The 110,102-nt window shown below is 63.0% G+C and carries 98 protein-coding genes and 1 pseudogene (1 of these 99 only partly in view); 50 read left to right on the top strand and 49 right to left on the bottom strand.

Going from position 1 to position 110,102, the window contains the following annotated elements:
• Positions 1 to 321: 321 nt before the first annotated feature.
• Both JQ567_RS12445 and JQ567_RS12440 read right to left on the bottom strand, forming a co-directional pair.
• On the bottom strand, positions 322 to 534 hold the full coding sequence (locus JQ567_RS12445) for a hypothetical protein (protein ID WP_212439079.1): 213 nt from the start codon (positions 532 to 534) through the stop codon (positions 322 to 324).
• Positions 535 to 607: 73 nt separating this feature from the next.
• Positions 608 to 1,609: a 2-dehydropantoate 2-reductase gene (locus JQ567_RS12440; RefSeq protein ID WP_212439068.1), complete on the bottom strand. Its 1,002-nt coding sequence runs from the start codon at positions 1,607 to 1,609 to the stop codon at positions 608 to 610.
• Positions 1,610 to 1,758: 149 nt separating this feature from the next.
• Between JQ567_RS12440 and JQ567_RS12435 the strand changes: the two genes are divergently transcribed.
• Both JQ567_RS12435 and JQ567_RS12430 read left to right on the top strand, forming a co-directional pair.
• Positions 1,759 to 2,361, top strand: coding sequence for a YidB family protein (locus JQ567_RS12435; RefSeq protein ID WP_212439067.1), 603 nt, complete (start codon positions 1,759 to 1,761; stop codon positions 2,359 to 2,361).
• Positions 2,362 to 2,421: 60 nt separating this feature from the next.
• Positions 2,422 to 2,700 carry a GlsB/YeaQ/YmgE family stress response membrane protein gene (locus JQ567_RS12430; protein WP_212439066.1) on the top strand — a complete coding sequence of 93 codons (279 nt, stop codon included), beginning with the start codon at positions 2,422 to 2,424 and terminating at the stop codon, positions 2,698 to 2,700.
• Between the two features lie 133 nt (positions 2,701 to 2,833).
• Here the strand turns inward: JQ567_RS12430 and JQ567_RS12425 are convergent, their stop codons facing one another.
• A complete protein-coding gene (locus tag JQ567_RS12425; protein WP_212439065.1) occupies positions 2,834 to 3,616 on the bottom strand; it encodes an SDR family NAD(P)-dependent oxidoreductase in 783 nt (260 codons plus the stop codon).
• A 289-nt stretch (positions 3,617 to 3,905) separates the two neighbouring features.
• Between JQ567_RS12425 and JQ567_RS12420 the strand changes: the two genes are divergently transcribed.
• Genes JQ567_RS12420 through JQ567_RS12410 form a run of 3 tightly spaced genes read left to right on the top strand, consistent with a single transcriptional unit; the run spans position 3,906 to position 7,001 of the window.
• On the top strand, positions 3,906 to 4,970 hold the full coding sequence (locus tag JQ567_RS12420) for an acyl-CoA dehydrogenase family protein (RefSeq protein WP_212439064.1): 1,065 nt from the start codon (positions 3,906 to 3,908) through the stop codon (positions 4,968 to 4,970).
• Between the two features lie 34 nt (positions 4,971 to 5,004).
• The gene (locus JQ567_RS12415) at positions 5,005 to 6,165 is read left to right on the top strand and encodes an acyl-CoA dehydrogenase family protein (RefSeq protein WP_192736508.1); all 1,161 of its coding nucleotides are present in this window, start codon (positions 5,005 to 5,007) and stop codon (positions 6,163 to 6,165) included.
• Positions 6,166 to 6,182: 17 nt separating this feature from the next.
• Positions 6,183 to 7,001: an enoyl-CoA hydratase/isomerase family protein gene (locus tag JQ567_RS12410; RefSeq protein WP_212439063.1), complete on the top strand. Its 819-nt coding sequence runs from the start codon at positions 6,183 to 6,185 to the stop codon at positions 6,999 to 7,001.
• Between the two features lie 140 nt (positions 7,002 to 7,141).
• Here the strand turns inward: JQ567_RS12410 and JQ567_RS12405 are convergent, their stop codons facing one another.
• The 4 genes from JQ567_RS12405 to JQ567_RS12390 all read right to left on the bottom strand — a co-directional run bounded on the left by JQ567_RS12405 (position 7,142) and on the right by JQ567_RS12390 (position 12,312).
• The gene (locus JQ567_RS12405) at positions 7,142 to 9,259 is read right to left on the bottom strand and encodes an acetate--CoA ligase family protein (RefSeq protein ID WP_212439062.1); all 2,118 of its coding nucleotides are present in this window, start codon (positions 9,257 to 9,259) and stop codon (positions 7,142 to 7,144) included.
• A 122-nt stretch (positions 9,260 to 9,381) separates the two neighbouring features.
• Positions 9,382 to 10,146 carry a hypothetical protein gene (locus tag JQ567_RS12400; protein ID WP_212439061.1) on the bottom strand — a complete coding sequence of 255 codons (765 nt, stop codon included), beginning with the start codon at positions 10,144 to 10,146 and terminating at the stop codon, positions 9,382 to 9,384.
• Positions 10,147 to 10,157: 11 nt separating this feature from the next.
• A complete protein-coding gene (locus JQ567_RS12395) occupies positions 10,158 to 10,952 on the bottom strand; it encodes an enoyl-CoA hydratase (RefSeq protein WP_212439060.1) in 795 nt (264 codons plus the stop codon).
• A gap of 154 nt (positions 10,953 to 11,106) precedes the next feature.
• Positions 11,107 to 12,312 (bottom strand): ABC transporter substrate-binding protein, encoded by a 1,206-nt coding sequence (locus JQ567_RS12390; RefSeq protein ID WP_212439059.1) that lies wholly within the window; start codon positions 12,310 to 12,312, stop codon positions 11,107 to 11,109.
• A 480-nt stretch (positions 12,313 to 12,792) separates the two neighbouring features.
• On the opposite strand from JQ567_RS12390, the gene JQ567_RS12385 reads away from it, so the two are divergent.
• Entirely contained in the window at positions 12,793 to 13,542 is a 750-nt protein-coding gene (locus tag JQ567_RS12385) for a thermonuclease family protein (RefSeq protein WP_249165424.1), read from the top strand.
• A gap of 248 nt (positions 13,543 to 13,790) precedes the next feature.
• Positions 13,791 to 15,203: a M48 family metalloprotease gene (locus tag JQ567_RS12380; RefSeq protein ID WP_249165423.1), complete on the top strand. Its 1,413-nt coding sequence runs from the start codon at positions 13,791 to 13,793 to the stop codon at positions 15,201 to 15,203.
• Positions 15,204 to 15,374: 171 nt separating this feature from the next.
• Here the strand turns inward: JQ567_RS12380 and JQ567_RS12375 are convergent, their stop codons facing one another.
• The 8 genes from JQ567_RS12375 to JQ567_RS12340 all read right to left on the bottom strand — a co-directional run bounded on the left by JQ567_RS12375 (position 15,375) and on the right by JQ567_RS12340 (position 24,315).
• Positions 15,375 to 15,668: a hypothetical protein gene (locus tag JQ567_RS12375; protein ID WP_212439056.1), complete on the bottom strand. Its 294-nt coding sequence runs from the start codon at positions 15,666 to 15,668 to the stop codon at positions 15,375 to 15,377.
• A 37-nt stretch (positions 15,669 to 15,705) separates the two neighbouring features.
• The gene (locus tag JQ567_RS12370; RefSeq protein ID WP_212439055.1) at positions 15,706 to 16,140 is read right to left on the bottom strand and encodes a CBS domain-containing protein; all 435 of its coding nucleotides are present in this window, start codon (positions 16,138 to 16,140) and stop codon (positions 15,706 to 15,708) included.
• Positions 16,141 to 16,429: 289 nt separating this feature from the next.
• Positions 16,430 to 16,885, bottom strand: coding sequence for a host attachment family protein (locus tag JQ567_RS12365; protein WP_212439054.1), 456 nt, complete (start codon positions 16,883 to 16,885; stop codon positions 16,430 to 16,432).
• 353 nt (positions 16,886 to 17,238) lie between these two features.
• On the bottom strand, positions 17,239 to 18,024 hold the full coding sequence (locus tag JQ567_RS12360; protein WP_249165410.1) for a CarD family transcriptional regulator: 786 nt from the start codon (positions 18,022 to 18,024) through the stop codon (positions 17,239 to 17,241).
• 440 nt (positions 18,025 to 18,464) lie between these two features.
• A complete protein-coding gene (gene fdxA / locus JQ567_RS12355; protein ID WP_192736497.1) occupies positions 18,465 to 18,803 on the bottom strand; it encodes a ferredoxin FdxA in 339 nt (112 codons plus the stop codon).
• A 147-nt stretch (positions 18,804 to 18,950) separates the two neighbouring features.
• The gene (locus tag JQ567_RS12350; protein ID WP_212439052.1) at positions 18,951 to 19,220 is read right to left on the bottom strand and encodes an RNA-binding S4 domain-containing protein; all 270 of its coding nucleotides are present in this window, start codon (positions 19,218 to 19,220) and stop codon (positions 18,951 to 18,953) included.
• A gap of 99 nt (positions 19,221 to 19,319) precedes the next feature.
• Complete coding sequence (locus JQ567_RS12345; RefSeq protein ID WP_212439051.1) at positions 19,320 to 22,913, bottom strand: helicase-related protein; 3,594 nt, start codon at positions 22,911 to 22,913, stop codon at positions 19,320 to 19,322.
• Between the two features lie 589 nt (positions 22,914 to 23,502).
• Positions 23,503 to 24,315: a DUF3108 domain-containing protein gene (locus JQ567_RS12340; protein WP_212439078.1), complete on the bottom strand. Its 813-nt coding sequence runs from the start codon at positions 24,313 to 24,315 to the stop codon at positions 23,503 to 23,505.
• Positions 24,316 to 24,710: 395 nt separating this feature from the next.
• Between JQ567_RS12340 and rpmB the strand changes: the two genes are divergently transcribed.
• The 6 genes from rpmB (at position 24,711) to JQ567_RS12310 (ending at position 33,055) form a co-directional block, all read left to right on the top strand.
• Complete coding sequence (gene rpmB / locus JQ567_RS12335) at positions 24,711 to 25,019, top strand: 50S ribosomal protein L28 (RefSeq protein WP_192736494.1); 309 nt, start codon at positions 24,711 to 24,713, stop codon at positions 25,017 to 25,019.
• 277 nt (positions 25,020 to 25,296) lie between these two features.
• Entirely contained in the window at positions 25,297 to 27,069 is a 1,773-nt protein-coding gene (locus JQ567_RS12330) for an AAA family ATPase (protein ID WP_212439077.1), read from the top strand.
• A gap of 4 nt (positions 27,070 to 27,073) precedes the next feature.
• Positions 27,074 to 28,900 (top strand): UvrD-helicase domain-containing protein, encoded by a 1,827-nt coding sequence (locus JQ567_RS12325; RefSeq protein WP_212439050.1) that lies wholly within the window; start codon positions 27,074 to 27,076, stop codon positions 28,898 to 28,900.
• Between the two features lie 83 nt (positions 28,901 to 28,983).
• Entirely contained in the window at positions 28,984 to 30,264 is a 1,281-nt protein-coding gene (locus JQ567_RS12320; RefSeq protein ID WP_212439049.1) for a DUF2235 domain-containing protein, read from the top strand.
• 151 nt (positions 30,265 to 30,415) lie between these two features.
• Positions 30,416 to 30,709, top strand: a complete 294-nt coding sequence (locus JQ567_RS12315) for a GIY-YIG nuclease family protein (protein WP_212439048.1) — start codon at positions 30,416 to 30,418, stop codon at positions 30,707 to 30,709.
• Between the two features lie 1,221 nt (positions 30,710 to 31,930).
• On the top strand, positions 31,931 to 33,055 hold the full coding sequence (locus JQ567_RS12310; RefSeq protein ID WP_212439047.1) for a DUF2336 domain-containing protein: 1,125 nt from the start codon (positions 31,931 to 31,933) through the stop codon (positions 33,053 to 33,055).
• A 284-nt stretch (positions 33,056 to 33,339) separates the two neighbouring features.
• Here the strand turns inward: JQ567_RS12310 and JQ567_RS12305 are convergent, their stop codons facing one another.
• From JQ567_RS12305 to cobS, 6 genes are all read right to left on the bottom strand, one after another.
• On the bottom strand, positions 33,340 to 34,452 hold the full coding sequence (locus tag JQ567_RS12305; protein WP_212439046.1) for an NADH:flavin oxidoreductase/NADH oxidase: 1,113 nt from the start codon (positions 34,450 to 34,452) through the stop codon (positions 33,340 to 33,342).
• Positions 34,453 to 34,554: 102 nt separating this feature from the next.
• Positions 34,555 to 35,517, bottom strand: a complete 963-nt coding sequence (locus JQ567_RS12300) for a tripartite tricarboxylate transporter substrate binding protein (RefSeq protein WP_212439045.1) — start codon at positions 35,515 to 35,517, stop codon at positions 34,555 to 34,557.
• Positions 35,518 to 35,597: 80 nt separating this feature from the next.
• Positions 35,598 to 36,668: an esterase-like activity of phytase family protein gene (locus JQ567_RS12295; RefSeq protein ID WP_212439044.1), complete on the bottom strand. Its 1,071-nt coding sequence runs from the start codon at positions 36,666 to 36,668 to the stop codon at positions 35,598 to 35,600.
• A gap of 4 nt (positions 36,669 to 36,672) precedes the next feature.
• A complete protein-coding gene (gene cobT / locus JQ567_RS12290; protein ID WP_212439043.1) occupies positions 36,673 to 38,574 on the bottom strand; it encodes a cobaltochelatase subunit CobT in 1,902 nt (633 codons plus the stop codon).
• On the bottom strand, positions 38,571 to 38,981 hold the full coding sequence (locus JQ567_RS12285) for a GNAT family N-acetyltransferase (protein ID WP_212439042.1): 411 nt from the start codon (positions 38,979 to 38,981) through the stop codon (positions 38,571 to 38,573). Before JQ567_RS12285 ends, cobT begins: the two co-directional genes overlap by 4 nt.
• A 3-nt stretch (positions 38,982 to 38,984) precedes the next feature.
• The gene (gene cobS, locus JQ567_RS12280; RefSeq protein WP_212270165.1) at positions 38,985 to 39,983 is read right to left on the bottom strand and encodes a cobaltochelatase subunit CobS; all 999 of its coding nucleotides are present in this window, start codon (positions 39,981 to 39,983) and stop codon (positions 38,985 to 38,987) included.
• A 310-nt stretch (positions 39,984 to 40,293) separates the two neighbouring features.
• On the opposite strand from cobS, the gene JQ567_RS12275 reads away from it, so the two are divergent.
• Positions 40,294 to 40,956 (top strand): DedA family protein, encoded by a 663-nt coding sequence (locus JQ567_RS12275; protein ID WP_212439041.1) that lies wholly within the window; start codon positions 40,294 to 40,296, stop codon positions 40,954 to 40,956.
• On the opposite strand, the gene JQ567_RS12270 is transcribed toward JQ567_RS12275, so the two are convergent.
• A complete protein-coding gene (locus tag JQ567_RS12270) occupies positions 40,949 to 42,163 on the bottom strand; it encodes a citrate synthase family protein (RefSeq protein WP_212270163.1) in 1,215 nt (404 codons plus the stop codon). The genes JQ567_RS12275 and JQ567_RS12270 overlap by 8 nt on opposite strands.
• A 74-nt stretch (positions 42,164 to 42,237) precedes the next feature.
• Between JQ567_RS12270 and JQ567_RS12265 the strand changes: the two genes are divergently transcribed.
• Positions 42,238 to 43,329 carry a citrate synthase/methylcitrate synthase gene (locus tag JQ567_RS12265; protein WP_212439040.1) on the top strand — a complete coding sequence of 364 codons (1,092 nt, stop codon included), beginning with the start codon at positions 42,238 to 42,240 and terminating at the stop codon, positions 43,327 to 43,329.
• A 139-nt stretch (positions 43,330 to 43,468) separates the two neighbouring features.
• Here the strand turns inward: JQ567_RS12265 and JQ567_RS12260 are convergent, their stop codons facing one another.
• Positions 43,469 to 44,125 (bottom strand): J domain-containing protein, encoded by a 657-nt coding sequence (locus JQ567_RS12260; RefSeq protein ID WP_212037041.1) that lies wholly within the window; start codon positions 44,123 to 44,125, stop codon positions 43,469 to 43,471.
• Positions 44,126 to 44,233: 108 nt separating this feature from the next.
• Here JQ567_RS12260 and JQ567_RS12255 point away from each other — a divergent pair, with 108 nt between their 5' ends.
• The 3 genes from JQ567_RS12255 to JQ567_RS12245 all read left to right on the top strand — a co-directional run bounded on the left by JQ567_RS12255 (position 44,234) and on the right by JQ567_RS12245 (position 45,654).
• Positions 44,234 to 44,512 (top strand): BolA family transcriptional regulator, encoded by a 279-nt coding sequence (locus tag JQ567_RS12255; protein ID WP_212209772.1) that lies wholly within the window; start codon positions 44,234 to 44,236, stop codon positions 44,510 to 44,512.
• Between the two features lie 33 nt (positions 44,513 to 44,545).
• Positions 44,546 to 45,061: an ATP-binding protein gene (locus JQ567_RS12250; RefSeq protein ID WP_212439039.1), complete on the top strand. Its 516-nt coding sequence runs from the start codon at positions 44,546 to 44,548 to the stop codon at positions 45,059 to 45,061.
• A 149-nt stretch (positions 45,062 to 45,210) separates the two neighbouring features.
• A complete protein-coding gene (locus JQ567_RS12245; RefSeq protein ID WP_249165408.1) occupies positions 45,211 to 45,654 on the top strand; it encodes a hypothetical protein in 444 nt (147 codons plus the stop codon).
• Positions 45,655 to 45,660: 6 nt separating this feature from the next.
• Here JQ567_RS12245 and JQ567_RS12240 read toward each other — a convergent pair whose 3' ends face one another.
• From JQ567_RS12240 to JQ567_RS12230, 3 genes are all read right to left on the bottom strand, one after another.
• The gene (locus JQ567_RS12240; protein WP_212439038.1) at positions 45,661 to 47,007 is read right to left on the bottom strand and encodes a hemolysin family protein; all 1,347 of its coding nucleotides are present in this window, start codon (positions 47,005 to 47,007) and stop codon (positions 45,661 to 45,663) included.
• A 64-nt stretch (positions 47,008 to 47,071) separates the two neighbouring features.
• On the bottom strand, positions 47,072 to 48,214 hold the full coding sequence (aroB, locus tag JQ567_RS12235) for a 3-dehydroquinate synthase (protein ID WP_212439037.1): 1,143 nt from the start codon (positions 48,212 to 48,214) through the stop codon (positions 47,072 to 47,074).
• On the bottom strand, positions 48,211 to 48,873 hold the full coding sequence (locus tag JQ567_RS12230) for a shikimate kinase (RefSeq protein WP_212439036.1): 663 nt from the start codon (positions 48,871 to 48,873) through the stop codon (positions 48,211 to 48,213). Before JQ567_RS12230 ends, aroB begins: the two co-directional genes overlap by 4 nt.
• Before the next feature lie 189 nt (positions 48,874 to 49,062).
• Between JQ567_RS12230 and JQ567_RS12225 the strand changes: the two genes are divergently transcribed.
• The 4 genes from JQ567_RS12225 to JQ567_RS12210 all read left to right on the top strand — a co-directional run bounded on the left by JQ567_RS12225 (position 49,063) and on the right by JQ567_RS12210 (position 53,164).
• The gene (locus JQ567_RS12225) at positions 49,063 to 49,209 is read left to right on the top strand and encodes a histidine kinase (protein WP_209839018.1); all 147 of its coding nucleotides are present in this window, start codon (positions 49,063 to 49,065) and stop codon (positions 49,207 to 49,209) included.
• Positions 49,210 to 49,226: 17 nt separating this feature from the next.
• A complete protein-coding gene (xerD, locus tag JQ567_RS12220; protein WP_212439076.1) occupies positions 49,227 to 50,207 on the top strand; it encodes a site-specific tyrosine recombinase XerD in 981 nt (326 codons plus the stop codon).
• A 187-nt stretch (positions 50,208 to 50,394) separates the two neighbouring features.
• Entirely contained in the window at positions 50,395 to 51,357 is a 963-nt protein-coding gene (locus JQ567_RS12215) for an acetyl-CoA carboxylase carboxyltransferase subunit alpha (protein ID WP_212386506.1), read from the top strand.
• Positions 51,358 to 51,646: 289 nt separating this feature from the next.
• Positions 51,647 to 53,164, top strand: coding sequence for a murein L,D-transpeptidase family protein (locus tag JQ567_RS12210; RefSeq protein WP_212439035.1), 1,518 nt, complete (start codon positions 51,647 to 51,649; stop codon positions 53,162 to 53,164).
• Positions 53,165 to 53,316: 152 nt separating this feature from the next.
• Here the strand turns inward: JQ567_RS12210 and secA are convergent, their stop codons facing one another.
• A complete protein-coding gene (gene secA / locus JQ567_RS12205) occupies positions 53,317 to 56,154 on the bottom strand; it encodes a preprotein translocase subunit SecA (protein ID WP_212439034.1) in 2,838 nt (945 codons plus the stop codon).
• A gap of 363 nt (positions 56,155 to 56,517) precedes the next feature.
• Here secA and JQ567_RS12200 point away from each other — a divergent pair, with 363 nt between their 5' ends.
• Positions 56,518 to 57,432, top strand: a complete 915-nt coding sequence (locus JQ567_RS12200; RefSeq protein ID WP_212439033.1) for a peptidylprolyl isomerase — start codon at positions 56,518 to 56,520, stop codon at positions 57,430 to 57,432.
• A gap of 188 nt (positions 57,433 to 57,620) precedes the next feature.
• Positions 57,621 to 58,877, top strand: coding sequence for a bifunctional glutamate N-acetyltransferase/amino-acid acetyltransferase ArgJ (gene argJ / locus JQ567_RS12195; RefSeq protein ID WP_212439032.1), 1,257 nt, complete (start codon positions 57,621 to 57,623; stop codon positions 58,875 to 58,877).
• A 116-nt stretch (positions 58,878 to 58,993) separates the two neighbouring features.
• Here the strand turns inward: argJ and JQ567_RS12190 are convergent, their stop codons facing one another.
• On the bottom strand, positions 58,994 to 60,319 hold the full coding sequence (locus JQ567_RS12190) for a TadE/TadG family type IV pilus assembly protein (RefSeq protein ID WP_212439031.1): 1,326 nt from the start codon (positions 60,317 to 60,319) through the stop codon (positions 58,994 to 58,996).
• A 152-nt stretch (positions 60,320 to 60,471) separates the two neighbouring features.
• On the opposite strand from JQ567_RS12190, the gene mutT reads away from it, so the two are divergent.
• The 4 genes from mutT (at position 60,472) to JQ567_RS12170 (ending at position 67,256) form a co-directional block, all read left to right on the top strand.
• Positions 60,472 to 60,882 (top strand): 8-oxo-dGTP diphosphatase MutT, encoded by a 411-nt coding sequence (gene mutT, locus JQ567_RS12185; RefSeq protein ID WP_212439030.1) that lies wholly within the window; start codon positions 60,472 to 60,474, stop codon positions 60,880 to 60,882.
• A 1,829-nt stretch (positions 60,883 to 62,711) separates the two neighbouring features.
• Positions 62,712 to 63,647: a class I mannose-6-phosphate isomerase gene (locus tag JQ567_RS12180; protein WP_212439029.1), complete on the top strand. Its 936-nt coding sequence runs from the start codon at positions 62,712 to 62,714 to the stop codon at positions 63,645 to 63,647.
• Positions 63,644 to 65,929 carry a glycosyltransferase family 4 protein gene (locus JQ567_RS12175; protein WP_212439028.1) on the top strand — a complete coding sequence of 762 codons (2,286 nt, stop codon included), beginning with the start codon at positions 63,644 to 63,646 and terminating at the stop codon, positions 65,927 to 65,929. Before JQ567_RS12180 ends, JQ567_RS12175 begins: the two co-directional genes overlap by 4 nt.
• 31 nt (positions 65,930 to 65,960) lie before the next feature.
• A complete protein-coding gene (locus tag JQ567_RS12170) occupies positions 65,961 to 67,256 on the top strand; it encodes a glycoside hydrolase family 130 protein (RefSeq protein ID WP_212439027.1) in 1,296 nt (431 codons plus the stop codon).
• Positions 67,257 to 67,454: 198 nt separating this feature from the next.
• On the opposite strand, the gene JQ567_RS12165 is transcribed toward JQ567_RS12170, so the two are convergent.
• Positions 67,455 to 68,417 carry a LysR family transcriptional regulator gene (locus JQ567_RS12165; RefSeq protein WP_212439026.1) on the bottom strand — a complete coding sequence of 321 codons (963 nt, stop codon included), beginning with the start codon at positions 68,415 to 68,417 and terminating at the stop codon, positions 67,455 to 67,457.
• Positions 68,418 to 68,541: 124 nt separating this feature from the next.
• Between JQ567_RS12165 and JQ567_RS12160 the strand changes: the two genes are divergently transcribed.
• The 3 genes from JQ567_RS12160 to JQ567_RS12150 all read left to right on the top strand — a co-directional run bounded on the left by JQ567_RS12160 (position 68,542) and on the right by JQ567_RS12150 (position 70,554).
• Positions 68,542 to 69,363 (top strand): SDR family oxidoreductase, encoded by an 822-nt coding sequence (locus tag JQ567_RS12160; protein ID WP_212439025.1) that lies wholly within the window; start codon positions 68,542 to 68,544, stop codon positions 69,361 to 69,363.
• Between the two features lie 166 nt (positions 69,364 to 69,529).
• Positions 69,530 to 70,054: a YkgB family protein gene (locus JQ567_RS12155; protein ID WP_212439024.1), complete on the top strand. Its 525-nt coding sequence runs from the start codon at positions 69,530 to 69,532 to the stop codon at positions 70,052 to 70,054.
• 32 nt (positions 70,055 to 70,086) lie between these two features.
• Entirely contained in the window at positions 70,087 to 70,554 is a 468-nt protein-coding gene (locus JQ567_RS12150) for a carboxymuconolactone decarboxylase family protein (RefSeq protein ID WP_212439023.1), read from the top strand.
• Positions 70,555 to 70,663: 109 nt separating this feature from the next.
• Here JQ567_RS12150 and JQ567_RS12145 read toward each other — a convergent pair whose 3' ends face one another.
• On the bottom strand, positions 70,664 to 71,506 hold the full coding sequence (locus JQ567_RS12145; RefSeq protein WP_212439022.1) for a methyltransferase domain-containing protein: 843 nt from the start codon (positions 71,504 to 71,506) through the stop codon (positions 70,664 to 70,666).
• Positions 71,507 to 71,585: 79 nt separating this feature from the next.
• Between JQ567_RS12145 and JQ567_RS12140 the strand changes: the two genes are divergently transcribed.
• The 4 genes from JQ567_RS12140 to JQ567_RS12125 are packed head-to-tail and all read left to right on the top strand — an operon-like array spanning position 71,586 to position 74,066.
• The gene (locus tag JQ567_RS12140; RefSeq protein WP_212439021.1) at positions 71,586 to 72,395 is read left to right on the top strand and encodes a ComF family protein; all 810 of its coding nucleotides are present in this window, start codon (positions 71,586 to 71,588) and stop codon (positions 72,393 to 72,395) included.
• Between the two features lie 44 nt (positions 72,396 to 72,439).
• Positions 72,440 to 72,715: a glutaredoxin 3 gene (grxC, locus tag JQ567_RS12135; protein ID WP_212439020.1), complete on the top strand. Its 276-nt coding sequence runs from the start codon at positions 72,440 to 72,442 to the stop codon at positions 72,713 to 72,715.
• The gene (locus JQ567_RS12130; protein WP_212439019.1) at positions 72,712 to 73,590 is read left to right on the top strand and encodes a carbon-nitrogen hydrolase family protein; all 879 of its coding nucleotides are present in this window, start codon (positions 72,712 to 72,714) and stop codon (positions 73,588 to 73,590) included. The genes grxC and JQ567_RS12130 overlap by 4 nt, the downstream gene beginning before the upstream one ends.
• Positions 73,587 to 74,066, top strand: a complete 480-nt coding sequence (locus JQ567_RS12125; RefSeq protein WP_212439018.1) for a DUF1178 family protein — start codon at positions 73,587 to 73,589, stop codon at positions 74,064 to 74,066. The genes JQ567_RS12130 and JQ567_RS12125 overlap by 4 nt, the downstream gene beginning before the upstream one ends.
• A 125-nt stretch (positions 74,067 to 74,191) precedes the next feature.
• On the opposite strand, the gene JQ567_RS12120 is transcribed toward JQ567_RS12125, so the two are convergent.
• The 4 genes and pseudogenes from JQ567_RS12120 to JQ567_RS12105 form a co-directional block, all read right to left on the bottom strand.
• Complete coding sequence (locus JQ567_RS12120; RefSeq protein ID WP_212439017.1) at positions 74,192 to 75,091, bottom strand: EamA family transporter; 900 nt, start codon at positions 75,089 to 75,091, stop codon at positions 74,192 to 74,194.
• Between the two features lie 298 nt (positions 75,092 to 75,389).
• A pseudogene (locus JQ567_RS12115) lies at positions 75,390 to 75,607 on the bottom strand (GIY-YIG nuclease family protein).
• 85 nt (positions 75,608 to 75,692) lie between these two features.
• Entirely contained in the window at positions 75,693 to 76,448 is a 756-nt protein-coding gene (ubiG, locus tag JQ567_RS12110) for a bifunctional 2-polyprenyl-6-hydroxyphenol methylase/3-demethylubiquinol 3-O-methyltransferase UbiG (RefSeq protein WP_212439016.1), read from the bottom strand.
• Between the two features lie 3 nt (positions 76,449 to 76,451).
• On the bottom strand, positions 76,452 to 76,931 hold the full coding sequence (locus JQ567_RS12105) for a PH domain-containing protein (protein ID WP_212439015.1): 480 nt from the start codon (positions 76,929 to 76,931) through the stop codon (positions 76,452 to 76,454).
• A gap of 201 nt (positions 76,932 to 77,132) precedes the next feature.
• Between JQ567_RS12105 and JQ567_RS12100 the strand changes: the two genes are divergently transcribed.
• From JQ567_RS12100 to JQ567_RS12080, 5 genes are all read left to right on the top strand, one after another.
• A complete protein-coding gene (locus JQ567_RS12100; RefSeq protein ID WP_212439014.1) occupies positions 77,133 to 78,389 on the top strand; it encodes an aspartate kinase in 1,257 nt (418 codons plus the stop codon).
• A 298-nt stretch (positions 78,390 to 78,687) separates the two neighbouring features.
• Positions 78,688 to 80,955: a phosphoenolpyruvate--protein phosphotransferase gene (ptsP, locus tag JQ567_RS12095; RefSeq protein WP_212439013.1), complete on the top strand. Its 2,268-nt coding sequence runs from the start codon at positions 78,688 to 78,690 to the stop codon at positions 80,953 to 80,955.
• A gap of 53 nt (positions 80,956 to 81,008) precedes the next feature.
• Positions 81,009 to 82,088 carry a peptide chain release factor 1 gene (prfA, locus tag JQ567_RS12090; protein WP_212439012.1) on the top strand — a complete coding sequence of 360 codons (1,080 nt, stop codon included), beginning with the start codon at positions 81,009 to 81,011 and terminating at the stop codon, positions 82,086 to 82,088.
• 189 nt (positions 82,089 to 82,277) lie between these two features.
• The gene (gene prmC, locus JQ567_RS12085) at positions 82,278 to 83,162 is read left to right on the top strand and encodes a peptide chain release factor N(5)-glutamine methyltransferase (protein ID WP_312017388.1); all 885 of its coding nucleotides are present in this window, start codon (positions 82,278 to 82,280) and stop codon (positions 83,160 to 83,162) included.
• 531 nt (positions 83,163 to 83,693) lie between these two features.
• Positions 83,694 to 84,458, top strand: a complete 765-nt coding sequence (locus tag JQ567_RS12080; RefSeq protein WP_212415996.1) for a DUF4167 domain-containing protein — start codon at positions 83,694 to 83,696, stop codon at positions 84,456 to 84,458.
• A gap of 70 nt (positions 84,459 to 84,528) precedes the next feature.
• Here JQ567_RS12080 and JQ567_RS12075 read toward each other — a convergent pair whose 3' ends face one another.
• Positions 84,529 to 85,272: a methyltransferase domain-containing protein gene (locus tag JQ567_RS12075; RefSeq protein WP_212213815.1), complete on the bottom strand. Its 744-nt coding sequence runs from the start codon at positions 85,270 to 85,272 to the stop codon at positions 84,529 to 84,531.
• A gap of 209 nt (positions 85,273 to 85,481) precedes the next feature.
• On the opposite strand from JQ567_RS12075, the gene gloB reads away from it, so the two are divergent.
• Together gloB and JQ567_RS12065 are read left to right on the top strand one after the other, a co-directional pair.
• Positions 85,482 to 86,249: a hydroxyacylglutathione hydrolase gene (gene gloB / locus JQ567_RS12070; RefSeq protein WP_212439010.1), complete on the top strand. Its 768-nt coding sequence runs from the start codon at positions 85,482 to 85,484 to the stop codon at positions 86,247 to 86,249.
• Entirely contained in the window at positions 86,249 to 86,695 is a 447-nt protein-coding gene (locus tag JQ567_RS12065) for a cupin domain-containing protein (RefSeq protein ID WP_212439009.1), read from the top strand. The genes gloB and JQ567_RS12065 overlap by 1 nt, the downstream gene beginning before the upstream one ends.
• Before the next feature lie 90 nt (positions 86,696 to 86,785).
• Here JQ567_RS12065 and JQ567_RS12060 read toward each other — a convergent pair whose 3' ends face one another.
• The 3 genes from JQ567_RS12060 to JQ567_RS12050 all read right to left on the bottom strand — a co-directional run bounded on the left by JQ567_RS12060 (position 86,786) and on the right by JQ567_RS12050 (position 90,024).
• Positions 86,786 to 87,661 (bottom strand): DMT family transporter, encoded by an 876-nt coding sequence (locus JQ567_RS12060; protein WP_212439008.1) that lies wholly within the window; start codon positions 87,659 to 87,661, stop codon positions 86,786 to 86,788.
• 191 nt (positions 87,662 to 87,852) lie between these two features.
• Positions 87,853 to 88,578, bottom strand: a complete 726-nt coding sequence (phbB, locus tag JQ567_RS12055) for an acetoacetyl-CoA reductase (protein WP_192736448.1) — start codon at positions 88,576 to 88,578, stop codon at positions 87,853 to 87,855.
• A 267-nt stretch (positions 88,579 to 88,845) separates the two neighbouring features.
• Entirely contained in the window at positions 88,846 to 90,024 is a 1,179-nt protein-coding gene (locus JQ567_RS12050) for an acetyl-CoA C-acetyltransferase (protein ID WP_074820477.1), read from the bottom strand.
• 312 nt (positions 90,025 to 90,336) lie between these two features.
• Between JQ567_RS12050 and phaR the strand changes: the two genes are divergently transcribed.
• Positions 90,337 to 90,936 carry a polyhydroxyalkanoate synthesis repressor PhaR gene (gene phaR, locus JQ567_RS12045; protein WP_212439007.1) on the top strand — a complete coding sequence of 200 codons (600 nt, stop codon included), beginning with the start codon at positions 90,337 to 90,339 and terminating at the stop codon, positions 90,934 to 90,936.
• Positions 90,937 to 91,140: 204 nt separating this feature from the next.
• Here the strand turns inward: phaR and JQ567_RS12040 are convergent, their stop codons facing one another.
• Positions 91,141 to 92,832, bottom strand: coding sequence for a bifunctional diguanylate cyclase/phosphodiesterase (locus JQ567_RS12040; protein WP_212439006.1), 1,692 nt, complete (start codon positions 92,830 to 92,832; stop codon positions 91,141 to 91,143).
• A 239-nt stretch (positions 92,833 to 93,071) separates the two neighbouring features.
• Here JQ567_RS12040 and JQ567_RS12035 point away from each other — a divergent pair, with 239 nt between their 5' ends.
• Entirely contained in the window at positions 93,072 to 93,359 is a 288-nt protein-coding gene (locus tag JQ567_RS12035; RefSeq protein ID WP_212439005.1) for a hypothetical protein, read from the top strand.
• Positions 93,360 to 93,384: 25 nt separating this feature from the next.
• On the opposite strand, the gene JQ567_RS12030 is transcribed toward JQ567_RS12035, so the two are convergent.
• From JQ567_RS12030 to mtgA, 3 genes are all read right to left on the bottom strand, one after another.
• Entirely contained in the window at positions 93,385 to 94,020 is a 636-nt protein-coding gene (locus JQ567_RS12030; protein ID WP_212439075.1) for a hypothetical protein, read from the bottom strand.
• A 143-nt stretch (positions 94,021 to 94,163) separates the two neighbouring features.
• Positions 94,164 to 94,349: a 50S ribosomal protein L32 gene (gene rpmF / locus JQ567_RS12025; protein ID WP_027540899.1), complete on the bottom strand. Its 186-nt coding sequence runs from the start codon at positions 94,347 to 94,349 to the stop codon at positions 94,164 to 94,166.
• A gap of 157 nt (positions 94,350 to 94,506) precedes the next feature.
• The gene (mtgA, locus tag JQ567_RS12020; RefSeq protein ID WP_212439004.1) at positions 94,507 to 95,184 is read right to left on the bottom strand and encodes a monofunctional biosynthetic peptidoglycan transglycosylase; all 678 of its coding nucleotides are present in this window, start codon (positions 95,182 to 95,184) and stop codon (positions 94,507 to 94,509) included.
• 187 nt (positions 95,185 to 95,371) lie between these two features.
• Between mtgA and JQ567_RS12015 the strand changes: the two genes are divergently transcribed.
• Together JQ567_RS12015 and JQ567_RS12010 are read left to right on the top strand one after the other, a co-directional pair.
• The gene (locus JQ567_RS12015) at positions 95,372 to 96,292 is read left to right on the top strand and encodes a polyprenyl synthetase family protein (RefSeq protein WP_192736443.1); all 921 of its coding nucleotides are present in this window, start codon (positions 95,372 to 95,374) and stop codon (positions 96,290 to 96,292) included.
• 1 nt (position 96,293) lies between these two features.
• On the top strand, positions 96,294 to 96,983 hold the full coding sequence (locus tag JQ567_RS12010; RefSeq protein WP_212439003.1) for a DUF1345 domain-containing protein: 690 nt from the start codon (positions 96,294 to 96,296) through the stop codon (positions 96,981 to 96,983).
• An 8-nt stretch (positions 96,984 to 96,991) separates the two neighbouring features.
• Here the strand turns inward: JQ567_RS12010 and JQ567_RS12005 are convergent, their stop codons facing one another.
• Both JQ567_RS12005 and JQ567_RS12000 read right to left on the bottom strand, forming a co-directional pair.
• A complete protein-coding gene (locus JQ567_RS12005) occupies positions 96,992 to 98,788 on the bottom strand; it encodes a caspase family protein (protein ID WP_212439002.1) in 1,797 nt (598 codons plus the stop codon).
• A 210-nt stretch (positions 98,789 to 98,998) separates the two neighbouring features.
• Entirely contained in the window at positions 98,999 to 99,439 is a 441-nt protein-coding gene (locus tag JQ567_RS12000; protein ID WP_212439001.1) for a GFA family protein, read from the bottom strand.
• Between the two features lie 101 nt (positions 99,440 to 99,540).
• On the opposite strand from JQ567_RS12000, the gene JQ567_RS11995 reads away from it, so the two are divergent.
• Both JQ567_RS11995 and JQ567_RS11990 read left to right on the top strand, forming a co-directional pair.
• A complete protein-coding gene (locus JQ567_RS11995; RefSeq protein ID WP_212439000.1) occupies positions 99,541 to 99,915 on the top strand; it encodes a nuclear transport factor 2 family protein in 375 nt (124 codons plus the stop codon).
• A gap of 68 nt (positions 99,916 to 99,983) precedes the next feature.
• Positions 99,984 to 101,591, top strand: coding sequence for a Na+/H+ antiporter (locus tag JQ567_RS11990; protein ID WP_212438999.1), 1,608 nt, complete (start codon positions 99,984 to 99,986; stop codon positions 101,589 to 101,591).
• A gap of 161 nt (positions 101,592 to 101,752) precedes the next feature.
• Here JQ567_RS11990 and JQ567_RS11985 read toward each other — a convergent pair whose 3' ends face one another.
• From JQ567_RS11985 to ispG, 3 genes are all read right to left on the bottom strand, one after another.
• Entirely contained in the window at positions 101,753 to 103,093 is a 1,341-nt protein-coding gene (locus JQ567_RS11985; protein ID WP_212438998.1) for a Rieske 2Fe-2S domain-containing protein, read from the bottom strand.
• A gap of 1,293 nt (positions 103,094 to 104,386) precedes the next feature.
• Positions 104,387 to 105,268 carry a TauD/TfdA family dioxygenase gene (locus JQ567_RS11980; protein ID WP_212438997.1) on the bottom strand — a complete coding sequence of 294 codons (882 nt, stop codon included), beginning with the start codon at positions 105,266 to 105,268 and terminating at the stop codon, positions 104,387 to 104,389.
• A gap of 297 nt (positions 105,269 to 105,565) precedes the next feature.
• A complete protein-coding gene (gene ispG / locus JQ567_RS11975) occupies positions 105,566 to 106,849 on the bottom strand; it encodes a flavodoxin-dependent (E)-4-hydroxy-3-methylbut-2-enyl-diphosphate synthase (protein WP_212438996.1) in 1,284 nt (427 codons plus the stop codon).
• Positions 106,850 to 107,116: 267 nt separating this feature from the next.
• Here ispG and JQ567_RS11970 point away from each other — a divergent pair, with 267 nt between their 5' ends.
• Complete coding sequence (locus JQ567_RS11970; RefSeq protein WP_212438995.1) at positions 107,117 to 107,983, top strand: sulfurtransferase; 867 nt, start codon at positions 107,117 to 107,119, stop codon at positions 107,981 to 107,983.
• A gap of 210 nt (positions 107,984 to 108,193) precedes the next feature.
• Here the strand turns inward: JQ567_RS11970 and JQ567_RS11965 are convergent, their stop codons facing one another.
• Together JQ567_RS11965 and JQ567_RS11960 are read right to left on the bottom strand one after the other, a co-directional pair.
• The gene (locus JQ567_RS11965) at positions 108,194 to 109,135 is read right to left on the bottom strand and encodes a DMT family transporter (RefSeq protein WP_212438994.1); all 942 of its coding nucleotides are present in this window, start codon (positions 109,133 to 109,135) and stop codon (positions 108,194 to 108,196) included.
• A gap of 31 nt (positions 109,136 to 109,166) precedes the next feature.
• Positions 109,167 to 109,652 carry a Fur family transcriptional regulator gene (locus JQ567_RS11960; protein WP_212438993.1) on the bottom strand — a complete coding sequence of 162 codons (486 nt, stop codon included), beginning with the start codon at positions 109,650 to 109,652 and terminating at the stop codon, positions 109,167 to 109,169.
• Between the two features lie 153 nt (positions 109,653 to 109,805).
• On the opposite strand from JQ567_RS11960, the gene JQ567_RS11955 reads away from it, so the two are divergent.
• Positions 109,806 to 110,102, top strand: the 5' portion of a protein-coding gene (locus JQ567_RS11955; RefSeq protein WP_212438992.1) for a MarR family winged helix-turn-helix transcriptional regulator. The gene runs 183 nt beyond the window's last position; only the first 297 of its 480 coding nucleotides appear in the window; its start codon is at positions 109,806 to 109,808; the stop codon falls past the right edge of the window.

The following is a 110,102-nucleotide window of genomic DNA, read 5'->3' as shown; positions in this document are numbered from 1 at the left end:
CTCGCGTGGGCCGCCTGGATCGTCGGCCGGCTCGGCGGCTGGGACGGTTACCCCTCGTCCAAGCCGCCAGGTCCCATCACCATGAAGCACGGCCTCGAATACTTCCACGCCGCCGCCGCAGGATGGAGCCTCAGAGATGTGTGCATGCACTAGAGCGAAGGCCGGGACCCATAACCACCAGCGATCATTGTTTTGCACGCTGGTTGTTGTCTTCCTCTTCCCACAAGCGAGGCCGCGGCGTATGGGTCCCGGCCTTCGCCGGGACGACAACATCAATCCGTCATCACCATTGCTCCGCAGATAGCGTCAGCATCAACAGGATCAGTTCGCAGGCACGCGCTTGGTCCGGCGCGGAGGCTTTGTCACTGGCGCGACCGGTCTATAGAGTCGCGTCGAGGCGGCCCGCTGCTCCTGCAGCCGTGCCTCATAGCCCGGCGACGGCGTCGCAACGGGCGGCACGGCATACGCGGGAAGCACGGATAACGAGCCGAGAAAGGCGGCGATCGCCAGAGGGGCTGCGCGTGTTGGTTTCATGCCGCTTCTCCCAGTGAACGCTTCCAAGCAAAACTCGTGCAGCATCGGCGCCATTTCAAGGCAACCAACCGCTTCAGCTGCGGATCTGATCCGGTGTCAGCCCCGGCGAACCCTGGCCGGCGGCCTCGGCTTTGCGGATCAGTTCGACGACCCGGCGCGACAGCGGCACGTCCAGCCCGCGCCGCTCGGCGATCTCGGTGATGACGCCCTGAAAATAGTCGATCTCGGTGCGGCGGCCGCGTTGCAGATCCTCCCACATCGAGGAGCGCGCTTCGGGATCGATCTTCATCGTCCGCCCCAGCACGGCTTCGAAGATCATATCCGGCAAACGCAATAAAGGCGGCATCCAGCCCGCCGGCAGCGGCGTCGGCGAAACCGGCTTGATGCCCTCCGCGCGCATCGCCGCCAATCCTTCCGTCACCTGGTCGGCAAACAATCGCCGCCAAGGCCGTTGCGCGAGTTGGCGGCGCAGCGGCAGATCGGCCAGCGCATTGAGCGCGTTGTTGAGATTGAGCAGCAGCTTGCCCCATTGCACGCCGTCGATATTGCCGGTCGGGCGCATGTTCAATCCGGGCACTGAAAGCTTTTCGGCGGTACCGGCGGCGTCCTGTTCGATCACGATGTCGCCCGACGTCGCGCGATGAAACCGCCCCTCGCCTGCCGTGATCACATTGAACGGCACCATGCCGCCGAGCACGCGCCGGCCGGGCAAGCGATTGCGCAGCACCGCAACATTGCCGACGCCGTTCTGCAGGCTGACGACAATGACATCTGATGGAGCGTGCCGTGCGATGATATCCGCCATGTCAGCGGTATCGGCGCTTTTGACAGACACCAGCACCACGCCGGCATCCCCAAGGATCGCGGGATCATCCGACAGCGTGAGCTTCTTGGCATCAAGCGTTTGATCGAAACCTTCAAAGCTCGTCGGCCGCAGGCCCCTGGCCTCGATCTCGGCGATCACGCGCGGGCGTGCCAGCAAGGCGACACGGCGGCCGCCGGCCGCCAGCATGCCGCCGACGAAGCAGCCGATGCTGCCCGCGCCCGCCACGCCAATCGTTCGGCCTGCGTTCATCTTCAATTGTCTCTATTGCCGGCCGTTCGATAGCAGAACCGGCGCCCGGTGCCTATCGAAGGCGCAAACGCTTATCCGGGCGCGCCTTGTAACCGTCATGGGCCACCGTTATGTTTCGCCCGGGGGCTGACACGCTGCAGGAGACTACCATGGGTTTACTCGACATACTCAACGGCATGCAGAACGGCCCGCGCGGCCCCGGCAACCCGAACGCGCAATCGGACAGCAAGGAGGGCATGTCGCCGATGACCATGGCGATCCTGGCTCTGCTGGCCTGGAAAGCCGTGAAACATTTCGGCGGCAGTCAGCCGGGTGCAGCGCCCTCCGCGCCTTCTGCCCCGCCGAAACTGCCCGGCAACGTGACTGCGGGCCTGCCCGGCGGCCTGGGTGGTGCTTTGGGCGGAGGCGGCCTCAGCGATCTGATGAAGGGCGGCCTCGGCGGCTTGCTCGCTGGCGGCGCCGCCGGCAGCATCCTCAGTGGCGGTCTCGGCGACCTGCTCAAGCAGTTTCAGGAGAAGGGCCAGGGCGACGCGGCGAGTTCATGGGTCAGCAATGGACCCAACAAAGAGATCGCACCGGGCGATCTCGCCAGCGCGCTCGGCGCCGACCAGATCGAATCGCTGTCCTCGCAGACCGGTATGTCGCGCGATGATCTGCTGCAGGGTCTCAGCCAGTATCTGCCCGACGTGATCAATCACCTGACGCCGGACGGAAGGCTGCCGGACGAGAACGAAATCTCAGGCCGGCTTTGATACCGCGGCGCGCTCGCGCGCCGCATTCTCCCTCATAGAACATTGCAAAGGACCATCGCCATGGGTGGCATTATCTGGGTCATCGTCGTCGGCTTTGTCGCCGGAATTATCGCGCGCCTGCTTTCGCCCGGCCCCAACAATCCGAGCGGCTTCATCCTGACCACGGTGCTCGGCATCGCCGGCGCGTTTCTCGCGACCTTCATCGGCCAGGCGATGGGCTATTACAGCCAAAATCAGGGCGCCGGCTTCGTCACCGCCACCATCGGCGCGCTGATCGTGCTGTTCATCTGGAACCGGCTGGTGGCCAGCCGCGTGATTTCGGATCCGGGTAACAGGTAGTTATTGCTGTCGTCCCGGCCTTGAGCCGGGACCCATACTCCGCGGCCGCCGTTGTTTTGCGCGGTCTCTAACGCCAGTGTTCTTGCCGATAGAACACAGCGTATGGGTCCCGGCCTTCGCCGGGACGACATCGTCACAAAACCAGATGCATCCCCGCATCCATGCGGACGAACTCGCCGGTCATCTGTCCAGACGCCGGCGAGGCGAGGAAGCAGACGAGCTGCGCGATATCGTCAGCCGTTGAGGCCGTCTTCAGCGGCACCTTCGCAATCACCGAATCCCGCACCGCCTTGGCGCCGGCCTCGCCGCGGCCCTTGGTGAACCAGGGCGTATCGATGTAGCCCGGGCATACCGTGTTGACGCGGATCAACGGCGCCAATGCGCGCCCCAGCGATTGCGTCATGGTGTTGAGCGCGCCCTTGCTCGCGGCATAGGCGACCGACGAGCCGCCGCCGGAAATGCCGGCCACCGACGACACGTTGACCACGGCGGACGCACGCCCGGAGGCCTTGGCGCCCGCTTCGAGCTGCGCGCGCGCGGCGCGGATCATCTGAAACGGGCCGATGGTGTTGACGGCATAGATGCGCTGGAAATCTTCCGCCGTCAGATCATCCATCTTGTCGTGCGGCACGTGCTTGGTGGTGCCGGCATTGTTGACCAGCACGTCAAGCCGCCTCCAGGATGCGGCGGCCGCGGCAATCTTCTTGCAGTCCTCGTCGCGCGAGACGTCGCCCTGCACCACGATGACTTCGGCGCCCGCCGTACGGCAGAGGTCAGCGGTCGCTTCGGCCTCGGCCTTGCTGTTGGAATAATTGACGACGATACGCGCACCGCCCTTGGCCAGAATGGCCGCGGTCGCAGCCCCGAGGCCGGATGCCGAACCCGTTATGATCGCGCACAAATCATCCTTCGACATCCGCATTTCCTCTTTTTGTTTTGAAACTTTGTTCGAGCCCATTTCCGCGTCTACCATATCGCGGGGCAAAGTCCCTGCAAATCGGGGAAATCCGTTGCGCGGAATTTATTCTTCGCCTGTCGCGCTGTATGCCGCCGCCGCAGGCAGCCCTGCGGGCAGCGCTTGTCACGGCTATGGCTTTTCCGCATCATAAAGCGCAAGAAAAGATCGAGAAAAGGCCGCACCTGAAGCCCGGCGGAACAGCCGGGCCCAGTGCCAATAAGCTGTGCCAATCAAGATGAGGAACGCTGTGGCGGAGAGTGAGAACATCGTTGCCGAGACCGCGGAGAAGATCTTCGCCGATCTCGCCGACGCCCAAACCATCAATCGCGACAAGGACGGCGCGTGGAAGGCCCCGCTCTGGCAGGCGCTGAGCGAGTCCGGCCTGCCGCTGTCCTGGGTGCCGGAGGATTGCGGCGGTTCGGGCGCGAGCCTTGCCGAAGGCTTTTCCGTTCTCAGCGCCGCCGGACGTTTTGCGGTCGCGGTGCCGCTGGCGGAAACCATGCTTGCGGGATGGCTGCTGGCGCAGGCGAAAATCTCCTCGCCCGACGGCGAAATGACCGTCGCGCCCGCGAGCCCAAAAGACCGCATCGCGCTCAATGCCGATGGCAGCCTGTCGGGCAAGGCCCGCGGCGTGCCGTTTGCGAACGCCGCCAAGCACATCGCGGTCGTCGCCGGCGATGCCAAGGGGCTCTCGATCGCGCTCGTTGAAGCAGCCAAGTGCCGGATCGATTCCGGCCTCGGCCTCGGCGGCGACCACAGCGACACCGTGACCTTCGACAAGGTGCAGCCGATCACGACCAGGCCGGCGCCGAAAGGTTTTGAGCAAACCCATCTGATGCTGATGGGCGGCGTCGCCCGCTCCCTGCAGATCGCGGGCGCGCTGGAATCGATGCTGGAAATTTCCGTGCGCTATTCCAACGAACGCGTCGCCTTCGAGAAGAAGATTTCGAAATTCCAGGCGGTGCAGCACAATTTGGCGCGGCTCGCGGGCGAATCGGCAGCGGCGCTGGCCGCGGCGACCTCGGCCGCGGATGCCATCGCCAACGCCACTTCATTCAACGACGAAGTGTTCCTCGAAGCGGTATCGGCCAAAATCCGCTGCTCGGAAGCCGCCGAAAAGGGCGGCGGCATCGCCCATCAGGTGCATGGCGCGATCGGCTTCACCATCGAGCACATTCTGCATCGCTACTCGCTGCGGGCGCTCGGATGGCGCGACGATTTCGGCTCGGAAAGCTACTGGGCGGTCGAGCTCGGCAGGCTCGTAGCTAACCGCGGCGCCGATGAATTGTGGCCGCTGGTGGCCTCGCGCTGATTTTCATAACCGTTTGCCTGCATAGAGACGCACCATGACCGCAGCCCTTCGTTTCGATCCGATCCGCCTGCCGCCCGAATGCGAACAGCTTCGCAAGGAAGTGCGCGCCTTCCTTGCCGAGGAAATCGCCGCCGGCACCTTCGATCCGCACCAGCCCAACCGCGAAGACACCGACGCGCCGGAATTCTCCCGCCGGGTCGGCGCCAAGGGCTGGCTCGGCATGACCTGGCCGAAGAAATATGGCGGCCATGAGCGCTCGTTCCTCGAGCGTTATGTGGTCACCGAAGAGATGCGCGTCGCCAACGCGCCGACACGGCGCTTCTTCGTCGCCGATCGTCAGAGCGGCCCGGTGCTGCTGAAATACGCACCCGAGAACATCAAGATGGACATCCTGCCGCGCATCTGCCGCGGCGAGGTCTGTTTTGCGATCGGCATGAGCGAGCCGAACTCCGGCTCCGATTTGTTCGCGGCCAAGACCCGCGCCACCAAGACCGACGGCGGCTATCTGATCAACGGCACCAAGATCTGGACCTCCTCGGCCCACATCGCCGACTACATGATCGCGATCTTCCGCACCTCGCCGCCGACCAAGGAAAACCGCCGCCACGGCCTGACGCAGTTTCTGGTCAAGATGAAGCAGCCGGGCATCGAGGTGAACCCGATCCAGCAGATCACCGGCCAGTACGAATTCAACGAAGTGGTCTTCACCGACTTCTTCGTCCCCGAAGATCACGTGCTCGGCGAAGTCGACGGCGCCTGGAAGCAGGCGACCTCCGAACTCGCCTATGAACGCTCGGGCCCCGAACGTTTTCTGGAAACCTATTATGTGCTGACCGAACTGGTCCGCGCGGTCGGCAAGAACCCGGATACCCGCAGCGCCGAGGGCATCGGCCGGCTGGTGGCGCAGTTGCACACCATGCGGCGCATGTCGGTGTCGGTGGCGGGCATGCTGCAGGCCGGCAAGGAGCCGGTAGTGGAAGCCTCCATCGTGAAAGACATCGGCACGGTGTGGGAGCAGGCGCTGCCGCACCGGGTGCGCGACCTCGCGGCGTTCGTCGAGGAGACCGCCACCAACCGCGAGACGCTGGAAAACCAGCTCTCGTTTGCGATCAAGACCGCACCAAAACTGACGATCCAGGGCGGCACCACCGAAGTGCTGCGCGGCATCATCGCCCGCGGGCTGGGTTTGCGCTAATTCAACGAGGAAACAAAATGACAAAATACACGGATATCGGCGTCGAGAAGCACGGCCATGTCGGCCTGATAGAAATCCAGCGGCCACCGCTGAACTTCTTCGACATTTCGCTGATCAACCAGATCGCGGATGCGCTCGAGGAATTCGACCAGGATATCGAGATCCGCGCCTCGGTTCTCGCCGCCCAGGGCAAGGCGTTCTGCGCCGGCGCCAATTTCAGCGATCCAAAGCGGCAGGAGCAGGAAGCGGCCGAGGCGGCAGCAGCCAAAAAGGGCGATCCCGCCGACAGTCTCGGTTCGATTAACAGTCTTTATCTGCACGCGGTGCGGATCTTCCGCGCCAAGAAGCCGGTCGTCGCGGCAGTGCATGGCGCCGCGATCGGCGGCGGCCTCGGGCTTGCGGTCTCTGCGGACTTCCGCGTCACCTGCCCGGAGGCGCGCTTCTCGGCCAACTTCACCAAACTCGGCTTTCATCCGGGCTTCGGGCTAACGACGACGCTTCCCGAACTGGTCGGCAAGAACAACGCCGAGCTGATCTTCTACACCAGCCGCCGCGTGACCGGCGAGGAGGCCACCAGAATGGGCCTCGCCAATATCTGCGTGCCGCAGGATCAGGTGCGCGCCGAGGCCATGAAGCTCGCCGCAGAGATCGCCGAATGTTCGCCGCTCGGCCTGCTCTCGACCCGCGCCACCATGCGCGCCGGCCTCGCCGACCGCGTGCTGGCCGCGACCAACCACGAACTCGCCGAACAGTCGCGCCTGCGCGCCACCGAAGACTTCAAGGAAGGCGTCAAGGCGACGGCAGAGCGAAGGGTCGCGAACTTCAAGGGGCGGTAGCGTTTTAGACGGTGTCGTCCCGGCCTTGAGCCGGGACCCATACGCCGTGTCCTCTCGGTGAGAGCACCGGCGTTAGATACCTTCCAAGACAAGTAGGGCCGCGGAGTATGGGTCAAGGCCGGGACGACGAGCTGAGAGAGTCAAGCCTTTCTCGGCACCACCAGCGCATCAACAACCGTCACGCCCTGCCCCTCCGCGTGCACCAGCACCGGATTGATCTCGATCTCCGAAATCTCGCTCGCATGTCGCGCCGCCAGCACCGACAGCTCTGAAATCAATCGCGACAGCGCGGCGACATCGGCCTTCGCCGCGCCACGAAACCCGTTGAGCAGCGGCGCTGCTTTCAGAGCTCCCAGCATCACCGTCGCCTCTTCCGCACTCACCGGCGCCGGCCGATAGATCACGTCGCGAAACAATTCCGTGGTGATGCCGCCGAGGCCGACCATGATGACCGGCCCGAACACCTTGTCCGTCAGCGTGCCGACGATGATCTCGACGCCCTTTTTGGCCATCGCGCCGACCAGCACGCCCTGGATCGCGGCATCCGGCCGGTGTTTTCGCGCGTTGTCGAGCAGCATGCCGTAAGCCGTAAACGCCTCGCCCTTGGTCGTGATGTTGACGCGGACGCCGCCGACTTCGCTCTTGTGCGGAATGTCGCGCGACTGGATTTTCATGACCAGCGGAAAGCCCGCGCGTGCGATCGCGGCATCCAGTTCGCCGCGCGCCGTCACCAGCATCTCGTCCGGCAATGCAATGCCGGCATGACGCAGCAGCGACTTGCTGTCGAACTCCGACAGCGCCGGTGATTTCAGATGCGCGGAGAGATCGCGGCCCGGCAGCGCCGCCATATTCGCAGGTGCCGCCAGCTTGAAATTGGAATACTCCACCAGCCGCCGCATCGCGACGCCGACATGCGTGAGGCCCGACAGCACCACGACGCCGGATTTCGCGAGCTCTCCGCGCGCGAACGCCGACGGCAGCGTGTAGGAATAGAACACGATCGGCTTGTTCTGCGCCGACATCACCGGCTTCAGCTCGGCCTCCTTGAACCACATCCGTACCTCGCTCGACAGCGACAGCACCACCAGGATGGCGTCGACTTCGTCGGAGACGGCGAGCAGATCGATGGTCTTCTGCAGGCCGCCGCTGCTGACGCCTTGCGCGGTAACATCGACCGGATTGCCCGCGGCGCCATAGGACGGCATCCACTTCCTGATTTCGCTCTGAACTGACGGCGACAGTTCCGGGACTTTGAGCCCCTGCATCGAGACGGTATCGGCGCCCCAGATGCCGCCGCCACCGGACACGGTCAGCACCGCGACGCGGTCGCCCTTCGGCAGCGGGTTCGTCGTCAGCACCGCGGCGATCGTCACCGCCTCGTCGAGATCGTTGGAGACGATAAAGCCATACTTTGCGAACACCGCGTCATAGGCGGCCGACCACCCGGCCATGCTGGCGGTGTGCGAGGCCGCGGCGCGCTCGCCCGCGCCGGAACGGCCGACTTTCGTCACGATGACAGGCTTTCGCATTTCCGCAGCCCGGCGCGCGGCGGCGAGAAATTTGTCGACGTCGCGGATACCCTCGATGAACAGCAGGATCACGTCGGTGGAGGCATCCTGCACCATGTAATCCAGAAATTCGCCGGCGCCGAGATCGCTTTCATTGCCGGCGCTGACGCAGTAGCTGATCGCTACGCCGAGCGCCTTGGCGCGATGCTTGATGGCAAAGCCGATGCCGCCGCTTTGCGCGACAATGGCGATCCGCCTTGTGGTCGCGACCAGCGGAACATGGCCCGGCTTGACGTCGACCGTCGGGCTGAAGGTCGCCGCGACCTTCTGCACTTCGCTAAGAAAGCCTTCGGCGTTGGGACCCGAAATCCGCATGCCGCTGCGTTTTGCAATCGCGACGATCTGGTCCTGCATGGCGGCACTGTCGCCGCCTTCCTCGGCAAAGCCGGAAGAAATGATCACGGCATTCTTGACGCCGGCCGCGGCACACTGCTCCAACGAGCCCACCACGGCGCGGGCGGGAATGATGATGATGGCGAGATCAATGGGCGCGCCGACATCGGCGATCGATTTGTAGCACTTGAGCCCGTCGATATCGGGATAGTTCGGATTGATCGGATAGATTTTGCCCGGATACTCGTTCTTGCGCAGCATCGACAATAGCCGCCCGGGGATCTTCTCATGATCGCGCGAAGCGCCGATCAGCGCGATGCTGTCGGGCGCGAAGAAGCTGTCGAGCGGGTGCGGCATGGGGCGAGGTCTCTTTGGTCGTCATTGCGAGCGCAGCGAAGCAATCCATCTCGCCGCGCAAAAAGCAAGAATGGATTGCTTCGTCGCTTCGCTCCTCGCAATGACGGCAGAGCCGGCGTCGCTCATGCGGTAAGGCTAAACCTGACCCCGCAAAGCTCAAACCCGTCTCCCGCCACCTTGCAGCCCTTCGCCTTCGCCGCATCCCGCACCTTGGCGATATCGGCGACTTTGAACGTCAGCCCGCTCATCAGATCGGCAGGCCCGTTGACGAAGCGGAAGCTGGCATTGGGGAGTTTCAGCTCCGGTTCACCCCTTGCGCTGGTGCCGACGGCAATGCCGATGATCTTGCCCCAATGCGCGGCCAGCACCTCCGGTTCCGGACTTTCCATCTCGACGTCAGTCAGCGCCAGCGTCACATCCTTGGCGATCGACTTTTGCCAGTCGGGACCGGCCGGCGGATAGGTTCCCAGAATGTCGTCGCTGCCTTCGGTGTGGTTGAACTCGATGAAGGCGGCGCGGCAATCGCGCGGGTGCAGTTGCACGCCATGGTACGGCGCGTGTGTGATCACGTTCGCGGTGCGCACGCCCATCTCGTTGGCATGCCTGCCGCGTTCATCGGGATCATCGCAGCAGAAGATCGCCATATAGCCGCCGCGGCCGCCATTCTTGTCGATGAAGCGCCCCGCCGCCGTGCCCGGCTGGAACGGCGCCACCACTTCGAGCAGGATGGTGTCGACCGGCAGCAGCGCGTTCTCCAGGCCGTATTTGGCGACATTGCCGTCGCGGAAGCACTCGTTCAGCCCCATGATCGCGGCAATATCCGAAATCACGGGCTCCAGCTTCGGCGCCACCAGGCAGATCTGCCGCAGCCTCATATAGCCGGCCATTTCCAGCCCCCTCAGTGGTTCTGGAACACAGGCTTGCGCTTCTCGACGAACGCCTTCGCCGCTTCCTTGTGATCGAGGGTCTCGCCCGAACGCGAATGGTGGATCGCCTCGGCGTCAAAACATTCTTCCAGCGACATCGTCTCGGCGTTGTTGATGTTCCGCTTGATGTAGCCGAGCGTGATCGACGGGCCCTGCGCCAGCGACATCGCCAGATCTTGCGCGACCGCCTCGACCTCGGCGTCGGGGACCACCTTGGTCACGATGCCGAGATTGTAGGCTTCCTGCGCACTCAGCACCGGCGAGGTCAGATACAATTCGCGCGCTTTGGCACTGCCCAGCATTTGCGTGAGGAAATACGTGCCGCCGTAATCGCCTGACAGTCCGACCTTGGCAAATGCGGTGGTGATCTTGCACGATGCGCTGGCGACACGGAGATCGCAGGCGAGCGCGATCGAGAGCCCGGCGCCGGCCGCGGCGCCATCGACCTGCGCCACGACAGGCTTTTGCATCTGGTGCAGGATGCGCGAGACTTCCATGCCGCGGCGGAGATTGACCATCTTGGCTTCGAACGACAGCGGCGCCCGGCCCTCCGCCATCGACTTGACGTCGCCGCCGACACAGAAGGTGCCGCCGGCGCCCTTGAGCAGCACCGCGCGCACCTCGTGATCCTCGGCCGCGCGCCGCGCCGCCTCGACGAGGCCGCGCGTCATGTCCGGATTGAGCGCATTGCGCCGGTCGGGACGGTTCATGATGATGGTGAGCAAGCCCTGGTCGAGCTGCTGGAGGACCATTTCGTTCTGGCTCATGTGCGGGTTCTTTCGTGGTTATTGGTTGGCTCTCTCGACGTCATTGCGAGCGTAGCGAAGCAATCCATGTCTCGGCATAACGGATAGATGGATTGCTTCGTCGCTTACGCTCCCTTGCACAAACGCTTCGCGTTTGTTGCAGGCAATGACGGGGCTATTTTTTAACAAGCGGACAGCGTGACAATTCCAGCGACTGGAACGCCTCGTTGCCGGGAATGGTCGCCAGCAGCTTGTAGTCGTCCCAGCGGCCTTTCGATTCCGACGGCTTCTTGACCTCGAACAGATACATGTCGTGCACCATGCGGCCGTCTTCACGGATCTTGCCGTTCCTGGCGAACATGTCGTTGATCGGGGTCTCCTTCATGATCTTGATCACGGCCGCCGCATCGGTGGTGCCCGCGGCCTTGACCGCCTTGAGATAGTGCGTCACCGAAGAATAGGTGCCGGCCTGCACCGCCGACGGCACACACTTGATCCGCTCCATGAAGCGCTTTGAAAACGCCCGGGTCTCGTCGTTGAGATCCCAATAAAAGGCTTCCGAGAGCAACAGTCCCTGCGCGGTTTCAAGCCCGACGCTGTCGATGTCGGTGATGAAGGCGAGCAGCGGCGATACTTTCTGGCCGCTCTTCATCAGCCCGAACTCGGCCGCCTGCTTGATCGCGTTGATGGTGTCGCCGCCGGCGTTGGCAAGCCCGATGACTTTGGCTTTCGAGCTTTGCGCCTGCAGCAGATAGGACGAGAAATCCGAGGTGTTGAGCGGGTGCCGCACGGTGCCGAGCACCTTGCCGCCGGACTTCAGCACGACGTTGGTGGTGTCCTTTTCCAGATCCTGCCCGAACGCGTAGTCCGCGGTGAGGAAGTACCAGCTGTCGAGGCCCTGCTTGACGGCGGCCAATCCAGTCACGTTGGCCTGCGCAAACGTGTCGAACACATAGTGGACTGTAAAGGGACCGCAGGCCTCGTTGGAGAGCCGGATCGAGCCCGGGCCGTTGAACATGTTGATCTTGCCCCGCGCCTTCGAGATCTCGAGCGCGGCAAGCGCGGTGGCCGACGCCGCCACGTCAAACAGCATTTCGACGCCCTGATTGTCGAACATGTCGCGGGCGATGTTGGCGGCAAGATCGGCCTTGTTGAGATGGTCGGCGGCGACGATCTCGATCTTGCGGCCGAGCACCTCGCCGCCGAAATCTTCCACCGCCATTTTCGCGGCCAGCTCGCTGCCGGGCCCGGTGATATCGGCATAAAGCCCGGACATATCGAGGATGCCGCCGAGCTTCAGCGGAGGCTTGGCCTGCGCCAGCGCAGCCGTGCTCGACATCGCCAGCACAGCGGCGAAAACGCCCGTGACAACCCGCTTCATAAAGCCTCCCCTTTTTTTTGGCAGCCGCATTGCCTGCGGCTTTGAATTTCACTCGGCGCGATCATGCCGCATGGCACCCACAGCGGCAAGGCGCGTGCGGAGCGCGTCTTGCATGCGTTTTTCCGCTAAGCGGAATGGGCGCCTGATGTAGAGTTCGTCATGGCCGGCCATAGCCGTCTGAAGGACGGCGTCGCTCCCGCTCGCCTATGTCCCGGCCATCCACGTCTTCCCTTCGCGCTCAAAGAAAGAAGACGTGGATGCCCGGCACAAGGCCGGGCATGACGACGCTCGGTACCAAGACGCGCAAGCGTCTGGAAGGACGAGGCCAAGAGCCACCACACTGCCTCCATGGTTCGAGACGGCGCATGCGCGCCTCCTCACCATGAGGATTGATGATGCGGTATGATGCTATCGCAAGGAGCCGACACCAACGGTATGAGACGCCTGGACCAAAACCGTCGCACTTCGCGCATCGCGGCCATGCTGATATGTGGCTTGATTGTCATTGCCACCGTTCCCGCAAACGCCGCCGGCTGCACCTTCGAACCGCAAGGCGAAGGCCGCGTCGCCGCCGTGATCGACGCGCGCAGCTTTCGCCTCGATGACGGCCGCGAGGTCCGCCTCGCCGGCATCGTGCCGGCCACCTCGGACAAAACCAAAGCGGCGGCGGCAGCTCTGTCATCGATCGTCACCGGGCGCGATGTGACGCTGCGCGGCGACGACGACGCGCCGGACCGGTATGGACGCCAGTCCGCCTTCGTCTTCCTGCCTGGTTCCGAAACCTCGGTGCAAGGCGAGCTGCTACGCCGCGGCGAGGCGCTGGTTTCGACCGAAATGGCCGATAAGGACTGCGCCGCGGAACTGGCGGCCGCCGAGGCCGAGGCGCGGCGGGCCAAAAGGGGAACCTGGGCCGATCCGGCGGCCGTAAAAAACGCGGAAAGTCCCGGCGATATTTTGGCCGGGATTGGGCGCTTTACGGTGGTCGAGGGCAAGGTTTTGTCCGTGCGGCAGGCAGGGGCAACGACCTATCTGAATTTTGGCCGGAACTGGACTCGGGACTTTGCTGTGACTATTTCAAGGCGCATGATGCCGGCATTCGAGGCGGCCGGGCTCTTGCCTAAGTCCTTCGAAAATCGACGGATTCGTGTCCGCGGCTATGTCGAGGCCCGGGGTGGGCCACGGATCGACGTGCTCCGGGTGGGGCAGATTGAAGTGCTGGGTGGGAACTGACGCGTTTTCGAGCGAAGTGGGTACCGGTTCGCATAGCAATCAAGGATTACGCAGATTGCGTAGACTTATCTGCGGTAGAAAACGCGTCAAAGAAGGAATTGGGCACGGGCTGCACGAGCTGATTGCATCCAATCGGATCGTGCTCTCGTTTCAGAGAGTGGGCTGACGTGACGGAGCGTTCAGGACGGCGCGAGGGAAGTACAGGCGGCCGCCTTTTGGCTGCGCCGGCCGTGCTGTGCGTTGCCTTGATGCTGTCGGCCTGCGGCAGCGTCGGCGGCCGGTTGGAGACGGCAGCGCCGACGGCCACGTCGCCCGCCAAACCGAACCGCACCGTGGCGCAGACGCCGGCGAGCGAGCGCGAGCATGAGCGCATCCTCTCCTCCTATGGCGGCGCCTATGACGATCCGAAGCTGGAAGCGCTGATCAGCAAGACCGTCGACCGGCTGGTCGCGGCCTCCGACCGTCCCGACCAAGCCTATCGGGTTACGATCCTGAATTCCGGCGCGGTCAACGCGTTCGCACTGCCGACCGGCCAGCTCTATGTGACGCGCGGCCTGATCGCGCTCGCCAGCGACACCTCGGAATTGTCCTCGGTGCTGAGCCACGAAATGGCGCATGTGCTGGCCAAGCACGCCTCGATCCGCGACGACAAGGCAAGGCAGGCCGCGGTCGTCACCCGCGTCGTCACCGACATGAGCAACGATCCGGATCTGACCGCGCTGGCGCTCGCGAAAACAAAACTTACGATGGCGAGCTTTTCCCGCGCCCAGGAGTTCGAGGCCGACGGGATCGGCGTCGGCATTTCGGCGCGCGCGCATTTCGATCCCTATGGCGCCTCGCGCTTCCTGAGCGCGATGGAGCGCAACGCCGCGCTGAAGGCCGGCAAGACTTCGCTCGATCCCCGCGCGCAGGACTTTTTATCGTCGCATCCGGCAACCCCGGAGCGGGTGCAGAATGCGCAAAACTCGGCGCGGCAATATTCGTCACCGGAAGGCGGCGAGCGCGACCGCGAGACTTATCTCGCCGCGATCGACAACATCGTCTATGGCGAAGACCCCAGTGAAGGTTTTGTGCGCGGGCGGCGCTTCCTGCATCCCAAGCTCGGCTTCACGTTTGCCGCGCCCGAAACATTCACGCTGGACAACACCGCGCAGGCCGTGATCGGCGTCCGCGAAGGCGGCACGCAGGCGATGCGCTTTGACGTGGTACGGGTGCCGGCGGAGCAGTCGCTCGGCGATTACCTCAATTCCGGCTGGATGGAAGGCGTCGAGAAGGCCTCGACCGAGGACCTCACCATCAACGGCTTCCCGGCGGCGTCGGCCTCGGCGAGTGGCGACCAGTGGCAGTTCAAGGTCTACGCGCTGCGCTTCGGCAGCGACGTCTACCGTTTCATTTTTGCCGCCAAGCAGAAGACCACCGAAAGCGAACGCAACGCGCGCGAGACCGTCGCCTCGTTCCGCCGCCTGACGCTGGAAGAGATTCAGGCGGCACGTCCGTTGCGCATAAAAGTCATCACCGTGCAGCCCGGCGACACTGTGGAATCGCTCTCGCATCGCATGGCCGGCGTCGACCGCCCGGCCCAGCGCTTCCGCATCCTCAACGGCCTCGACGCCAACGCCCAGGTCAAGACCCGCGACCGCGTTAAGATCGTGGTGGATTGAACTTCACTGTCGTCCCGGCGAACGCCGGGACCCATAACCACCAATGTACATTGTTGCACGACGCTGTTGCTCCAGCGGATACAACCATGCGCATCGGTGGTTATGGGTCCCGGATCGCGCTTCGCTTGTCCGGGACGACGGCTAGTCTGCCGTCACGACAACAATTGCGCGTCAGTGCCTGCTCGGCTCGAGCACCACGACCACGCCCGTCATTTCCGGTTCATGCGGCCTCAGACTGGTGAGCGTCGCATCGCTCCAGTCGGCAAGACTGACGACTTCGCCGCTTTGAGCCTCCGTCTCCGGCGCCCCGGTAGGTTCGAGAACCTTGAGGCCGCGGGTATCCAGAAAGAACGTGTGGTTGCCGAACAGGTTGTTCAGCTGGGCGACCGCCGGATGATCGTCGGGAAGAACCTCGGCCTGGAACTGGTTCAGGGTTTGCTTAACCTGTGTCGAATTCAGCTTCATGATCTACTCCACTTTCGATTTAGCTACGTCTTCGGTGTTAGCCGGTCTGCGTGTGCTCGCCTCCCGGACGCGAAACCAGGCTCAACGCTTCCCCGGCCACGCCATCGCCGTCAGCAACGGCGACGTCTCCTAGCGACAGAATGCCGACGAGGCGCTTGTCGCGATCGAGAACCGGCATGCGCCGGACCTGAATCTCACCCATATTGAGGGTCACTTCCCCGATTTCCTGGTCGTCAAAGCAGTACTTGACGTCCTTCGTCATGACGTCACGGACTCTCGCATCCGGGCCTTTGCCCTCTGCAACACCGCGAATGGCGATGTCACGGTCGGTAATCATGCCAATGAGCCGGTCGTCGTCACCGACGGGCAGGACTCCCGAATCAAGCCCCGCCATGGCGATCGCCGCCTGCTGGATGGTTTCGTCCGGACTGGCGACGTAGACGTCGCGCGTCATTGCCTCGCTTACTCTCATCGACACACCTTCCGTGCTTGTTAAACCGTGCTTGTTAGCGGGTTTGTCCGTTGCCGCATTTGTGGCAAACGAATCCGATGGCAAAAGCCAATCACCAATCATGGATTGATGCAGCCGGAGCCCTGCTTGCCGGCCACTGCATTGCGGCCACCACATGCTCCGAATGATTCCGCCCAGGAAACGTTCCCGTTCATCGCGGTAAACTTTATTTGGCTACGATCGGACCCAATGCGGCGCTCGCTTCGCTCTCCGCCTTGAGGTCGGGTTTGCGAAAACCCGGATAGGCACCTCAAGCCGCGACAAGCCGCTCGATCTCGACAACCGGATGCGATGTCAGTTCCTTTGGAATTTCCGCGATCACGCGCGCGATGACCTCCGCGTGGAGGGCCTTGCGAAGATTGCCCAGCACTTTCGGCGGGGCGATAATGACAAGCTTCTCGAAAAGATTGGCATGGGCATGGCGATACAGCGCGTCGGCAAGCTCGCCGGCAAATCGCTCCTCGGCAATGTGGTGCCAGTCTGTTTCTTCCATGGCGCTCCGGGCCACACCGACACTTGCGTTGGAGCGCCCCGGACGATCGGTACCCTGCTCGCGGGTCGGCGGATTGTCGCGCTCGATGATGCGTTCGACGACAAGCTGGACTCGATGCGCGGTGCCTTTGTTGCGCAGGAAGAGCGCCTTTTGACCGTCTCCGACGAGGATAAGCGCGTTGTGGGGAACATGCGGTATGAGTTCCGTGGCCATTCTTGCTCCAATCAGTTGCGTTGATTGACAACGCCAGAGCCGACATAGGGTTTCCGCAAGGAAATGCCGGCGTCGGCATCGACATCGCGTCAAATGCGCACGCAATAGATCTGCACCCTGTCCGCGTAAGTTATCCGTCGTCCCGGACAAGCGAGCGCAGCGAGCGCGATCCGGGACCCATAACCACCGATGGTTTTTATCGCGCGAAGCTGGAGCCACAGCGAATTCGAACAACACGCATTCGTGGTTATGGGTCCCCGCCTTCGCGGGGACGACGCGAGGATGGATATCGGCCAAACAAAAAGCCCGGTCTCTCGACCGGGCTTTTCGTAATTCAATCTGCAAGCAGCGGCTTACGCTGCCTCGTCCGCAACGGCAGCATCGTCACCGTCGGCGTCGGCCTCATCACCTTCACCGTCAGCTTCGCTACCGGCTTCGGTCTTGGCGCCGCGGCGCGGGCTCTTGGCGAGCTGGCTCTCGATTTCCTTGACCGCTTCGGTCTCCGTCGAATGCTGGACGACGGCGATTTCGCGCGACAGGCGATCGAGCGCCGCTTCATAGAGCTGGCGTTCGCTGTAGGACTGTTCGGGCTGCGATTCCGAGCGATAGAGATCGCGCACCACTTCGGCGATCGCAACGATGTCGCCCGAATTGATCTTTGCTTCGTATTCCTGCGCCCGGCGCGACCACATCGTGCGTTTGACGCGCGCGCGGCCTTTGAGCGTCTCAAGGGCCTTCTTGACCAGCGCCGGATCGGACAGCTTGCGCATGCCGACATTGGCGACCTTGGCGGTCGGCACCCGCAGCGTCATCTTGTCCTTCATGAAATTGATCACGAACAGCTCAAGCTTGGCGCCTGCGATCTCCTGCTCCTCGATCGCCAGGATCTGGCCGACACCGTGAGCGGGATAGACCACGAATTCATTGGCCTTGAAGCCCTGACGCTGGGTCACGACCTTCTTCGGCTCCTCCACGCGCGGGGCGGCAGCCTTCGGGGCCGCCACGGCGGCCTTCGGAGCCACAACAGCGGCCTTGGGCGCAGCAACGGCAGCTTTGGGGGCAGTCTTGGCGGTGACCTTCGAGGCAGTGGCCTTCGAAGCCGTCGCTTTCGCGGCAGTTTTTGCAGTCTTATCTGGCATTGAGCTTCTTTTGTTTTTCGAGGACTTTGTGGCCACAGCCTTCTTGGCTTCCTTTACAGATGCCTTGGCACGGCCTTTGGTTGCGCTGCGGCTGGCCGCGGCGGCTTTTTTCGAAGTCTTTGAAACACTCTTTTTACGCGTTTTCTGTGACACAGCCTGCGCGCGGAACTGCCACGCCCCTGTTCGATGTTTTTTACGGGACCACCGGGGAAGCCAAAGTTACGCAAGGCCGGATCCGGCTTGTAATGTGCCCAATATAGCACATTTTCCGCAAAAATCAATGATTTACGCCCTGTTTCGGACCTTCTCAGGGACCTTTCGGTCATAAGTCCGTCAACAAGGTTAAATCGGCAGGCTGTGTATGGGTCTGGTGGCTCCGAATTAGGTTCAAATTAGGTCCGGAGCGGTCTCAACTGGTCTGGAAGGGGCGATCCGGCGAATCAGTCCCCGCTACCGGGTTCCTTGGAAAAATATTTCTCGAACTTGCCTTCCACACCCTCGAATTCTTTCGCGTCGGGCGGCTGGTCCTTCTTCTGGGTGATGTTGGGCCAGGCCTTGGCGTACTCGGTGTTGACCTCGAGCCACTTCTCCAGGCCCGGCTCGGTGTCCGGCTTGATGGCGTCGGCGGGACATTCGGGTTCGCAGACGCCGCAGTCGATGCACTCGTCGGGATGGATGACCAGCATGTTCTCGCCCTCGTAGAAGCAGTCCACGGGGCAGACCTCAACGCAGTCGGTATATTTGCATTTGATGCAGGCATCAGTGACGACGTAAGTCATCCAGGGCTCCGAAATGGTCAACTTTTTCCGGGGTTTGCGTAGCGCATGAACTGCGCAGCCGCAAGGGAAGAGCAAGGCAACAACAAGCAGGCCGCAGCGCCGGAGAGCTTGGGTCTTCAAGTGCCCGACGGGCTCGTCTGCAGATAGTCATTCCCTGCGGTTCTGCAAATCCTCGTAAGTTACGCGCGCGGCCGCGGCATCGCCCCGCCGCTCGGAAAATGCCGCGACTTTCAGCACCCGCACCGAATTGTCGAGCCCGATGGTGACGACGTCGCCGAGCTTCACCGCATGTCCCGGAGCTTTTTCGCGCACGCCGTTGATACGGACGTGGCCGGCCTCGACCAATGCGGCAGCACTTGTGCGGGCCTTCACCACCCGCGCATGCCACAGCCATTTATCGAGACGCTGTCGCTCCAATCAACCTGCTCTAACGTAGCGTTTTCAAGCGAAGCCTGTCCCGCACTTGATGCGGGATGGGTACCGGTTCGCGTAAAGAAAACGCGTCAAAAAATAAAATCAGCGATCCTTGTTGCCGGCGAGCTGTTCCTTCAGCGCCGCCAGTTTTGCGAATGGCGAATTGGGATCGATCGGCCGGTCGCGCTCGCGCGGGGCGGCGCTGGTGGCGTATTGCCGATGCGACGGACCACTGTCGCGTTTGTCGCGGCCGCCCTTGTCACGCCCACCGAAATCGCGGCCGCCTTTGTCGCGCCCGCCGCCCTTGTTGCGGTCACCCTTGTTGCGATCGCCGCCGAATTTCTCCGGACGACCGCCGCCACCGCCCTTGTTGTCGCGGCGGTTGTCATTGTCGCGGCCCTTGCCTTCAAAGCGCTCGCGCGGCGGACGGTTGTCGGCGCGAGCCTCCTGCGGCGCGCCCTCGGCCGGCGGCGTGGCGTTGGCGTCAGCGGGCGCGCCCTCGCGCGGCTTGCGGAACTCGTTATGACGGCGGCCGCGGCGATGACGCTGCTCGCGTCCGGGCGCTGCAGCCTCGCCGCCTTCACCGGCGGCAGCCGCCGCGGGCGCAGCACCGTCGGCGCTCCTGTTCTGCTGATGGCCGTGACGACGCTGGCGGTTGCGGTCGTGGTGCGGACGGCGTTCTTCCGAACGGCCACCGGGCCGCCAGACTTCCACCATTTCGGGCACGACAGGCGCATCGGGCTTGGCTTCGGCGGTGGCTTCTGTTGGTGCAGCGTCCGCCGGGACGGCGTCGGTGGCGACAGCTTCTGTTGTTGCTTCAGTAGCAACCGCGTCGGGCGCCGCAGCCGCCTCGACAGCGGCAGTCACGTCAGCCGCGGTGGGCACCTCAGGTGCGCTCAGCACCTCGGCTTCCACCGCTGGGGTTTCCACAGCCTCGCCTTCGACCACCTCCGGCGCGGCTTCAACGGCAGGCTCTTCGGCCGGTGTCAGCGCCAGCGTGACCTCGGGCAGCAAGGCGGCCGATGGCGCGGGATCGCCGGAGACCGGCTGGGCCACCGTCTCGTCAGCAGCTTCGACTGGCGCTTCAACCGACGCTTTAGTCGCAGCTTCCGCCGGCGCGTCTGCCACGGCTTCGGTCGGCGCGGCCGCATCGGTCACAGCATCCGTGCCTTCAACCGGCGCGGCTTGCACCACCACCGGCTCAGTCGCAGCCACCGGCTTCGGCGGCAGCGGCGGGCGGCGGTCCATGCGATAGCCGAGCGCGCGCAGGATCGAGGCGAAATCTTCGCCGGCCGATCCCGTCAGCGAGGTCATCGCCTGCGTCACCACAAAGCTGCGGCCGTCGAACGCGCCGGCGGGTTTTTCGCCCGGCGAACTTTCACGCCAGGCCAGCGCGGGGCGGATCAGATCGGCAAGACGCTCCAGAATATCGACGCGCACCGCGCGCTCGCCGCACTGGCGGTAGCCGAGCACGCGATAGGCATCGCGCGCGAGCGCCTTGTCGACCGCGAACGAGGTGCGGCCGCTTGACGCCAGATGCTGCGCGCCCGACAACGCCGACATATCGACATTGTCCTGCTTCTCGGCCCACAGCAGCGAGGCGAGAGAGCGCGCCGCAGGCTTCAATAGGCCCGGGAAATAGATGTGATAGGCGCCGAACCGCACGCCGTATTTGCGCAGCGTCGCGCGCGAGGGCTGGTCGAGATCCTTCATCTCGGCGGTGATCTTGGAACGCTCGAGCACACCGAGCGCCTCGATCAACTGAAACGCGATGCCGCGCGCAATGCCGGTGATGTCCTCGGCCTTCGCAAGCCCGAACAGCGGACCGAGCAGCTTTTCGATATGCGTCTTGAGCCACAGATCGAGCCGCGTCTGCACGGCTTCGCGCGCCGCGCCATTGAGGCGATCGTCGGAAATGATGCGCAGGCGCGGATGCAGCGCGTCGTCGGCGGCGACGAGCTTTGCCACCGCATCGCCGGTCCAGCGGATGGTGCCGTCGGAGGTCAGCACGAACGCATCGTCGGGCGCTGCCGCAAGCTTTTCGGCGCGCGTGTCGATCTCGCCGGCCAGCACCTGCTGTGCTGCCGCCTGCAACGCCTTGGCGTCGCTTCCGGCCTCCGCCGCATCTGGTGCGAAGGTGAATCCGTCGAGGCGGCCGATCACATGGCCTTCAACGATCACTTCGCCGGTCTTGCCGATTTCCGTATTCAAAACACTGTTCTCCCGCAGGCGGCGCATCAATACACTGGTACGGCGGTCAACGAAACGCTCCGTTAGCCGTTCATGCAGCGCATCGGACAATTTATTTTCGACCTCGCGCGTGATCCCCTGCCAGTGATCGGGGTCACCCAGCCAGTCCGGCCGGTTGGCGACGAAGGTCCAGGTGCGGATTTGCGCGATCCGGCCCGACAGCGTGTCGATATCGCCGGTGACGCGGTCGGCCTGGTCGACCTGGGCCGCGAACCATTCGTCGGGAATCCGGCCCTTTTTCATCAGGAAACCGTACAGCGTGGTCACGAGTTCGGCATGGGCGGCGGGCGCCAGGCGCCGGTAATCCGGGATCTGGCAGGCGTCCCACAGCCGTTCCACGGCGGCCGCCCCGTGGGCCATCTCCCGCACATCGCCGTCGCGTGCCGCATGATCGAGCACGCGCAAATCCTCGGCGATCGGCGCACGGGTCAGCACTTCATGCTGCGGCGAGAGCGCCAGCGAGACCTGCAAACTGCCGAGCGAGGCGAAATCCAGCTTGGAATTGCGCCATTGCAGCATTTTGACGCTGTCGAACGTGTGGTTCTGCAGCGCGTTCACCAGTTCCGGCTCGAACGGCGCGCAGCGGCCCGTGGTGCCGAAGGTGCCGTTGCGCGTGGCGCGGCCGGCGCGGCCTGCAATCTGTGCGAACTCGGAAGGGTTCAGGCGGCGGAACTGGTAGCCGTCGTATTTGCGGTCCGAGGCGAACGCGACGTGATCGACGTCGAGGTTCAGGCCCATGCCGACGGCATCGGTGGCGACGAGATAATCGACGTCGCCGTTCTGGAACATCTCGACCTGCGCATTGCGTGTGCGTGGGCTGAGCGAGCCCAGCACCACGGCCGCACCGCCATGCTGGCGGCGGATCAACTCCGCAATGGCGTAGACTTCATCGGCCGAGAACGCGACGATCGCAGTGCGCCGCGGCTGACGCGTGATCTTGCGGTCGCCGGCGAATTCAAGCTGCGACAATCTGGGACGCGTGACGATCGACGCGCCCGGCAAGAGCCGCTCGATAATGGGCCGCATCGTCGCAGCGCCCAGCAGCAGCGTCTCGTCGCGGCCGCGGCGGTGCAGGATGCGATCGGTGAAGACGTGCCCGCGTTCGAGATCGGCGGCGATCTGGATTTCATCGACCGCGAGGAACGACACGTCGATGTCGCGCGGCATCGCTTCCACGGTCGACACCCAGTAGCGCGGGTTCTTCGGCTTGATCTTCTCCTCGCCGGTGATCAGCGCGACGGCTTCCGTGCCCGCGCGCGCGGCGATCTTGTTGTAGACCTCGCGCGCGAGCAGCCGCAGCGGCAGGCCGATGATCCCGGACGAATGCCCCAGCATCCGCTCGATCGCCAGATGCGTCTTGCCGGTGTTGGTCGGCCCCAGCACCGCGGTAACGCCGGCGCCGGGAGCCCGTTCATGTCCAAACGTGGACGAGTAGGAGAAAGCCATAATTTGCAGGTGTTTCTTTTATTTCCAGTCGCCTGTCGTCATTGCCTGCAACAAACGTAAGGCGTTTGTGCAAGGGAGCAAAGCGACGAAGCAATCCATACTTTCTTCGTTGCCCGATGGATTGCTTCGCTGCGCTCGCAATGACGGGGCAGGAACCTTCGGTTTGGCGCCATTAGCGCCCTTTGTGTGTCAGTTTGCGACGGTGATGCGGTCGCGGCTTAAGCTCTGGAACGAGTCTAGAACGAATCGCGCCCGAATCGCTGACTCTTACTGAAACTGGCTTCGTTCACCGCAACATCCAGCGTTAGCGCTCATGATGCGGCACTAGATCAAGTTTGCCTGATGTCCACAAGGCAGGGTTTTCGGGTGAATTTCCTTAAAATTGAGAGGGCTCGGAGTCGAATCAGAAAGGGTGAAGAGTCAATGGGATTCCTTGGGTCTCGAAGCGGTGGCCTCTTCCCTTCTCCCCTTGTGGGAGAAGGTGGCGCGAAGCGCCGGATGAGGGGTCTGCATCCGCGGATAGAGACCCCTCATCCGCCTTCGCTTCGCGAAGGCACCTTCTCCCACAAGGGGAGAAGGGAAGAGATCCCTACTGCGTCTTCGCCACCCGGGGCGGCGCGGCTGTGGTGACAAAACTCGTGGCTTCCAGCATCGCGGGCCCGAACGGGGTCGGGATGGTCATGCGGAATGGAACCAGGATCCGGGTGCCCGCGATCGGCACGAAGGCGATCTCGATGTTGCGCTGGGCGGCGAGGTGCTTGATCACCGGCCGATCGGGGATATAGCCCGCGATCGGCGTGAAATAGACCGAGCAGACCACGGCCGGCCCATGATAGCCGCGCTCGGCCTTCACATTTTCCATGCGCTTGTAATCGAGCTTGAGGTCATAGCGCAGACGGCCGTCGAAAATGCCGGTGCCGGTGCGGCAGGCCTCCGGTGACAGCGGATCGCCGGTGCCGGGCACGCGGATCATCGCGCCCGTCATCGGATCGAGCACGTTTTTGCGATGCGCTTCGGTCACGACGATGCGGTCCGGATCAACCGGCGGTTCCGGATCGATGGAAAAATCCTTCACTCCCCCGTTCGCGATCACGAGACGGACGGTCTCGGATTTCTTCGAACTCGTGGTGGTCGCGGTATAGGCGTTGGCGACCAGCGCGCCACCCACGACGCGGCCCTGGGAGGCGCCGGAACCCTTGCCGCCCGAAAACGCCTGCAGCAGGCCGGTGGAACCGCCCTGCGCGGAGGCGGAAAACGCATCATCGCCGATTTCGATGGTCCAGGTGCCCTTGCCGACGGGAATGCCCGCCAGCGACGCCTCGTAATGGGCATCGAGCCGGCCCTGCGCGGACGCTTCCAGCGGCGCCAGCCACAGCAGGGCGCCGGCCGCAAGACTGCCCATCAGGCCGAAACGATGCGAAATGGCACGTGTGGTCACGTAACTGACGGTCCTGCTGGCGCGAGCGCTTGTTTATGTAGTCAGAAATATCCGGCAATCAACGCGTGGCTGGTCCCTCGCGGTGGCTCAATCCGCGGGGAACAGAGATGTCGGCGGGGATTGCGCCCTTTATATGGTCCTAACGTCTTGATATCCTTAAACCCTTGTAATGGCTTCCAAACCGGCAATGCCGCCTTCTTAGGGATGCGCAAAATCTCAAGCGAAACCCCGCAAAACCTTGACGCCTGGGGCCTCTCGCCCTATACGTCCGCGGTTCCTGGAAATGGACATGATTTTGGACCCCCGCGCGGCGCCATGATGCGCTGCCAGGTTGCGGGGATGGAAGAGGATTTTGTGCGATGTCTCGGCGCTGCGAACTGACGGCCAAGGGCCCGCTGGTGGGTAACAAGGTGAGCCACTCGAACATCAAGACCAAGCGGCGCTTCCTGCCGAACCTGGTCAACGTCACCTTCATCTCGGACGCGCTCGGCCGCAACGTGCGCCTGCGCGTCTCGACCAACGCGCTCAAGAGCGTCGACCACAATGGCGGCCTCGACGGCTATCTTCTCAAGGCCAAAGCCGACGTGCTGTCGCCCCGCGCGCTGGATCTCAAGCGCGCGATCCAGAAGAAGGTCGGCAAGCCGGAATACGTGAAGAAGGCGAGCTAAAGGTTTAGCTCCGCTTCATTGGCGGCTTTAGAGAGTTTTGAACGGCTGGGTCGAGAGACCCGGCCGTTTTTGTTTTTGGAATTCGTTCTCCGTCATGGCCGGGCTTGTCCCGGCCATCCATGTCTTTCTTGCTCAACTGAAGCGAAGACGAGGATGCCCGAACGGAGAAAAAGAAAGGCGCACCGCCGGCAAATTCGGTCCCAGCGACTTGATTTTAGTGTCCACCCAGACAACCATTGCGTGTACAGAATTAAGCGACTGTGGTGGGAGGTCGTTTTTGAAAATCAGCCAGCTTTCGATTGAAAATTTTAGAGGCATCCGTAAGGCCTCTCTATTTTTTCCAGACCACGCGGTTCTCATCGGCGACAATAACGTTGGCAAGTCGACTATCCTTGAAGCGCTTGATTTAGCTATGGGACCTGACCGTCTGTCTCGGCCTTCGCCAATTGACGAACATGATTTTCATCTCGGTCGCTACCTCGCGGAGGCTGACAACGACGAACTCGCCGAACTCGCTGCTGAAGGCGAACCGCCTAACCGGATCGTCGTGACCGTAGTTGTGTCCGATCTGTCCGAGGAGCAGCGCATCCATTTTGGCGACTACATCGAGTGGTGGAACACGTCGAAGCAGGAACTGTATGACGCGCCAGATTCGCTGGGACTTGATACCTCCCCGACAATCCCGGCGTTACGCGTAACCTTCATCGGCAAGTATGACCCCGATGAAGACGACTTCGAGGGAAAGACATATTACACACGCACACTGGACGAAAACGAAACACCAGATCACTTCACGAAGCGCGACAAGCAGAAGTGCGGCTTTCTGTATTTGCGCTCGATCCGCACAGGCACGCGCGCACTCAGCCTAGAACGAGGAAGTCTGCTCGACATAATTCTACGTCTAAAAGAAATTCGACCAAAGATGTGGGGAGCCACACTCCACGAACTGTCGACATTCGACGTCGCCAGCGATCCAGAGATGGGGATCTCTGGTGTCCTGGGCAGTATCGACGCGGCCCTCAAGAAATACGTGCCGCGTGAATGGGGGATTCAACCTCATCTTCGGGTCTCGGCTCTCACGCGAAGGCATTTGCGCGAAGTGATCACCGCCTTCATCGACACGGGGAACGGCACCTATTCCGCGCCCTATTTTCGTCAGGGCACGGGCACGATCAATATGCTTCTGCTCGCTATGTTGTCCCAAATCGCAGAAGACAAGCAGAATGTTATTTTTGCGATGGAGGAGCCCGAAACGGCTATTCCGCCTTATGCGCAAAAGCGCATCGTTCATGAACTACGCCAACTATCGGCACAAACAATCTTCACGTCACACTCGCCTTATGTTCTTGAAGAATTCTCTCTAGAAGAGACTGTCGTTCTCAGTCGAACCGCCGATGGCGAAATGACGCAGTCGAAAGTCGTTTTGCCCGACAGCGTCAAACTGAAACGATACCGGCAGCAATTCCGTACCCGCTTTTGCGAGGGCCTACTGGCGCGACGAGTGCTCTTGGCCGAAGGCGCAACTGAGGCAAGTGCACTGCCTGCCGCAGCGCGACGCCTCAGCGAGTTGAAGCCATCGACTTATGCCTCGCTGGAAGCCCTGGGCATTTCGGTACTTGATGCAGGCTCGGAAACACAGATTGTGGATTTGGCTCATCTTTACAAGAGCCTGGGTAAGGAAACCTTCGCCGTCTGCGACAAACAAACTGATGATCGCAAGAAAGCAATCGAAGCGGAGGTCAAGGCCCTATTCATGCACGGTGAGACTGGCTTCGAGAGCCTTGTTTTCAAGAACACGCCCCAAGCGGCGCTCGAGCGTTTCGCAGCTGCGTTGGAGTGGCCGCCGCACCTTAAGACCAAATACCCAGATTATAAGAAAAATACGGCGGCCGCGCTGGCAGATTACTTCGCTTCGTCTAAAGGGAATTGGGGCATTGCCGACTTTCTTGCACAATGCTCGGAAGCGGAGATTCCAAAGTGGATTCGTGATGTTTGCATTGCATTGAAGAAGGCATGCGATCCGCAACCGGCGACCAAATCTGGGGGTTAGATTAGTGGTCGATCTTACTAAAGTGCAAAAAGACATTCTCGAAGCGGAAGGTCACCTGCTGATTTCCGGCGGACCGGGCTCCGGCAAGACGACGATCGCAATCTTAAAGGCGGCACTCCTATCAGCGGATTTGCGTCCGGCTCAAACGATCCTTTTCCTTAGTTTCGCGCGCGCGACCGTAGCAAGGATATTGGAGGCGATCGACGAGGAGAGAGGAATAACGAAGGATGAAAAAAACAAAATAGACGTCGACACCTATCACGCGTTTTTCTGGCGCATTCTCAAGACACATGGATACTTGGTCGGCCTTCCGCGACGCCTTATGTTAGTAACGCCTCCCAACGAAGCTATTGCGCTCTCGGCGATTCGACGAAAGTATAAGGCAGATTCTAAACTGTCGGACAATGAGCGCGCTGAGAAGCAGCTACTGGAAGACAACGAACGAATTAGACTCGCCGAGCATGAGGGTCGAATTTGCTTCGGGGTTTTCGCGCAATACACAAGCAAGCTTCTTCGCGCATCGAACAAGGTTAGAGCTCTCGTCACGAGCGCGTTCCCCACCATCATTCTTGATGAATTTCAAGACACGACCGCAGACCAGTGGCGAGTCGTTAAGGCGCTCAGCACCGGAAGTACGTTGATCGCGCTAGCTGATCCTGAACAACGCATATTTGAATTTGCAGGAGCGGAAGCGAAGCGTCTACAGCAGTTCAAAGACACATTGCATCCAACTGTATTCGATTTGAAATCGGATAACCACCGAAGCAAGGGCACCGATATTACAGTATTCGGTAACGATATACTGAGTGGCCAGTTCAGTCAGGACAGTTACAATGGCATCTACTTTCACCTTTTCGAGCCTAACGAAAACCAAGCACTGGCATCTCTGAACGGTCGCACGCTACAAGCGCGCGCACGTCGCCTAAAGACTGGCACGAAGCATTGGACCGTGGCCATTTTGGTCCCTACCAAACGCATGACACGACAAGTGTCTGACTCGTTCCGTGCTCCGCTTGGTTCGATGCCGACGATACTGCACACAGCGGTCATCGACATGGAGGGTCCAATTCTCGCTGCTGAAGTGGTTGCATACTTTCTTCAACAAGTATCAGGAAGCGACGGCGTTGAGTCGTCGATCGATCTAATCTGCGCGTTCTATCGAGGTAGGAATGGAGACGAACCTGGCAAGGGCAACCTTAAGGAAGCAGATGCTATTCTCAAGGCATTCGCTAGGTGCGTCGAAAAGAACGACGCGGGGCTCCCGCAGCCGGTCAAGAGTATTTTTCATGCGACCCTTGATGCGATCAATGCAACTCGATCAATTGAACTTACTGGTGACCCCGACAGCGACTGGATAGCCGTGCGCACAGTGCTTGAAGAGAGTGCCTGCCCTCGTCTCAGGGAGATAGCTAGTGAAGTCCGCAACATACGTTTGCTAGAGCGCGGCAGCGTGTTGCGTCAAAGTTTGTCACAGGACTGGAGGACGTACGGCAGATATCGAAACGCTTTGGCAATCACTCAGCAGGCTTTTGTCCAGGAACACTTCGCTCGTGCCGCACGACCCGAACGGGGTGTGGTTGTCATGAATATGCACAAGGCCAAGGGTAAGCAATTCGACGAGGTAATTATTTTCGAAGGCTGGCCGCGTTACGCCGGCAGGAAGATTGTTGCAAACCTTGACCGTATCGTACGAAACAACGTGATCACGCCTGACATGAGTCAGGCGCGACAGAATTTTCGGGTTAGCGTAACGCGCGCGAGAATACGAACGACAATTCTCACGCCCAAGGGCGATCCATGCGCGCTCCTTCGTAAACAGAAAACGAACTGAACCTAAGTTTCGCTCCGATACCTAACTCAACAAATGCAAAAAATTGCGCTATGCTCGCCAAGGTAGTAACGGGGGGCGCATCCGTGAGGAACATCATCATCTGCTGCGACGGCACCGGCAACGAGATTTCCGAAAACATCTCCAATGTGCTGAAGCTCTATCGCTGCCTGCGCAAGACCGAGAAGACCGAGCCGCGGCAGCTGGTGTTTTATGATCCCGGCGTCGGCACGCTGGCGCGGCCGAACACGTGGCACAGGCTCAGGCAGAATTTCAACGCCATCCTGGGGCTCGCCACCGGCTATGGGCTCGATGACAACGTGCTGGCGGCGTACGCTTTCCTGGTGCAGAACTGGCGCGAGGGCGACCAGATCTATCTGTTCGGCTTTTCCCGCGGCGCCTACACCGTGCGGGTGCTGGCGGGGCTGATCCACAAGATCGGCCTGATCACGGAAGAGCAGGCCAATCTCGCAGGCAGCGGCCTGATCGCCTACAAGGCGTTCTCCAGCGACGAGGCGCCGAAGCTGCGCGCCAAATTCAGGGGGCGCGTTGACGCCGCCGCCGCCGAGGACGCCGAGCCGCCCTCGCCGTTCGACAACGCCGCGCAGTTCGCGCGCATCACCTCCGCGCGCTGGCCCACCATCCGCTTCGTCGGCGTCTGGGATACGGTGGCGAGCGTCATCGTGCCGCGGCCCGATCGGTTCTATCTCCCGAGTCTGGAAGAACTGGCCTGGACGCTGCAGAACCCGAGCGTGCAGATTTTCCGGCAGGCGATCTCGATCGACGAGCGGCGCTGCATGTTCCGGCTGAAGAAGTGGGACGCGCCGCAGACCTACAAGCCGGTCCGCTTCAACGACATCAAGGACGCGCCGCAGGATATCCTGCAGGTGTGGTTTTCAGGCGTGCACGCCGATATCGGCGGCGGCTATCCCGAAAAGCAATCCGGGCTCTCCAAATATCCGCTGCTCTGGATGATCGACGAGGCCGAAAAAGCCGGCCTCAAGTTCAACCACGCCAATGTCAACCAGCTCGCCTGGGGCATTCCGCGCAAGAACAGCCCGTTCTCCTATGTCGCGCCTGATGTGTGCGGCGAGGTGCACACGTCGCTGACGGGGGCGTGGTGGCTGCTCGAATTTCTGCCGAAGAGCGCGAAGTACCGGGAGTGGCCGAAGCGGCAGGTGTATTTTGGATTTTACATCCCGGATGCGGAGCCAAGGGTGATTCCGGAGGGGGCTGTGATTCATGAGTCGGTGGTGAAGCGGATGGCCGAGGTGAAGGAGTATCGCCCGGTGAATCTGCCGGAGAAGTATGCGACGTGGCCGATGCCGGTGAAGGCGGAAGCGGTGGAAATGCCGGCGGAGGTGTGAACCGTCGTCCCGGCGAAGGCCGGGACCCATAACCACAGGATTGGCTTGTGGGCACAATCGTCGAACAGCGTCTCTCAACACAAACGACACGGCGTATGGGTCCCGGCCTTCGCCGGGACGACAATTTGCACTGGCCGGGGCCTGTAACCACATGACCACCCCCCGCACCTACCACGTCTACATCCTCGCCTCTGCCCGCCACGGCACGCTCTACATCGGCGTCTGCAACGATCTCAGCAACCGCCTCACGCTGCATCGCGCCGGACGCGGCTCGGAGTTTGTCAAGAAATACGGCGTCACGCGTCTGGTTTACATGGAAGCCTATGCTTCTCCGCAGGAAGCCATCGCGCGCGAGAAGCAATTGAAGAACTGGCATCGTGACTGGAAGATCAGGCTGATCGAACAGGATAATCCTGACTGGAGCGATCTCTCGCATCTGCTGTGAAGAGTATTGTCGTCCCGGCGAAGGCCGGGACCCATACGCCGCGGCGTTTGTGTTGAGAGGCGCTGTTCGACGACTTCGCATAAACCACCAAATCCTGTGGTTATGGGTCCCGGCCTTCGCCGGGACGACATCGGGGCTGCGACAAAACAACCCGACGGCCGCGCCCGGCGTAGCCTTGGCGACCTGTCCGCCGTAGCTCAACGAGCGAAGGCGGAAGCCGGGGCGGCTCACTTCTGATTTACAGAATCCATGTCAAGCCCTAAATTTCCGAAAATCAAAAATATTTCGCTTTCCTCCGACCCCAAATCACCTGCACATATTTGCCCATCCCGTCCCACTCAGAGGGGCGTTGGCCATCGTCACAACGAGGGACGGGTCGCGGTGGACGCTGATGTTGCGCCTGACGAGTGCAGCTTGAGCGTACGGTAAAGACGCGTGGTCCTGATGCCCCGTATGCTGGCGTCAAGTTGGTGAAGAGGCTCACGCCTCCCACTGATGACGGTGACAACGAGCACGGCCCGACCGGGGAGATCGCGTTATAAGCCGTAAAGCCACTGCGCAGGGAATGTCGGATGCTCTCCGCTGCCCTGTATGCTCGTGTGCAGCTTTCTTTGCACTATTCGCACACGAGACCGCGGGTGCAGCGCGCATCCGGCATTCCCTGCGCCCTCTGGATTGGGGGGTGAACGATTTGAACAACCCGGGCGAAACCTGCCGCGGGAATGTGAAGGTGTGCCGTCGTCCCGGCGAAGGCCGGGACCCATACGCCGCGGCCTTTCGGTGAGAACGCCAACGTTGGAGACCTTCTGCAACAATCAGCGTCACGGAGTATGGGTCCCGGCCTTCGCCGGGACGACAGCGGAGAATGACGCAATCACCCCTACCCCGCCTTCCCCATCAGCGCCGTGCCAAATGCGCCGCGCCAAACACGGCGAGCCAAATCTCCGTAATTTCACGGAGTACCGCGCGCAAGGCCGCATGCGCCGGGTGCGGTTTCTCCTCCCCGTCATTGCGAGCGCGACGAAGCAATCCATCCATCCGTTATGCCGCGCCATGGATTGCTTCGCGGAGCCTGTCATCGGGCGGCGCTTCGCGCCGACCCGTTGGCTCGCAATGACGGTGAGAGGCCCGCCAAACACCTCAAATTTTACCGAACCTTCAGCTATTGCCCATACGCTTTTGCCCTGTGCCAGAATTGGCTTCGAACGCTCAGGACGAGCGATGCTAGAACAATCCATCGCCGACGAGGTCGAGGCGGCCATCAAGGCCGGCTCGGCGCAAAAACACCTTGAAACCTTTCGCCGCGTCACGGACCTGTTCCTGACCTCGGCCGACGGCTTCAATGGCGAACAGATCGAGCTGTTCGGCGACGTGCTCGAACGGCTGATCAGGACCATCGAGCTGCGCGCCATCGCCGACGTCAGCGCGCGCATCGCGCTCGCCGAAATGAGCAGCCAGCTCGCGTCGGTGAAACAGGCGCCGCATGCCGTGATCCGCCGCCTGGCCCACAACGAGGATATTTCCGTCGCAGCGCCCGTGCTGACCGAATCCGCGCGGCTGTCGGCGGAGGATCTGGTCGAGCTCGCGCAGAGCAAAAGCGAGGCGCATCTGCTGGCGATATCCGGCCGCTGGTGGCTCGCCGAGATCGTCACCGACGCGCTGCTGGCGCGGCATTACCCGAGCGTCAGCCGCAAGCTGGTCGCCAATCCCGGCGCAAAGGTTTCCGCGAACGGTTTTGCCGTGCTGCTGGCGCAGGCCGAACACGATCCGGAGCTTGCGGTCGAGACCGGCATCCGCGTCGACCTGCCGCCGAATATCAGGCGACAATTGCTGCGCGACGCCACCGAAGCGGTGCGCACGCGGCTGCTGTCGCGCGCGCCGCCGCATCTGTTCGAGGAAATCCGCGGCGCCATTGCCGCCGCCGCCGACGGCGCCAACCGCGAAATGTCCCGCGTGCGCGATTTCGGTGCCGCCAAGCGCTACGTGACGCTGCTCGCCAAGAATGGCCAGCTCAACGAAGCCGCGCTGATGAGCTTTGCCAAACAGCGAAAATACGAGGAGACGGTGGCGGCGCTCGCCGAACTGTCGCGCTCCGGCATCGACGTCATCCGCCCGCTGATGCAAAGCCTGCGCGATGAAGGCCTGCTGGTTCCGTGCCGCGTCGCGGGGCTGAGCTGGGAAACCGTGGCCGCCGTGCTCGACAGCCGCTTCGCGTCAGGCAATATGGGCCCGCACGAACTGGCGATGGCCAAATCGCAATACGCCAAACTGACGCTGGACAATGCGCAGCGCATGCTGCGGTTCTGGCAGGTCAAAGCGACCGATGCACCGCCGGGAATGAATTGAGGATGCGCCAAAGCGCATCCGTCATCCCGGAGCGCATCGAAGATGCGAATCCGGGATCTCGAGATTCTCAGGTGCGCAATTGCGCACCAAAGTTCGATGCTACGCATCGCCCCGGAATGACGACGGTAGAGATGCACTTACTTCCCCTCTCCCCTTTGTGGGAGAGGGTGGACACGATGCGAAAGCATCGTGGACGGGTGAGGGGTCTGTCTCCGCGGATGCAAACCCCTCATCCGGCGCTTCGCGCCACCTTCTCCCACAAGGGGAGAAGGGAAGAAGAGTTGCTACCTTGTCCCGAACGTGGTGGCGCCGAACAGCGCTTTTTGCGTCGAGGGTTGCGAGCGCCAATATTGCGGCGGCGCAAACACCTCGCCGCCGAGTTCGGCGGCGGCGTGCCAGCCCCAGCGCGGGTCGTAGAGCATGCCGCGGGCCAGCGCGACCATGTCGGCCTTGCCGGAGGCCACGATCTCCTCGGCCTGTCTGGCTTCGGTGATCAGGCCGACCGCAATCGTCGTGAGGCCGGTCGCCTGCTTGATGGCTTGCGCGAACGGCACCTGGTAGCCGGGGCCGAGCGGGATTTTTTGCAACGGGCTGACGCCGCCCGACGACGCGTCGATCCAGTCGACGCCGCGTTTTTTCAGTTCTTTGGCGTATTCAATCGTCTGCGCCAGATCCCACCCGCCCTCGACCCAGTCGGTCGAGGAAAGCCGCAAGCCCACCGGCTTGTCGTGCGGGAACGCCGCGCGCACCGCGTCGAACACTTCGAGCGGAAAGCGCATGCGATTCTCCAGCGACCCGCCATATTGATCGGTGCGCTGGTTGGAGATCGGCGACAGGAATTGATGCAGCAGATAGCCGTGGGCGCTGTGCACCTCGATGGCGTCGATGCCGAGCCGCTCGGCGCGCTTGGTGGCAGCGACGAACGCATCGCGCACCCTCGCGAGGCCGTCCGCATCGAACGCCTTTGGCGGCGTCTCGCTCTCCTTGTGCGCAATCGCCGACGGCCCTTCCGCCCGCCAGCCGCCTTCGGAAACCGGGATCAGCTGGCCGCCGTCCCAGGGCGTGTGGCTCGACGCCTTGCGGCCGGCATGGGCGAGCTGGATCATCACGGCGGCCTTGGAGCGCTTGCGCACCGAGGCCAGGATCGGCTTCAGCGCCGCTTCGTTGGCGTCGTTGTAGAGGCCGAGGCAGCCCGGCGTGATCCGGCCGATCGCCTCGACCGCCGTTGCCTCGATGCAGAAGATCGCAGCGCCCGACAGCGCCAGCGAATTGATATGCGTGAAGTGCCAGTCATTGGCGTCGCCATCATCAGAGGAATACTGGCACATCGGCGCCACCATGATGCGGTTCGGCAGTTTGAGGCCGCGCAGCTGGATCGGGGAGAACAGGTTGCTCATGTGGGATTCCTGAGGGATATCCGGACCGGGAGGAAGGATGCTGGCCTCCTCTGTAGCGAGCCGCCCCCTTCCCCTCAACCCGCCGCCCGCGCAACCCTCCCCCTACTGCTTGATTCCGGCGGCCTTGATCAGCTCAAAATTGGCCGCGATCTCGCGCTTGAGGAGTGCATCCATCTCGCCGGGGGTCATCGGCATCGGCTCGATGGCGAGCTTTTTCAGACCCTCCTGCGTCACCGGATCAGCCAGCACCTTGGTGCCCGCCGCATGCAGCTTGTCGACGATCTCGCGCGGCGTCTTCGACGGCACCAATACGCCGAACCAGATCGCGCTGTCGGCATCCTTCAATCCGATATCGACCGGGCTCGGCACATCGGGCAGCTCAGCGGCGCGTTTGGCCGTCGATACCACGAGCGCACGCACCTGGCCCTGCTGGATGAGCGGCAGCGCGGTTGCGAGCGGACAGAAATAGAAATCGATCCGGCCGCCCAGAATATCGGCGATCACCTCGCCGCCGCCGCGATAGGGGATGTGGGTGGCCTCAAAGCCGGCGGCGAGGCGGAATTTCTCGGAACTGATATGGACCGCGCTGCCGATACCGACCGAACCGTAGGAGATCGATCCGGGCTTCGCCTTGGCGTCCGCGACGAAATCCCGGATGGTTTTCCACGGACGCGAATTCGGCACGATCATCACATTGGCGGTGGAGCCGATCATCAGCACCGAGGCGAGGTCGCGCGCGGCATCGAAGGCCAGGTTCGGAAAGATCGCCGGTGCAATCGTCAACGCGTTGGAGTTGGAGAGAATGCTGTAGCCGTCGGGATCAGCCTTCGCCACCAGGCCCGAACCGACCGTTCCACCCGCACCGGCGCGATTCTCGATCACGATCGGCTGGCCAAGCTCGACCGCCAGGCGATCGAACAGCAGCCGCGGCACGACGTCGGCCGCGCTGCCCGCGCCAAAGGGGATGGTCGCCTTGATCATCCGGGTGGGCCAGGTTTCCGCCCGCGCGGCGAAGCCCGCGAAAACGATCGAAAGGATGAAAACTGCGCGAATGGACTTGGTCATCAAATGCTCCGGTTTCACTGCCCGGATCGCTGCAAGAACCGTTCCGAAGACAGCGTTGCGCAGCGAAACTCCCGCCTGCCTCAATCCACCAGCGTGAACTGCAGCAGCAGATTGCGCTGGATCATCGAGAAATTGTCGTCGGAGATCAGCGTCAGCACCGTATCGCCCTCGTCGGTCACATGGGCGTCGATGCCTTCCAGATTGTCGATCTCGCTGCCGAGATCGGCGCTGAAGATCGTGGGACCGTCGATCACGGCGCCTGAGGCGATTGAATTTGGCGCGATGCGCCGGATCCGGACGCCGATGCCGCCGAGCATGGAAAACTTGCGCTCCAGCAACAGCAATTGACCCGAGGGCAGCAACACCGCGTCGCTGACGTCGAAATTCTCGGTGCGGCGGATGCCGAACTGGCCGGGCGTCTTGCCGCCGATCAGAAAGCCGATGATGTTGCCGCCGGCGTCGAGCCCGCGTTCGGAGATCGCGACCAGCGTCCCCGCCAGCGGCTGGCCCTTCGGCACCGTCACCAGCGCCTCGATCCCCTTGTTGAACGGCAGCTTGCGCGCCGCCGGCGGCAACGGCAGCGGCTCGCCGAGCGCGCGCGTAAAACCCTTGGCGAAATCGAACCGCAGTATCTGATTGACGCGTTCCAGGCTGACGTAAACGTAAGAACCATCGAGTGCGATCGCCTCGGTATCGTACCAGCCGCGCGCGGTGATCGGCTTGCCATCGGGACCGAGTATCGGCGACGCTTCGACATCGTCGAGGCCGGTCATCTCGCGGCCCTTGTAGACGATGCGGCCGGTAAACCAGCCGCCCTTGTCGCTGATGGCGATGAAGCGTTCGCCCTTGGCGTCGAGCCGCAGCCCCGACAGGCCGCCGAAGCCGCGAAACCGTGAGGTCAGAATCAACCCGCTGCGATATTCCAGCGAGCCAAACCGCACATGTGAGCGGTCGCGGGTATCGAACGACGGTAGCGGCCTTGCATTGACCTCGATCGAGACCGGCGCGGTGACCGAATATTCGTCCGGGATTGCCGGCTTCGGCGGCCGCTGAACTGCGGTCTGCGCATGCGCGATGGCGGGCAGCGCCACGGCCGAGAGCCCCGCCGCTGCAGTTTTCAGAAAGCGACGGCGGCTGCTAGGTGCGCGCATACTCTCAGGAATGCAGACGGCGTGGCCGGCGCGTTGTCGTGGGCGCGGCGCCGTGGGTCTCGCTGAAGAGCTCGGCAAGCTTTTCGGTGATGGCGCCGCCGAGTTCCTCGGCATCGACGATGGTAACCGCACGGCGATAATACCGCGTGACGTCGTGACCGATACCGATCGCGATCAGTTCGACCGGCGAACGGGTCTCGATCTCCTCGATAATATGACGCAGATGCCGTTCGAGGTAATTGCCTGGGTTGACCGACAGGGTGGAATCGTCGACCGGCGCGCCGTCCGAAATCATCATCAGGATCTTGCGCTGTTCGGGACGTCCGAGCAGGCGCTTGTGCGCCCAATCCAGCGCCTCGCCGTCGATGTTTTCCTTCAAAAGCCCCTCGCGCATCATCAGGCCGAGATTTTTCCGCGCGCGGCGCCAGGGGGCATCGGCGGATTTGTAGATGATGTGGCGCAAATCGTTCAGCCGGCCGGGATTGGCCGGTTTGCCGGCGGCAAGCCACGCCTCGCGGGACTGCCCGCCTTTCCAGGCGCGCGTGGTGAAGCCGAGGATCTCGACCTTGACGCCGCAACGCTCCAGCGTCCGCGCCAGAATATCCGCACAGGTCGCCGCCACCGTAATGGGACGGCCGCGCATCGAACCGGAATTGTCCAGCAGCAACGTCACCACGGTGTCGCGGAAGGTCGCTTCCTTCTCGTGCATGAACGAGAGCGGATGATAGGGATCGGTGACCACGCGCGACAGCCGCGCCGGATCAAGGATGCCCTCCTCGAGATCGAACTCCCAGGCGCGGTTCTGCTGCGCCATCAGGCGGCGCTGCAGCCGGTTGGCGAGCCGGGCGACGATGCCCTGCAGATGCGCGAGCTGCTTGTCGAGATAGCTGCGGAGCCGTTCCAGTTCGTCATGGTCGCAGAGATCCTCGGCCGCGATCACCTCGTCGAACTTCGGCGCAAAGGCGTGATATTCCGGCCCGCGCGGTTCATTGGCGCCGCGCGTATTCGGCCGCGTCGCCTCGCCCGGCGTTTCGTCGTCGCCGAGTTCGCCGTCGTCGAAGGTGTCTGACGTGGAAGCCTGCGCGCTTTCCATCGCGCTCTCCGACATCTCGTCGGTCGAGGCCTGGGCCTGATCGGCGCTCATTTCCTGCGCGGCGTCAGAGTCGGGCGAGCCTTCGGCGCCGGACTGATCGTTCTCGCCGTCCTGATTCTCCTCGTTGTTCTCGTCGTCATCGGCATCGGCGTTGCGGTCGTCGCCAAGATCGAGCGCCGACAGCAGATCGTGCACGAGGTCGCCGAACTTGGCCTGGTCTTCGGTAACGCGGCTCAACTGATCGAGGCGCGCGCCGATCTTGTCTTCCAGCACCGGACGCCAGAGGTCGACCATCTTCTTCGCCGCCGTCGGCGGCGCCATGCCGGTCAGCCGTTCACGCACCAGCATCGCCAGCGCATCCGACAGCGGCGCGTCGGCGCGGTCGGTGATCTCGTCGAATTTGCCGCGATGGAAATGATCGTCGAGCATCGCGGTGAGGTTTTTCGCGACACCGGCCATCCGCCGCGAGCCGATCGCTTCGACGCGGGCCTGCTCGACCGCCTCGAACACGCCGCGCGCCTGCGGATTGCCCGGCATCAGCTTGCGGTGGACCTTGGGATCGTGACAGGCGAGTTTCAGCGCGATCGAATCGGCATGGCCGCGCACGATCGCGGCATCGCGTTTCGTCATCTTGCGCGCAGGTTCGGGCAACCGGGCCTTGCCCGGCGCGAGACCCGGACGTTCGGCCGCGAACGTCACTTCGAGCTCGGGCGCTCTTGCGATTGCGCGCAGGCACGACGTCACCGCGCGCTTGAACGGTTCGGTCGGCGCTTCCTTGGATCCAGTGCGGAATTTGGAGTTGGATGTGCTCATAGCGCTTTCGTGAACCAATGGCGCGTCACGCCTTCAGGATAACCTTCGATCGAACCGAATTCCTCATAACCGCAGGCGCGGTAGAAACCCGGCGCCTGAAAACTCATCGTATCGAGATAGGACCGCGTGGCCCCAAACCGCCTCGCTTCGTCTTCAATCGCCGTGATCAGCCTTGTTCCAAAATCCTTGCCGCGAAGTTTCTGCTCCATCCAGAACAACTGTATGAACAGCACCGTGGTCCAGACCTCACCGACAATCCCGCCGACGATCTTGTCGCCTTCGCGTAAGGAGATGGCGAGGCGCTTGTATTTCTGCTTCCCCATCTTCTCGTTGTTGTAGCCGATGAGTCCGCCGAGCACCGCCTTCTTGGTCTTTCCAATGGTGCGCTCGACGGAAATGGTTGGCATGGGCTAGCTGAGCGCCACGTTGACCGAACTCTCGGCCAGCTCCGCGTTGAAGCAGCGCTGATAGAATTCAGCCACCAGCGGCCGTTCCAGCTCGTCGCACTTGTTGAGGAAGGTGACGCGGAACGCAAAGCCGATGTCGGAGAAGATATCGGCGTTCTCCGCCCAGGTGATCACCGTACGCGGGCTCATCACCGTCGATAGGTCGCCATTGGCGAACGCGTTACGGGTGAGGTCGGCGAGCCGCACCATCTTGTTGACGATGTCGCGGCCTTCCTGCGTGCGATAGTGCTTCGCTTTGGCGAGCACGATCTCGACTTCCTCGTCATGCGCCAGGTAATTCAGCGTGGTGACGATCGACCAGCGGTCCATCTGGCCCTGGTTGATTTGCTGGGTGCCGTGATAGAGGCCCGACGTATCGCCGAGACCGACCGTGTTGGCGGTCGAGAACAGGCGGAACGACGGGTGCGGCTTGATCACCTTGTTCTGGTCGAGCAGCGTCAGGCGGCCGGAGACTTCCAGCACGCGCTGGATCACGAACATCACGTCGGGGCGCCCGGCGTCATATTCGTCGAACACCAGCGCGATGTTGTGCTGCAGCGCCCAGGGCAGAATGCCGTCACGGAATTCCGTGACCTGCTTGCCGTCGCGCACGACGATGGAGTCCTTGCCGACCAGATCGATACGGCTGATGTGGCTGTCGAGGTTGACGCGCACGCAGGGCCAGTTCAGCCGCGCCGCGACCTGCTCGATATGGGTCGATTTACCCGTGCCGTGATAGCCGGTGACCATGACGCGGCGGTTGTGGGCGAAACCGGCCAGGATCGCGAGCGTGGTGGCACGATCGAAACGGTAATCCGAATCGACGTCCGGCACGTGCGGATCAACTTCGGAATAGGCAGGCACTTCGAGATCGGTATCGATTCCAAATACCTGCCGAACCGACACCTTCATATCGGGCAAACCGACGGGCTCAACAGTTTTGTGCATGGCGGCGGTCGTCATCAATCCTCCGAGGTCCCGGGCGCTCCCGAAACCAGATTTGTTGAATGGCTGCGGATGGGTGTTGCCACAAACCTAGCAGAGTGCAACGGCCGGCAGAAGCCCGCCGCGCAATGAAAGTTCCGCTGCCTTATCATTGAGATAGGCACTGAACTCGATTTTTGGAGGGCAGCCCTGCGAATCACGCCGTACTTTTGCCCGGCGGCCGGGCCAGCCCGCTGCGGAACCCGGTGCCGGGACGGCCCTTCCCGCCCCCTTGGCGAGTTGTTAGGTCTGGGCATCCGGCAACCCACGCGACCGCAACGGGAATTTTGTGGCCTCATTCCTCGATCCTCTGATCGCTTTTGTCTCGGCCCATCCGTGGCTTGCTTACCTGACGCTGTTCCTCGCCGCCCTGCTGGAAGCCGTTCCGGTGATCGGCTCGCTGGTGCCGGGATCAACCATCATCCTCGCCTTGAGCGCGCTGGTGCCCGGCGGCGAACTGAAATTGTGGGCGGTGCTGGCGGCGGCGATTGCCGGGGCCGCACTCGGGGACGGCACCGCGTTCTGGGTTGGCCATCGCTCGCAACGCGAGATTCTCGGCGTCTGGCCGCTGAAGAACTACCCCGCCGTGGTGGCGCAAAGCGAAGCCTTCTTCCAAAGCCGCGGCGCGCTTGCGGTATTTTTTGCGCGTTTTGTGCCGCCAATCCGCGCCTTCGTTCCGATCACGGCGGGCGCGCTGGGCATGCCGCCGCTGCGGTTTTACGGCGTGAATATTCCGGCCATCCTGGTCTGGGCGATGGCGCATGTGCTGCCGGGCGTATTCGCAATCTCCGTGCTGCACGAATATTTCGGGCTGCCGCACCATCATAGCACCGCCAAGCATCTCTGGATGCTCGCGGTGCTGGGCGGTGCGCTGGTTGCGGCGCTTGCGATCTGGATCATCCGCCGCCGCCAGGGCGGCGGCGTGATCGAGCCGGCCAGGCCGGTCAAGTAATCCGGGCGCGTCCCGGGGCGGGGCCGACATAGCGCGCACGCGGGCGAATCAGCCGCTCTTGGCGCAATTGTTCGCTCGCATGCGCGATCCATCCGACTGTGCGGGCCATCGAAAACAGCACCAGTTCATGGCCCGGCGGCAGGCCCAGCGTGTGCACGAGCACCGCCAGCGCATAGTCGATATTGACGAATTCGCCGGTCGCTTCCGCAATGCGTTCCGGGATTTCGTGGGTCAGTTTGCGCTCTGCGCCCGAGCGCGCCAAAGCCTCCAGCAAGGCTTGCGCGCGCGGATCACCGAGCTTGTAGACGCCGTGGCCGAAGCCCGCGAAACGCTCGCCCAGCGCCACCCGCTCGCGAATCAGGGGCGCGACGTCGCCCTTGGCCAGCGTCTTGAGCAGCTGCGCCGCCAGCACGCCGGCGCCGCCATGCTTGGGACCTTTCAGGGCAACGAGACCTGCAATCATCGCATCATAGAGGTTTAGGCCGGTCGACGCCGCGCAGCGCACGGTGAAGGTCGAGGCATTCAATTCATGATCCGCCAGCAGCACCAGCGCGCGGCGGATCAGATCGGCGGCGTGCTTGTGATCGGGCGCCCAGGCCCTGGCGATCTGCAGGTGCAACGGTTGCGGCGAGGTCTTCGCGTTCAGCATGGTCGCGACCACCAGACGCAGGATGCGGCCGCCGACCATCGCGCGTCCCTCGGGCGCGCGGGTAAAGGCGCGCGGATCGGCAACGGCCGCGAGCGCCAGCACCGCAATGGCGCGATCGATCGCGTTGGCCCCGCGGGCGGCCTCGGCCACCGCGCGCATTTCATCCGAGATCGACGGGCAATTGTCCGGAGCAAACGGATCGACGCCGGTGACGTCCCATAACAGCGTCGCGGCGTGTTCGAGCGTATCGCGCTCGGCGAGATCGACGCAGTTGACGCCGCGGTAAATCGGGCCGTCCTCGGTGATGGTTGCGATCGCCGAATCCATGACAGGCAAATCCGCATCGAAACTACGCATCCCGCGCGGCTCCGGCGCCGGCGCCCGCCGCTCCTTGAGCGTGCGGACGTCCTCGGCCCGGTAGCGATGGCTGCGCGAATCGGCCGACGGCTCGGAGCGGATCAGGCCGCGGCTGACATAGGCGTAGAGCGTCGCCTGCGAGATCGCGAGTTCGGCGGAGGCCTCGCGGGCCGAAAGGTACAGGCCGGCGGATTTTTTCATATTGATTTACATAATCAAGATTGATCAATCTGTCGAGAGGACCGACCTTTGCGGTGCACAAAGGAGATCCGACCATGAACATTCAGCTTTCAAAGACCCCGATCGGCCTCGATGGCGTTCCCGCGGCCGAAACCGTGCTCAGCCATGTCGATGGCGAGCGCGGCGAACTGATCATTGCCGGCGAGCGCGTCGGCGAACTGGCCCGCAAGACCGGGTTCGAGGGCGTGACTGCCCGGCTGTGGAGCGGCGGTACCGGCCAGCCGGTCGGCGAGGCCGCGGTGCGTGCCGCACTTGGCGCCGGGCGCGAACGCGCCTTCGCCCGGCTGCCGGAGCTGCTCGGAATCACGCGAGGCCTGTCGATCGTCGATGGTTTCCGCGCAGCCATCGCGGGGCTGCGCGCGGAAGCGGGACTGACGCACGAGGCCACTATTGTCGGCGCATTTCCTGTCATCGCAGGCGCGCTGGTGCAGCGCGCCAAAGGCAATGACCCCGTGACGCCCGATCCGACCGCGAGCCATGCCGCCGACACGCTGTCGATGATGCTCGGCCGCAAGCCCGACGCGCGCGAAGCGGCGGCGCTCGACGCCTATTTCGTGACGGTGTGCGACCACGGCATGAACGCCTCGACCTTCACGACGCGCGTCATTGCCTCGACCCATGCCGATCTGTTTGCGGCAGTGACGGGCGGCTATTGCGCGCTGACGGGGCCGCTGCATGGCGGCGCGCCGGAGCCGGTGCTGGAAATGCTCGACGCCATCGGATCGAGCGAGCGCATCAAGCCCTGGGTCGACAGCGCACTGGCGCGCGGCGAGCGGCTGATGGGCTTTGGACACCGCGTCTATCGGGTGCGCGATCCCCGCGCCGACGTGCTCAAGGGCGCGATCGAGCGGCTCGCCGGCGGCGGCCTGGATCTGCCGTTCGCGGGCGAGGTCGAGGCCTATATCCGCGACGCCTTGAAGCGGAAAAATCCGGACCGGCCGCTCGACACCAATGTGGAGTTCTTCACCGCGATCCTGCTCGACGCGCTGAAAATCCCGCGCCAGGCATTTACGCCAATATTTGCGGTGGCGCGTGCCGCCGGCTGGACCGCGCATGCCCGCGAACAGCAGCGCACCGGGCGGCTGATCCGGCCGAGTTCGGCGTATATTGGGCCGATGCCGGGGTGAGGTGATGGCTTGATGAAAGCAACGGTAGCCCGGATGGAGCGAAACGTAATCCGGGACCGGTCGATCAGAGGAGAGAATCCCGGAGTGCGCTGCGCTCCATCCGGGTTACAGGGCTGCCTTCGCCGGGACGATAACCAAACTACGCGCCGCGCACGACCGTCTTGAGGTAATTATACGCCTTGATGATCTCGATCAGGCGATCCTCGGTGGAGCGGTCGCCGCCATTGGCGTCGGGATGGTGCTGCTTCACCAGCAGCTTGTATTTAGCCTTCACCGTTTCCAGCGTCGCATCGGGGCCGAGCCCCATCACCTGCAGCGCCTTGCGCTCGGCGTTCATCACTTTTCGGGTTTCGGGCTTGGTCTCGCCGGCAGCACCTCCCGGACCAGGCCGCCAACGGCCGCGGCCGTTAAGCTCCGAGAACATGCTGAACGGATCGGAAGCGGCGTCGATATCGGGCTCGGCGCCGGCCTTGCCCTTCTTGCCGCCATTGGCGCCCATCTTCCAGGTCGGGCGGTGGCCGGTCAGCGCATCCTTCTGGTAGCGCGCGACCGAGTCGGCGCTCATGCCCTGGAAGAAGTTGTAGCCCTGGTTGTATTCGCGGACGTGGTTGAGACAGAAGTGCCAGTACTCTTTCGAGTTCTCGCGGCCCTTGGGCGCGCGGTGCGGGCCCTTGTTCTTGCACTCCGGCCATTCGCACATGGCGGATTCTTCGCGCGCCGCAGCCTGCTGCTTCGCGCTCAGCTTGTTGGGCTTGATGCGAATGGAGTCGAAGAATTTGGATGAATCGATTGGCATGGCTGACTTTGACTACGCAATGCCCGAGGCTTCAAGTCTTGACATTGCGAATACCTCTGTTCCGATCTGGCATTGACGAAAAACGGTCCCGGACGTAATGCCGCCGTCATGAGCACCAAGGACGATATCATAAACAAGTTGCGTGAAGCTTTCGTACCCGAAAGCCTCGACGTAACAGACGAATCACATCTGCATGAGGGCCATGCCGGCCACAGGCCGGGCGGCGAGACGCATTTTCGGGTATATATTGTGTCGCCGGCCTTCGAAGGGAAGAGCCGGATCGAACGTCATCGCATGGTCAATGCGACGCTGGACGCGGAACTGAAGGGGTCCGTGCACGCGCTGGCGATCAAGGCGCAGGCACCCGGGGAAACTACGGGCCGCTGATTATATCACCCCTGCCACAGATATAAGCGTCCGATGACCACGCTGAAGCTCATTGTTTTGGCCGGGCTTCCCGGTTCCGGGAAGAGCACGCTGGCGGAAGGGCTTTCCCGGCATTTTTCGCTGCCGCTATTGTCGGTCGATCCGATCGAGGCGGCGATGTGGCGCGGCGGCCTCTCCCGGGATCAAACGGGGATCGCGGCCTATGAGGTCGCACACGCCCTGGCAGCAGAACAATTGCGGCTCAATCATTCCGTCCTGATCGACGCGGTCAATCCGGTCGAGGCCCCGCGCACGGCGTGGCGAAAGCTTGCGGCAAAATATCGCGCGGATTTGAAGATCATCGAATGCATCTGCGTCGACCAGGCGATCCACCGCCGCCGTATCGACGCCCGTATCCGCAATATCGACGGGATGGCCGAGATCGACTGGGCCAGGGTCGAACAACGGCGCGCCGAATATGAGGCGTGGACCGATGCAAGGCTGACGCTGGATACCTCGGCGGAGCCGCCGGAACGGTTGCTCGCGGAAGCGATCCGCTATCTGGCCTGAGCGTACGCCATGGCGATGCGAAGGTCGCCGCAGGACGGTGGCAGCGCATTCATCTTTGTGAGACAATCGGTCGCGCGATGGTGCGGTTTCCATGAGAACGCGGGGTCGGACTGACCCCGATGCCCATCGCCATGTGATGGGGTCGTCCGATGCGCTATTGGGCACATCAGGGGTTGGCGGCAGCCTTTGCGGCGTTGATGGCCACGTGTCCCATCGAGGCTTTCGCGCTCGACATGCCCGGTCCCGCCGCTCAGGAGGTGCTGGTGAAAAGCATCCTGGTGACGCTGAACGACGCGGTCGCCGCTGACAATTTCACCATCCTCCACGCCAAGATCTCAAAACCGTTTCGCGAGCAGTTCCCGCCGGAAAAGCTGCGGGCCGTGTTCAAGGACCTGGTCGAGAAGCACGCCGTGTTCGACGCCGTGGTGGCGCAAAAAATGATTTCCGACGAGGACGCCAGGATCGACGAGCAGGGCGTGCTGAAACTGAAAGGCCGTTTCCAGACGGCGCCCAAGCAGGTGAAATACCAGCTTGGCTTCATCGAATCCGAAGGGACGTGGAAGCTCAGCGGCGTATCAATCGATATTGAATAGTACCGCTCAGAACGCCGTACCCGCCCGCCTCGGCTTCTGTTCCTCGGCCTCGCGCGGCACCGGCACGATCCGCAAGGCGGTGATGCGGTTGCGCTCGCGGCGCAGCACGCGGAAGCGGAAGCCGTGGAAGGTAAAACTCTGGCCGCGCTCGGGGATCGAACGCGCCTCGTGAATCACCAGACCCGCGATCGTGGTCGCTTCCTCGTCGGGCAGATGCCAGTTCATGGCACGGTTGAGATCGCGGATCGGCACCGAACCATCGACCACCACGGAGCCGTCGGGCTGGGCGCGGACGCCGGCCACCACCACGTCGTGCTCATCGGAAATGTCGCCGACGATTTCTTCCAGAACGTCTTCCAGCGTCACCATGCCTTCGACTTCGCCATACTCGTCGACGACGAGCGCAAAGTGGGTCTTGCGGCGACGGAACGCCTTGAGCTGTTCGGACAGAGGCCGCATCTCCGGCACGAACCATGGCGGCAGCATGATGGCCGCAACGTTGATACGCGAGGTATCGCCATCGAAGGCGCGGATCGCGCGCAGCAGATCCTTGGCGTGCAGCACCCCGATGATGTTTTCCGGCTTGTCGCGCCACAGCGGGATGCGGGTGTATTCGGTCGCCAGCACCTCGCGCACCAGTTCGTCCGGCGGCAGATCGGCATTGATCATCACCATGGCGGTGCGGTGGACCATGACGTCAGATACGGCGAGGTCGCCAAAGCGGAAAACATTGTGGATGTATTCGGCCTCGCCGCTTTCGATGCCGCCGTGCACGGCCGATTCCTCCACCAGCCCCTCGATCTCGGAGTCGGTGAGGATTTCATGCTGTGAGGATTCCTGCACGCCGAGCAGGCGCAAAATTCCGCGTGACGCGCTGTTGAGGAGCCAGTTCAGCGGCCAGAAAACCAGATAGGACAAATAGAGCGGATACGCGATCCATTGCGAAACCGGCATCGGCTGCCTGATCGCCAGCGTCTTCGGCACCTGCTCGCCGATCACGATATGCAGCGAGGAGAACACCAGGAACCCGGCGAGGAACGACACGAAGTGCAACGTCGCTTGCGACATTCCGAGCGGGATCAGCAACGGCTCGAGCAGCGCCGAAACGGTGGGCTCGCCGACCCAGCCGAGACCGAGCGAGGCCATGGTAATGCCGAGCTGGCAGCATGCGAGATAGGCCTCGATGTTGCCCATCATGCTTTGCAGCAGGCGCGCGCCGAACCGGTCCTGCTCGACCATCGCCCTGATGCGGAACCCGCGGCTCTTCACCAGCGCAAACTCGGCCGCCACGTAGAACGCGTTGGCGGCGAGCAGGAGGAACGCAAGCAGCAGATTGAACGCGGTCGAACTCATGCCTGCCTCGCGACGGCACCAAGCCCGCGCGACGGCTCCATGATGCGCCCTGACAGTCCCGTTCTCATTCCGACAGCTTCTGTTGCAGGAAGGCGCGAACCGATGCCGGTTCGACGTCGTTTGCGATCACTGCGCGGCCGACAGCCTCCAGCAGGATGAAGGTGAGCTTGCCGCGCTTGACCTTCTTGTCCTGCGCCATCAGCGCCATCAGCGTATCGGCATCCGCCAGCCCTTCCTGGGCGAATCCGGCGATGTCCTGCAATCGGGTCGGCAAGCCGACCGAAGCCAGATGACGCTCGACGCGTGCGGCGTCCGCCTGCGAGATCATGCCGAGCCCTGCGGAAAATTCCGCCGCCAGCACCATGCCGACCGCAACGCCCTCGCCATGGAACAGGCGATCGGAAAAGCCGGTGGCGGCCTCCAGCGCATGACCAAAGGTGTGGCCGAGATTGAGCAGCGCGCGTTCGCCGGTTTCGCGCTCGTCGCGCGACACGATCGCCGCCTTGGCGCGGCACGAGGTGGCAATCGCATGCTCGCGCGCCGCGCTGCCGGAGACGATGCCCGAGTGATTGGTCTCGAGCCAGGCGAAGAAGGCTTCATCACCGAGCACGCCATATTTGGCGACTTCGGCATAACCGGAGCGGAACTGGCGCGGCGACAGCGAGTCCAGGACAGAGGTGTCGGCGATCACAAGCACCGGCTGATGAAACGCGCCGAGCAGGTTCTTTCCCTGCGGCGAGTTGATGCCGGTCTTGCCGCCGACGGAGGAATCCACCTGCGCCAGCAGCGAGGTCGGCACCTGCACGAAATCGACCCCGCGGCGCAGGATCGCCGCCGCGAATCCGGCGAGGTCGCCGACGACGCCGCCGCCGAGCGCGATCACGAGGTCGTTGCGCTCGATTTTAGCTGCGATCAGCGCCTCAGAGACCTTCTCCAGTCCGGCATAGGTTTTCGACCCCTCGCCCTCCTCGACGATGACATGCGACGTCGGGATGCCGGCCGCGGCCAGCGACGCTTGCGCTGGTTCCAGCCAGTGCTTGGCAACGGTGCGGTCGGTGACGATGGCGGTCCGCACGCCCGGCCGCAGCGCGGCGATCCGGGCGCCCAGCGACTGCAGCACGTCGCGGCCGATGATAATGTCATAGGCGCGGTCGCCGAGCGCGACGTCGACGGTGATGGGATCGGAGTGTTTCAGGGGTGCCGTCATGAGGTCGCGCTTATCCCGTCCGTTGTAGCCGTCGTTGCTGTCGTTGTTGACTCCTGGGCTGGCGGCGCGGCGTGGCCACACAACCTGCCGCGCAAGGCGTCCATGCATTCATCGACAATCCGGTCATGCGGCACGTCGCGCGACAGGATCGTGAGATCAGCCCCCTGATAGACCGGCTCGCGGGCTTCGAGCAGGCGGGCGACCGTCGCAACCGGATCCTCGGTCTGCAGCAGCGGCCGGTCTGCGCGACGCTTGACGCGTTTCATGATCACGTCGATGTCCGCCTTGAGCCAGATCGACACCGCCTTGTCGGCGATCCTCTTGCGGGTTTCCTCGCGCTCCGTGAAGGCGCCGCCGCCAGTCGCGATCACGGCCGGCCCACTGTCGAGCAGCCGCGCGATCACCCGGGCCTCGCCATCCCTGAAGTAGAGCTCGCCATGGGCCGCGAAAATGTCCGGTATCGACATGCCGGCCGCGGCCTCGATCTCGATATCGGCGTCGAAAAACGGCAGCCGCAGCCGCGCCGCCAGCCGACGGCCAATGGTGGATTTGCCGGCGCCCATCATGCCGACAAGCACGATCGAACGCCGCCCCAGTGCCGCCGCGATCTCGGCCTCCTGGGGGGTGCTTGCTGGTGCCGGTATGGCGGTCTCGGGCATCCCAAACTCTGTCAGCTGCGGATTTTCCGCGTTTCTGCGCCACCTATACTACCCCCGCCGATACCCATGCCAGAGACTCTTGCAACGCCAAGGGGAACATGTAGGTAGTCAGGCGCGTCCAACCCCGATGATTTCAATGGTTAATTCGCGGCCCAAAGTCACTTTCAAGCCCGCCCCCAAGGCGCCCTGATGCCCAGTCTGTTCCGCTTTTTGACGGTCGTCGGCATTATCGCCGGGATCGGCTATGGCGTGGTCTTCGCGCTGGCGAATTTCGTCAATCCGAAGCCACGGGAAATGATCGTGACGATCCCTCCGGATAAGTTCCTCAAGAAATAGGCGCTATGGTCTCAAGGATGGGCCCCAGGAACACTTCCAAGACCACTTCGAAGACGAATTCAGACCCAAAGCTGACCAACCTGTTCCTCGACATGCTCGCGGCGGAACAGGGGGCGGGCGACAATACGCTCGACGCCTATCGCCGCGACCTCACGGATTTTTCCGAATTTTTGGGCCGCTCCGGCCAAAGTTTTGCCGGTGCCGAGACCCAGACGCTGCGCGATTACCTCGCCGACCTCGACACGCGCGGCTTCAAATCGTCCAGCGTGGCGCGCCGGCTGTCGGCGATGCGGCATCTGTTCCGCTTCCTGCTCAACGAGCGAATCCGCAGCGATGATCCAGCGGCGATTCTGTCCGGTCCGAAACGCGGCCGCAGCCTGCCCAAGGTACTGTCGATCGCGGACGTCGACCGCATGCTGACGCGGTCCAAGGAACTCACCGAAACCGACGCCTCACCTCAGCAGCGGCTTCGCGCGCTGCGGCTGCATTGCCTGCTCGAAGTGCTCTACGCCACCGGCCTGCGCGTTTCCGAACTGGTGGCGTTGCCGCTGTCGGCGGCGCGCCGCGACGCCCGCATGATCGTGGTGCGCGGCAAGGGCAACAAGGAACGGCTGGTACCGCTGAACGAGGCGTCGCGGCAGGCGATGGCCGATTACCTCGCCGCGATGGAAGCGCTGAAGCCCGAGAAGAAGAAAAACGCTCCCGCCTCGAAATGGCTGTTTCCCTCCTTCGGCGAAAGCGGACATCTGACGCGACAGCATTTCGCGCGCGACCTCAAGGAGCTTGCATCCGCCTCGGGGCTGGCGCCGCGGCTGGTCTCGCCGCATGTGCTGCGTCACGCCTTCGCCAGTCACCTCCTGCACAACGGCGCCGACCTGCGCATCGTGCAAACGCTGCTTGGCCACACCGATATTTCGACCACGCAGATCTATACCCATGTGGTCGAGGAGCGGCTCAAGAGCCTGGTGCGCGACCTGCATCCGCTGGCGGAGAAGTAGACTTCCGCGTATCCAGCAAGTATGCCGCCTTGACTTCGACGCCTTCTCCCCCGAAACAGCCTCACTCTATCGCTACCCGCCATGGGCCTCCGCCCAGAACGTCAGCTAAATCGTTGAAGAGACTAATCTTCTTTCTCAAAGACGAAACCACTTCGCCCGCAGCTAAGTTCCTCCCTATATTGGTTTGATGCCGGATCAGATGCGCAGCTACCTCGACTTCGAAAAACCCGTTGCCGAACTCGAGGCCAAGGTCGACGAGTTGCGCGCGCTGGCCGCAACCGGCAGCGATATCGGCGATGAGATTGCGCGAATCGAGGACAAGGCGTCGCAGGCGCTGACCGACCTCTATGCCAGCCTGACGCCGTGGCAGAAGACGCTGGTGGCGCGCCATCCGCAGCGGCCGCACTTCACCGATTTCATCAACACACTGATCACGGAATTCACGCCGATGGCGGGCGACCGCAAGTTCGGCGAGGACGAAGCGCTGATGGGCGGCTTCGGCCGCTTCCGCGGCGAAGCCATCTGCGTGGTCGGCCAGGAAAAGGGCGCCACCACCGAAAGCCGCATCAAGCACAATTTCGGCATGGCGCGCCCTGAAGGGTATCGCAAAGCCGTTCGCCTGATGGAGTTGGCCGACCGGTTCGGCATCCCCGTGCTGTCGATCGTTGATTCGGCCGGTGCCTATCCCGGCATCGGCGCCGAGGAACGCGGACAGGCGGAAGCCATCGCGCGGTCCACCGACGCCTGCCTTTCGCTCGGCGTGCCCAATGTCGCGATCATCACCGGCGAAGGCATGTCCGGCGGGGCGATTGCGATCACCACCGCCAACCGCGTTTTGATGTTCGAGCACGCGATCTACAGCGTGATCTCGCCTGAAGCCGCGTCCTCGATCCTGTGGCGGGACGGCACCAAGGCCCAGGAAGCCGCCACCAGCATGAAGATCACCGCCCAGGACATGCTGCGATTCGGCGTCATCGACCAGATCCTGAAAGAGCCGCCCGGCGGCGCCCATCGCGACCCCGCCGCCATCATCGCCGCCACCGGCGATGCCATCGCCCAGGCTTTCAACGACCTCCGCAACCTCGATCCGGATGCGGTGCGCAAGCAACGGCGGCAGAAATTCCTCGATATCGGCCGCAAACTGGGCTGAACGGGCTCGATTCCCTGCCGTTTGGGGAGATCAAGCGGCTGCGAGTCGCGAAAGCCGCAGGCCCGATCGCAAAATCGCCGATTTTTCGCCAAATCGTTGAATTTAGCCGCAATTATGCCCCGACCGCGTTCTTTATGGTCTGTTGACCATGCCCGCCAAGGTACCGGCTTGTGCGGCGGGTTCGAGTTGCGACAAATCGGCCTAAAGGGTAAGATTTTATACATCGGCTTCAGGGCATGACGCTGTGGTTGGGGTGCGAAAATTGCCCGATGGGTGTGGAGCTTAGCTTTTGATTTATCGCACGCTGGTACGCGCGCTCGTCACGTCGGCTGCCCTCGCGGCCGGCGTTTTGCTGACTGGCTGCAACAGCGACGAAATTTCGCTGGCCAACAATGCCAAGGCCAACCAGCCGGTCCCGCCGAAGCTGGTCCAGGCCATGGTCGAAAAGGACATGGACCTGAATTCGCCGATCCTGGTCCGGCTGTTCAAGCAGGAAGCCGAACTCGAAATCTGGAAGCAGGATCGCGCCGGGCGTTTCGCGCTGCTCAAGACCTACCCGATCTGCCGCTGGTCGGGCGATCTCGGACCGAAGATCAAAGAGGGCGACCGCCAGGCGCCGGAAGGCTTCTATTCGATCTCGCCGGCGCAGATGAATCCGCAGTCGGCCTATTATCTGTCGTTCAACACCGGCTATCCCAACGCATTCGACAAGGCGCTCGGCCGCACCGGATCGCAGCTGATGGTGCATGGCGACTGCTCCTCGCGCGGCTGCTACGCGATGACCGACGAGCAGATCGCGGAAATCTATTCGCTGGGCCGCGAGTCCTTCTTCGGCGGCCAGAAATCGTTCCAGCTGCAGGCCTATCCGTTCAAGATGACGCCAATCAACATGGCGAAGCATCGCAACAATCCGAACATGCCGTTCTGGAGAATGATCAAGCAAGGCTACGATCATTTCGAGGTGACGAAGCACGAGCCGAAGGTCGATTTCTGCGAGAAGAAATACGTGTTCGACGCCATCAGGGCGCCCAACGCCACGCGCGACCCGGTGTTCGACGCATCGGGCAAATGCCCGGCCTATGCAATCCCCGAGCAAGTCGCCGACGCCGTGCGCGAGAAGCAGCAGACCGAGGCCGCGGAAACCGCCAAGCTGATTTCGAAGGGCACGCCGGTCGCGCGGCTCAACACCGGCATCGACGGCGGCATGCACAAAATATTCGCCGCGCGCGTTCCTGAAGCCAGCACCGGGCTCTCGGAAGGCGGCGACAGCCAGGGACTGGCGGCGCTCTCGCTGGCCCGCGCCCCCGGCACCATCCCCTCCCACGTCAACCCGCCGCGCGCGCCTTCCGACAATCTCCTGCTCGGCGCGCCGCAGGAGCCGAAGCTTGCTGCGGTCGCGAGCGCGCCAACAGCCGGACCGACAGCCTCGACCCCGGCTCCGACACGGGTCGCCAACGCAGCGCCGGCGGCACAATCCGACGGTTGGTTCTCCAGCCTGGCCCGCAAGGTCGGCATTGGCGGCGGCGATGCGACCGCGAGCACCTCAAGCGCACCGCCGCCCGCGCCCGCGAAGCCGAAAGTTATTGAAGCCAAGCGGTCCGAGCCAGCGCCGCGCGCAGAGGCTGCGGTACCGAAGACCTCAGCGCCCAAGGCCGAACCCAAGCAAGCCGCAACCCGGCCGCCGCTGAAACCGTCGGTGACCGATGCCGCGGCTCCGGCCGCGGCGGCAGCTCCCGCGCAGGTCGCCGGATCGGCACCGATCGTCTCTTCGAACTCATTCGACAGCCGCTTCGGGGCGATGAAGTAAGCCTCCGAGCCGCAGAAGCGTAGGGTGAGCAAAGCGAAAGCGTGCCCACCATTCAACCTGAACTTATCGGGAGAGACGATGGTGGGCACGGCGCTTACGCGCCTTTTGCCCACCCTACGATACCGCCTTCGCGGACGGTTACGCTGAGCAGCTCAGCCGTATTTGCCGTGGCAGTGCTTGAACTTCTTGCCGCTTCCGCAGGGACAATCCTCGTTGCGGCCGACCTTGCCCCAGGTGGCGGGATTCTTGGGATCGCGGTCGGCGGCGCTGACCTCGGGCACCAGCGAGGCATGGGCGAACGCCATCTCGTCTTCGCCGGTATCCGGATTGAGCTTGTGCGCTTCCATCACCGGCAACGCCGGCTGCTGTTCTTCCGGCGGAACGATTTCGACGCGCATCAACTGCGCCGTCACCGCCTCGCGCAGATGCGCGATCATTGCCTCGAACAGGCTGAAGGCTTCCGACTTGTACTCCTGCAGCGGATCGCGCTGGCCGTAGCCGCGCAGGCCGATCACCTGGCGCAGATGGTCGAGCATCACCAGATGCTCGCGCCAGAGATGATCCAGCGTCTGCAGCAGAATGGTCTTTTCGACGTAGCGCATCACGTCGGGGCCCCATTGCGCGACCTTGGCCGCCATGCGCTCGTCGACATGCTTCTCGATGCGCGCCAGCAATTCCTCGTCGGCGATGCCCTCTTCCTTGGCCCATTCATCGACCGGCAGGTCGACGTCGAGCACGCGCGTCAACTCGTCCTTGAGGCCGGTGACGTCCCACTGCTCGGCATAGGCATGCTCGGGCACGTGCTTGGTCACGACGTCCTCGACGAAGGCGTGGCGCATGTCGGTGACGGTCTCGGCGACGCTGTCGTCTTTCATCAGGTCGACGCGCTGGTCGAAGATCACCTTGCGCTGGTCGTTCTGGACGTTGTCGAATTTGAGCAAATTCTTGCGGATGTCGAAGTTGCGCGCCTCGACCTTCTGCTGCGCCTTCTCCAGCGCCTTGTTGATCCAGGGATGGATGATCGCCTCGCCCTCTTTGAGGCCGAGCCGCGTCAGCATGGTATCGAGCCGGTCGGACCCGAAGATCCGCATCAGATCGTCTTCCAGCGACAGGAAGAATTTCGAGCGTCCGGGGTCGCCCTGACGGCCGGAGCGGCCGCGCAGCTGGTTGTCGATGCGCCGCGATTCATGGCGTTCCGAACCCATGATGTAGAGCCCGCCGGGCTTGGTGATGGTCTTGGCCGGCTTCGAACCCTTGGCGGGTTCGATTTCGACGACGTCTTCGGCCTTCAGCACGATCTCGCGGAAACGCTCGATGTCGGCCTTGATGAGTTCGATCTTGGCGGCCTTCTCGGCCTCGTCGGTGATATGGGCGGTCTCCTGCAGGATCCGCATCTCGAGCGAACCGCCGAGCTTGATGTCGGTACCGCGGCCGGCCATGTTGGTCGCGATCGTGATCGCGCCGGGGACGCCGGCTTCCGCGACGATATAGGCTTCCTGTTCGTGGAAGCGCGCGTTCAGCACCGCGAACAGCTTCGCAGGCTTGCCCGCGCGCGCCGCGGCATAGAGCTTCTCCATGCCGGATTCCGAACCGAAATCGATCTGCTTGTAGCCATGGCTCTTCAGGTATTCGGCCAGCACTTCCGACTTCTCGATCGAGGCGGTGCCGACCAGCACCGGCTGCAGCCGCGCATTGGCGCGTTCGATCTCGGCCAGGATCGCGGCGTATTTCTCGGTCTGGGTGCGGTAGACCTCGTCGTCCTCGTCGAGCCGCGCCACCGGCACGTTGGTCGGGATTTCGACGACCTCGAGCTTGTAGATGTCGAACAATTCGTCGGCTTCGGTCAGCGCGGTGCCGGTCATGCCGGCAAGCTTGGCGTACATCCGGAAATAGTTCTGGAAGGTGATCGAGGCCAGCGTCTGGTTTTCCGGCTGGACCTGGACATGCTCCTTGGCTTCCAGCGCCTGGTGCAGGCCTTCGGAGTAGCGCCGGCCCTGCATCATGCGGCCGGTGAATTCGTCGATGATGATGACCTCGCCGTCGCGGACGATGTAGTCCTTGTCGCGGTTGAACAGCGAATGGGCGCGCAGCGCCTGATTGATGTGGTGGACCACCGAGACGTTCTCGACGTCGTAGAGCGACTCGCCCTTGAGCTGGCCGGCATCGCGCAGCAGGGTTTCGATCTTCTCCATGCCGGCTTCGGTCAGCGTCACCGTGCGCTGCTTCTCGTCGACATCGTAATCGGTCTTGTCGAGCTTGGGCAGGAAGGTGTCGATGGTGTTGTAGAACTCCGAGCGGTCGTCGAGCGGGCCGGAGATGATCAAGGGCGTACGCGCCTCGTCGATCAGGATCGAGTCGACTTCGTCGACGATGGCGTAGAAGTGGCTGCGCTGGACCATGTCCTCCAGGCGGTACTTCATGTTGTCGCGCAGATAGTCGAAACCATATTCGTTGTTGGTGCCGTAGGTGATGTCGCGCGCATAGGCTTCCTTGCGCTCGGCATCGTCGAGGCCGTGGACGATCACGCCGACGCTCAGTCCGAGGAAATTATAGATCTGCCCCATCCATTCGGAGTCGCGGCGGGCGAGGTAGTCGTTGACGGTGACGACGTGGACGCCCTTAGCCGCGAGCGCGTTGAGATAGACCGCAAGCGTCGCGACCAGCGTCTTGCCTTCGCCGGTCTTCATCTCGGCGATGTCGCCCTCGTGCAGCACCATGCCGCCGATCAGCTGGACGTCGAAATGGCGCTGGCCGAGGGTGCGCTTGGCCGCCTCGCGCACGGTGGCGAAGGCCGGAACCAGGAGGTCGTCGAGCGTCTTGCCGTTGGCGAGCTGCTCGCGGAATTCGGCGGTTCGGGCCTTCAGCGCCTCGTCCGACAGCGCCGCGAGCGTGGGCTCGAGCGCGTTGATGGCGTTGACGCGGGACTGGTATCCCTTCACCCGCCGGTCATTTGCGGAGCCGAAAAACTTGCGGGCGAGCGCGCCGATCATGCCGAGTTCCTGTCTATGCCGTGTCTTGCTAAGCCGTGTCTTGCGTTGCGGCCGTGACGTGGTCCACCAAGTTGCCTATCAACTCACCGTGACGCGTCGCGGCAAACGCCCCGATCCGGGGGTCATCCGCCAAGTGAGTGGGATTCAGGCAAGCTAAGGTTCAACGGCAAAAAGCCCAGTAAAATAAGCGCTATCGCCATCGATTGGTTCCGGCAGAGATATGGCTGGGCCACAGCCTTGTCAACGTCGCCAAGATGTCAAGGAATTCATCATTTTGACAGACTTTTCGCGTTGCCAAGGTGCCATGATTGGGCGAGTGTCCCGCCGCCTTTGGCATTCCCATCTTCAAGACAAGGATTTTGCATGACCTCCCCGTTCCCGGAAACGAAAACCGGCCTGCGCTTCGGCTTGGCCTCCCTGGCCCTGACGACCTGCCTGGCTGCGGTTCTGGCCGCCGGCCTGCCGGCCCGCGCCCAGGACAACCCCGTTCTGGCGAAGGTTAACGGCGTGGAAATCCGTCAGAGCGACGTCGCGCTGGCCGAAGAGGAACTTGGCCCCAGCCTCGCCCAGATGGACCCGGCGACCAAGAAGGACAACGTGCTGGCCTTCCTGATCGACCTCAAGATCGTCGCCAAGGCCGCCGAGGACAAAAAGGTCGAGAATTCCGAGGACTTCAAGCGGCGCATGGCGTTCACGCGCAGCCGTCTTTTGATGGACAGCCTTCTGGCCACCGAAGGCAAGGCGGCAACCACCGACGAGGCCATGAAGAAGGTCTATGAGGAGGCCTCCAAGCAGATCACCGGTGAAGCCGAAGTCCACGCCCGGCACATCCTGGTCGAGACCGAGGACGAGGCCAAGGCGGTCGCCGAAGAGCTGAAAAAGGGCGCCGATTTCGCTGATCTCGCCAAGAAAAAGTCCAAGGACCCCGGTGCCTCCGACGGCGGCGACCTCGGCTTCTTCACCAAGGAGCAGATGGTGCCGGAATTCTCGGCGGTGGCGTTCGTGCTCGAGCCGGGCAAGATTTCCGATCCTGTCAAATCGCAGTTCGGCTGGCACATCATCAAGGTCGAGGAAAAGCGCAACCGCAAGGCGCCCGACTTCGAGCAGGTCAAGCCCCAGATCGAAACCTATGTGACGCGCAAGGCGCAGGCCGATTACGTGGCCAAGCTGCGCGAGGCCGCCAAGGTCGAGCGCATGGACAAGCCGGCCGAGCCGGCGGCGAAGCCTGCCGAGGCTGCCAAGCCCGACGCCTCCAAGATGGCGCCGGCGAAGAAATAAAATCGACTTCGCCGCCCGACTTCAGTATTTAGGCATCATGCCCGGCCCACTCAGGTGTGCCGGGCATCCATGTCTTAGGGCCTTCATCAACGGATGCTGAAGACGTGGATGGCCGCGAATCCTTAAGCGCCTCGCGCTGCTGGATCCGGCCACATCGCTTCCAGTCTTCCTGTCGATAAGGCGCCCCCATGTCATCAGCCGTTTCCCCCCTCGCCCCGACCGAAGTCCCCGACATGCCCGTTATCGCGGGCGTGAGGCTTGCCACGGCTGCCGCCGGCATCCGCTACAAGGGACGTACCGACGTGCTGCTCGCGATCATGGACAAGGGGACGAATGCGGCCGGCGTCTTCACCCAATCGAAATGCCCAAGCGCCCCGGTGGAATGGTGCCGCGCTCAACTCAAGGGCGCGGGTTCTTCCAAAGGACTTGCGCGCGCGCTGGTGGTGAATTCCGGCAATGCCAATGCCTTCACCGGCAAGACCGGGCGGCAGGCCACGACCTTGACGGCGTCGATTGCCGCCAAGGCGGTCGGATGCAAACCAAATGAGGTATTTCTCGCCTCCACCGGCGTGATCGGCGAGCCGCTTGACGCCACCAAGTTCGACGGCGTGCTGGGCACGCTGGCCGACAGCGCTACGCCTGCGGACTGGATGGGCGCGGCCCGGGCGATCATGACCACCGACACCTTTCCAAAGGTCGCGACCGCGACCGTGAAACTCGGCAAGGCCAAGGTCACCATCAACGGCATGGCCAAGGGCGCCGGCATGATCGCGCCTGACATGGCGACCATGCTGTCCTTCGTGTTTACCGACGCGCCGCTGTCGTCTTCCGTGCTGCAATCGCTGCTCAAGAGCGGCGTCCAGGATACCTTCAACGCCCTCACCATCGACAGCGACACCTCGACATCGGACACGCTGCTGGCGTTCGCCACCGGAACGGCCGCCGCCGACGGCGCGCCGAAGATCACCCGCGCCAGCGATCCGAGGCTGAAAGCCTTCACCAAGGCGTTCCGCGCGGTGCTCGCCGATCTTGCCGAGCAAGTGGCCCGCGACGGCGAAGGCGCGCGAAAACTGGTCGAGGTCATCGTCGAGGGCGCCACCACCAGCATTTCGGCGCGCCGGATCGCGATGTCGATTGCGAATTCGCCGCTGGTGAAGACCGCGATCGCCGGCGAGGACGCCAATTGGGGCCGCGTGGTGATGGCGGTCGGCAAGGCCGGTGAGCCCGCCAACCGCGACAAGCTGTCGATCTCGTTCAACGGCATCCGCGTCGCCAAAAGCGGCGCGCGCGATCCGTCCTACAACGAGGCGGAGGTTTCCGAGGCGATGAAAAGCCCGAAGATTCAGATCAAGGTCTCCCTCGGCCTCGGCAAGGGCCGCGACCGCGTGCTGACCTGCGACCTCACCAAGGAATACGTCGCGATCAACGGCGATTACCGGTCGTGAGATAGTCATTCCGGGGCAGTCCGCAGGACTGAACCCGGAATCTCGAGATTCCCCGATGCGCAGTTGCGCATCTGAGGTTCGATGCTTCGCATCGCCCCGGAATGACGGTGGTGGTGTTAGCCGCTGATCCGCGCGTCGGCGATGGCCTTCTTGAACAGCGCGTTCATCGCTTCCGCAATGCCCTGGGTCGGGCTGACCTCGAAATACAATCCGGTCGAGGCGCAGCTTTGCATGTTCTGCGCGATCTGGCTGTTCGGCGACGGCCCGTAGGGCCCGGTATTGAACGGCGCGATCCACGTGTTGTACCAGGCGTTGGTCGGCAGCGCGAGATAGGTGGTGTAGAGGACGGCGATCTTGATGCCGCGAGCCTTGATCGCCGTGCAGAGCGCCGCGTTGAGCGGCGACTGGCAGCGTCCGCCGCTTGTGGTCGGCTTGATGCATCCTCCCGGATTGTACTCGTCGGCGACGCCATCAGACACGAAAAACAGATACTTCAGCGGCGCCGAGGACGTGCCGGCGCCGGGCGCGGCGATCACGCCGTTGATCGCGGGCATGATGCTGGTGAACTGGGTATCCTGGTCGTTGTTCTGGTTCTGGCCTTTGACGGTCATCAGGTCGATGTTGCCGGCCGCGCTCTTGGCGCTCGACAGGCTCGACGACAGCGAAAACAGCGCGCGCAGCCCGGCCGAGCCCGCAGATGCGCCAAAATCGTAGATCGCCATCCGGAACTGGCTCGAATAGGTCTGGGTCGCAGCCGCGGTGTCCATCAGCTGCTCGGTCGCGCTGCGCAGCACGTCAATCCGCGTGGTCACGCCGAGGGTTTTTGCCAGCTTGTAGTAGTTGTTGTTGTTATTGAGATCGTGACAGGCAAACGCACACTTGTCCGACGTATTGTTGACCATCTTGCTGACATCGGCCGGCGTCGCGCCGACGCCCATCGACGGCGAATTGTCCATCAGTAGATAGAAATCGATATAGAGCGGCATGCTGGTGGTGGCGGTCGACGCGCCGGTCACGGTGACACTGGTCTTGCCCATCACGCCGAGAAACATCATCGGGACCGTGGCGGAGAACTGAACCTTCGAGGTGATGATGTTCCCGGCCTTGGTCATGACCGGCGTCATGCTGGTGAGTGTGTAGCCGACCACGCCGTTCATGTTGGCGTTGAAGATGTTGGTGGCATCGGTGACGCCGGCCGGGATCGGCCCATCCGAGGTCATCGATCCCGCGGCGATGAAGCCGGGCGCGCTCTTGGCGACCGAGCCCACGCTGGCCGCGTCGATCGCCGCCTGCAATTTGCTGCGCAGCTGGGTGGCCCGCGAATAGTCGACGGCACATCCGACCGCCGATATGATGGGCAGCGACGCGATGGCAAAGATCACGGCGATATTGCCGGAGCGGTCGCGACGAAAGCGGTTGAGCAGAGAAGTGAAAGCGCGCATAGGATGCCTGTTCTGGGCCGAAACTGGACGCACCCTGCCAACATCAGATTAAGTTTGGGTTCCCGAGCCGCGAACAAATCGTTTGGCGACATGAGGTTGGCTCGTTAATGAAATCTTCCACGCCTGCCCAAAAATCTTGCAAACAGCCCCTCATGGCCGACATCAAACTAACCCTCGTGGTCGCCTGCGCGCTGATCGACGCCGACAAACGGGTACTGCTGGCGCAGCGTCCGGAAGGCAAAGCGCTCGCAGGCTTGTGGGAATTTCCCGGCGGCAAGGTCGAGCCCGGCGAAAGGCCCGAGCAGACGCTGATCCGCGAACTGCATGAAGAGATCGGCATCGATGTCAGCGAGCCATGCCTGGCGCCGCTGACCTTTGCCAGCCACGCCTACGAGACCTTCCATCTCCTGATGCCGCTCTACATCTGCCGGCGCTGGGAAGGCCAGGTGATCGCACGCGAGGGCCAGCAACTGGCCTGGGTGCGCGCGGGCAAACTGCGCGACTACCCGATGCCCCCCGCGGACATTCCGCTGATCCCGCATCTGCTGGATTTGCTGTTGTGAGGTGAGCGCGGTTACCCACAGTTGTCGTCCTCCGCGAAAGCGGGGGACCCAGTACGCCGCGGCTTCTCGATTCAACCATTGCGGTCTCTGGAATACTGGGTCACCCGCCTTCGCGGGTGACGACAACTGAATATGCGTTAGCGATCTCGCGACGCATTGCGCCCGAGCTTTGCCAGGAATTCCTCACCCTCTCCAATGAGAGGGCGCAGGGAAGACCGGGTGCGCGCTGCACCCGCGGTCTCGTGTGCAATTGTGCATAAGAATGCGCACACGAGCATACAGGTCCAGCGGAGAGCATCCGGCCTTCCCTGCGCAATGGCTTTACGGCTTATATCGTGCTCTCCCCGGTCGGGCCGAGCTCGTTGTCACCGTCGCCGCGCAGGGCGTGAGCCCTTGCGCAACTTGACGCCAGCATCGGGGCGTCGGGACCACACGACTTTACCGTACGCTTCAGCCGCGCTCGTCAGTCGCAACTGTTGCGTCCACCGCGACCCGCCCCTCGTTGTGACGATGGCCAACGCCCCTCTGAGTGGGACGGGATGGCTATTGATGTGCAGGTGATTTGGGGTCGAAGGAAAGCGAAATATTTTTGATTTTCAGAAATTTTGGACTTGACACGAATTCTTAAAACCAGAAGTGATTTGCCCGTCGGGCAGCCGGGGCTTTGTTCGACAGACCGGATAGCGGCACCCAATCCGCGAGTTCATATCTCACCAACGGCGGCGCGGCATCATTTGATCAATTTGCGATTGGTCGCCGCTATGGCGAAACGACGGTAACCAGCCATCGAACGGGAATACTGGAACTGTCTTCCTTGACCGATCGGACCATGCCCCTCACGGTCGCAGAGCCAAAGGTCAGCGTGGCCACTTGTCCCCGATATTGGGCGTAGCGGCTGCGTCGGGCCTCGGTAGGGTCATTGGTTTCGATCTGCTGCACGTATCCCGCCAATCCGTTCATGAGACACAAATCGTGACCATGTGCAGAAACTGTAAGCACAGGCAGTTAACGAATATCCGGCAGTGCCGCAGGTGTTGTCCAAACAAATGCTGAAATAAGCCGGTTGCCGTCTCGCTATTTGGGCAAATGAGAGTATATGTGGAATATCATCGCGCGCCCCTGGCAGTTATCGATGACTGAGAGCGTTGCGCTCCCGCCTCAACCAAGCAGGCGGTCCATTGTCAAATCCCCCAACATCCGACTTCCGTGAGTGGCTGGCGCCTCCGGTGCTGCTGCCGATTTTTTCGTCATTCTGATCACCGCCGCGGTCATTTTTCAAAGTTGATTCATCTACGCAAGATCGCAGAACAAAACCCATCGGAAGGTCGCAATGGCCAACAAAGCAACTGTCAGGAACGCGTATGGCGTGCCGGCCATGTTCGCCGGATCAAAAACGGGCAGCGATGACGCTGCTTTCGTTTTTGTCAGGGTCGGAAATGAGGAGCGCCGCATGCGATGGGCCGAATGGGATTCGCTCCCGGCATGGACCGGGCCTCGTCCCTCCTGGGGACCAAAGTCTGGCGCCCCATCGACACTCGACCAACCATAATGGTCCCGGTTCCCTTGTTAGACGCATTGGCAGCGTCTTTCGGCAATCGATGCTGGGCTTCCTGGGGACGCAAAATGGCGACCGCCGCTGGTTGAGAAGCGTAAACAGGCCGTGGCCGGTTGTAATCGCGTGGTGGAGTAGCCACCTAAGGAACACTCGGCGTCCGATCCGCTTTAAGCACCCGTGCGGGTACGCGACGCCTTAGCCACGCCAAATCCTAACGACGATCGCGGCCGACGGCACGTCGCCCTGACGTGCGCGTCATGGGTCAGGACATCCTATGCCTACCGAACATGCCGCCGTGCGGATCGTCCACAAGCCCTGGGGGGCCCGTGATCTGCACCCCTGGAGCAATATTGACGGGTCTGGTGACGCCATCGGCGAACTGTGGTTCGAGCGGGCCGACAAGCACGCGCCCACCCCGGCCTTGCTCCTCAAGCTCCTGTTCACCAGCGAACCCTTGTCGATCCAGGTACATCCGGACGACACCTACGCGCGCGCGATGGGGATGCCGAACGGCAAGAGCGAAGCGTGGTATATCCTTTCGGCCCAGCCCGACGCGCAGATCGGCGCTGGATTAAAGCACCAAATAACGCCACAGCAATTGCGTGCGTCCATCCGGGACGGGTCGATCGCCGAACTGATGCACTGGCGACCGGTTGCGAAAGACGACGTCATCTACATCCCGGCCGGCACTATCCACGCCATCGGCGCCGGTATTGTGCTGGCCGAAATTCAGCAGCACAGTGACGCGACATTCCGCCTGTTCGACTATGGCCGGCAGCGCGAATTGCACGAAGACGACGGGATCGCGGTCGCTCACCCATGGCCGCTTCGAACGCCCTGCAATCCGACGCGCCTTTCCGCGGACCGAACGGTCCTCGTCGCCAGCCGGCATTTCGTTCTCGAGCGCGTTGAGCTGCCCAAGGGTTCAAGCTGGGCGCTGCTTGCCGAACCAGAGACCTGGCTTCTTGTTCTAGGCGGTCACGCCGCCATTGGATTGGCCGCGGCGTCGATCGGGGAGGCCATCTTCGTTGCCGGCGGCCGCACCAGCATCGAGGCCGGCAGCGATGGACTGAGTGCCTTGATCGCGTATCCGGCGAGCCGTCCGATCGATTCCCTGTTGCAAAGGCTTGGTGAAACACCGGGCAACGCTGCCAATCCGGCTGCTCCTGCTGTTCCGCAGTTTGAAGGCGCCAAGGAGGCGCGAACATGACGCCGCTTCGCCGCATCGCCGTCATCGGCAATTCGCTGCCCCGCCGCTGCGGTATCGCCACCTTCACGACCGATCTGGAACGCGCGCTTTCCAGTTCACGGCCGGATCTGGAGGTCAGCATTGTCGCAATGAACGACCACGGACAAGCCTACGACTATCCCGCTTCGGTTGCCTTGCAGATCAAGGATGACACCATTGAAGACTATGTGCGTGCCGCGGCCTTCCTGAATGCCGGCCGGTTCGACGTCGTCTGCCTGCAACATGAATTCGGAATCTTCGGTGGCGAAGCCGGCGGGCACATCCTCGAGCTGCTTTCACGCCTCAGCATGCCTGTCATCACCACGTTGCACACGGTGCTGGCCAAGCCGACCGCCGCCCAGCGTGCGGTCATGGAGCGCATCGTCGATGCTTCTTCGAAGATCATTGTGATGGCCAACAAGGGCCGCGAGATGCTGCGCAGCGTTTATCGCGTACCGGACACCAAGATCGAGGTGATCGCGCACGGCATTCCCGACTTTCCGTTTGTCGAGCCCGACGCGGCAAAGGCCAAACTCGGATTCAGCGACCGCTCCGTCATTCTGACGTTCGGCCTGCTCTCCCCCAGCAAGGGCATCGAGGTCATGATCGACGCCATGCCCTTGATCCTGGAACGTCGCGCGGACGCGGTCTATGTCGTGCTCGGCGCGACGCATCCCAATCTGGTGCGCGACCAGGGCGAAGCCTATCGCGAGAGCCTGATGACGCGCGTGCGCGAACTTGGCGTCGAGAACCATGTCGTATTCCTCGACCAGTTCGTCGATCAGGCGACATTGCTGGAGTTCATTTCGATGAGCGATGTCTACGTCACGCCCTATCTCAATGAAGCGCAGATGACGTCGGGGACGCTGGCCTACAGCTTCGGATTGGGCAAGCCGGTGGTGTCGACGCCGTATTGGCACGCGCTGGAGCTGCTGGATGACGGCCGTGGCGTGATCGTTCCCTTCGGCAACGCGGTCGCGATCGGCAAGGAAATTGCGCAATTGCTCACCAATGCCCCTCGTCGGCAGGCAATGCGCGAGCGTGCCTACTCGATCAGCCGATCGATGACATGGGAGCGTACGGCCGAAAGTTACATGGCCACTTTCGAACATGCGCGCCATGGGGACTGGCTCAAGGTGGTGGCGCGTACCGGGCCGGTCGCGATCGCGCACAGCCCTGCGGCGTCGGACATGCAGTTGGATCACTTTTTTTCCATGTGCGACGATACCGGCCTGTTCCAGCATGCGGTGCATTCGGTGCCCGATCGCGCCCACGGCTATTGCGTGGACGACAATGCCCGCGCCTTGCTGCTGGCGTGCGCCCTCAACAATCCCGGCGAAACGCGCTTGTCCGAAGTTTTGACGGCCCGTTTTGCCGCCTTCGTGCAGCATGCGTGGAATCCGGACACCAAACGCTTTCGCAATTTCATGGGCTTCAATCGAACCTGGCTCGAAGATCGCGGCTCCGAAGACAGTCATGGGCGAACATTATGGGCGCTGGGTGAGTGCGCGCGCCGGGACGCAAGCCCGTCGCGACGCCGATGGGCCGCCGCCTTGTTTGCCGAGGCATTGCCGGCTGTCGAGGCCTTCAGTTCGCCCCGCGCATTGGCTTTCACCCTGCTGGGTCTGGACGGCTATTGCGCCGTTGCTCGCGATGATGCGCACGCCCGGGAAATCCGACATTTTCTCGCCGACAGGCTGATGGCGGGGCTCGCGTCGGTCGAGACGCTGGACTGGACCTGGTTCGAGGAAGGCATGGCGTATGACAACGCGCGCCTGCCGCAAGCCTTGATGCTGACAGGCATGGCCACGCAAAACCCCGTTTATCTCGCTGCCGGATTGCGATCCCTGCGTTGGCTGATGACACAACAAACGGCTTCGACGGGACATTTCCGTCCCATCGGCACCGCCGGCTTTGGCGAACTGCGCCAACCGCCGCGCGCGTTCGACCAGCAGCCGGTGGAGGCAGCGGCGACGATCGCCGCCTGCCTGACCGCCTGGCGCGCGGAGGGTGACGCCGAATGGAAGGCGATCGCAAACAACGTTTTCGCCTGGTTTCTCGGCCGCAACGATTTATCGATCGCGCTGGTCGATCCCGAGACCGGCAGTTGCCGGGATGGCTTGCATCCCGACCGCGCCAACGAAAACCGCGGCGGCGAGTCGGTCGTGTCCTATCTGCTCGGTCTTGCCGATATTCGTCAGCTTGCGCGCGTCAATGTCAGCGTGACACCCCCCGTGGCGCTTCGCGCCATCGGCGCCGCCTGAGTCCAGTTTCCCCCAACGAACCGAGGACATCTTGTTGCAAGCCACTTTCCTGCATCGGCAAGCACTCTATCTGCGCCCCGACCCGGCACGCGTGATCGTACGCCCATTCAAGCCGACGACTGAACCGCGCGACCTCAACCCGACCGACAAGACACGCGCCAACCATATCGTCGAGCGCGTGCTCGCACTCGATCCGCAAGTCACGGCCAGCCTGTTGGCCGACGTACTGGAGAACTTCCAGGGCCGCCATCGCAACCTGCTGCAGGAATTCGAGTTCCGCGCCGACGAGATGGAACAGGCGCTGGCGGCTCACGGCGCTTTTTCCAGCGTCCAGCGCCAGTTGATCGGTGCTTATTTCCTGAGCGAATACTCGTTCGAGGCCTCTGCACTGTTCAATCCCAGCATCGTACCGCATCCCGACCAGTCTGGAGCGCCGAAAGGCGGCCTCCGCTTCGTGCTCAGTCTCCGGGCCGTTGGTGAAGGGCACGTGTCTTCGCTGACATTTCGCACCGGCACCATTGCCGCCGACGGCAGCCTGGCCGTCGATCCGACCGCGCGGCTGGCCTCCAGTCCCCGGGTCGGACGTCGCGTATCCGGACCATCAGACGAAGAGGTTGAGATCACCTTCAAGGAGGAACAGGATATCAGCGAACGCGTGATATTTCCGGTTACCGCATCCCAATCCCAGGGCATCGAAGACGCCCGCTTCGTCGAATTCAGCGATGGTGACCACAAGACTTACTACGCTACCTTCACCGCCTATACCGGCAGAGCGATACGATCGGAGTTGATCGAGACCAGCGACTTCCTGTCATTTCGAATGTCGCCGCTGCAGGGGACCGCGGCCCACAACAAGGGCATGGCGCTATTCCCGCGCAAGATCGACGGCAAGTACGCCATGATCGCGCGCCAGGACAACGAGAATCTTTATCTGATCTATTCGGACGATTTGCACCAGTGGGACGGCGGTCAGGCGATCCTGAAGCCGCAATTTCCCTGGGAGTTCGTGCAGATCGGAAACTGCGGGTCACCGATCGAGCTGGATGAAGGGTGGTTGTTGCTCACTCACGGCGTCGGGCCGGTCCGGAAATATTCGATCGGCGCGGCCCTGCTCGACAAGAACGACCCATCCAAGGTGCTGGCGCGTTCGGTCGAGCCGTTGCTGCATCCCGAACAGTCAGAACGCGAAGGCTATGTTCCCAACGTGGTCTATACCTGCGGCGCGATGCGCCACAATGACCAGATCATTTTGCCCTACGCCATATCCGACACCTACTCCAACTTTGCGACCATCAAGATCGCAGCCCTGCTGCAAGCAATGTCCTGATGGTGCGGAGAAGCTCTTCGTAGGGGAAGCCTGCTTCGACGTCCGCTTTACCGCTGCCTCGAGACTTCCGCCGGGCCTAGCTCGGTTTTGGCTGGGTTTCATGCGGCCCAGCCGGACCGCCCGATCACATCGAGGGTGGCCTGGATGCGGCCGTCGGGATCGGCCAAGCGCTCGCGGCAACGAAGATTGAACCGCTCCTCACTCCAATGGCGACGAACCCGTTCGCCCTCGCGGCGCGGCGCGTTTCGGCGGGTCGCCGAGCCGCGCCCTGAGCCGCGGTATCATGAAGTCAAGGAATGCGCGCAATTTGACCGGCATGAAGCGATTTGGCGAGTAGACAAAGCCAACGGGTTGCGGTGGCGGCTGAAGATCCTGAAACAACGGCGTGAGCTCTCCCGATTTGATCGCTTCGGCGACGTGGTAGGAGAACGCCACGGTCACTCCAATGCCCGCACGCGCGGCATCGCAGGCCGACTCGAGGTTGCTTACGACGAGCCGCGACCGCACGGGCACGACGTATTCAGCCTTGTCCCGGCTAAACCTCCACGACGATGGCGATTGAAGCGGCGGATAGCTGATGCAGTCGTGCCTCGACAGGTCTTCGGGCGATTTGGGCGTTCCGCGAGATTTCAGGTAGGCGGGGCTCGCGCACATCACGCGCCGAATTTCTCCGATCCGTACTGCGATCAGACTGCTGTCGGCAAAGGTGCCGTGGGTAAGGGCGCCGATGCGAAGCGCGACATCGACGTGCTCCTCCAGCAGATTGGCCGCGCGATCCTGCAAGGAGAGCTGGACGTCGACCTCCGGAAATGTCGCCAGAAACTCCGCCAGGACCGGTTGTAGATACATGCGGCCGAGGGCGACCGGCGCCGATACGCTCAGATCGCCGCGCGGTGTCGTGTATTCGCCGGAGGCGGCGCGTTCGGCTTCCGCCACGTCGGCGAGAATCCGTTTCGCTGCGGCGATGTAGGAGCGGCCGGCATCCGTCGGCACGAGCGCACGGCTCGAGCGGTTGAACAGCTTGGTCTGCAGGTGCGCTTCGAGTTCGGACACTTTCCGGCTGACCGTTGCGAGCGGCGTTTTCTGCCGACGCGCCGCAGCCGACAAACTGCCGGCCTCGGCAACCGCCAGCACCAGCGACATGGCTTCGAAGCGGTCCATTGGATGTTTCCATTTGGTGGAAGGATACATCCCAATTTTACCAGATACCCATCGGTTTCGGAAGGGTCTAGTTACGACGGCACAGCAACGGACTGACCCCAACCTCGAATTCCAGGAGACCGACATGACCTCGATCCAAACCAAGGGCATCGCCCTCATCACCGGCGCATCAACCGGCATCGGCGCAATCTACGCCGACCGGCTGGCGAAGCGCGGCCATGACCTCATTCTGGTCGCCCGTAACAAGGATCGGCTCGCCTCCCTGGCGCGCCGGATCGCGGGCGACACCGGCCGCAAGGTCGAGACGGTCGAAGCCGATCTCACCGTCGCTGCGGATCTTCACCGCGTCGGGGACATCCTGCGGACCAACGCCGGCATCTCCATGCTGGTCAACAATGCGGGCGTGGGCGCCACCGGGCCCCTGGTCTCCTCCGACGTCGACAAAATGGACGACATGATCAGCCTGAACGTCACTGCGCTGACGCGCCTGACCTATACGGCGGCGCCGGGATTTGTTGCCCGCGGCAACGGCACGATCATCAACATTTCATCGATCGTCGCGATCGCGCCGGAGGTGCTGAACGGTGTCTATGGCGGCACGAAAGCGTTCGTGCTCGCGTTCAACCACTCGCTGGTTCACGAGCTCGCCGACAAGGGCGTCCGCGTGCAAGCGGTGCTGCCGGGTGCCACGGCCACCGAATTCTGGGACGTCGCCGGCATGCCGGTTCATCATTTGCCGCAGCAGATGGTGATGTCGGCCAACGACCTGGTCGACGCTGCCCTCGCGGGCCTCGACCTTGGCGAGACCGTGACCATCCCGTCGCTGCCCAACCAGGCGGAATGGGATCGTTATGAGGCGGCGCGCCGCGCGATGTCGGACAAGATTTCGAGCGCCATCCCGGCCCCCCGCTACAACCTGCGCAACCACCAGCGCATCAGCGCCTAGAGCCTTTCCCGTTCCGATTGAATCGGAACGGGGCCCTAGATTCTTGATTTGACGCGTTTTCTTGACGCGAACCGGCATCCACTTCGCTGGAAAACGCTCTGGGCGACGCGCAACAAGTCCAACCGAACATCGAATTGAAACCATAACCCTGAAAACGGAGTTCACCATGTCGTACGTTACTCAGCTTCCGACCCCGGCACTAAGCCCATTGGTCCGGTGGAGCGATCACGCCGAACGCCTGCTCGCCTACGCCGAGCCGGTCAGCCGCGCCGGCCTCTACGTCTCGCTCGCGGTCATCTACGCCTGGTTCGGCGGGATGAAGTTTACCGAATACGAGGCCAACGGGCTGGTGCCGCTGGTGGAGAACAGCCCGCTCGTAGGCTGGTTCTATGCGCTGCTTTCGGTCCGCGGCTTCTCCACCTTCCTCGGATTTGTCGAACTCAGCATCGGCCTGCTGATCGCCCTCAGACTGGCGAGCCCGATCTTTTCCGCAGCCGGCGGCGTTCTCTCGGCCGGACTCTTCGTCACGACCCTCAGCTTCATGATCTCGACGCCCGGCGTCGTCGTGCCGGAGCTCGGCTTCCCCGCGATCTCGGTCGCGCCGGGTCAGTTCCTCCTGAAAGATGTCGGCCTGTTCGCCGCCTCCTTCTGGGTGTTCGTCGACTCGCTGAAAACCATCGTTCGCAAGTGAACAAGCAAAACTGATCATCAAGGAGCAAGAACATGAGCAAGCGAATAGACTACAACCAGATTGCACCGGCAGGCGTGAAAGCGCTGGGCGGCGTCTACGGCTACGTCATGCAGAGCGGCCTTTCGCCGGTGCTGGTCGACCTGGTCTACTTACGGATTTCCCAGATCAACAACTGCGCCTACTGCCTCGACATGCACACGCGCGACCTGCTCAAGAAGGGGCAGAAGATCGAGAAGCTCGCGCTGCTGCAGGCATGGGCGGAAGCCGGCAACCTGTTCGATGAGCGCGAACGCGCCGCCCTGGCATGGGCCGAGACGGTGACGCGTGTCGCCGATACCGGGGTGCCGGATGAGGCGTATCAGGCCGCCCGCGCCGTGTTCGAGGAGCGGGAGCTCGTCGACCTCACGATCGCGATCGGCCTGATGAACGCCTACAACCGCATGGCCATCAGCTTTCGCAACACGCCGCAGGCCGCGATCGAAAGTTTGAAGGCGGCATAGTCCGGGCTTCGCGCGGCGTGACAAGGGCCCTGAAAAACCAGGCTGGCGTCGCCCGATTGCCCACCTGGGTTAGCAGCCACGGGGCAGCAGACGTGGAGCAGAGCACGGGCTACTTCGGCGCCCGCTTCACGGCAGCTTCCAGACTCGCCTTCGCCGAGCCCGGCCGCAGCGGTTTGGGCTGGCTCTCATGCGGCGCCCAACCGGACAGCCAGATCACGTCGAAGGTGGCGCGGATGCGGCCGTCCGAATCGGCAAAGCGCTCGCCGTAAATCTCTGCCATCCGCAGCAGCGTGGCGCGACGGGTGAGCATCCGCCGCCGCTCGACCAGAATATTGGTCGCGCCCATCCGTCTCAGATCGGCCATCAGCGCCAACGCGCTGTCGTAGCGCACCACGACGCGATCGACGTCGGTGACCGGCAGCGCAAAGCCGGCGCGCTGCAGCAGCGCCCCGACATCGCGCAGATCGGCAAACGGCGCGACGCGCGGCGACACCCCGCCCTCGCATTCCGCTTCCGCCGCCGCAAACGATTGCCTGAGTTCCGTCAGCGTATCGCCGCCGATCATCGCCGCCAGCAGCAATCCATCCGGCCGCAGCGCGCGCCTGATCTGCGCCAGCACGCCGGGCAAATCATTGACGAATTGAAAGGCGAGCGCGGAGACCGCAAGATCAAGCGATTCCGACGCTAGCCGCAACGTTTCCGTTTCATCCGGATCGATCCGGGTGATGGATTTGAAACGATCGGCCACTGGCTTCCGCAGCAGCTCGACCGGCGTCCAGATTTCGGCGGCATCGGAAAAATCCCGCGTCACCGCCTGCAAACGCTCTTCGAGGTCTTCGGTGACGCGATCGAGCAGGAACGTCGCTGGCCCAAGGCGCCGCGCACGATCCTGCCGCGCGCGCAGCAGCGCGCGGTCGAACAGGAGGGGGGCAGCGGTCGGGTTCGAGGCCATGCCGGTTGGTTACGCCGGTCGCCCCATCTCTGGCAATCCGGTGCTTGAGCAGTGCGTCCAGCGGCGCTAGCCTCTGCCCATGGACGCCGAGGCATCACCAGCACGCTCCATCTCCAGCCATTTGCGCGGCGTGCTGAACGCGGCGCGCGGCGTGTTCGCGCATATTCCAAGGCTGGCGCTCGACATCGCGCTGCCGACGCTGTGTGTTTCCTGCCGCGAGCCGGTCGATGGCGAGGGCGTCTGCGCCGAATGCTGGGCCAAATTGTCGTTCATCGAACCGCCCTACTGCCCGCGGCTCGGCATTCCCTTTGTCTACGATCCCGGGCCCGATTTGCTGTCGATGGAGGCGATCGCCAATCCGCCGGCCTACCAGCGCGCCCGCGCCGCCGTGCGCTACGATGATGTCGCGCGCACGCTGGTTCATTCGCTGAAATACCAGGACCGCACCGATCTGGCGCCCGCGATGGGCCGCTGGATGGCCCGCGCGGGCCAGGAATTGCTTGGGGAAGCCGACGTGCTGGTCCCGGTTCCCCTGCATTGGCGGCGTGGCTGGAGCCGCCGCTACAACCAGTCCGGCGCGCTGGCGCGGGTGATTTCGCGCCAAACCGGGGTGAAACTGACCTCCGAGGCGCTCCGGCGGGTCCGGGCGACCGAACAGCAGATCGGGCTGTCGCGGTCGCAGCGCGCCAGCAATGTGCAGGGCGCCTTCAAGGTCGCCGCCGACCGCACGGCTGACATCCAGGGCCGCCGCGTGGTCCTGATCGACGACGTCCTGACCTCCGGCGCCACGACCGATGCCTGCGCCCGTGCCTTATTGCGCGCCAAGGCCGCGCAGGTCGACGTGCTGGTATTCGCGCGGGTTGTGGACACCCACCGGGCTCCCATATAATTCAAAGACTTGTCATTTCCGGAACTTGCGAACCAGAGCGCTCCATGACCGCTGCCATTGAAATCTACACCCGCCCGGGCTGCGGTTACTGCAGTGCGGCCAAATCGCTGCTGACGCGCAAGAATGCCGCGTTTACCGAACTCAGCGTATCCAACGACCCTTCCTATCGCGAACAGATGTACGATCGGGCCGGCGCCGGCTCGACGTTTCCGCAAATCTTCATCGGCGCAACCCATGTCGGTGGCTGCGACGAGCTTTACGCGCTGGACCGCGCGGGCAGGCTCGATGTGTTGCTGGCGGGAGAAAAGGCCTCGTCATGAGCGCTGCCACGACCTTCACCGCCGCGATGGTGCAGATGCGCACCTCCCTGCTGCCGGAGCCGAGCCTCGAGCAGGGCATGAAGCTGATCCGCGAAGCGGCGGCGCAGGGCGCTGATTATGTGCAAACCCCCGAAGTTAGCAACATGATGCAGCTGAACCGCAAGGCGCTGTTCGAGCATCTGGCAAGCGAGGAAGACGACAAGTCGCTGAAAGCCTATCGCGCGCTGGCCGCGGAGCTGAAGATCCATCTGCATGTCGGCTCGCTCGCGCTGCGCTTCTCGCCGGAGCGCGCGGTCAACCGTTCGTTCCTGATGGGGCCCGACGGCAATCTGCTCGCCAGCTACGACAAGATTCATATGTTCGACATCGACCTGCCGGGCGGCGAGAGCTATCGCGAATCCGCCAATTACCAGCCGGGCGAAACCGCCGTGATCTCGGACCTGCCGTGGGGCCGGATCGGGCTCACGATCTGCTACGACGTGCGCTTTCCGGCGCTCTACCGTGCGCTCGCCGAAAGCGGCGCGTCGTTCCTCACCGTGCCGTCCGCCTTCACCCGGAAGACCGGCGAAGCGCATTGGCATATCCTGCTGCGTGCCCGCGCGATCGAAACCGGTTGCTTCGTGTTCGCCGCCGCGCAATGCGGCATGCATGAGAACAAGCGCGAGACCTATGGACATTCGCTGATCATCGCGCCCTGGGGCGAGATCCTCGCCGAGGGCGGCGTCGAGCCCGGCGTGTTCCTGGCCGAGATCGACACCTCCAAAGTCGAGACCGCACGAAAAACCGTGCCGTCGCTGCAGCACGGACGTCGCTTTGGCATCGCTGATCCCAAGGCCGGCCCGGAACATCTGCATCTGGTCCGGGGCTCGGCATGATCCGCTACAGCCTGCGCTGCGAACGAGGCCATGCTTTCGAAAGCTGGTTTCAGAGCTCGTCGGCCTATGAGAGCCAGGAGAAGCGCAAGCTGGTGAGCTGTCCGTCGTGCGGCTCGGTCAAGGTCGAGCGCGCCATCATGGCCCCGCAGATCGTCAGCAGAAAGGGCCGCGAGGACGCGCGCGCCGTGCCGGCTGCGGAAGTCACAAGCACCGAAGGTGCGGCAACTGAGGCCACGCCGCTGTTGATGGCGCAGGAACTCGAGCTGCGTGCCAAGATCAAGGAATTGCGCGATCACATCGTAAAGAACGCCGATAATGTCGGCGAGCGCTTTCCGAGCGAAGCCCGCAAGATGCATTACGGCGATATCGAGCACCGCCCGATCTATGGCGAGGCGTCGCCCGACGAAGCCCGCGCCCTGATCGACGAGGGCGTCGAGGTCTCGCCGCTGCCGGTGCTGCCGGACGATCGGAATTGATGCGAAGCGTCATTCCGGGATGGTCCGAAGGACCAGACCCGGAATCTCGAGATTCCCCGATGCGCAATTGCGCATCTGAGGTTCGCTCGCTTTGCTCGCGCCCCGGAATGACGGCGTGGGTGATGTTAAGCCGCCACCAGCAGCGCCACGCCAGCCACGATCAGGACAATCCCCGACAATTCCCGCGCCGACAGCGGCTGCTTGAACGAATAATATGCCACGCCTTGCGCGAACAGCACCTCGACCAGCGCCAGCGTGCGGACATTGGCGGCCGCCGTCAGCGCGAACGCCAGGAACCAGAATTGCGAGGCGAACGCGCCCATGAAGCCCGCCAGCATCGAGGCCTTCCACAGTCCGAGGATTTTCCGCAGCACGTCGGGCGCGCGGATCAGCAGATAGATCGACAGCACCAGCGTCTGCACGAACAGGCCGAACACCAGCGTGTAGGAAGCTGCCGTCACGAAGGAGACATCAGGCACCCCGATGACAGCGCCGCGAAAGCCGACCGCCGATAGCGCGAACGCCGCGGCGGCACCAAGGCCGAGCAGCGTCGGCTTCAGGTCGGCAAAACCCTTACCGCCAGCCGGCCGCAGCGCCGCGACGACGACCCCGGCGGTCGCTATCAGGATCGCGACCACTTTCAGCACCGTCAGATGATCGGCCAGGAAGATGAAGCCGAAGATCGCGGTCTGGATCGCCTCGGTCTTCAGATAGGCCGTCGTCACCACGAACGAGCGGTCGTTCATCGCCAGCAGCATCATGCCGGTGCCGACGATCTGACTGAGAGCGCCGAGCAACAGCCACGGCCAGAACGCTGTGGTCGGCCACGGCACGCGGTCGCCGGTCACGGTCACCACGACCACGAAGAAGACGATCGAGAACGGAAAGCCGAACAGGAAACGGATATTGGTCGCGCCCCAGGTCCCGAGCGGCCCCGTCAGCGACCGCTGCATCGCATTACGCGCGACCTGGCCGAGCGCAGCAATGATGGTGAAGGGAATCCAGAGCGAGGCAATCGTGAACATGAAAATACCGGCGGAAGGGTGCCGCACCGTGCCGGTCACAGCGCACGCGGTCAACCGAAACGGCGCATGACAGGATTGCGCCAACGATCAAACACCGCTGTCGTCCCTGCGAACGCAGGGACCCATACGCCGCGGCCCTAGTTGAGGGCAAGCTGGCAACGGCCTTTTTCCAATCGCAGCATCGGTGGCTATGGGTCCCTGCGTTCGCAGGGACGACGTGGGGAGAGAGTTCGGGCTAAACTAATAAATCGCTGAGATCACGCCATTCGAGATTCTCACGCTCGATCAGCTCGATCTTTCAGTCGCGTTTCCACCGTTTCAGTTGTTTCTCTCGGGCGATCGCCTCTTCGGCGCAATCGTATGATTCGACGTAGACGAGGCGAAACACGCCGTACGCTCTGACGAACGAGGAGCCCTCTCCGTTGCGATGCTGCTCAAGTCGTTTCTGAAGGGAGTTCGTTACCCCGATGTAGAGGTCCCGTGGCGTCGGCTTGCGAGGATGTAGACGTAATACATGCTCGGAACGCTGATCTTGCTTGATTACGTGGGCCGGTGGTTATGGGTCCCTGTGTTCGCAGGGACAACAGCGATTTAGACCTGCCTACATCTCCTCCGCGACCACCATGTAGTTCACGTCCATGTCGGACGAGATGCTCCATTTGTCGGCGAGCGGGTTGTAGACCACGCCGGCCTGTTCGGTGATGGCGAGCCGGTTGTTGGCCAGATGCTGCGCGAGCTCGTCGGGGGTGACGAACTTGTTCCACTCATGGGTGCCGCGCGGCAGCCAGCGCAGCACATATTCGGCGCCGACGATCGCCAGCGCAAAGCTCTTCCAGTTGCGGTTCAGCGTCGAGAGCACCATCATCCCGCCCGGCTTGAGCATCGCCGCGCAGCGGTTGAGGAAGACGCCCACGTCAGTGACGTGCTCGACCACTTCCATCGCCAGCACGATGTCGAAGCGCTCGCGCACGTCCATCTCCTCGGCCGTGGTGCAGCGGTAATCGATCGACAGATGGCCCTTGTCGGCATGCAGCTTGGCGGCAGCGATGTTGGTCGCGGAGGGATCGATCCCGATCACCTGCGCGCCCAGCCGCGTGAACGGTTCGCACAACAGGCCGGCGCCGCAGCCGATATCGAGGATGCGCAGGCCGCCCAGGCAATTCAGGCTTTTGACGTTGCGCTCGAACTTGCGGCAGGCGGCGTCGCGGATATAGGTCAGCCGCAGCGGATTGATCTTGTGCAGCGGGGCCATCTTGCCCTTGGGGTCCCACCACTCGTCCGACAGTTTTGAGAATTTTGCGACTTCGGCCGGGTCGACCGTGCTGCCCGATGCGCCGTGATTTGTCTGCATGGCCATGATTTACGCACCGGCCGGTCGCGCCGTGATGGCATTGCGAAATGCCAACGGCGAAGCAATGGTGTCGAGGGTCTTGCCACCCTCGCCGACCCCCAGGACCGTCACGTCGCCGTAGTTGAGGATGCGGCCGAGGATGCTCTGGTTGACGTCGACGCTCTCGACCTTGTCCACGCTCATCTCGAACGTTTGCCGCTGAACAAAACCGGTCTTGTGGATGACACGGAAATTCGTGACGTCGGTTTCGGTGGTCCAGCGATGGAACCAGGCGGTAGCCGTCTTGTACAAAGCGAAAATCGCGACGATCGCCGCCAGCGACATGCAAACCAGCACCAAAGGACCCGCCGGGATCATGCCCGAGGCCACGAAGAGCGCTGTTGCCACGACCCAGCTCACGATCGCCGGCAGGAAGAAGATCCAGTGCGCATTGGTGGAATACAGCACCTTCTCGCCGGGCTGCAGGATATCGTCGATATAACGCCCCATACACCTAACCTTGCACCTGACCTAAATTGCGCCCGACCTGAATTAACCCGCTACCACAGCATTTTGCGCCATTTTTAGACCGAAAATGCACCCGGATGCTTGCCCCGGGACGCGCCGCTATGTATACGCCGCTTTCGGCCCGGGCGCTCCATTTTCGTGCGGGCCACCATACTTATCCTCACAGGGAATGCACGCGTCGTCATGGGCCGCCTCGTGATGAAATTCGGCGGTACATCCGTCGCCAATATCGACCGAATCCGCAACGTCGCGCGTCACGTCAAGCGCGAAGTCGATGCCGGACACGACGTCGCCGTGGTGGTGTCGGCGATGTCCGGCAAGACCAACGAGCTGGTGGACTGGTGCCGCGACGCCTCGCCGATGCACGACGCCCGCGAATATGACGCGGTGGTGGCCTCCGGCGAACAGGTCACGTCCGGACTGCTGGCGATCGCGCTGCAGGCGATCGGCATTCAGGCCCGCTCCTGGCAGGGCTGGCAAATCCCGATCCGGACCTCGGACGCGCACGCCTCGGCGCGGATCCTCGAAATCGACGGCAGCGAGATCATCAACCGTTTCAAGGACCGCAAGGAAGTCGCCGTCATCGCCGGCTTCCAGGGCATCAATCCGCAGACGGGCCGAATCACCACGCTGGGGCGCGGCGGTTCGGACACTTCGGCGGTGGCGATCGCGGCCGCCATCCATGCCGACCGCTGCGACATCTACACCGACGTCGACGGCGTCTATACCACCGACCCGCGCGTGGTTCCCAAGGCGCGGCGGCTTGACAAGATCGCCTTCGAGGACATGCTGGAACTGGCCTCCCAGGGCGCCAAGGTCCTGCAGGTGCGCTCGGTGGAACTCGGCATGGTGCACAACATGCCGGTGTTCGTCCGCTCCAGCTTCGACAAGCCCGAGGATATCGACCCGCACGCCAACCAGCCGCCGGGCACGCTGATCTGCAGCGAGGAGGAAATCATGGAAAGCCACGTCGTCACCGGCATCGCCTTCTCCAAGGACGAAGCCCAGATTTCCGTGCGCCAGATCGAGGACAAGCCGGGCGTTGCCGCCGCGATCTTCGGACCGCTCGCGGCCGCCAACATCAATGTCGACATGATCGTGCAGAACGTCTCCGAGGACGGCAAGACCACCGACCTGACCTTCACGGTGCCGGCCTCCGACTATACCCGCGCCAGGGACACCATCGCCTCGGCCAAGGACAAGATCGGCTATAAGCGGCTGGACAGTGCGACCGACGTCGCCAAGGTGTCGGTGATCGGCAGCGGCATGCGCAGCCATGCCGGCGTCGCGGCCCAGGCATTCACCGCACTTGCCGCGCGAAATATCAATATCCGCGCCATCACCACCTCCGAGATCAAGTTCTCGGTGCTGATCGACGCCGCCTATACCGAGCTTGCGGTGCGCACGCTGCACACGCTCTATGGGCTCGACCAGGCCTAGAGCATCGGATCTGCTCTAGAATTACTTTCTCTTAGCGCCCGCAGCATTGGCCTGACACAGACGTTATTGCTACTGGCAGGCGTTTTGCTTGGCAAAGCAAGCCTCGATTGGCTATACGGCCTGACAGGTGAGCTGCCGCAAACTGTGCCACAGTTTGGCGATCCCGATTCGGCCGGGAACGATGGTTTTGGTGGCGGCTTGCGGCGGCGCCGAATGAATAAAATTGTTGCTATTGTTGAGTTTCACGCCAGCGCCCGGCCACCCGGCACGCTGGCCTCGCGGGGGAGGATTTTGGCAGATGCGGAGCACGTCGGGAGGCCCCCGCGTCTTGTTGAGACGGCTCCGCGAAACCATGGCGGAGCAGGTCTCCGCCCAGGAGCGGCTGGACAAGATCGTGGTCCTGATCGCGGCCAACATGGTGGCCGAGGTGTGCTCGACCTACGTGCTGCGCGTCGATAACACGCTCGAACTCTACGCCACCGAGGGTCTGAACCGCGACGCCGTCCATAGAACGGTTCTGAGCGCGCATGAGGGCCTGGTCGGCCTCGTCGCCAGCGAGGCCACCCCGCTCAACCTTTCCGACGCGCAAACCCACCCGGCGTTCTCGTTCCGCCCGGAAACCGGCGAGGAAATCTATCATTCGTTCCTCGGCGTGCCGATCCTGCGCGCCGGCAACACGCTCGGCGTGCTGGTCGTGCAGAACCGCGCCAAGCGCACTTACGTCGAGGAAGAGGTCGAGGCGCTGCAGACCACCGCCATGGTGGTCGCCGAGATGATCGCCTCCGGCGAGCTGGCGGCGCTGGCGCAGCCCGGCGCGGAACCCGCGGCGCGGCATTCCCTGCACAAGGCCGGCGCGATCCTGTCCGACGGCATCGCGCTCGGCCACGTCGTGCTGCACGAGCCGCGCGTCGTCATCACCAATTACATTGCCGAAGACCTGCCGAAGGAAATCAAGAAGCTGGACGCGGCGCTGACCAAGCTGCGCGCCGATCTCGACCGCATGCTGGAGCGCGGCGACGTCGCCGAGGGCGGCGAGCACCGAGATGTGCTGGAAGCCTACCGCATGTTCGCCAACGACCATGGCTGGTCACACAAGCTGCACGAGGCGGTCGCCACCGGCCTCACGGCGGAAGCCGCCGTCGAGCGCGTGCAGTCCGACACCCGCGCGCGCATGCTGCGTTCGACCGATCCATATTTGCGCGATCGCCTGCACGACCTCGAAGACCTCGGCCACCGCCTGATGCGGCAATTGGTCGGCCAGGACCACGCGCCGTCACGTGAACAGCTGCCCGACAACGCGATCCTGATCGCGCGCGCGATGGGCCCGGCCGCCCTGCTCGACTATGACCGCAAGCGCCTGCGCGGCCTGGTGCTGGAGGAAGGCACCGCCAATTCCCACGTCTCGATCGTGGCGCGCGCGCTCGGCATTCCCGCGGTCGGCGAAATCCCCAACGCGCCGGGGCTCGCCGATCCCGGCGATGCCATCATCGTCGATGGCACCTCGGGCTCGATCTATGTGCGCCCTTCGGCCGAGATCGAATCGGCCTATGCCGAGCGGGTCCGGTTCCGCGCGCGTCGGCAGGCGCAATATTCGGCGCTGCGCGACAAGCCCTGCGTGACCAGGGACGGCCAGAAGATCGAGCTGATGATCAATGCCGGCCTCGTCATCGACCTGCCGCATATCGACGACACCGGCAGCGCCGGCATCGGGCTGTTCCGCACCGAACTGCAATTCATGGTCGGCCAGAGCCTGCCGCGCACCTCTGACCAACTCGCGCTGTATCGCACGGTGCTGGACGCCGCGGGATCGAAACCGGTCACGTTCCGCACGCTCGACATCGGCGGCGACAAGGCGCTGCCCTATATGGAGACCGTAATCGAGGAAAATCCCGCGCTCGGCTGGCGCGCGATTCGGCTCGGGCTCGACCGTCCCGGCCTGTTGCGCGGCCAGATTCGCGCGCTATTGCGCGCCGGCGGCGGCCGCGCGCTGAAGATCATGTTCCCGATGATTTCGGAAGTCGCCGAGTTCGATCAGGCCAAAGCCATCGTCGAGCGCGAGCTGACCTATCTGCGTCAGCACGGCCACGCGCTGCCGGAACGCATCGACGTCGGCACCATGGTCGAAGTGCCGGCGCTGCTTTACCAGATGGACGAACTCCTGAAGAAGGTCGATTTCATCTCGATCGGATCGAACGACCTGTTCCAGTTCTTGTTCGCGGTCGACCGCGGCAATGCCAAGGTCTCCGAACGGTTCGACACCATGTCGGCGCCGATCTTGAGGGCCTTGCGCGACATCGTGCGCAAGGCCGATGCGGCAAAGAAAAGCGCCTCGCTGTGCGGCGAGATGGCGTCAAAACCGCTCGGCGCGCTGGCGCTGATCGCGCTTGGTTACCGCTCGCTGTCGCTGTCGGCGACCGCGCATGGCCCGGTGAAAGCGCTGATCCTCGATCTCGATGCCAAGAAGGCCGAGGCCGTCATGATGCCGCTACTTGAAGCGCCGGCCGGTAGCGTCTCGATCCGGCAGAAGCTGACGGAATTCGCGGAAGCCGAAGGGTTGTCGTTGTAGCGAGGCTCTGCCCCCGCAACGCCCCTTTCCTTTGCGCCATTGAGAACTCCGACATGTTACCCGAAGCCAAACTCGATATCCTGCTCGCCCATCACGCTTCGCTCGAGGCGGAGCTGCTCGGCCAGCTCTCTTCCGAGAAATACGTCCAGATCACGCGCGAACTCGCCGAGCTCAATCCACTGATCGATGCCGTCAAGGCCTATCGTGCGGCGCGCGCCGAAATAACAGACACCGAAACGTTGCTGGCGGATTCCGCGGCCGATCCTGACATGCGCGGCATGGCGGAAGCCGAGCTCGAGACGCTGCAGACGCGCGTTGGCGAACTCGAGCAGAAGATCCGCGTCGCGCTGTTGCCGAAAGACGCGATGGACGACCGCAACGTGATGCTGGAAATCCGTGCCGGCACCGGCGGCGACGAGGCCTCGCTGTTCGCCGGCGACCTGTTCCGGATGTATGAGCGTTTTGCCGCGCTGCAGGGCTGGAAGGTCGAGGTGATCTCCGCCAGCGAGGGCACCATGGGCGGCTACAAGGAAATCATCGCCGAAGTGCAGGGCCGCGGCGCGTTCGCCAAACTGAAATTCGAATCCGGCGCGCACCGCGTGCAGCGCGTGCCCGACACAGAAACGCAGGGCCGCATCCACACCTCGGCGGCAACGGTTGCGGTGCTGCCCGAGGTCGAGGATGTCGATGTCGACATCAAGAACGACGATCTGCGGATCGAGACCATGCGCGCGCAGGGCGCCGGCGGCCAGCACGTCAACAAGACCGAATCCGCGATCCGCATCACCCACATCCCGACCGGCATCGTTGTCATGATGCAGGACAGCCGCTCGCAGCACAAGAACCGCGCCTCGGCGATGAACATCCTGCGCTCGCGCATCTATGACGCCGAACAGCAGCGCATCAATGCGGCGCGCTCCGCCGACCGCCGCGAGAAAGTCGGCTCGGGTGACCGCTCCGAGCGCATCCGCACCTATAATTTCCCGCAAGGCCGCGTCACCGACCACCGCATCAACCTGACGCTCTATAAATTGCCGCAGGTGATCGCGGGCGAATCGCTGGGCGAACTGATCGACGCTCTGACGACCGAGCATCAGGCCGCCCAACTCGCCGCCCAGGGCGCCGCGGCGTGAATTGAATAAAGCTGTCGTCCCTGCGAAAGCAGGGACCCATAACCACGGGCCTGCGTTATTGCGCGAGATATCAACACCCACCGCCCACATCGAGAGGCCGCGGCGGCGCGATGAGCGCAATTGCGCTCACGCTGCGGGTCCGCGCTTTCGCGGGGACGACGGATGGATGGATTCTTGCGAGGTCGTCAGGTGACCGAATCTTTCGTCGGACAAACCGTCGAGACCGCGCGGCGCACGCTCACCGCACGCTTCAAATCCAATGCGATCGAATCCAGCGAAATCGATGCGCGCCTGCTCGTCGGCGCGGTGCTTGGCCTTGATCTCACCGGCCTGATCACGGCCGCGCAGCGGCAGCTTACGGCAAACCAATCACTGCGGCTGGAAGATTTCGCGCATCGCCGCCTGCAAGGCGAGCCAGTCGCGCGTATTGTCGGCCACAAGGAGTTTTGGGGGCTGCCGCTAAAGCTCTCGGCTGCGACGCTGGTGCCGCGGCCCGACACCGAGACGGTGGTCGAGCTGGCGCTGGAATTATTGGGTGCCGGCGGCGCGCTCAGCCGCAAATTGCGTATCGCCGACCTCGGCACCGGCTCCGGGGCGATCTTGCTGGCGTTGTTGTCGGAGCTGCCAAACGCGCACGGATTCGGCACCGACATTTCGTCAGCCGCCCTGCAGACCGCCCATACGAATGCCGCGTCGGCAGGGCTCTCTGATCGTACGACCTTCATCGCCTGCGATTACGCGTCCGGATTGACCGGGTCGTTCGACCTGATCGTGTCGAACCCGCCCTATATCCGCTCGGCGGACATCGCCGGTCTCGCCATCGATGTCCGGAAATACGACCCGCTGGCGGCGCTCGATGGCGGCGCCGACGGGCTGGATGCCTACCGCGCGCTGATCCCGCAGGCCGCGCCTCTCCTGGCGCCGGGCGCGGCCCTGGTTGTGGAGGCCGGGGAGGGCCAAAGCGGGCAAATCCAGGCCTTGATGGCGGCGGCGGGGCTAATCCCCGCAAGTGCCCCCAAAGCCGATCTGGCGGGCATTCAGCGGGCGGTCGCGGGCGGCAAAATGCCCCGATAAGGCCCTATTGGAACGCAAAAAAACCACTTGGAATATTGCCCGGGAGCGACTACGTTCCGGTCACAACATCGGTCCAGGGTTGCCGCCCCCGTAATAACGGGTGGAGGCCTGAGTTCTCGAAACGAGAGCCCGCCGAGTGAAAGGTTCCAAAACGCAGGTCCAATCGAGCGCAATAGCCTGAGCTGTGCTGCTCTCGACCGCAAAGCGAACGAAAGCCTGATATTGCGCTTGAATACCTACGCAAGAAACAGTCACGCAAAACAGTTACGTAGAGCCTGTGCTCCAGCGGCTGTTGAGCTTGTTTCGGTCGGGCGCGTTTCTGTTGGGCTGGTTTTGGCAGGCTAAGTCATTTGGTCCGGCCGGCTGTGAACGCCGGCGGTTGGGGAACGCGTCCTTGTTGAACGCGAGGGTTGGCGAAATCGACGTCATGAATTTGAACGACACCGTGAATCGGTGCGCACAGTCGTGTGCCCGGACCGGTGAGGCTACGACGGCAACGGCATAACTTCAGGGCTGGAATAAAGGCGAGACATGAGAAACGGTCAGAACAACAAGCGGATGCGTAACCGGAATAACAACAATAATAATAACAACAACAATAATAACCGGCGCGGTCAAAATCCGATGACCCGGGTGTTCGAATCGAACGGACCCGACATCAAGATTCGCGGCACCGCCTCCCACGTAGCGGAGAAATACGTCCAGCTGGCGCGTGACGCACGCTCATCCGGCGACCCGGTTGCGGCGGAGAATTACTACCAGCATGCCGAACATTATTTCCGCCTGATCGCTGCCGCCCAGGAGCAATTCCGGCAGAACCAGCCGCAGCCGCGCACCGAAAACGAAATGCCGGCCGAGGAGCACGACGAAGAGGGCGAGAACTTCAACCATTTCGGCCAGGAGCCGGGCTTCGTGCCGCAGCAGCAACAGCCGTTCGTGCCACGCGAGAACAATCAGCAGCGCGATTTCCAGCCGCGTGAGGGGCAACCCTTCCAGCGCGACCGCGACCAGCAGCCGCGCGAGCATCATCGCGAACAACGCGAACATCGTCCGCAGCCGCAATATCAGCCGCAGCCCCAGCCGCAGCCGGTAATTGCAGATACCGGCGGCGTCGATCGTCTGCCCTCGTTCATCACCGGGCCGCAGCCGCAGGTGAACGCCGCGCCCGGCGCCTTCGAAGGCAATGGCGGCGGTGAACGTTTCCCGCGCCGGCGCCGCCGGCCGCACGGCCCGCGTCCCGACAACGCAGCCGCCGCGCCGGTCCCGAGCGAAGATTTCAATCCGGGGAATGAGTAACTAGCGTAAGCGCCAGCTGCGCACAGGCAGTTTTCAAGGGTAGGCATCGCGCAAGCGTGCCCGCCCTTTTTTATGCCCGCGTCGCCGTCGTCGACGATGGCACCAGCACCGGCTGCAGCGACGGAATCAGCCGCGTGCGTTCGCGATGCGCGGGAATCGCACGGTAGACCTGCTTGGTCGCCTCCACGATGTGCACGCCGGCGAACGGCAGCGACAGCGCCGCGCCGACGCGCTCCCACGCCATCGCCGAACGCAGGAACCAGCCTTTGCCGACCGGCGGCAGGAACAGCGCCTCGCCCCACGCCGTCGGCGTGAACCAGGTCTGCCGCAACAATTGCGTGATCTGCGCGCGCGAATAGGGCCGGCCATGGCCGAACGGCGTGTTGTCGGTGCGGGTCCACACCCCGCGGCGATTGGGAATCACCGCAATCAGGCGCCCCGACGGCGCCAGCACACGCCACACCTCGCGCAGCAAACGTTCCGGATCGTCGGACATTTCCAGCGCATGCACCAGCAGGATGCGATCGACGGCAGCGTCCGGCAACGGCATCGAGAATTCATCGATCAGGGTCGCCAGCGCCGGCCGCGCCGTCGGCCATTTCAGCACGCCCTGCGCCGCCGGCATGAACGCGATGCAGCGTTCGGAATCTTCGCGAAACAGGCCGAGATAGGGCGTGGGATAACCTAGCCCGAGTACGCGAAGCCCATCCGCATCAGGCCATCGCGCCCGGATGCCGCGATTGATCAGCTGCCGCGCCACGATGCCGAGGCGGCGCGAATAGAAATCGCGGAGGTCGATGACGTCGATGGTCATGGGTTCAATCTATCACGCCGCCGTTCCCCGCGGAGCCTGGAAATTTGCATTGCCGCAGGAGCGTTAACGCCATATTTCCTGCCCATATGTGGCGTGTTAGAGCTTGATCGGGAAAGGCGCGCCCCGCACTTCGATGGCGGGGCGGGCACCGGTTTTCCGAAGAGATCATGCTCAGGCAAGAAATCACTCATACTGTTCGTGGAGATACCATGGCTTCGGAAATTCGCACTTTTACCTGCCTCAACGACAATTTCGGCTATCTGATCCACGATCCCGCAACCAAAGCGACCGCCTCGATCGACGCGCCGGAAGCCGGCCCCATCCTCAAGGCGCTGGAACGCGAAGGCTGGACGCTGACGGATATTCTGGTCACCCATCACCACCACGACCATGTCGGCGGCGTCGCCGAGCTGAAGCAGAAGTACAATTGCCGCGTCGTCGCCCCGCACGACAAATCCACGGCGATCGCCAATGTCGATCTGCGCGCCGCCCATGGCGACGTCATCAAGGTCGGCGATCTCCTGGTGCGCGTGCTGGAAACGCCCGGCCACACGCTCGACCACATCTCCTATGTGTTCGACAGCGAAAAAGCGCTGTTCGCCGCCGACACGTTGTTCTCGATCGGATGCGGCCGGGTGTTCGAAGGCGACTATCCCATGATGTGGGATTCGCTGCTCAAGCTGCGCGCGCTGCCGGATGATTTCAAACTCTATTGCGGCCACGAATATACCGCCTCCAACGTCAAATTCGCGCTCACGGTCGAGCCCGACAATCCCGCGCTGGTCGCGCGTGCCGCGGAAGTGACCAGACTGCGCGCGGAGAACAAGCCGACGATCCCGGTGCTGCTCGGCGAGGAAAAGAAATCCAACGTGTTCCTGCGCGCCGACGAGCCGTCGGTCGCCGCCAAGCTGCACATGAAGGGCGCCAACGCCGCCGACGTGTTCGGCGAACTGCGTGAACGCAAGAACAAGTCCTGATGACGCTCCCGGCAAACACTGCCGAGACAAGTGCCGCCGAGATCATCGCGCGGCTCGAGCTGAAGCCGCATCCGGAAGGCGGGCATTATCGCGAGACGTTTCGCGATTCCCGCACCGATGCGAGCGGCCGTTCGCGATCCACCGCGATCTATTTCCTGCTGGCGCGCGGCGAGCGTTCGCACTGGCATCGCATCGACGCCGTCGAGGTCTGGCATTACTACGCCGGCAGCGCGCTGACGTTGAAAATCGCCGACGATGACGGGCAATGGAGTTTCAGGCTCGGCCCAAATCTCGCCGCCGGCGAACAGCCGCAGGCGATCGTGCCGCCCGACACCTGGCAAGCCGCCGAGGGCACCGGCGACTGGACGCTGGTCGGCTGCACGGTCGCGCCGGGATTCGATTTTGCGACATTCGAGATGGCGCCGAAGGATTGGGAGCCTGAGTGATTTTGTAGGGTGGGCAAAGCGGAGCGTGCCCACCATTGAGCGATATTGCGGATAGATGGTGGGCACGGCGCAAGTGCGCCTTTGCCCACCCTACTGACCCTTCTTCCACACCATATCCTTTGCCGCGATCAGACCACCGCCGGCGATCAGGATCGCGGCAATGGCAATCGTGGCGCTCGCCGTAGCAAAGCCTGCGAGGATCAAAAACGCGGTCGAGAGCAGCGGCGTCGCATAGGATGCCGCGCCGAGCACCCGGATGTCACCGCGCTTCATGCCGATGTCCCAGGTAAAGAACGCAGCGCCGACCGGACCGACGCCGAGTGCGATAATGGCAAGCCATTGCCCTGACGTTTCAGGCCAGACCGTGGTCTCGACCATGCCGTGGACGAGAGCCGCGAGCAGTGCGGTGGCGAGGCAAAAACCGGCCACCGCGTCGGTCGGCACCGCCTTGAGCTTGCGCGACATCACCGAATAGGCCGCCCACACAAAGGCCGCGACGAAGGCCGCCGCCAGTCCCGGAATCTGGCCCGGCGCAAAGCCGCCGCCGCTATTGCCTGACAACAGCAACACCGTGCCGGCGAGACCGAGCAGCGCGCCGATGATGTGATGCGCCGCCAGCCGCTCGCCCGGCAGCAGCGAGGAGAACAGCACGATCAAAAGCGGCCAGAGATAATTCAAGAGCCCGGCTTCGGCCGGCGGCGCAAAGCGCAGCGCCAGGAAATACAGCGCGTGATAGCCGAACAGCCCGCCGACGCCGACCACCCACGCGGTCGGGGATTGCCGTAACGCGCCGAAGGCTGCGGGCCGCCAGATGAAGCTTATGAAGGCGACCGCCGCCCCGATCGCGAATGTCATCGCCGCGAGCTGAAACGCCGGAATTTTCCCGGTCGCAACCGTCAGGACCGACAGCAGCGACCACATCAGGATCGCGGTCAGTCCGATTAGCGTGGCTGTGCGGGGGGTCATCGTGCCTGGTTAAAGTTTTTTGCGTCATGGCCGGGCATAGCCGTCGAAGACGGCGTCGCTTCCGCTCGCCTATGCCCGGCCATCCACGTTCTTCTAACGCGGTTGTAAAGACGTGGATGCCCGGCACAAGGCCGGGCATGACGACTTCTTGATAAGTTGTGGCTGCGAGCGATTCGACAGGACCCCAGCAATCACACCATGTACTGCCCGCCATTGATCGTCAGCGTCGAGCCGGTGATGGCGCCGGCCTCGTCGGCGGCGAGGAAGACCACCGCGCGGGCGATTTCTTCGGGCTCGCCGAGGCGATTGACCGGGATCAGCGGCAGGATGCTCTTCTCCAGCACGTCCTTCGGCACCGCCTGCACCATTTCGGTGTTGATGTAGCCGGGGCAGATCGCGTTCACGGTGATGCCGCCCTTGGCGTTCTCCAGCGCCAGCGCCTTGGTGAAGCCGATGTCGCCGGCCTTGGCCGCCGAGTAATTGACCTGGCCGAACTGTCCCTTCTGGCCGTTGATCGAGGAGATGTTGATGACGCGGCCGAACTTGCGGGCGCGCATGCCTTCGATCACCTGGCGGGTCATATTGAACAGCGAGCCGAGATTGGTGTTGATGACCGCGTTCCACTGCTCGAGCGTCATCTTGTGGAAAGCGCCGTCCTTGGTGATGCCGGCGTTGTTGATCAGCACGTCGACCGGACCAAGATCGGCCTCGACCTGCTTGACGCCGGCCGCACAGGCGTCGAACGAGCTGACGTCCCATTTGTAAACGGGAATGCCGGTCTCCGATTTGAATTTCTCCGCCGCGGCGTCATTGCCGGCATAGCTCGCCGCAACCTTGTAGCCCGCCGCCTTCAGCGATTTGCTGATCGCAGCACCAATGCCCCTCGTACCCCCCGTAACCAATGCAACACGTGCCATGTCGTAATCCTCCTTGGTGGTCTTTTTACGAGCCGGAATTGTCCCGGTCTTTTGACGAAGCCTGCTCTTCAAAGTGCGGCGCGTTTTCTCACTCGATAACGCACCAGAGATGAAAATGCCCGGCGCAAGACCGGGCATTTCAGTTTTATCGATTTGAGCCGTGGTTGACAGATGAACTTTTCATCAACAACGCATCCTGCCTGCCTTTTATCTGTACGCGTTTTCTTGACGCGAACCGGTACCCACTTCGCTTGAAAACGCTATGGTTCAGTCGCGCGCAATGCACATGGCAATGCCCATGCCGCCGCCGATGCACAGCGTGGCGAGGCCTTTCTTGGCATCGCGCTTCTGCATTTCGTGCAGCAGCGTCACCAGCACGCGGGCGCCGGAAGCGCCGACGGGATGGCCGATCGCGATCGCACCGCCATTGACGTTGACCTTGGACGTATCCCAGCCGAGGTCCTTGTTGACCGCGCAGGCCTGTGCCGCAAACGCCTCATTGGCCTCGATCAGATCGAGATCGCCGATGTTCCAGCCGGCCTTCTTCAGCGCGGCGCGGGAAGCCGGGATCGGCCCGGTGCCCATGATCTTCGGATCGACACCGGCCTGGCCCCAGGAGACGATGCGGCCGAGGACCTTCTTGCCTTCCTTGGCGGCCTGCTTGGCGGTCATCAGCACCACCACGCCGGCGCCGTCATTGATGCCGGACGCGCTGCCGGCGGTAACGGTGCCATCCTTCTCGAAGGCGGGCTTCAGCTTGGCCATCGCTTCGACGGTGGCGCCATGGCGCGGATATTCGTCGTCGCTGACGATGATGTCGCCCTTGCGGGTCTTGATGGTGACGGGGACGATTTCGTCCTTGAACTTGCCGGCCTTTTGCGCGGCCTCGGCCTTGTTCTGCGAGTGAACCGCGAACTCGTCCTGCTGCGCGCGGGTGATCTGGTACTGCCGTGCGACGTTCTCGGCGGTGTTGCCCATGTGGTAGCCGTTGAAGGCATCCCACAGGCCGTCCTTGATCATGGTGTCGACCAGTTCGAGGCCGCCCATCTTGACGCCGCCACGCAGATATTGCGCGTGCGGGGCCATGCTCATGGATTCCTGGCCGCCGGCGACGACGATTTCCGAATCGCCGTTGAGCAGCGCCTGATAGCCGAGCGCGACGGTGCGCAGGCCCGAGCCGCAGAGCTGGTTGACGCCCCAGGCCGGGCTTTCCACCGGGATGCCGGCCGCGATCGAGGCCTGGCGGGCGGGATTCTGGCCCTGCGCCGCGGTCAGGATCTGCCCCATGATGACTTCGGACACGCGGCCCGGCTCGATGCCAGCCCGCTCCAGCGCGGCCTTGATGGCGATGGCGCCAAGATCATGGGCCGGGGTGGTGGCGAACGCGCCGTTGAAGCTGCCGACCGGGGTGCGGGCGGCGCTGACGATGACGACATCGTCTGACATGGACATCTCCTGTGGGCTTGAGGTTTCTCGACGGCGGGCGGCCGGATGGCGGGCCTGTCTCTTGGGACCATCCTGTTAACCTAGGCATCGTGTGTCAATCGGCCAGAGGGGAAAATCACGCCGCGGCGCATTCAAAATAGCGTCTCTGGCAGTTTCCGAAGCAGTCTCCATGCCTTGGAATTAACCGTGCCGCACAAAACGGTAGCCGAACCGCATTGAAAATGCTTACTTTGCTGCGTTGCGTTGCTCGTCTGCCCGCCGGCGATGCCGTCGGGTTCCCCGCTCTCGGTACGATGTGTGAGCCCCATGGCCATGGCCAAGTCAGACCAACCCACCACGATCAAGAAATATGCTAACCGGCGGCTCTATAATACCGGCACCAGCACCTATGTGACGCTCGAGGATCTCGCAGCGATGGTGAAGGATGGCGAGGATTTTCTCGTCTATGACGCCAAGACCGGTGACGACATCACCCGCTCGGTGCTGGCGCAGATCATCTTCGAACAGGAAAACAAGGCGGGGCAAAATCTGCTGCCGACCACGTTCCTGCGCCAACTGATCCGCTTCTACGGCGACAGCATGCAGATGGTGGTTCCGAAATATCTGGAACAATCGATCGACACGCTGACGCGCGAGCAGGAAAAGTTCCGCAAGCAGCTCACCAACACGTTCTCGGGAACGCCATTTGCGCCGCTCGAAGAACACGTCCGCCGCAACATGGAACTGTTTCAGCAGACGTTCTCGATGTTCAAGCCGTTCGTGCCGCCGCGCGGCGGCGTGACGTCAGTCGAACCCGAGAAAGTGCCGGAGCCTGCGGCCAACGAAGACAATATCGACGACCTTCGCCGCCAGATGAAAGACATGCAGGACCGCCTCGAGCGCATGTCGAAAGAGCCGAAGAAGGAAGAGTAGTTTTTCTTCCGCGCTCCACGCTCTCCATACGGTCGTCCCGGCCTTGAGCCGGGACCCATAACCACCAACCCTGATTTTAGGAAGAGCTGGAGCTCCAGCTGAGCATAACCACGCGCATTGGGTCCCCCGATGCGCAATTGCGCATCTGAGATCGCGCTTCGCTTGTCCGGGACGACGGAGAGATATTTCAATGCAGCGACAATTCTAACTCGCCGCCGGCAACACCGTCCCGGCCGGCACGGCCCACGGCCGCTCCGGTGACGCGAGGCCGATCAGGCGGCCCTGGATGTAGTCGCAGCCCCATTCGCGCAGCATGACCGCGGACTCTTCGTCCTGCACCCATTCCGCCACCGTCTTGATCTGCAGCCGCCGCGCCAGATCGATCAGCGTCTGCACGAAGGCGCGGTCATCGGCCGAGCGCGCGATGTTCTGCACGAAGGCGCCGTCGATCTTGACGATGTCGACGCCGAGCTTGCGCAGATTCCGGAACGAGGTGTAGCCGGCGCCGAAATCGTCGATCGCGATCCGGCTGCCGAAATTCTTCAGCCTCGTGACGAAGCCTCTGATGTCGTCGATATCCTGGATCGCCACGGTCTCGGTGATTTCCACGATCAGCCGTTCGGCCACGCCCGGATGCGCACGCATCAAGGATTCGATCGAGGCCGACCAGTCCGGATCCATCGTGGTGTCGGGTGAGATGTTGAGGCTGAGCTGCACGTTCGGTGACGCCGCGAGTTCGGCGACCGCGAGTTCCAGCACGCGGTGATCGACCAGCCGGATCAGGCCAAGTCGTTCTGCGACGGGGACTATATCCGGTGCCAGCAACGCCTCGCCGTTGTCCTGCTCCATCCGCACCAGGCATTCGTAGAACGCCGGCTGGCGCGAGCGCGCTTCGACCACCGGCTCAAACGCGGTCACGATCCGGCGCTCGTTCAGCGCGGTGACGATTTCGTCGGTGACGCGGATGTTGACGCGGCGCTGGGCGTCGCGTTCGACATTCGGCTTCCACAGCGAAAAAGATCCGGAACGGCGGCTCTTGGCGCCATCCAGCGTTTCCTGGGCGCGGGTGACGGCCTCATCGGCGCTGCGGGCGTAACGCGGGATGCTGATCGCGCCGATCGACGCCGTTACCGACACCGGGCCGGACACGGTCGGCACCACCTCGTCGCGAATGCCGGCCAGAAACCGCTCGGCCGCGACATTGGTGTCGTCGACGGTGCAGTTGCGCAAGATCAGCCCGAATTTGTTGCCGGAGAATCGCCCGAGCACGTCGCCGCCGCGTAGCCGCGCACGAATGCGTTTTCCGACTTCCGCGATCACGCCATCGGCGACATCGAAGCCGAAAGCGTCGTTGATGCGCGCCAGATGGTCGATGCCGATCAGCATGAAGGCGCAGGACGAACGGAAGCGCGCGGCTTCCTCGATCGCCTCGGCGAGCGCGGCGACCAAATGGGTGCGATTGAGTTCGCCGGTCAGCGGGTCGTGCCGCGAGAGCCGCACGAGTTGCTCATCGCGGGCGCGGCGCTCATTGTCGACGCGGACGACGCCTTGCGCGCGCGCCGGCTTGCCGTCGGCGCCGGCGAACCAGCAGCCGGTTTCCTCGATCCAGATCACGGGCGCGGAGGTCGAGGCCCGCACGCCATATTCGACCCGGTAAGCAACGCCTTCGCCGCCGCGTGCAGGGGCCGTGTGACCCAGCGCGTCTGACCGGATCGACCCTTTCGGCTCAATCAGCTTGGCGAACCCTGTGCCACTGGCCAGCGCTTCCGGGGCGATGTCGGTAAAGACGGAGGCGGCGTTGTCGCTCCAGACGATGCTGTCGGCGGCGAGATCCCAGACGAACGTGGCCTGCCCGAGCGAAGCGAGGATGCTGGAGGCTTGCGGGACAGCGGACATCAAAGTCGCCTCGATTCGGGACAGCCCAAAGACAGGCAAGGTGATTCTGGCACCTTCAGGATAGTGTTTCTACCAAATCACACGCTAGGCAAAGTTCATAAATAATCTGGAAACCACGTTTTATGGCTGTTGCAAACCTTCGGGAACGAACCGCCACGTATCGGCATAGGCCTTGCGAAGAGCGAATCGCGGTAGGGCGTCACGTCCCAAAACGTGACAGTTTTAGCCGGTTCAGTGCGATGCTCGATACCGAACGATCAGAAGATATTTTGGACGTAGAGGTCTCCGACGCCGACGCGCCGGCCTGTGTCGCGCTCGTGCCGGTGACCCAATCGGTGCACTGGTCGCGGAAATCGACCGCGGCGCGGCCCGACCCGACCTTCGTGACCCATCTGATGGCGACCGCCGACCAGGCGCCGCAAACCCGCTGCATGCGACGTGCCTCGATCGTAGATGCCCAGACGGCCTATGGCGCACACCCGCAGGAACGACGCAGCGTGGCACGGCGGACCCGGCAGGTCATCTGAGCAAGAAATCTGATCCGACGACCGGTCAGCGCGGCGGCTTGTCCGGGGACGGTGTCGTACCGCTGCCCGGCTGTATCCCCGGCGAGGGGACTTCCGGCGAGGCCGCATGGGGCGCGACAGCAGGCGCCGGTGCCGGTTCGGGGTGATCCAGCAACACTGATTCAGCGACTGATGCCGCGGGCGGCGCTGTCGCCTGTGCCGGCGCGGGCTCGGGTTTCGGCTCGGCCACTGGCGGTTCGGCCTGTGGCTCAGGTCTTCTGGTGCCCTTGGCGGACACCGCAGGCGCCACGACCGCGCCACGCCGCGTGCGCAAGGCAAGGCCGGACAGGAAGTCGACCAGCGCAAGCGACGTCAGCAGGAAATAGGTCGAGGTGCCGAACTTCGGCCACAGCACGAATTCGGCAGCGGCCGCGCCGAACACGATCAGCGACAGCAGATGGTCGGTGAGGTATTTCGCGCCGGGACGCGCGCCTTTGATGACTTCGAACATCAACAGGAAGATGCCGACCGCGACCAGAACGTCGCTCAGCGTCACCTGCCATTCCACGCCCGACATCAGCATCAGCTTCAGCAGCGGCGTGCTGAAAGCGACTTCCGGCATCAGGAAGGCGATGATGTTGTAGATCGCGAGCGGAATCAGGAGTAGCGGAAATCCGACCATGGACATCGGCGAGGCCTTAACTAAAGGAAACTTGAACGCTCCCGGGCGAAGCATCGCGCTTCGCCTCCGGGAACCGTCTTACCCCACCCGTTGGCCGAATTCAGGCAGGCACGGCTGAACCGCCGCGCCAAGCCCGGGCCCGATCAGGATTCCTTCTTGGCCTTCAGAACCTGCCGGCCCTTGTACATGCCGGTCTTCAGGTCGAGGTGGTGCGGACGGCGCAATTCGCCCGAATCCTTGTCTTCGGCATAGGTCGGCTTCTTCAGGGCGTCCGCCGAGCGGCGCATGCCACGCCGCGAGGGCGATGTTTTTCTTCTGGGAACGGCCATAACGGTCCTCTAGGGGTGTTGTCGGAGGGCATCGTCCTGGGTAGCGGACCGCCCAGCGCTTCAAAGCACGGGCTGCGATGCCGATAAGGCCGCGCTTATAGAGGAAGGGATGACGTAAAGCTAGGCTTTGCCAAGGTTAAATCGGCCGAAAATTGGCTCAAAAGGCACGATTTTCGCTCCAGCACCGCTGCAGCGCGGATGCGTTGGCCCGGGCCATATAGGTGCCGGCCAGACGCCGCACCCCGGGGCCGGGACTACGGGCGCTGCGCCTGACCGGATTGGGCAGGATCGCCGCCAGCAGGGCCGCCTCGCGCGGCGACAGGGTCGCAGCCGAACGACCGAACGCGTATTGGGACCCTGCCTCGGCGCCGAACTGCCCGGAGGGGCCCAGTTCGGCGATATTGAGGTAGATCTCGAGAATCCGCTGCTTGGACAGCACCAGGTCGATCCACATCGCCAGCGGCAGCTCCAGCGCCTTGCGGACCACGCTGCGGCCCGGCCACAGGAACAGGTTCTTGGCCACCTGCTGGGTGATGGTGGATCCGCCACCCGACACCTCGCCTTCTTCGTGATCCTCGATCGCATCCTGCAGCGCGCTCCAATCGACCCCGCGATGGCCGCAGAATTTGGCGTCCTCGGAGCCCACCACCGAACGCGGCAGCGCCGGCGAAATCGCCTTGAAATCGATCCATTGCCGCGACACCGGCGCGCCCTTGAGCCAGCGCCAGGCCATTAGCGTCGAGACCGGATGGCCGGTGCGATAGAACGGCGTCACCAGATACGGCAACAGCAGCAGCACCAGCAAAATCAGCAATAAGATTCGGACAAAGCGCAAATTCGGATGCTTCCGGTTCAGCCCAGCCGGCGTAAGGATCGGTCAAGAGACCCCTTAATAGGTGACATCACCATGATATTTCGTGGGTTTTCCAGCGCTTTTAAGGCGTTTCGGGCCGGGAAGCGGAATTGACTGACGCCGTGCCATCAACGATTGTCCGGCAAAATTGATCTGGAGCCATTCTTAAATGACGACCGCCACTGCCGATTTTACCAAACGATTGGATCAGACCGCCGAAGATACCGAGGCCCTGCTGGCGAAGCTGCTGTCGGATACGCTGTTATCAGACGAGATCGCGCGGCCGAAGCGGCTGATGGACGCGATGCGCTATTCAAGCCTCGGCGGCGGCAAGCGCCTGCGGCCGTTTCTGGTGGTCGAGAGTTCGGCCGTGTTCGGCGTTCCGCGTGACGCCGCGCTGCTGGCCGGCGCCGCGCTCGAATGCATCCACTGCTATTCGCTGATCCATGACGATCTGCCGGCGATGGACAACAGCGACCTGCGCCGCGGCCGGCCGACGCTGCACAAGAAGACCGACGACGCCACCGCGATCCTCGCCGGTGACGGCCTGCTGACGCTGGCGTTCGACATCGTGACACGCGACGAGATTCATTCCGATCCCACCGTGCGCCTGCTGCTGACCCGTGCGCTCGCCCGCGCCTCAGGGATCGGCGGCATGGTCGGTGGACAAATACTCGACCTCGCCGGCGAAGGCCGGTTCGGCGACCGCGAGCCGGTCGACGTGGCGCGGCTTCAGCAGATGAAGACCGGCGCGCTGCTGCGCTATGGCTGCATCGCCGGCGCGATCCTCGGCCAGTCCACGCAACAGGAATATCAGGCGCTCGACGATTACGGCCGCGCGCTCGGCGAGGCGTTCCAGATCGCCGACGATCTGCTCGACGTCGAAGGCGACGCCGCAGCCCTCGGCAAGCCGGCCGGCGCCGATGCGGCCCTCGGCAAGACCACCTTCGTCACCCAGCTCGGCATCGACGGCGCCAAGCAGCGCGTGCGCGACTTGCTGGCGCGCGCGGATTCCGCGCTGTCGATCTTCGGCGCCAAGGGTGACGTGCTGAAGGCCGCGTCGCGCTTCGTCGCCGATCGCAAGAGCTGACGTGCCATCGCAGAAGAAGGAACTCGACGAGCTCGTCGACCGGTTCAGGAAAAAGCCGGTTCTGCTCCGTGTGGTCTATGGGCGGCCACGCACCTTCATCGCGATCGCAGTCGGTATCGTTGCGTTCTTTTTGCTGCCGGGCTCACTGCGGCTGGTAACGCGGCTGCTGGTCAGCTGGGATATCTTCGTCGCACTGTATCTGGTGCTGGTTTTCACCATGGTGCTTCGCAGCGGCATTTTGCACATCCGCCGCAATGCGGCGCTGCAGGACGACGGCCGTTTCCTGATTCTGCTGCTGACGGCGCTCGGCGCGTTTGCCAGCATCGCCGCCATCGTGTTCGAACTCGGCGCCTCGAACCGCAGCGCGCCGGGACTGGTGCTGGCGACGGTGACCATCGCCCTGTCATGGGCGGCGGTACACACGGCGTTCTCGCTGCACTACGCGCATGAGTATTACCGCGGCGGCAAACCGGGCGGCCTGCAGTTCCCGAGCGGCGACCAGCATGAAGACGCCGATTACTGGGATTTCGTCTATTTCTCGTTCGTGATCGGGATGACCGCGCAGGTTTCCGATGTCGGGATCACCGACAAGATCATCCGCCGCACCGCGACCGTTCACGGCATCATTTCGTTCGTGTTCAATACCGCGCTGGTCGCGCTGATGGTCAATATCGCCGCGAGTGCGATCTAGCTGGCCTTTCAGCGACACACCTCGACATTGCCGCCGCTCGGATAGGGGCCGCCGGCGCCAAACGCCCTGTATTCGACGCGACAGCCGGCGCTCACGGAACGGCAGCCGGCCTGATCGCATACGACCTGGCCAGATGCCCGGCCGGAGACTTGAGGCCTGGGTGCACTGACCTCGGGCCGTGGCCGTTCCCGAACCGGTCGCTCGGGGCGATCATCGGTATCGCGCTTGGCCACCGGCTTGTTGACGCGGCGCTTTTCGCATTCATTGTCGTCGTTGAGCACCCAACCCTGGGCGCAAGTGATCTTGCTGCAGCGGTCGCCATCGGCCCTGAAGCCATGTTCGCAGACCAGCGGGCAGACGCGTGACGGCTTCAGCTTGATCACATCGAGCGTGTCGACGCTGGCCACTTTGGCATCAAGCCTGGTTCCGGCGTAGCGGTTGAACAGCGTCAGCGAGCGCTGCGAAGCCGCGTTCCAGTCGCCATCGGCGGCGCCGGTCAGGCAGCCGACACGGCGCAGCTCGGCCTGCACCGATCTGGTGATGTCGGCCGGCGCCGATGCGGGGGGCAGGGCCGCGAGATTGACGGCCTTTTCCTTGACAGGTTCCTTGGCGGGCGCGGGTGCTTCGGCCGCGAGGCGCTTCTGTTCGGCCGCCGCGGCCTGGTCCTGGGCAATTTGCTTGGCCTTTTCGGCGGCGATGCGCGCCTGCTCGGCGGCCCTGACATCAGCCTCGGCCCTCGACTGCTCCGATCTCTGAGCCCCTTCGGCGACAAGCCGCGCCCGCTCCTGTTCGGCCAACCGCGCCTTCTCGGTTGCGGCGATGCGGATTTCCTCGGCGGCGATCTTGTCGAGCTGCAGCTTGGCGAGGCTGGCATAGAAGCCGTCGGGATATTGCTTGAGGAAGGCATCGAGCGCGTTCTTGTTGCCGAGCTGAAGCGCCAGTTCGTAGTCACGGCGGGCTTCGGCCTGCGCGCTGAGTGCGGGCGCCGGAGCAACTGCCGCTGCTGGCGCCGCCTTCGGCGGAGCCGGCACCAGCGGCACGTCTTCGCCGCCCAGCGAACCATAGACAAACGGCTCCTGCCGGTTGCCGGTGGTCTTGAGCACTTCGTCGCGGACAAATCCGAAAGCCCGGCGCACGTCGAGCCCCGGCGTCGCGATATGGCGCGACAGCGCTGCTGTAAACGGGCTATTCTGGCCGTCGCCATCGGCCGCGGTGAATCCGGCCTTGGCCGAATAGGCGATCAGCACGTTCGGGCTGCTCGGCTCGACCTTGGCCAGGCCCTGCCCGATCGCGCGCGAGGCCACGGTCCGCTTCATGGTCTTGGCAAACGGATTGTCCCGGCAGGCGTCGAGAATGACGAGCCGCAATTTCTTGGCCGGCTCGATCGCGATCAGCACGCGATCCAGCGACAGGGCCTCATCGTAAACGTCCGTATCGCGCTCCAGTTTTGCATCCACCGGAATCAAATAATTCGAGCCGTCCACCTCGATGCCGTGGCCGGCGTAATAGACGACGGCGATGTCGGCATCCCGGGCACGGTCGGCGAAGTCGCGCAGCGCGCGCCGGGTTTCGGCCGCGGGGAGATCGCGGCGGGAATCGACGACATCGAAGCCGGCATCCTTCAGCGTCGCGGCGATCTTGGCGCTGTCGTTAACCGGATTGGCAAGCTGCGGGACATTCCTGTAGGCGGAATTGCCAAGCACCAGGGCGACGCGCTTCTCGGCAAACGCCGGCTGGCACACAGCCAGCAGCGCTGCGGCGGCAAGCACCCATCGATGCAATTTCAGAGATCCAGACCTGATCATGACGCTTCCGGAGCCTCGCACTTTTTCGCACCGGATATGCCTATCATGGGCATAGGGCCGGGCTTTGTGAGTTGGGTCACGAACCGCATCGACCCGGATCGCGCCGCCATTTTACTGCCAATCCGGCAAACAGGCCACGGGTTCGCCCGTTGGCCGGTCATGTTTGACGCCGGGCTCATCCGACCGGCCTCGTTCCACCAATTGCTACGCCTATTCCGGGCGTTCAGCCCGGACAACGTGACCTTGGTACTGCGGCAAATCGTCGGTGATGGAGAACCAGGGCGCCTTGGAACCCACGAAGATGTGGGCGGACGGGCGGATCGAGGGAGCATCGACCAGCGTACCCATCGCGACATGGACGAAGGCGCCGTCGCGCACCACCGAATAGAGCAAGGAGCCGCATCGCCGACAGTGCGCGTTATGACCGGCATCGTCGCCATGGATCATCACATTGTCGTCACCCGCGGTGATACTGAGCCTGTCGCGCGCGATGCCGGCAAACGGCTTGAACGCCGAACCGGTGGTCCGCCGGCAATTCGAACAATGGCAATTGAGGGCATATTCGAATGAATCGGCCACGGCGTAACGCACCGCGCCGCAGAAGCATTCTCCGGTCAGAATGCGAGCATTCGAATTCGCTGAACCCGTCATGATTCAATTCCCTGCTGCGGTCTTGAACTCATCCATAGCGCAATGCATCTGTTCGTGGCTTACTTCAACTCGAACAATCCTGCATCCTGGGGAGGACTATTGTGAGCGAAGACCGATCGAGCGTCGAAGCCGTCGTCCAGAATTATTTCGACGGCCTGTACGAAGGCAATGCCGACAAGCTCGGCGCCATCTTCGATCCCACCGCCGATTTGCGCTGGGTGGAGAAGGGCGAATTGCAGGTGCTGACCGTGCCGGACTGGCTGGATCGCGTCCGCAAGCGCCCGTCAGCCAAGGCTGAAGGCAAGCCGCGCGAGGACTTCATCGTCACCATCGACCGCTCGGACGAGTCCACCGCCTTCATCAAGGTGCGCTGCCAATTGCCGCCGCGTTACTTCACCGACTATCTGGTGGCGATGAAGCTCTCGGACGGCTGGAAGATCGTCTCGAAGTCCTACCGCTACGATCTGCGCGGGTAGCCTCCCCGTCCGCGGGTCCATCCGACCGGATTGACGTCCGAGGGGTTTCCCTGCGAATTGGGGAGATCATGGACGCCAAATTTCAGATCTTTCTGATCCTGCTCGCCGTGCTGGCAGGCACCGCCCTGCTGGCGCGGCGAATCAATGTCGCGTCGGCGATCCTGATGATGCTCGTCGGCATCGTGCTCGCCTTCGTGCCGGGCATGCCGTCGATCGAACTGCCGCCGGAACTGGTGCTGCTGGTGGTGCTGCCGCCGCTGATCTATTCGGCCAGCGTCGCCATGAGCTGGCGTGAATTCAAATTCAACCTCCGCCCGATCACGCTGCTGGCGGTCGGCTGCGTGATTTTCACCGCCTTCGCGGTCGCCGCGGCGACGCATTACCTGATCGGGCTGCCATGGACCGTCGGCTTTCTGCTCGGGGCCATCGTCGCACCGCCCGACGTGGTGGCGCCGCTGGCGATTGCCCGCAAGCTCGGCATGCCGCGCCGGATCCTGGTCGTGCTCGAGGGCGAGGGCCTGGTCAACGATGCGACCGCGCTGATCCTCTATCGCTTCGCGGTCGCGGCGATCCTGACCGGCATGTTCTCGCTGCCGAAGGCCACCGGCACGTTCGCTGTCATCGTCGTCGGCGAGTTGCTGTTCGGTCTTGCGGTGGGCTGGCTCAGCCTGCGCATGCGCCACCGCGCGCGCGATCCGCAGGTCGAGATCACGCTGTCGCTGATCACGCCCTATCTCGCCTTCTGGATTCCGCACCATCTCGGCGGTTCCGGCGTGATCGCGACCGTCGCCTGCGGGCTGTATATGAGTTGGAACGGGCCGCTGCTGATTTCGTCGGCCACGCGCCTGCAAGGCATCTTCTTCTGGGACCTCGTGATCTATCTGGTCGAGGGTTTTCTGTTTTTGCTGACCGGCTTCCAGATGCGCTCGCTGTTCGAGAAATCGAAGGCGTTTCCGCTGGACGAGATCCTGTTCGCCACCGCGCTGGTCACGGTCATCGTGATCGTCGCGCGGTTCGCCTGGGTCTTTCCTGCCATCTATCTACCGCGCCTGCTGAACCCGCGCCTGCGGGCGCGCGATCCCAGTCCTCCGTGGCGAAACACGTTCGTGATCGCCTTCACCGGCGTGCGCGGCGCGGTGTCGCTTGCCGCGGCGCTGGCGCTGCCGTTTGCGCTGCCGAATGGCGACGCGTTCCCGCATCGCGACCTGATCCTGTTCGTTTCCTTCGGCGTCATTTTCATCACCCTGGTCGGACTGGGGTCAGGCCTGCCGCTGGTGGTGCGTTGGCTCGGGTTGACGCAGGCCGGCCGCGACGAACATATCGCCGAGCACGAAGCCGAAATCGCGGCACGGCGCGAGGCGCTCGATGCCGCACTCAAATCGCTCGATGCGATCACCAACGACCGCGAATTGACCGACGAAGTCGTCAAGCTGCTCCGCGCACGGCACGAATCCCGCACCAACCAGCTGCCCGATTCGTTCGATCCCGACGTGGAGGACGCCTCGGCGGCCGGCACCGAACTGACACGCGAGCTGATCTCGACGGAGCGGAAATTCATTCACGCCTTGCTGCGCGACGGCAAGATCACCGACGAGACGAGGCGGCGGATCGAGCGCGATCTCGACCTGGAGGAAGCGAGTTTGAGCAATCGGGAGTATCGGAGGATTCCGCTGTAGGCCCGCATCTATCCACACGTCGTCCCGGCGAACGCCGGGACCCATAGCCACCGGCGATCATTGTTTTTACACGCTGATCGTTGTCTTTCTTTTTCAACAACACCGGCCGCGGCGTATGGGTCCCGGCGTTCGCCGGGACGACACGAGACAAGCAGCCCACCCTACTCCGCCGCAACATTCCGCCCGGGACCGCCGACGAACCCCGCCGCATCGCCGAAGCGCTCGATCATCACGGCGGTGAGGTCTTTCGTCTTGCTGGTGACGCAGGCGCCGGAGCGTACGGTGTAGCGGTCCTGTCGCGCGACATGCGGCGGTGCCTCGCCCTGCTGCAGCGCGCGGGCGGCCTCCATCACCAGTTTGCGGAAATGCATGATGCCCAAATCAGTCGGGCCGAGATGTTCTCGCGTCCGGTCGGCAATCGGACCCTGGCTGTCCTGCACCGCGGCGTCCTGTTCGGAGACGCCCTTGATGCCGGTGTAGCTTTTGGTCTTCTGCAGCTTGCGATCGATCAGATAGTCGTTGGCCTTGTTGCGCAGCGGAATGTAATTCTCGTCGACCTCCGACATCACGCCGTTGCCGCGGTCGTAGCCGGCGCGCTCGGCTTGCGTCAGCGGCCGCTCCGGATTCCACGCATAGGTGTAGATCCAGCAACTGGTATCGGTGACCGGTACAAAACTCTGGCCGAAAATGTTCTCGCCCGGCATCGAACTCGGCGCATAGGCATGCACCGGCATCAGGAACTGGGCGATGCGCCAGTAGATGTTGTCGGACCCGGTGAGCCGCCCGCCGGCGACGGTGAGGCCGGCCGCGTGCGGGCTGATCTTGATCACAGGGCGCGGGTCCTCGGCGATCCAGCGCATATGGTCGGTCGCAACCCGTGTGAGCGGATTCACAAAATGCTTCTTGATGTCGAGGATCTCGTTCTCTTCCTTCTCGAAGCTCAAATGCGCGAAGGTGAAGTGCGCGGTATCGATCGAGCCTTCCAGCGCCTGCACCCAGTTGCAATCCTGCCATTTCTTGGTGACGTAGCGGTGCGAGGCCGGCACCAGCGCCATTTCGAGCGCGGGCAATTCCGGCACCTGATCCGCCGGGCCCATATAGGCCCAGATCATGTCGCCCCATTCGCGCACCGGATAGGACCTGATCTTGATCAGGTCCTTTGCATTCAGGTCGGGATAAGAGGTCGGCATGTCGACGCAATTGCCTGACGTGTCGAACTTCCAGCCATGATAGACGCAGCGGATGCCGCACTCCTCGTTGCGGCCGAGCCAGAGATTGGCGCCGCGGTGCGGACAATATTGATCGATCACGCCGACCACGCCGCGCGTGTCGCGGAAGGCCAGCAGTTCCTCGCCCATGACCATGATCTTCTTCGGCGTGCCGTCAGCCTCAGGCAATTCCGCCGACAGCAGCACCGGCATCCAGAACCGGCGCAGCAATTCGCCCATCCCCGTTCCCGCACCGCTTTCGGTCAGGAAGGCGTTGTCTTCGGCGCGGAGCATGGCGTGACCTCCGGAGTTTTGTTTTGGTTTTGAGCAAGCTTGGCGCAGGTTGCGCGGGGCGTCAACGCGAGTGTTAGTGGTTGTCATCACCCGCGAAGGCGGGTGATCCAGTACGCCGCGGCTTATCGGTTCTATCATCGGCGTCTCTGGAATACTGGATCGCCCGCCTTCGCGGGCGATGACAGTTGCGGTTGGAAGACGCGCCTTCGCGTTCTCGCGACGCAATGCGCCCGAAGTTTTGCAAATCGTTTCGCCCCGAAATGAGAGGGCGCAGGGAAGACCGGGTGCGCGCTGCACCCGCGGTCTCGCGTGCGGTTTGCACAAAACAAAGTGCACACGAGCATACAGGTCCAGCGGAGAACACCCGGCCTTCCCTGCGCAATGGCTTTACGGCTTATATCGAGCTCTCCCTGGTGAACGGGCTTTCTTGCCACCATTGCCCGCAAGAAGCGTTTGGCTCCTCACGGACGTGACGCCAGCAACGGGGCGCCAGGACCACACGACTTCGCCGTACGCTTCAGCCACGATCGTCAATCGCAACATCAGCGTCCACCGCAACCCGTCCAACGTCCGTGACGACGGCCGACGCCCTCTGAGTGGGACGGGATGGCCAAACATATGCCCCTGATTTGCCTTCTGGAAAAGCGAAATATTTTTTATTTCAGGGCTTGACACGACTTCCGAAAATCGGAACTGATTTGCCCGTCGGGCTGAGTTGTCGCGGCTATTGTCTCCACATCGTCATTGCGAGCCACCGGGTCGCGCGAATGCGCGCCCGGTGGCTCGCAATGACGGAGAAGTCAGCTACAACGGCCGCTCGCCTTCACCGTCGCCCGTGCGCCGGAGCCCGCATGAAAAGCCCCGGCGACGCCGGGGCTTTTTGTTGCCTCAGGATTGCGCGTTCGCCATTTCGACGACCACAATCATTCCTTGTATCTCCCCGCCATTCCCGCCAGGCGGGACAACTTTTCCGCTACCGTTGCACTCGGGTCACAGACGAAGCCGGCTGTCCGTTGGTAATTTAGATCATCGCGCCTTTTTGGAATGTAAGGAAATCTCGTGGTGAAGAAACTCGCTCACAAGTTCACCGATCACATTGCGCGCGTCGGCGTGAACTACAAGTTCGGCGGCCCGATCGTCGCCAAGTACTGAGCGGCGCTTCCCCCGACAATCAAAGGCCCCGGCATCGTCCGGGGCTTTTTCTTGTTCAACGCAGACTCTTGTTTTGACGCGTTTTCTACACGCGAACCGGTGTCCACTTCGCTTGAAAACGCTCTAGCCGAACGTCGGCGCTCACACCGGCCGTTCGCCCTTCACCGTCACGCGCGTGCCCGAACGGGTATGCGGCCAGTAATCCCACATCGCGCGGTGCTGGGCGCAGCGGTTGTCCCAGAACGCGATGGCGTTTTCGGTCCAGCGGAAGCGGCACTGGAACAGCGGATTTTCGGCGTGCTGATAGAGATAGGCGAGCATCGCATCGCTCTCGTCGCGGGGAACGCCGATCAGGAAGCGCGTAAAACCGCGGTTGACGTAGAGCGCCTTCTTGCCGGTCACCGGATGCGTACGCACGACCGGATGCTCGGCGCGTGGATATTCCGGGCGGTCGGCAACGCCGTAATTGGCGTAGAGCCCGCGATAGGTCTGCTCGCCGTCATGCAGCGCGGTGAGGCCGTCGAGATAGGCCTTCATGCGGTCCGACAGCGATTCGTAGGCGGCATACATGTTGGCAAACAGCGTGTCGCCGCCGCGCGGCGGGCACTGCCTGATGTAGAGGATCGAGCCCATCGGCGGTTCGACGTCGCAGGACACATCGGTGTGCCAGCCCTCGCCATTGGCGCGCGGTGAATCCTTGTCGGCGTAGATCTTCATCAACGCGGGATCGTCGCCCTCATGTGGCGCCGCCGGATGAATATGCAGCTCGCCGAACTGCCGGCCGAACGCCAGATGCTGCTGCGGCGTGATGTGCTGGTCGCGAAAGAAGATCACGAGGTTTTCGGCGAGCGCGCGATGGATTTCGTCCATCGTGCGGTTCGACAGCGAGCCAGCGAGATCGACGCCCGAAATCTCCGCGCCGATGATCGGGGTCAGCTTCTCGACGCCGATGGTCTCATAGGGCTCGCTCTCGCCGGCGATGTGCCGATAGCGGGGTCCCTGCTTGCTGGAAAGCGAACTCATGGGCGTTTCTCCCAATCATTATTGATTGGGAGCATCGTAGCCCGGGTGCAGCGAAGCGCAACCCGGGAACGGCACGTCAGCTTGGGAGAGAGCCCCGGGTTTCGCTTTGCTTCACCCGGGCTACGAACTCGCAAGATTTCAATTTTCGTCGTCCCGGCCTTGAGCCGGGACCCATAACCACTGAACTTGGTGTTACAGGCGGTGTCGGCGACCTTGCTTGAGCCGATAGCACAACGCGGTATGGGTCCCCCGATGCGCAATTGCGCATCTGAGCGTTCGCCGGGACGACACCGATGGCTATTCCGCCGCCGTCACCGGCGTCTTGGCATTCGCGCCATAACGCTGATCGATATAGTCGATCACCAGCGCCTTGAAGTCGGCGGCGATGGAAGGGCCGCGCAGGGTGCGAAACTTCTTGCCGTCGACGAACACCGGGGCGGCCGGGGCTTCGCCGGTGCCGGGCAGCGAGATGCCGATATTGGCGTGCTTGGATTCGCCGGGGCCGTTGACGATGCAGCCCATCACCGCGACGTTCAGCGCTTCAACGCCGGGATATTGCGTCTTCCAGCCCGGCATCTCTTCCCTGATGAAATCCTGGATCGAGCGCGCCAGTTCCTGGAACGTGGTCGAGGTGGTGCGGCCGCAGCCGGGGCATGCCGCGACCAGCGGCACGAAGGTGCGGAAGCCCATGGTCTGCAGCAGTTCCTGCGCGACCTGAACTTCCAGCGTGCGATCGCCGCCGGGTTCGGGCGTCAGCGAAATGCGGACGGTGTCGCCGATGCCTTGCTGCAGCAGGATGCCGAGCGCCGCCGAAGACGCCACGATGCCCTTCGATCCCATGCCGGCCTCGGTGAGGCCGAGATGGATCGCGTAATCCGATCGCTCGGCAAGTACCTGATAGACCGAGATCAGATCCTGCACAGCGGAAACCTTCGCCGACAGGATCATGCGGTTCTTGGGCATGCCGAGTTCTTGCGCACGCGCGGCCGACAGCAGCGCCGACTGCACCATGGCTTCGCGCGTCACAGCGCGGACGTCCTTTGGCGCTGGCAGCAGCGCGTTCTCGTCCATCAGCTTGGTGAGCAGTTCCTGGTCGAGCGAACCCCAATTGGCGCCGATGCGGACCGGCTTGTCGTTCTTGTTGGCGATCTCGATGATGTCGGCAAACTGGGTGTCGCGCTTGTTCTTGAAGCCGACATTGCCAGGATTGATGCGGTATTTGTCGAGCGCCTCGGCGCAGGCCGGATAATCCGCCAGGAGCTTGTGGCCGATGTAATGGAAATCGCCGATCAGGGGCGTGGTGATGCCGCGCTTGCGCAGGCCGTCGCGGATGTGCGGAACGGCGGCGGCGGCCTCCTCGCGGTCCACCGTGATCCGGACCATCTCCGAGCCGGCGCGCGAGAGGGCGGCGACCTGGGCGATGGTGCCGTCGATATCGGCGGTGTCGGTGTTGGTCATCGACTGCACGACGATCGGCGCACCCCCGCCGACGGCGATATTGCCGACCATGACCTGGGTGGTTTTATGCCGGGCGCTGGGGCCGGCGACGTCGTCTTGCGGCGGTTTTTCGGGCTTGTTCATGGCGTCTCGAATATCAGGTTTTGGTGACATTCACCAAGGGGACGATGACAGGCCAAGCGGCCGCATCCGAATTTTAGCTTTATCTCTGTATTTTCAATGACTTATGAAAGTCATGGCGGTGAAGGCTGGTCATCTACGCCCGAGCCTTCCCTCTCCGCTATATTGGACAGGAATCGCCGGATTGAAAGGGCGAGCTGCGCGGGGCGGCCCGGCTTTTCATGTGACGTTCCAACCCCTAGCATTGTTCAAATAACGGGAGGTTTAGGCATGTCGGAGCTCATCAGCACGGTGGAACTTGCCGGAATCCTCGATCGGCCCAATCTCCGGCTGTTCGATTGCACGACCTATCTCGAACCGGCGCCCGAGGGCAGCACCGCGCCCTATATCGCGGTGCCCGGCGACCAGACCTTCGCGGCAGGCCATATTCCGGGCGCGGATTTTCTCGACCTGCAGGGCGAATTCTCCAGACAGGGCATCGAGCTTCGCTTCATGATGCCTGACATCGCGCAGCTCGAGGCGGCGTTCGGGCGGCACGGCATCAGTGCGGACAGCCGCGTCGTGCTCTATTCGATCGGCACGCCGATGTGGGCGACGCGGTTCTGGTGGATGCTGAGATCGCTCGGCTTTGACAATGTCGCCGTGCTCGATGGCTGCTTCGACAAATGGAAGGCCGAGGAGCGAGAGATCGAGACCGGGCCCGCCAAGGGATATAAGAAGGCGACCTTCACGGCAAAACCGCGACCCGGCTTCTTCGTCGGCAAGGACGAGGTGCTCGCTGCTGTCAGGGATCACAGCGCCGTGGTCGTCAATGCGCTCGGCCCGCAGTTCCACAAGGGCCTGGAGCCGAGCCGCTATGGGCGGCCCGGCCGGATTCCCGGCAGTTGCAACGTGTCGGCCGCAACCTTGCTCGATCCCTCGACGCGCGTTTTCGTGCTGCTTGCGGACGCCGAAGCGAAATTTGCGACGCAAGGCCTGCGCAAGGACAAGCAGGTGATCGCCTATTGCGGCGGCGGCATCTCGGCGACGATCGATCTGTTCCTGCTGCACCGGCTCGGCTACGACAACCTCACCCTCTATGACGCCTCGATGGGCGAGTGGGCCAAGGACGAGGCGCTGCCGATCGAGACGGATTAGCGGAACTTCGTGGGAATGAGGTGCCGTCACACACCGGTGTCATCGCCCGGCATAGCCGTTCGAAGAACGGCGTCGCTTCCGCTCGCCTACGCCCGGGCGACCCAGTATTCCAGAGACGCTGATGATAGAAACCGAGAAGCCGCAGCGTACTGGATCGCCCGGTCAAGCCGGGCGACGACATTTGTTATTGTAGCCGCCACCTCCACACCCTCACACGTTCGGATCGGGCGCTACCTCCGCCCTTGCCGCTTCCGGCCGGTTGACGAGATAGAGCCCGGCGATGACCAGCAGCGCGGCGACGCCAAACGCGATCGTCAGCGTGTCGTGCAGGATGAAATACGCGGCCACCACGCCGAACAGCGGCGTGATGAAGGTGAAGGCCGACAATTTGCTGGCCGAATAGGTTTTCACCAGCGCAAACCACAGCAGGAACGTCAGGCCCACGACCCAGAACGCCTGATAGGCCAGTAGCGCCAGCGACAGCGGTCCGGGAACATGGGTGATGGTTTCGCCTGAAATCCACGCCGCCAGCGCCAGAATCGGGATCGAGATCGCCACCTGATAGCCGAGGCCTTTTTCCGCCGGCGCCTTGATCAGCGCGGTCGCCTTGACAATCAGTGTCGTGGTCGCCCAAAGCGCACCGCCGGCGACAATCAGCAAGTCGCCCATCAACACCCTGGCATCGACATTGGCCTGGGGCACGCCGATCGCCAGCGCCACACCGGCGAAACTCAAGGCGAGTCCGCCCCATTGCGAGGCGCGCAGCCGTTCGCCGAGAAAGACATAGGAGCCGAGCGCGACGAAGAACGGCGCCGTGTACAAAAACACCGCGGCCCGCGACGCCGACGTCAGCAGCAAGCCGCGGTAGATCAGCACAAATTCGATGCCGAAGATCATGCCCGCAATCACGCCCGGCCACAGCGTGCCGTCGCGCTCGAAGAATCTGACGCCGCGAAACCAGCCGATGATCAGCAACACCGGCAACGCGCCAAGCGAGCGGACCAGAGCCTGCAGCATCGGCGGCACGTCCGGCAATACCAGCTTCACCGCGATCTGATTAAAACCCCAGCTCAGGCACAGCATCAGCATCAAGGCGATAGCGCCCGGGGTGAGGGCACGCCCGGCGGCAGAGATCACAGGATTGGACGACATTTATCCTCGTGGCCGGCTTGGCGCCGCGTTCTTATTTCTGACAATGCGCGCAGGTGCCGGCAATCTCGACGACGGAAAGCTTTGGCGCAAAGCCGGACGCGCGCGCTGCGGCATTGAGGCTTTGGGCAACCGGGGCCGCGGGAATTTCGCCGACCGAGCCGCAATGGTCGCAGATCAGGAACGCCACCATCGAGGTTTCGTCATGGTCGTGCGCACAGGCGAGAAACGCGTTGCGGCTTTCGATGCGATGGACGAGGCCGTTCTCCATCAGGAAATCCAGCGCGCGGTAGACCGTGATCGGCGCCGGCCGCGGCATCGACTTGGCGAGTTCGTCGATCACCTCATAGGCCCCGAGCGGGCGGTGGCTGGACAGCAGCGCCTGCAGCACCTGACGCCGGATCGGGGTGAATTTCTGCGCCCGCTTGGCGCAAACCTGCTCGGCATGCGCGATCGCGTCCGCGGCGCAGCGGCCGTGATCGTGGTCGGGGGCGGGAAAGGTGGGTTTTGCCAGGGTCATCGCGTCAGGTTTGTAGCATTTTGGCGCCCAATCCCAAAGCCCGGTGGTTCCGCAGACACCAGCCATGTTCTGAGGGCGGAGCTGGTAACACTTAACCCGGCATGCGGAATTCATAAGCAAGCTTATAATATCCAAAGCTTATGGAGGCTGGCGATGCGCGGTTCCGTGGACATGAACTTCCTGTTTACGCTCGGCGAAGTGCAGCGGATGATGCGCGCCTATGCCGACAAGCAGGCGGCGCGCTATGGCATCACCCGCGCGCAATGGGCGGTTTTGGCCAAGGTCGAACGATCCGAGGGCCTGAAGCAGACGGAACTCGCCGAACTGATGGAAATGCAGCCGATCACGCTGACGCGATTGATCGACAAGCTCTGCGACAATGGCTGGATCGAGCGCCGCGGCGACGAGACCGACCGCCGCGTCAACCGGCTCTATTTGAAGAAGGCCGCG

The sequence above is a fragment of the Bradyrhizobium sp. AUGA SZCCT0431 genome (assembly GCF_018131065.1).
Lineage (GTDB): Bacteria > Pseudomonadota > Alphaproteobacteria > Rhizobiales > Xanthobacteraceae > Bradyrhizobium.
The sequence above is the reverse complement of the archived record's forward strand: the minus strand, read 5'-3'. Positions and strand labels throughout refer to the sequence as shown.

What these genes read in the sequence shown, in the direction of transcription:
- JQ567_RS12445 (WP_212439079.1), bottom strand. Translation starts at nt 534, where the DNA reads ATGAAACCAACACGCGCAGCCCCTCTGGCGATCGCCGCCTTTCTCGGC.
- JQ567_RS12440 (WP_212439068.1), bottom strand. Translation starts at nt 1,609, where the DNA reads ATGAACGCAGGCCGAACGATTGGCGTGGCGGGCGCGGGCAGCATCGGC.
- JQ567_RS12435 (WP_212439067.1), top strand. Translation starts at nt 1,759, where the DNA reads ATGGGTTTACTCGACATACTCAACGGCATGCAGAACGGCCCGCGCGGC.
- JQ567_RS12430 (WP_212439066.1), top strand. Translation starts at nt 2,422, where the DNA reads ATGGGTGGCATTATCTGGGTCATCGTCGTCGGCTTTGTCGCCGGAATT.
- JQ567_RS12425 (WP_212439065.1), bottom strand. Translation starts at nt 3,616, where the DNA reads ATGTCGAAGGATGATTTGTGCGCGATCATAACGGGTTCGGCATCCGGC.
- JQ567_RS12415 (WP_192736508.1), top strand. Translation starts at nt 5,005, where the DNA reads ATGACCGCAGCCCTTCGTTTCGATCCGATCCGCCTGCCGCCCGAATGC.
- JQ567_RS12410 (WP_212439063.1), top strand. Translation starts at nt 6,183, where the DNA reads ATGACAAAATACACGGATATCGGCGTCGAGAAGCACGGCCATGTCGGC.
- JQ567_RS12405 (WP_212439062.1), bottom strand. Translation starts at nt 9,259, where the DNA reads ATGCCGCACCCGCTCGACAGCTTCTTCGCGCCCGACAGCATCGCGCTG.
- JQ567_RS12400 (WP_212439061.1), bottom strand. Translation starts at nt 10,146, where the DNA reads ATGGCCGGCTATATGAGGCTGCGGCAGATCTGCCTGGTGGCGCCGAAG.
- JQ567_RS12395 (WP_212439060.1), bottom strand. Translation starts at nt 10,952, where the DNA reads ATGAGCCAGAACGAAATGGTCCTCCAGCAGCTCGACCAGGGCTTGCTC.
- JQ567_RS12390 (WP_212439059.1), bottom strand. Translation starts at nt 12,312, where the DNA reads ATGAAGCGGGTTGTCACGGGCGTTTTCGCCGCTGTGCTGGCGATGTCG.
- JQ567_RS12385 (WP_249165424.1), top strand. Translation starts at nt 12,793, where the DNA reads ATGCTGATATGTGGCTTGATTGTCATTGCCACCGTTCCCGCAAACGCC.
- JQ567_RS12380 (WP_249165423.1), top strand. Translation starts at nt 13,791, where the DNA reads ATGCTGTCGGCCTGCGGCAGCGTCGGCGGCCGGTTGGAGACGGCAGCG.
- JQ567_RS12375 (WP_212439056.1), bottom strand. Translation starts at nt 15,668, where the DNA reads ATGAAGCTGAATTCGACACAGGTTAAGCAAACCCTGAACCAGTTCCAG.
- JQ567_RS12370 (WP_212439055.1), bottom strand. Translation starts at nt 16,140, where the DNA reads ATGAGAGTAAGCGAGGCAATGACGCGCGACGTCTACGTCGCCAGTCCG.
- JQ567_RS12365 (WP_212439054.1), bottom strand. Translation starts at nt 16,885, where the DNA reads ATGGCCACGGAACTCATACCGCATGTTCCCCACAACGCGCTTATCCTC.
- JQ567_RS12360 (WP_249165410.1), bottom strand. Translation starts at nt 18,024, where the DNA reads ATGCCAGATAAGACTGCAAAAACTGCCGCGAAAGCGACGGCTTCGAAG.
- fdxA (WP_192736497.1), bottom strand. Translation starts at nt 18,803, where the DNA reads ATGACTTACGTCGTCACTGATGCCTGCATCAAATGCAAATATACCGAC.
- JQ567_RS12345 (WP_212439051.1), bottom strand. Translation starts at nt 22,913, where the DNA reads ATGGCTTTCTCCTACTCGTCCACGTTTGGACATGAACGGGCTCCCGGC.
- JQ567_RS12340 (WP_212439078.1), bottom strand. Translation starts at nt 24,315, where the DNA reads ATGGGCAGTCTTGCGGCCGGCGCCCTGCTGTGGCTGGCGCCGCTGGAA.
- rpmB (WP_192736494.1), top strand. Translation starts at nt 24,711, where the DNA reads ATGTCTCGGCGCTGCGAACTGACGGCCAAGGGCCCGCTGGTGGGTAAC.
- JQ567_RS12315 (WP_212439048.1), top strand. Translation starts at nt 30,416, where the DNA reads ATGACCACCCCCCGCACCTACCACGTCTACATCCTCGCCTCTGCCCGC.
- JQ567_RS12310 (WP_212439047.1), top strand. Translation starts at nt 31,931, where the DNA reads ATGCTAGAACAATCCATCGCCGACGAGGTCGAGGCGGCCATCAAGGCC.
- JQ567_RS12305 (WP_212439046.1), bottom strand. Translation starts at nt 34,452, where the DNA reads ATGAGCAACCTGTTCTCCCCGATCCAGCTGCGCGGCCTCAAACTGCCG.
- JQ567_RS12300 (WP_212439045.1), bottom strand. Translation starts at nt 35,517, where the DNA reads ATGACCAAGTCCATTCGCGCAGTTTTCATCCTTTCGATCGTTTTCGCG.
- JQ567_RS12295 (WP_212439044.1), bottom strand. Translation starts at nt 36,668, where the DNA reads ATGCGCGCACCTAGCAGCCGCCGTCGCTTTCTGAAAACTGCAGCGGCG.
- cobT (WP_212439043.1), bottom strand. Translation starts at nt 38,574, where the DNA reads ATGAGCACATCCAACTCCAAATTCCGCACTGGATCCAAGGAAGCGCCG.
- JQ567_RS12285 (WP_212439042.1), bottom strand. Translation starts at nt 38,981, where the DNA reads ATGCCAACCATTTCCGTCGAGCGCACCATTGGAAAGACCAAGAAGGCG.
- cobS (WP_212270165.1), bottom strand. Translation starts at nt 39,983, where the DNA reads ATGACGACCGCCGCCATGCACAAAACTGTTGAGCCCGTCGGTTTGCCC.
- JQ567_RS12270 (WP_212270163.1), bottom strand. Translation starts at nt 42,163, where the DNA reads ATGAAAAAATCCGCCGGCCTGTACCTTTCGGCCCGCGAGGCCTCCGCC.
- JQ567_RS12265 (WP_212439040.1), top strand. Translation starts at nt 42,238, where the DNA reads ATGAACATTCAGCTTTCAAAGACCCCGATCGGCCTCGATGGCGTTCCC.
- JQ567_RS12260 (WP_212037041.1), bottom strand. Translation starts at nt 44,125, where the DNA reads ATGCCAATCGATTCATCCAAATTCTTCGACTCCATTCGCATCAAGCCC.
- JQ567_RS12255 (WP_212209772.1), top strand. Translation starts at nt 44,234, where the DNA reads ATGAGCACCAAGGACGATATCATAAACAAGTTGCGTGAAGCTTTCGTA.
- JQ567_RS12250 (WP_212439039.1), top strand. Translation starts at nt 44,546, where the DNA reads ATGACCACGCTGAAGCTCATTGTTTTGGCCGGGCTTCCCGGTTCCGGG.
- JQ567_RS12245 (WP_249165408.1), top strand. Translation starts at nt 45,211, where the DNA reads ATGCGCTATTGGGCACATCAGGGGTTGGCGGCAGCCTTTGCGGCGTTG.
- JQ567_RS12240 (WP_212439038.1), bottom strand. Translation starts at nt 47,007, where the DNA reads ATGAGTTCGACCGCGTTCAATCTGCTGCTTGCGTTCCTCCTGCTCGCC.
- aroB (WP_212439037.1), bottom strand. Translation starts at nt 48,214, where the DNA reads ATGACGGCACCCCTGAAACACTCCGATCCCATCACCGTCGACGTCGCG.
- JQ567_RS12230 (WP_212439036.1), bottom strand. Translation starts at nt 48,873, where the DNA reads ATGCCCGAGACCGCCATACCGGCACCAGCAAGCACCCCCCAGGAGGCC.
- JQ567_RS12225 (WP_209839018.1), top strand. Translation starts at nt 49,063, where the DNA reads ATGCCCAGTCTGTTCCGCTTTTTGACGGTCGTCGGCATTATCGCCGGG.
- xerD (WP_212439076.1), top strand. Translation starts at nt 49,227, where the DNA reads ATGGGCCCCAGGAACACTTCCAAGACCACTTCGAAGACGAATTCAGAC.
- JQ567_RS12215 (WP_212386506.1), top strand. Translation starts at nt 50,395, where the DNA reads ATGCCGGATCAGATGCGCAGCTACCTCGACTTCGAAAAACCCGTTGCC.
- secA (WP_212439034.1), bottom strand. Translation starts at nt 56,154, where the DNA reads ATGATCGGCGCGCTCGCCCGCAAGTTTTTCGGCTCCGCAAATGACCGG.
- JQ567_RS12200 (WP_212439033.1), top strand. Translation starts at nt 56,518, where the DNA reads ATGACCTCCCCGTTCCCGGAAACGAAAACCGGCCTGCGCTTCGGCTTG.
- argJ (WP_212439032.1), top strand. Translation starts at nt 57,621, where the DNA reads ATGTCATCAGCCGTTTCCCCCCTCGCCCCGACCGAAGTCCCCGACATG.
- JQ567_RS12190 (WP_212439031.1), bottom strand. Translation starts at nt 60,319, where the DNA reads ATGCGCGCTTTCACTTCTCTGCTCAACCGCTTTCGTCGCGACCGCTCC.
- mutT (WP_212439030.1), top strand. Translation starts at nt 60,472, where the DNA reads ATGGCCGACATCAAACTAACCCTCGTGGTCGCCTGCGCGCTGATCGAC.
- JQ567_RS12180 (WP_212439029.1), top strand. Translation starts at nt 62,712, where the DNA reads ATGCCTACCGAACATGCCGCCGTGCGGATCGTCCACAAGCCCTGGGGG.
- JQ567_RS12175 (WP_212439028.1), top strand. Translation starts at nt 63,644, where the DNA reads ATGACGCCGCTTCGCCGCATCGCCGTCATCGGCAATTCGCTGCCCCGC.
- JQ567_RS12165 (WP_212439026.1), bottom strand. Translation starts at nt 68,417, where the DNA reads ATGGACCGCTTCGAAGCCATGTCGCTGGTGCTGGCGGTTGCCGAGGCC.
- JQ567_RS12160 (WP_212439025.1), top strand. Translation starts at nt 68,542, where the DNA reads ATGACCTCGATCCAAACCAAGGGCATCGCCCTCATCACCGGCGCATCA.
- JQ567_RS12155 (WP_212439024.1), top strand. Translation starts at nt 69,530, where the DNA reads ATGTCGTACGTTACTCAGCTTCCGACCCCGGCACTAAGCCCATTGGTC.
- JQ567_RS12150 (WP_212439023.1), top strand. Translation starts at nt 70,087, where the DNA reads ATGAGCAAGCGAATAGACTACAACCAGATTGCACCGGCAGGCGTGAAA.
- JQ567_RS12145 (WP_212439022.1), bottom strand. Translation starts at nt 71,506, where the DNA reads ATGGCCTCGAACCCGACCGCTGCCCCCCTCCTGTTCGACCGCGCGCTG.
- JQ567_RS12140 (WP_212439021.1), top strand. Translation starts at nt 71,586, where the DNA reads ATGGACGCCGAGGCATCACCAGCACGCTCCATCTCCAGCCATTTGCGC.
- grxC (WP_212439020.1), top strand. Translation starts at nt 72,440, where the DNA reads ATGACCGCTGCCATTGAAATCTACACCCGCCCGGGCTGCGGTTACTGC.
- JQ567_RS12130 (WP_212439019.1), top strand. Translation starts at nt 72,712, where the DNA reads ATGAGCGCTGCCACGACCTTCACCGCCGCGATGGTGCAGATGCGCACC.
- JQ567_RS12125 (WP_212439018.1), top strand. Translation starts at nt 73,587, where the DNA reads ATGATCCGCTACAGCCTGCGCTGCGAACGAGGCCATGCTTTCGAAAGC.
- JQ567_RS12120 (WP_212439017.1), bottom strand. Translation starts at nt 75,091, where the DNA reads ATGTTCACGATTGCCTCGCTCTGGATTCCCTTCACCATCATTGCTGCG.
- ubiG (WP_212439016.1), bottom strand. Translation starts at nt 76,448, where the DNA reads ATGGCCATGCAGACAAATCACGGCGCATCGGGCAGCACGGTCGACCCG.
- JQ567_RS12105 (WP_212439015.1), bottom strand. Translation starts at nt 76,931, where the DNA reads ATGGGGCGTTATATCGACGATATCCTGCAGCCCGGCGAGAAGGTGCTG.
- JQ567_RS12100 (WP_212439014.1), top strand. Translation starts at nt 77,133, where the DNA reads ATGGGCCGCCTCGTGATGAAATTCGGCGGTACATCCGTCGCCAATATC.
- ptsP (WP_212439013.1), top strand. Translation starts at nt 78,688, where the DNA reads ATGCGGAGCACGTCGGGAGGCCCCCGCGTCTTGTTGAGACGGCTCCGC.
- prfA (WP_212439012.1), top strand. Translation starts at nt 81,009, where the DNA reads ATGTTACCCGAAGCCAAACTCGATATCCTGCTCGCCCATCACGCTTCG.
- JQ567_RS12080 (WP_212415996.1), top strand. Translation starts at nt 83,694, where the DNA reads ATGAGAAACGGTCAGAACAACAAGCGGATGCGTAACCGGAATAACAAC.
- JQ567_RS12075 (WP_212213815.1), bottom strand. Translation starts at nt 85,272, where the DNA reads ATGACCATCGACGTCATCGACCTCCGCGATTTCTATTCGCGCCGCCTC.
- gloB (WP_212439010.1), top strand. Translation starts at nt 85,482, where the DNA reads ATGGCTTCGGAAATTCGCACTTTTACCTGCCTCAACGACAATTTCGGC.
- JQ567_RS12065 (WP_212439009.1), top strand. Translation starts at nt 86,249, where the DNA reads ATGACGCTCCCGGCAAACACTGCCGAGACAAGTGCCGCCGAGATCATC.
- JQ567_RS12060 (WP_212439008.1), bottom strand. Translation starts at nt 87,661, where the DNA reads ATGACCCCCCGCACAGCCACGCTAATCGGACTGACCGCGATCCTGATG.
- phbB (WP_192736448.1), bottom strand. Translation starts at nt 88,578, where the DNA reads ATGGCACGTGTTGCATTGGTTACGGGGGGTACGAGGGGCATTGGTGCT.
- JQ567_RS12050 (WP_074820477.1), bottom strand. Translation starts at nt 90,024, where the DNA reads ATGTCAGACGATGTCGTCATCGTCAGCGCCGCCCGCACCCCGGTCGGC.
- phaR (WP_212439007.1), top strand. Translation starts at nt 90,337, where the DNA reads ATGGCCAAGTCAGACCAACCCACCACGATCAAGAAATATGCTAACCGG.
- JQ567_RS12040 (WP_212439006.1), bottom strand. Translation starts at nt 92,832, where the DNA reads ATGTCCGCTGTCCCGCAAGCCTCCAGCATCCTCGCTTCGCTCGGGCAG.
- JQ567_RS12035 (WP_212439005.1), top strand. Translation starts at nt 93,072, where the DNA reads ATGCTCGATACCGAACGATCAGAAGATATTTTGGACGTAGAGGTCTCC.
- JQ567_RS12030 (WP_212439075.1), bottom strand. Translation starts at nt 94,020, where the DNA reads ATGGTCGGATTTCCGCTACTCCTGATTCCGCTCGCGATCTACAACATC.
- rpmF (WP_027540899.1), bottom strand. Translation starts at nt 94,349, where the DNA reads ATGGCCGTTCCCAGAAGAAAAACATCGCCCTCGCGGCGTGGCATGCGC.
- JQ567_RS12015 (WP_192736443.1), top strand. Translation starts at nt 95,372, where the DNA reads ATGACGACCGCCACTGCCGATTTTACCAAACGATTGGATCAGACCGCC.
- JQ567_RS12005 (WP_212439002.1), bottom strand. Translation starts at nt 98,788, where the DNA reads ATGATCAGGTCTGGATCTCTGAAATTGCATCGATGGGTGCTTGCCGCC.
- JQ567_RS12000 (WP_212439001.1), bottom strand. Translation starts at nt 99,439, where the DNA reads ATGACGGGTTCAGCGAATTCGAATGCTCGCATTCTGACCGGAGAATGC.
- JQ567_RS11990 (WP_212438999.1), top strand. Translation starts at nt 99,984, where the DNA reads ATGGACGCCAAATTTCAGATCTTTCTGATCCTGCTCGCCGTGCTGGCA.
- JQ567_RS11985 (WP_212438998.1), bottom strand. Translation starts at nt 103,093, where the DNA reads ATGCTCCGCGCCGAAGACAACGCCTTCCTGACCGAAAGCGGTGCGGGA.
- JQ567_RS11980 (WP_212438997.1), bottom strand. Translation starts at nt 105,268, where the DNA reads ATGAGTTCGCTTTCCAGCAAGCAGGGACCCCGCTATCGGCACATCGCC.
- ispG (WP_212438996.1), bottom strand. Translation starts at nt 106,849, where the DNA reads ATGAACAAGCCCGAAAAACCGCCGCAAGACGACGTCGCCGGCCCCAGC.
- JQ567_RS11970 (WP_212438995.1), top strand. Translation starts at nt 107,117, where the DNA reads ATGTCGGAGCTCATCAGCACGGTGGAACTTGCCGGAATCCTCGATCGG.
- JQ567_RS11965 (WP_212438994.1), bottom strand. Translation starts at nt 109,135, where the DNA reads ATGTCGTCCAATCCTGTGATCTCTGCCGCCGGGCGTGCCCTCACCCCG.
- JQ567_RS11960 (WP_212438993.1), bottom strand. Translation starts at nt 109,652, where the DNA reads ATGACCCTGGCAAAACCCACCTTTCCCGCCCCCGACCACGATCACGGC.